The following is a 115,343-nucleotide window of genomic DNA, read 5'->3' on the forward strand; positions in this document are numbered from 1 at the left end:
TGCCAGCCTGAGCCCGATATCGACAGCTTGTTACCCTGGAATTTTAAAACATAGGTGTAGTTCGCTAGACGCTCACGTTATATCTTTGCATGTACGCAACATATTTTTGGTGTTAGGGGTTATATCTTTGCATGTACGCAACATATTTTTGGTGTTGAGAGCTTGTACCTTTGTATGTACATAACATATTCTTGGTGTTTTATTTATTTGTAGGGCTATATTCGTCGTATTTTATGGGAAGTTATTAAAAATAGGTCTACATTACATATTTTTGGTGTTATTGAGAGCACATACCAAAAATATGTAATATGCTTTTTAATATGGAATATCTAAATTATCTATAGTCAGTTTATTCGCAATATCTATTTCTTCTTTGCTGGATGCTTGTTCTGCGCGGTTATTACGCCTTTCAATCAAGGTTGTAGCTATTTTATTAGATAGCTTCTCATTACCAGTGTAATTGTATGCAGAAAGTAACAGTTTAAGTTCTGCAGTTGATAATTTTTTACCATTGCCTTCAGACTTTAATTGCTGCCTTTTAAGCTCTAGCTTTTTAATAGTTGTAATAGCATCGCGTTCATTAAATTCCTCAATATTGCCTTTTGTTATCCAACTCATAAGGAATTTGATAGCTATATACATTCTAATAACATTTACACTTCATAAGCTCAAGTGCTGAATAAATACACCAGCCCATATTAAAGTTGCGATGATAACGCTCACCATCACAGCCAAAGAGCCTAAGTCTTTCGCTAAACCTGACAGCGGATGAATTTCCGCGCCAATTCTATCGACTACTGCCTCAATAGCGGTATTGAAGATTTCTGCCAACAATACGAATAATAAAGCGCACCAAAGAATCACGTACTCAAAAAGTGAAAATGGAAAGAATAAACAGCCCACAACGAGAAGAACTGACAGCCAGAATTCTTGTTTAAACGCTGCTTCATTTGCTATCAGCCATTTAAACGCTCTGAGTGAATGCCCCGCTGCTAGGTATATTCGTTTTATTCCCGTCGGCTTTTGCTTAGTACCCATTGATTGGCTCCTGTTGGCTATTCTTAGCATTAGGTTTGGAATTAGGAAAGTGTAAGGTACGAAACACTACCGCGGCTATCAAACAAATGATTAACCATGACAACGTCATCGTTGTTAGTGTGTGACTTAAAAAATGGTCACCTATCGCCATCTTATAACTCCCCATAATCCAGCCAGTAGAAACAGCAAACGCTATCGCAATACATTGGTATTTCGGACGATAAAACAAAAAGAATAATGACATTAAGGCAAAACCACCGCTGGCATGACCCGCAGGAAAGCACTTGTACTTTTTAGTTGACTCAAACGATTCAGGCATTAATTCAAACGCCTTAACATAAGGGACATCGCCGCCATATAGTTCAAGCTGCGCAGGACAAGCACCATTGGTTGTTGCTTTTAAACCGCCGATGACTGACGGCACTAACATCAAAGAGAAAATAACCACTAATAATCGCTTTTGAAAGTGCTTAGAGTACTTGCGTCTACAAGCGATAACGTAAAAAGCAATGAGCGACAGTGCCAACAAAATAATGCTGTATTTAGGCAACAAGTAAAAAATAAAACGATAAGGCTCTTCATATTTATCAATTAACCACGTTTGGTTGGATGCATTGAATAACAAATTTTGAAGCCAAATATCGCTATTTGTTGTTTCAAATAAAAAAGCAATAAGCGTTAATGCATACATTGAATAAAGCAGGTGTTTACTCAAGTTCAAAACAATTCTCCATTTGCAAGGTGTTCCCTACTACCACTTCTATGGTCGAGTGGTGAATACCGTATTGAGCTGCGAGCAAATCTTTAATTGGCTTAAGATCTTGGAATTGTTCCATCGTTTTTAAGTTAACACTGGTTTCTAAATACACTTCGCTATCATCTAATTGCCACACATGAATGTGTCTTACTTTTTCAACATTCTCCATTGATTCGATATCCTTACAAATCTTATCGATATCGATATCAACGGGGACCGCTTGCATTAAAATACGAATACTTTGCTTAGCTAAAATAATACCGTGGTACACCACATAAACCGAGATAAGTATGGTTGCCAATAAATCGACAACATACCATTGATATAAAATGATCAAACTACCCGCAACAATGACAACGACAGAAGCAAAGGCATCAGATAAATTATGAATAAATGCCGCTCTGAGATTCAAGTTATTCTTCGCGCCTGCTTGATAAGTCAACCACGCGGTTATGGAATCAATCACTAAGGCTATTGTCGCAATCCAAACAACAATCCAACCATCAATAGGTTGAGGGTTAAAGTACTTCTCAACTGCGGCATAAATGAGATATATACCAAGAATAATAAGGGTAGTACTGTTGATTAATGCCCCGATAATTTCAGCCCGTTTAAAACCAAAAGTCATTTGGCTATTAGCGGGTTTTCTTGCAATTTTTCTCGCAACAATCGCAATAACGATAGCGCCTGCATCACTGAGGTTATGAAGCGCATCAGCAATCAAGGATAAACTACCTGATAAAACCCCGCCGATAACTTGGGCCACAGTAAGTAAAATATTGATAAATACTGCCATGCTTAATTTTCCGTCATGGTTATGTGCATGGCTGTGCGTATGGTTATTATTTGACATTTACTCTTCCTCTTGCGTAACAAATAGTGGTGATGGCGCTTTTTCAGGCAATGACATATCTGTGCTGATATTTAACGCATGTAGTAAAGAAAAAGAAAAAGCATCGTGAGAACTTTCTTTTTTACTTTGTTTGACCGTACTTTCCATATCAACGTGTGATGAAGAGCCGAACCAAGCAATTAAAGGTACATGAGTCTGTTCTTCAGGCGCCAGCATGTAAGGCATACCATGTAAGTAGAGTCCGTTCTTACCTAACGATTCACCATGATCGCCAATATAAAACATGGCAGTTTCAAAGTTGGTATTGTTCTCTTCTAATAAATTAATGGTTTCATTGATAAAGTAATCGGTATAGAGAATGGCATTATCATACGCATTAACAATTTCGCTAGTTTCACAGGCGGAGAGTTCGCTTGTTTGACAGGCAGGAGTGAACTTCTCAAAGTCTTTGGGGTATCGTTTGTAATATGCCGGGCCGTGGTTGCCCATTTGATGAAGCACTATGAGTACACTACCTTCTTGATCATCAATATACCCCTGTAAACCGTCTAACATACCAATGTCACGACACTCTATATCGCACACTGAATTTAGCTCAGGTGATTTGAAATTTTGGTATTCGACACGATCTGCGACGCCTTTTGAACTAGAGTTATTGTCTCGCCAAAGGACACTTACCCCGGCTTTGGAAATAACATCTAATACGTTTTGTGTTCGCCGTGCTTTTTTATTATCAAATGACTCTCGGTTATCGAATGAAAACATACAAGGGACCGAAATCGCGGTTGATGTGCCACAAGCATAGAATTTATCAAAACTAATTAAATCATCTCTTTGAGCTAATAATGGTGTAGTTTCTCGTTTATAGCCATTTATAGAAAGATTACCCGCATGGACAGTTTCACCGACAATGACAATGTAGAGTTTTTTATGCGACTCTTTATCAATATCATTGGCAGAGTTTACTACCATTAAAAATTCGTTATTTTCTTGCTGTTCAAGCACGTCCTTGAGGAAAAATCCCGTAGAGTAAATGGGATAGATAGGATTTAAGTAAAATCTTAATGGCTTGTGTTCTCTAAAGAAATTAGTGAATTGAGCACTAAAAATATAAAGTGAAACAGTAATTACACCAAGTGCCATGATGGTATTACTTATTTGTAGCCAACAGTTTTTTGTCCATGACGATTTATCTATTTTGACCATAAAAAGGCAAGCTATAGGTACTATGGCTAACAACAAAACAGTTAAAAAATACTCAAATGACAGTAAGTCAGTTGCTTCATCGATATTCGTTTCAGCAATGTTTTGAATCATTACATTATCAATGATGGTGCCAAAGCTATCGGTATAATAACCAGCCATGGCAGATAAGAGTAAAAGACTGCTCAGTACTATTCGAACGGGAATGATAATACTGAAAAATGACACAATAATGGTTAATACACTCATTACCACAAGAGTCAGCGCGATAATAAAACCTTGATTATCTTGCCACGGGTATACCGAATTAACTTGTTCAAAAAATGTAGAATTGCCCGTCACTATAATAAATAGCACGGTGGCGATAATAAGGAGGTTTGGCGAATAATTGAAAAACGACAGCTTTTTCATCATTATTCCCTAAATTTAGGATGCAAAAATTCGAAGCTAATAAAAGCCTACTATTGAATCTCTGCATCGAGTGAAAATGACTGGCTAAGCCCTGCTTTTGACAAGAGCTTAGCTAGTAGCGATTTATAGTGCTATCAAATTAGTTACTTACTTTATTAATTTGTAAGTTAATGAGTAAGTCACTAAGTTATCTAGCGCGTTAGTCTCTAAGATCTTTGATTTTGGCTTTTGAGAACCAAGCATATAAAACCGGTAACACAAACAAGGTGAGTAACGTTGCAGTAACCAAACCGCCAACAATAACACTCGCCAGTGGTCGTTGAATTTCAGCGCCAACTCCATTGGACATCAGCATTGGAATTAAACCTAACGCAGAAGTAATGGCGGTCATTAATACTGGACGTAAACGAGATACTGCCCCATCAAAAACAGCTTTTGAGGTGTCTATACCATCTTTTACCAGCTGGTTAATGCTTTCTACCATGACTACACCATTAAGCACGGCGACACCAAACAAAGTGATAAAGCCGACTGAACTTGGCACTGACAAGTATTGACCTGAAATATACAGTGAGAAAATACCACCTATAACGGCCAAGGGTACATTCACTAAAATAAGCATCGCTTGACCAACAGAGCCAAAGGCGAAATAAAGTAGCAAGGCAATTAGTGCCAATGATAGAGGCACTACCACTGATAGTCGCTGCTGCGCACGTTGTTGGTTTTCAAATTGACCACCAATCACTACAGAATAACCTGCAGGTAAATCTACTTTGCTATCAATAACTGCACGAATGTCGCTAACAACACTTCCCATGTCTCGACCTTGAACATTGGCTTGAATTACCACGCGTCGCTGTACATCATCACGTCGCACTTGTGGTGGGCCAGATTCAAAACTGACGGTAGCAATATCGCCTAAACGTACCCAAGCACCCGTAGGTGATTGTATTCTCAGATCTGCAATAGCTTCTTGGTTATCACGGTATTTTTCTTCAATGCGAACATAAATATCATAACGTTCATTACCATTGATTATTTGGCCAGCGCTAACGCCACCGATACCGTTTTTAACCACTTCCATGACATCGCCAACTGACAAACCAAAACGTGACAATTGCTGTCTTTTCGGTTTAATCACTAACTGTGCTTCACCAGCGATTTGCTCTAAGGCTACATCTCTTGCGCCATCAATTTGTTTGATTGCCGCTTCAATTTCTTGACCTTTGCTCGCCAACATATCTAATTCTGGTCCAAACAATTTAATGGCAAGTTGCGCTTTAACTCCTGACAGTAATTCATCTACACGAGTCGCTATGGGCTGTGAAAAGTTAAGTAATAACCCTGGGAATTGCTCAAGTTTCTCTTCCATTAAACCTTGTAATTCAACGCGATTTTTGGCACTTGTCCATTCTGAAACAGGTTTTAAGCCAATGTAAATTTCGATGTTATTAACTGGTTCAGGATCACCGCCGATTTCAGCACGTCCAATTCGACTTAGGGTATATTCAACTTCGGGGAACTCCATTAACTTTTCTTCAAGAATTGGAGCAACCGACAAGGCTGTTTCTAAACTTGCTGATGGCGCTAATGTTGCTCTTAGGTTAATGGTACCCTCTTCTAATTCTGGTACAAATTCAGTCCCTATTTGAGGTATTAAAGATGCTGCACCCACAAGTAACAATAATGAAGCAATAATAACTACTTTCGTGTGTTTCATCGCGGCTTTGAGGCCTTTTCGATAAAGCTTATCTAATGGTTTTAAGACAAAACTTTCTCTTTCTTTAACGCCTTTATTAAACATAAAGGTTGCTAAGGCTGGAACCACAAACAGTGCCACTAAAATAGCCGAAATAACCGCTAAAATAATACTGATAGCCATCGGCTGGAACAATTTAGCTTCCACTCCTTCAAAGCTAAATAACGGTGTAAATACCACTAAAATAATAGAGGCAGCAAAAAATACCGGGCGTGCAACTTCTTTTCCTGCTTCTTTTAATCGTAGAGGAATGCCTTCTTTATCATGTTCTACATCGTGGGGATCAGCATCTGTGCCTAACGTTCTCGCTTGCGCATTTTTGTAATGTGTTGAATCAGGTCTATTAAGGTGTTTGAACATGTTTTCAACCATCACAACAGAGCCATCAACCAACATACCAATAGCAACAGCGATACCACCTAACGACATTAAGTTTGCCGATAAACCTATCCAAGACATCACCATTAAGGCGATAGCGATTGAAATAGGAATTGAAATTAACACTAAAAAGGTTGCGCGTAAGTTCATTAAAAACAGAGCAAGTACGATAGCGATAAATATAAATGCCAGCGCTAATGCTTGCACTACAGTATCAACTGCTTTAGTAATTAAATCTGCCTGATCGTAGAAAGGTTCAAAACGTACGCCTTCAGGTAGTGCTTGGTTGATCATTGGAATACGTGCACTTATACCGTCGATTGTCGCTTTAGTATTTGCGCCCATACGTTTCAATACGATACCTGAAACCACTTCACCTAAGTTTTCAATGTTACCCTGTGCATCTCTGCGCGTCATAGTAACTGCGCCTTGGCGTATTTCACTACCCAGCGAAACCTTGGCTACATCTTCGATAGTCACCACAGTACCATCAACCGTTTTAACCGGTACTTGTCTAATATCAGCTAAACCTGCTTCGCCACTATTAAACCAACCTGTGCCACGAATAACTAATTGCTCTTGTCCACGGTTCATGTACCAACCGCCAACATTGGCATTGTTGTTATCGAGTGCAGTAACAATATCGTCTTGCGTTAACTCATATGATAATAATTTACTTGGCTCAATGTTGACTTGATACTGTCTGACGTTGCCGCCAAAAGATAAGACGTCGGTAACACCATCTACCGGCATAACCAATAACTTTACTATCCAATCGTTCAAGCTCCTTAAGGTCATAGAATCATAACCAGAATCTTTATCTGCAATTAACAAATACTGAAAAACTTGACCCAAACCTGAGGTGTTAGGTCCCATTGCTGGTGTGCCCACGCCTTGCGGAATTAACTCTTTTGCCGCTTGTAAACGCTCAAATACTAACTGGCGAGCAAAGTAGATGTCTGTGCCTTCTTTAAAGACAACAGTAACACCCGATAAACCCGTTTTTGAAATAGAGCGTACTTGCTCTACATCAGGCAACGCATACATTACTGCTTCAATGGGATAGGTTATTAACTGCTCTACTTCTTCAGCGGCTAAGCCCGGTGCTTCAGTATTAACCGCTACCTGAACATTGGTTACATCAGGAAAAGCATCTAAATTTAGTTTTGGGATCACCATAACAGAGCCTGCCATAGTAGCAATTAGGGCGATAATTACTAAGAGTCGATTATTGATCGACCAATCAATCATTTTATTAAACATAATCTTATTCCCCTAGTGGCCGTGCGGATCAAATCCGCCTTTTGCTATTTCTGACGCAACAAAAAAGGCACCTTTTGTTACCAAACGGGTATTAGGCTCAATACCGATAATTTGACGGTAATTGCCTAATGGCTGACCTAATTCAACTTCAACGGCTTTAAATTCACCAGAATGGTCTTCAACAAATACCGTCCAATCACCATCGGCACCACGCATTAATGCTGTTTCTGGTACTGCCATTACAGGGCTTTGCGTATCAAACTGAAAATTTACATTAACAAACATGCCTGAATGCAAACTGTCATCAGTATTTTCAACCGACAGTCTAACGATTCGGGTACGCGTACTTGGATCAATGGTATGTGCTTCTTGAATGACCTTGGCAACATGCACTTGCCCGGCAAACTCAACTTTTGCAATGGTGCCAATAGGAAGACTTAATTTTTTATTTGGCGAAACACGCGCTTCAACCCATAAGTCTTTTTCATCAGCCAATACCATGATTTTTTCACCGGCAGGCACACGTTGTCCTTGAGAGAAATCATCACTTAAAACCACACCAGAGCGCTGAGCGACTAAGGTATATTCACCAAGATTTGATGAGTTGTTTTTTACAATATCTTTAATGGCTGCTTTGGTTAAACCAAAGGCAGTTAATCGACCATAAGCTGAAATGTAATCTGTTTCACTGGCTAATAGGCGGCTTTCACTGACGGTGCCAAGGCCCAATTTTTTAGTTCGTTGCCACTCACTGTAAGCAACACGATATTGTGCTTGTGCTTCGGCCATTGATTCACTAAATAAGGTAACTAAAGACTGACCCTTAGTCACATGTTCACCTAAAATAGCATGACGACTGATCACTACCGATTCAGTACGTGAAGAGACAATGTAACTGGTATAACCGTTCGCTTTTATTTCTCCTGGTGCATAGATACTTTTAGCAAAAATTGCCGGCTTTAAGTTAGTCACTTTGATATTGGCGAGTGCCATTTTTTCTGGACTAAAACTTATGCCTTCTTCATGTTCTTCTTCAGCTGTTTCTTTACTCGCTGTTTCACTACCATGGTCATGACCGTCATCAGATTTCTCCTCCGCAGCATGGTCGTCTTTGCTTTCATCACTACCATGTTCATGACCACTTTCGTCATGCACTTCTTCACTTTCAGAGTCATGATCATGGTCAGTTTTTAATACGATGGATTGCTCTACTGCTGGCGTTTTTTCTAGAGCGGCATCGTTATATGATAATGCCGTAGTTGACACGACAGCTAAGCCAGTAAATAAACTACTTAGGGTAATGAGTTTTATTTTTTTCACTATTTTATGAGATGTTTTATCAGTTATTTTATTTTTCATTTTTAATTCCAAATTCTGTAACAATTCACGCTCATCAAGCCGCGTAAAGTGATATAATAGGTTTAGTTTAATAGCTTAGTTGCCGCATTTAATTGGCCTACATCGAGTAGCCATTGCACTTCGCTTATTTTGAACTGGGCTTGTAATTCAATGCCCGCGTATAAACCTTCCGCTCTTTGTTGTAATGCCAATAAATAATCCGAGGTATTTAAATCACCTACTTGCCATTGTTTTTGCAATAACTGCGCGCTGTGTTCGCCGCGTCCTTGCATTAACTGTTGCCAACGGCCAAGGTATTTTTTATTAGAGATTAGTGAGGCAGTACTTGCCTGTATCAAATACTTTTGCTTACGCATTACTGAACGAAAATTTGCTTCTGCGGCGATAGCTTGTTGGTTTTGTGCTTTGGCATTAGCTTGGTAATCATTACGAATATTTAACGGCATAGAAAAAGTAACTCCGACAACATTATCGACATCATTTTTTCCGGCACTAATTCCAATGGTAGGATCGGCTTTGGTTTCAAGCATGGCATATTGAGCTTTACTTTTTTGCATTTGCCACAGTGCTTGAGAGGCTAATACTTGCGGGTGCTGCGTTAACCACTGCTCAGCTACTTGAAAGTTTGTAACGCCTAAGCCCTGCTCTGGATATGCTTGTGTATCAGGACGCCAATCAGGCAACAACTCATTAACCTTGGCTTGAGCTTGTGTTAACTGTGCTTGTATTTGGGCCGTTTTATTAAGCATTTGCGACAAATTCAAGAAAGTTAACTCAGCATCAACCTGACCAAGATCGCCAGCTTTCTGCCTTTTAGTTACAATTTTAAGCAAGGTTTCTAACTGTTGCTCTTGTTCAAAAGCAAGTGACGACTTATCCATGGCAAGTTGCCAATTAATAAGTGCTTTTAAGGCTTGTGCTTTTTTCTGCTCTATCGCATAAGTGAATTGTTTACTGGCCGCCGTTAATATTTTATCGCCGATAGCAGCATTAACAGCCTGCTTATCCCACAAGTCAATCGTTTGGCTAATACCAATATTGTAATTATTTCCGTCACCTTCACGCTCGTAACCTGTCGATAGTTCTGGGTTGTAAAGTGGTAACTTACTGCCCTGTGCTTTGGAAAATTCAGCATTCATGAGTTCACGTGCTGAGACAATATCAGGGTGTTTATTGATTTGCCGATCGAGCCAGTCACTCGATAGCGTTGGCTTAGCAAAAGCGAAGCTACTAACAGATAAACTTGCTGAAAAGCCGATAAATAATGCGATTCCAGCAGATTTTGCTGAGAAAAATTTCATAATAATCTCTTAATTTAATAATAAAATGCCGCAACTAAACCAACTAGGCTACATTAAGCGCTAGTTAAGAATAAATTTGTTACGAATATAGCTTTAAAACTAAATTAAACGATTGGGGGGCGTATAGGTTCTTCAGTGAATATTTTATCTACATGATCAGCATAAAAATATTGATTTGTAATAATAAGTTTAGGGGTCTGTAGTGTAGATTTATTACTGGCAACCCACTGTGTGTGAGTGCCTTGACAGTGACCACAATGATGGCAATCTTTAATATTATGTTCAGTGTCAGATGATTCATCGAAAAGTTCAATATCATCACTATCATGGGAATGTTCTGTTTGAATATGTAGAGAGTCAATCTGATGACTTTCATTTGAATTAGCCACAGAAGCAAACGACTGCAATGCAATCGATAGTACTACTAACAAACTAATCCAAGTATTTTTCATTTTTACTCTAACATCAAAATTTTAAAAAACATGGTAGTCAAGAAACCCACTCAAGTCAATCAAATTAAGTAGTTTATACAGGACAATCCACGGCAAGATCATTATAAATTGAACTTCTAGAACAAGTAGCGATCAGATCAAGGCATTATAATCACCTTGGTCACTTAATATGAGCGCTACTTTTCTGAAACACTTTGATTCAATTACCGATCCTCGCATTGAACGCTGTAAAAAGCATGAACTTATCGATATTCTCCTCTTAGCCATTAGTGCTGTACTCTCCGGCGCAGAAGGATGGGAGGATATTGAAGATTTTGGGCATCTAAAACTTGATTGGTTAAAAAAATATGGCGCTTTCAAAGAGGGTATCCCAAGACACGACACCATTGCCCGTGTCATTTGTCGGTTAAAATCAGATGAAATAGAGCATTCATTTCAATCTTGGATATCATCACTTATTGAAACCACTGGTGCTGATATCATTGCCATTGATGGAAAAACAGCACGTCGTTCATTTACAACCAAAGATAGAAAAAGTGCCTTACATACCGTCAGCGCATGGAGCTGCCAACACCAATTAGGGGTTTTGCGCCCATCCCCTCGAAATTAACCTTAGTCTAAATTTTTAAGCTTTTTTCTAACTCTAATTACCGTACTTCGACTAACTCCAACTGCTTCAGCCGTTTTATTAATACTAAATCCAGCTTCAGTAAACGAGGCAATCCTATCATGAGCCTCTAAATCAGGCTGACGACCGTGATAAAGTCCCTTTTGCTGTGCTTTTACAATACCTTCTTTTTGCTTACGTTCACGTTCTCGATATTCTTTATATGCACTGGCCGCTAATATTTCTAACAGCATATTATTAATAGCACTAAGTATTGATCTCATAAAATCATCACTTGGAAAACTGCCAAATGTTAAATGACTGGTTGGTAGATCTAAACTAACAACACTAATTCCTTTTTCATTTATTGAGGCTACAAGAGTTTTCCAATCATCAGGGCTTAGCCTTGTTAAACGATCGATTGATTCAACTAACAAAACATCACCGGACTCTGATTCATCCAATAAACGAATTAGCTCTGGTCTATCTAAAGAATTACCAGATTTATTTTCTATATAAAAAGAAGCAATTCGTTTGCTGAAGCCAGAAACGAATTTTTTTAATGAGCTTTTTGCTCTATTTGCATCTTGCTCAGAAGTTGATGCTCGTAAATATGCTCTTATGAACATTTTTGCCTAATTAGGTCTATTTAGATGGTGTAATATCATATAGGTTTATTTAAGTGGTGTCATTACGTAATTGCCTGTGATATATTAACAGTATCTTTAGGGTGTACTCATGTAGAACTGCATGTAATAACACTAATTTGGACTTTGATAATGAAAAAGGATAAACCATACATTGTTGTGGTTTAATATTGTTGTAACAACGGTAACTTTACTTATTTAATAGAAGAAAAAACAAAATCAATTAGCGATGTTTAAACTGGTATTCATTGATGGTCACTTTAATTAGATATAAAGTAAGTAAACAAAAAGTCAGTAAGGTAATTGATAACGTGTCTAAACGAACCATAAGTATGTTGGCTAAAGAACTGAGTGTAAATGTCGAAACAATTCGCTTTTATGAACGCAAAGGCTTAATTAAACAACCACCAAAGCCTATGCAGGGCTATAGACATTACCCGAAAGAAACGGTAAATAGAATACATTTTATCAAGCGTTCTCAAGAATTAGGTTTTACGCTAAATGAGATTGAAGGGTTACTTGCGTTAAACGATAGCCCATGTAGTAAAGTACAAGAATTAGCTAATAAAAAACTGATCGCAGTACAAAAAAAGATGGCTGACTTGTTGTTGTTAGAACACGCTTTGGAAGAACATTTAGGACAATGCCAAAATAATGATGACGATAGCCACTGCCCAATAATTGATTCGTTGCAACCGAAGTAAATGATTCACTTAACTACCATTTCCCACTAAAACAGCATATCCAATTTTACTTCTGCGCCTTAATTCAAGTTAGCTTATTCCCCGTATCTGTCGTAGCAGATTATCAAAGATAAATTTTTTATAAATCACCCTTGACTCCGTACTTAGGTACATGCAATACACTTGCATTATCACTTAATGAGGTATCTATATGAATCAAAAAGAATCAAACCTTCCAATGATAGGAGGCATCATAGCAGCATTAGGCGCAGGCGTATGCTGTGTAGGTCCTTTGCTCCTGTTATTACTTGGGGTAAGTGGCTCATGGATTGGTAATTTAACTGCATTTGAACCCTATAGGCCATTATTTATCGCATTTGTAGTGTTGTTGTTTGGTTACTCAGGTTGGAAAATTTACCGTCCTGTAGAAGAGTGTGAGCCGGGAACGGCCTGTGCAATTCCTAAGAAACAGCAACAACGAAAAGTCATTTTCTGGCTGAGCGCTATAGTTGCGACAATTTTAGTGACCAGTAATTATTGGATACTTTTGTTTGCTTAATATACAGATCAAGAAATTTATAACATTTTAAAATTTGGAGCTAATTATGAAAAAATTATTATTAACCGCACTGCTTTCACTTTCTAGTTTTGGTGCTTTTGCTGAAGTAAAAACAGTTACACTGGAAGTGCCAACGATGAACTGTGCGACATGTCCAATCACAGTTAAAAAGTCATTAGAAAATGTTGATGGCGTTGAAAATGCGAAAGTTACCTACAAGCCTAAGCTAGCTGTTGTTTCTTTTGATGACACTAAAACCAACATCAATGCATTAATTGCAGCGACTACCAACGCTGGCTACCCTTCAAATTTAAAAAGTGAAAATAAGTAATGTTTAGCCCCTTAGAACTAGTTACGCGTATCGGAGATAAAGCAGGCTCTATAGGTGCACTTGTTTCGGCAATGGGATGCGCCATGTGTTTTCCCGCGATAGCTAGTCTTGGTGCGGCAATTGGGATGGGATTTCTTAGTCAGTGGGAAGGGGTATTTATCAATACGTTGTTACCACTGTTTGCAGTATTAGCGCTGGCAATGAATATCTTAGGCTGGTTTAGCCATCGTCAATGGCACCGTAGTTTTATCGGTTCAATTGGCCCCATTTTGGTTTTACTCTCTTTATACCCTTGGTTCCAGTACGGGTGGAGTTCATACGTTACTTATACGGGGCTAGGACTAATGGTTGCTGTATCAATTTGGGACATGGTTTCTCCTGCGAATAAACGCTGTGATGATGAAACTTGTACCGCTTAACTTTTTAAGAGGAATAAAATATGTCAACGAATAGTTGTTGCTCGTCAAATGACATCCAGCCAGAACAATTACATGTAGCCATTATTGGTAGTGGTTCAGGGGCCTTTGCCAGTGCGATTAAAGCAGCAGAAGGCGGAGCAAGAGTTACTATCATTGAAGGAGCCGATGTAATCGGAGGTTGCTGTGTAAATGTCGGCTGTGTTCCTTCAAAAATATTGATCCGTGCTGCGCAATTAGCGCATCAGCAACGTACTAACCCGTTTGATGGTTTAGAAAATATTCAGCCACAACTTAGCCGCTCCTTATTAGCACATCAGCAAAACGCTCGCGTCGAAGAACTACGCGATGCTAAATATCAACGTATTTTAGAGAGTAATCCCGCGCTATCTTTACTTAAAGGTTATGCACGTTTTAAAAATCAAAATACCTTGCTAGTTCACAAGTCTGATGGTAGTGAAGAAGAGCTGGTTGCAGATCGCATTTTAATTGCAACAGGCTCTACACCAAGCATTCCGCCAATTAAGGGTTTAGTTGATACACCTTATTGGACATCAACAGAAGCCTTATTTGCAGAAGAGTTACCGAGTAGTCTAGTTGTCATCGGCTCCTCCGTTGTTGCTCTGGAAATTGCGCAAGCTTATGCCCGTTTAGGTAGCCGTGTGACAATTCTAGCCAGACATACCCTTTTATATGCTGAAGATCCGTTATTAGGTGAAAAACTGGCAGAGTGCTTTGAAAAAGAAGGTATTAGGGTACTTAATAATACGCAAGCAAGTCATGTTTCTTATGATAGCAATGGTTTTTCATTGGAAACTAACGAAGGAACATTAATCGCTGAAAAATTGCTTATCTCTACGGGTCGCCATGCAAATACTGGAAAGCTTGGTTTAGAAAATGTTGGTGTTGAAACAGATAAAAGTGGTGCCATTGTTGTTAATAGTATGATGGAAACATCAACAGCTAACATTTATGCCGCTGGAGATTGCTCCAATATGCCACAATTTGTTTATGTTGCTGCTGCTGCCGGAAGTAGGGCTGGAATTAATATGACAGGTGGAAATGCGCAACTCGACTTATCTACCATGCCTGCTGTTATATTCACCGACCCACAAGTTGCTACGGTAGGTCTAACCGAAGTACAAGCTTCAGCGGTAGGAATAAATACGATAAGTCGTGTACTTGATATGGAAAACGTACCAAGAGCTTTAGCAAATTTTGAAACGGATGGTTTTATCAAGTTGGTAGCTGAAGAATCCACGGGAAAACTGATAGGCGCACAAATTTTAGCCCATGAAGGCGGAGAACTGATTCAAAGTGCGGCTCTTGCTATTCATAATAAAATGACAGTCGAAGAATTGGCAGGTCAACTATTTCCGTATTTGACGATGGTTGAAGGATTGAAGTTATGCGCTCAAACCTTTAGCAAAGACGTTAAAGAGCTATCTTGCTGCGCAGGGTAATCATTTAACGGTAATGTACTTACAGAAATGTTAATGGAGTGCCAATTGATTGAATGTAATCAAGATATCTTAAGGCATTCCATTAACAACACAAATTGGAAGCATGCTAAATCATGATTAAATCTAAGGTTGAAAACATTCCTGTTGGTGAAGTCAGTTTTTTGACAGAGATACCTGACATCAATAAGTTCATTAGTAGTGATGATGATGCGTTGGATTTTCCTTTGAGTATTTCTCAACTGGCACTAGCTGCACAAACATCTGTCCATACGGTAAGAAATTATGTTCTTGAGAACTTAGTACACTGCGAAGAAAAAACTAAGTCAGGCCATTCACTTTACGGCTTATGTGCATTAAAGAGATTAAAGTTCATTCGAGCAGCAAGGGCGGCAGGTCTTCTTGTAGTTGATATCAAGCCATTACTAATGGCAATAGATGCAGGAGAAAGAAAAGTTCCTGAAGACATCCAAAAGCTGCTACTTACTAAAATCGAGCATAGAAAAGTATTTTTAAATCTAGTAACAAACCAAATTGAAGAGTTTTGCAATTAGAACAATTATAGAACAGTTCATGGCTCGACTAAAAACTTGTTAGCTTATCTGTTTTCTATCAATGTTAGCTTGTATATATCAAGCATATAGAATATCAACACCTCCAATTTTTAATGGCACTTTGATGCGCAGTACCTTTTGAATTAGAAATACAAACAGATGGCATTCTTTAACTTATTGATTCTACATCACTAAGTAAACCAGCTAAGTCGATTTCTTTGCGGTCTTTATTAAAGGCATATTCCCCATTTAGATTAATGTGTTGCCAAGCAACAGGTGAAAGCCGAGAAATAACATCAACCACATCTTGCCTACCGTTCCTCTCTTGGATTTGTAAAAATGCCGATAGTAACGCGGAATTATAATAAATAATGCAATTTGAAATGAGTCGAGCACAATCGTTCCATTGTGATACTTGGTAATCATTCCCCCCACGAAATTTATTGCCATTAACTGAAGTAATAGCACGTTTTAACTGATGGTATGCTTCACCTCTGTTCAAGGCTTGCTGGACGTAATGACGCAACGTTGAATTATCAACATACTCCAAAACATAAATAGATTTAATTAAACGGTCGTACTCATGCAATGCTGACAATCTTCGGCTCTTGCCGTTACTCAACTTTCTAATGATTGTGCTTTGAGTGGTGGTTTTACGACTCAATGAACAAACAATATGCTGAATATTGTCCCATTCTTCAGCAATTAGCTTATGATTAATATCTTTCTTTAATTGAATACGGCCTCCGTTCTCTTCAGTCACTTCAAATAGCTCAAAAAACACCTTTTTCATTTTCGCGTATCGAGGGGCGAATGTGTAACCAAAGAAATCTAATATAGCGAAGTTAACATTATTGGTACCATGCGTATCGGTCGATAAGGTATTAGGCTGTATATCTGAAGAGTTGTTATAGAGTAAGTCAAAAGCAAAGTGACCTTCATATTCGTTAGCGCCAATGACTTGCGTACTCACCGGAACATGATTAGAAACCAATGTTAATGCTGAAACACCTTTACCTTTGGAGAAGTACTTAGACGAATACCGAGCCTTAAACGTATTTATGCGACACTCAAATTTTTGACCATCAATGCTTGAAAACAACTGATTATCGTCCACATGGTAATAGGCAAATATTGGCAACGTGGCTATAGCATTAGAAACCTGATCATTAGACGTTTTGAGTGTTTCATATCTGACATAACTATCATCTACACTGCGTAATTTACCCATTGAACGGTCAGAGATATTCGCCATTTTATATAGGCCGTAATTGGTGCCGTTTGCCAATATACAGGCGATCAGATCTTCTTTATTTACTGGTGATTTTTCTTTAGTTGCTGATATGTGTGTAAATGAATTTAAGTAACCTGTCTTTTGATCAACAAACAACATGAGTTCAACGATACCCATGTGTTGAATTTGATTGTAGAGCGGGTTTTCAATTGTTTGTTGCCAACGGCTGTTAGGAATTGACCACTTGAGTTCGGCTTTGCCAGGAATAAACTCAACATACTTATTATCACCACTAAAGATATGCTCGCTTGCTTCCTTCAGCTTAACTTCTAATTGTTGGCTCTTATCTGCGAGTGTTTGGTTAATCGGTGTTGCCAGCTTATCAAGGCCAGTGTTTTCAATGATTGTCTCTTTTTGCTGCCATTCTTTAGGTTGTATAAGATCTGACGTTAAACTACGGTTATTAACGCTTTCTTTCACCGTTAAGCTATTACTGTGAAATAATTGTTCGGCTTTACGATAAAGGAAATACTCAAATCGATTAGCAATTAATTTGGTATTTTCTCCCTCTAAATACTCTCGGTCATGTTTAGGTACCACATCGATGTTAATGGTTTGGATAGCCTTTAATTCACTAAGTTCAGAATGTGCCATAACATACTGCTCATGGAGTTCATCCTTTAAATGAATGAACTCAATATCGATAGACATAAATAATGAGCGGATAAGTTTTTTAATTTTACTGGATTGTTTATCAATAAATTGCCATTCGTACTGACGGCCATCAAAGTCGTTATTATCTAAGTGATCACTTAACAGTTTAATACTGTCAGCAGGGATCAATTCAAAGGCTTTTTTACGTACATCACCAAAGCTTAAATCATCGTCCATATCGGTATCGATGAAGTACTTTAATAAACTACCAGCGGATTTTAATTTGGTTCTTACAATGGTTACATCTTCAACAATACGCTGCTTTGCATAGCCTTTAGCTGATTCGGTTAACTTCCTTACCAAGTAAATAAATGCAGCAACAAGATTGTCGTTAGTCTCTCGGTACCTGAAGAACAAGTAACAAACGAGATATAAAATAGTTTGGCTATCTGCGTGTTTTCTAAGCTTATAAACGGACTTGTGCTTTACCAGTGAAGCATAGTATTCAAGATTTTTAGGTGATAGCTCCAGTTCAGCAATCAGTGACTTAATTTCTGGATAAAGCGAGCGTATAATTTTATGCGTCTTCAGCTCTTGGGTGATTTGGCTCGTTGAAAAGTCCTTAGCCATTTTCTTTAACTTGGCTAAGTCAGTAAAGGTATTATTTGACTCAAGTAATTTAAGTAATGTTTTTCTGGTACCTGAAGACAAACTATCAAGCAGCACCATTTCAATTCGGTTACGCTCATTTGATAATACCGTAGAAATAGTGTCTTGCAGCGTTGTATAACCAGCTAGCGCTATTCTGTTTTGACCAAAATAAGCAATACATTCATCAAAAACATACCTTGGTTCAAGGTTGATTTTTACAACATCGTTAAGCCTTTTTAATAGCGGCTCTTTATCTAACTTGCTTTGGTATGCTGTAAACCCTGTATATTTTAATAACTTATTAATCAGCTTAGTTTTTGTTGTTGGTGATAAATCCTCAAGAGACATATCTTTATCGCTGAAATACTTGGATCTTACATAATCTAAATCATTACTGACTTGAGTAAATGAGAAATTAAATACTATTGGCCGTGACCTAAAGTAACCAAGCAGTAAGATAAAATACACTCTGGTTTCAATACGTCTTAATTCGTTGACGAGCCTTTGAGTTTCACTATCTAACGAAAAATAATCATCACGATCTTTACGGTTAAAATTGGGTAAGGCATAGAGTTCGTTGATTTCTGATTCGCTGAGAATTTGTATACGCTTGGTGTTTGATGAAGAAATAGTGGTAAGCCTTTCTTGTTATTTTTAATCAGCATACCTTAATCAATGAGGTTAATGTTTACCAGTCAACTGCTTAACATTACCATAAAGCCGATTTAAGCGACTAAAGTGGTAAACTTTTCATAAGATAGTTTACCACTGTGTATTATTACTTAAGAATACTAATGCCGATTTCGAGGGGATGGGCTAAATAATACAAACTGTGTTATTCAAGGGGTGAAGTCCAATGGTACGAAAAGTTACTCTAAGCGTGAAAATTCAAGCTAAGGTTAATTTCGAGGGGATGGGCGCAAAACCCCTACATGACTATGCAAGCGATTAGATTAGCACTATTCAAAAAAGCAGCTAGTTATAAAATTAAATGTATGCTTTGTAGAATTAGAGAGAAATACGAACTTTATGGTTAACAGCAGCTCAAAGCTAAGCCACAGAGTATTTAGGTTAACTCATTTTGGGGCAAAGGTGAGTTATATTGATAAATCGTCGATGGACATAAATGAGTTAGAGCCGAAGGACGGCTCTGTGCCATGAGCCGACTATCAGCCGTAACTCGTTTCTGCCCCATTATGAGTTAACGTAATTACTCTAAGGGTGGCTTTGAGCGAACAAGGGACAGTCATAATACTCTAGGTCATGTCTAAAGAAGACGTTCACTTTAACTTGAGATAATTTAGTTAAAGTGAACTTAATCGAACAATTTATTTAATAGACTTAACCGCCTGCAAAAGAACTTTATTAAACTCATCAGGTTTTTCTAACATCGGAAAGTGCCCTGAGTCTTCAATGAAGAATATGCTGTAATTTTTGATATGCTTTTTATTCTCTGCCGAGTTTGTCGGCCATAATCGAGCATTCACTAGTACAACAGGTACTTTTATATTCTTATAGATGCGATATGACTCACCACTTACATATTGACTTAGATAATTACGAAATTGATTAATCGCAATACCTTTTGGTGCTGAAGCCATGTCTTCTCTAACCCAATAGAGTAACTCAGGTTCAGTATTCGGAGGCAATGAGTCTTTTACAAATGCGTTAATTCCATTCTGAAAATCGTCTTCAAAAGGCTTCGTCATTAGGTCTAGATCAACTTGCGATAACTTTAAGGCAACATTTTGTGAAGTATCAACACCAATAATCCCCTTAACTTTATTAGGCATTAACTTAGCTGCTTCAGCTATAATTCCCCCCGCCATTGAGTGACCAATCAATACAGCAGAATCTATACCTTCTTTTTCTATGACAGCTTTAATATCATTTGCGAAAGCTAGCATAGTATATTCATTTCGATTGAAAGACGAGTTACCATGCCCTGCTAAATCAATTGTAATAACCTGATATTCATCAGAAAAATAACGAATTTGATTGTGCCATAGCCTACTATCTAGACTCCAACCATGTATAAACATTAATGTTGTTTTGCCATTACCATTAACGCTATATGCAACTTTTTCAGCATCACTTGATATAGCAATGCCAAATTTAGATGCCGGGTTATTCTCTAAAGCATTTGCGCCATTTAATGACATGCAAATTAGAAATATAATTGTCAGTGTCAAATGTTTCATAATTTATATTAACCACTTAGTTGTCAAAAAAAGCAGAGTGATAAGCTACTTCACCAGTAGGAGTGTTATTGGATAGCGACAGCGCTAAAAAATACTCTGGTGGGGCATCAGCCAAGGTAAGTTTTGGCTGTGACACAAAACCAAATCGGCCGTAATATTCTGGTTCACCGAGTAACACCAGTCCTTCAATATCTTGTGATTTTAGTTGTGACATCCCTTCACGAATAAGTGCACCTCCGATACCTTCACCTTGACGTTCTGGCATTACAGATACAGGGCCTAATCCGCACCAATGAGATTCCTCGCCATTAATCAAAATCGGTGAAAAGGCGATATGACCAATGATTCCAGTTTCATCTTCACACACTAGAGAGAGTGATAATGCGTTTACATCACGTAATTTGTTGACGATTAAGTGTTCTGTTGGCGTAGCCCCAGGTTCATGGTGGGGATGGTTCATAAACGCTCGGTAAATTAATGATTCTATTTCTTTAATGTCTGAGTGATTTTCATGTCTAATTTTCATGTTTTGATCCTTTATTCTTAAGTACAAATATTTGGTAACCATACTGGCCTAAGTATTTCTCGTGTATTTGGAGTTCTTTCCGTAAGTCATCGAATGAATTTGAAGTAAAATCTTCACCTTTGAATTGAGTAATTCTTTGCTGCAATGGTTCTAGGTAGTTACGCCAAGACTGTTCGCTCTGTGTAAAGTGCTCGATAACTTCATAACCTGCTTTCATCATCTCTTTAATTCGTTGTTCAGTGGATGCCATTTTTGGATAGTTTACTTTCCAAAACTCTATGACTTCGGCATCTGGTTTATTGGTCAACCAAACCAAGTCACTAATTACTAAGAAGCCATTACTCTTGATATGTGGTTTCCAAATTTTGAGCGCCTGATTAACTCCCATGATATAAGCACTACCTTCTGACCAGATCACATCAAATTGTCCCAGGGTAAAAGGCATCGTCTCCATACTGGCACAAATCGTAGTCACTCGATGTTCAAGAGATTGGTCTTTCACTTTCTCTTGAACGCAACTCAAGTTGTATTCATCATTATCTAGAGCAGTTAAATTAAAAGTCGAATGTCTTGCCAGAAAGGATATTGTTATCCCTTTGCCACAACCCACTTCTAACACATTGCCAGACCTAATAGGTAAAGAGCTTAGTGCCTTATGAGTATCGCCTTCATCTCCTGGGCCTAATCTCTCCAACCCTTGAAAAATAGTTTCAAAATCTGCCATGTATTGCTCATGCTCATTCATGTCCTTTGACAGCCATTTAAGTCTTTGAGCTTGCTTTTCACTAAACCCCTGCTTTATCAGAAAATCATGGTGTGCAAGTGGTGCTTCTTTCTCCATTGACTGGTGCCATTCTTTCATAGAGTTCATGCCAAGCATTGAGGAAAGAAGCTCTCTTGCTTTTTGTTTTTGGGCTATTTGTGCATCCAATACACTCAGTCTATGAAGTAATAGCTCTTTGTCTATTTGAGCTTGCAAACATGCAAGGCACTCTTTTAGGGTTAGCCCACCTGCTTGAAGTCGTTGCAATAGCATTACACGTTGGACATCTTTGTCAGAATAGCAGCGATACCCATTGTTTTGTCGTTTGGCTGAAATCAAACCAAGCTTCTCGTAATAGAGTAAAGTGGAGCGGCTCAATCCAACTTTTTGTGCCAATTTAGAAATACGATACATGGGTTTTCCTCTCATTTATTAGCAATAATATAAACTGTGAAGTTTTAGACAGGTCAATATTTATTTTGGCAGAAACTTGAAAATAATCTTGGTAGTCAGAATGGTTTCGAATAGCGGGCAGAATCACCTTACCAGCTTAATCTCGTATGAAATCGGCATTTATACGCACACAGCTAGTTTGGAGTTCTTGTTGCGCAACGGAAGGAATTGTCCAAATACGATTTAGGTGGACGTCTGTTATTGCAATTGGATTCAAGATATTAAGGTGTTGTTGAACGGCCGAGTTTGGCACAGAGCCGTCCTTCGGCTCTAGCTCATTTTTGTCCAAAAACGAGCTTAACCGACCGTCTGCTTCTCGCTCATAGGGGCCTGCCAGATGAAACCTAAGCCTAACCATTAAAACTCTATTGTGATATATAAATCACTCTAAATTACCCTATTACAAAAGCCTCAATAACCCGCTCTCTAAACCCACCAAAGGTATGTAAATAACTTGATTCTTTAGGTTCAGTCTTCAGCTGACTAGGTTCTTTTTCTTCCCATGAAAAAAATAAATCATCAATTTGAGCAACCGGCTGACTACCGGACCGCGTGGAGTATGTCTTTTTATGGTTCTCTGTTCCAAGATACTCATTAGCTATGGCATTATTTCTTATCAATACGCAAGTGTCGGGTAGCTCTTGGTCAATTCTATTTGCAAAGGTGCTTAGTGTTTCTTCGGCGAGGGTGAATAGCCAAGCTTCTTGGTTGGAGGAATTATTTACTCTTAATATACGGCCAAGCACCTGCCTAAAATAAAGCTCAGTTTTAACTCTGCTTAAATGGCAACACACTTGCAGCCTAGGTATGTCAGTACCTTCCGACACCATTCCAACGCTTACAATCCATTGCGTGTTGCTAAAGCGAAAATGGTTAATTCTATCGCCAGCATCACTTTCTTTGTAAGTAACTATGGTTGCTGATTGATGAAAAAGGTCGGTGAGTACAGTCACTATCTGCTCTGCATGCTCAACAGAAGAGGCCACAATTAACCCTGCGGCATTGCTATTCTGCTGGCTAATAGTGGCGAGCTTACTTACTCCTTGAGCAATAATATAATTGATTACAGCTTCGTGCTTAATCAAATCCTGGTAGGAAATCGATGGATCTTTTAGCAAAGACTTTAATGAGTTATAGGTTTTGGTTTCCTGTTTCGTGGTTGTTACCGAAATTTCTTCATTATCAATTAAAACAATTTTAGGGTTACGGCATACGCCATCATTTACCGCCTGTTGCAGCGAGTAAGTGTAATTACATATTATTTTATTATCAGGGTCGCTATAAGTTGCCAGCGCGATAGGAAGAAGGTCAGAGCGCCAAGGTGTGCCTGTCAACGCTAACGTAAAAGCAGCGTGCTGTTGAATATTTTTAACAATATCTTGCCCCCATACATTGGCATCCTCAATGCTCGAACCAGCACAATGGTGTATTTCATCAAACACCACCAACACGCGGTTGTTCCTTAATAACTTCCAGTAATCGTCATTAAAAAAGCGCATGTTTTGATAAGTATACGAGCAACCAACTGAGCCAATAACACCGTCAAAATTACAATTTAACCGTTTAGCAAACGTCTTTCTAATACCATTGGCCACCTCACTAGAGGGTGAAAAGCAAATCACAAAGTCTATTTGCTTAGTTTCAAATAAATACGCTGCAACTTCTGCCGCCAATACAGTTTTACCGGCCCCTGGTGTAGCTAAACAAAAAAAGTGCTTATAGCTTAGGGAGTAGTGCTTTTTAACTGCCGATAAGCAGGCTGTTTGCCAAGCCCTTAACATGGCTGTTTTTCTGTTATTTTATTACCCAGTAAAGTCTGCAAAGCATTTATTTTGCCAAGTAATTTAATCGATCTTTCCTTAGCCTGAGTGTGATGCAGTTGCAATTGTTCATGTAGTTTAGGGTAACGCGCAGTAAGGCGTTTGTACTCTTTAGCTTCTTCAAGCACGGTGTTTAAATCAATTTCATATGTTAGTAAGTCTTTTTTAAGCTCTTCTTGGTACTCAGTAATTTCAAGATTTTCAGCTGTGGCGTTAGTAGAGTTATTGTTAGGAATATAAATTTTTTTTGCTCTACTTTCTCTAGAATTAGGCACAATTTCTAAATTTAAAAATAACTCCGTTTTTGAGTAAATAACTTCTTTAACTCCATTGTTTAATTTATTGGTTCGCTTTAATAGTCCTTTTTCAACATTACGAGTTAATTGACGGTATATAAACTTTCGGGTTTCTACCGCATCGGTAAATGCTGATTGTTCATGTAATAAAGCGTCTTTCGCTTGCGTTACAGTGAAGTTATCCATCTGTTTGATTACCAAAAGAAAATGTAAAAATACATTCATATTCGCTTTCTTACTCATTGCTAAACTTTACCACTCACCATAAACTTAGGATTCCTAAGTATACATGCTCATGTAAAAACTAGACAATCATTTAAATGTAAGAGTTACCAAGATGAAGCAACGGTGCAGGTTAAATCCTTTTTTACAGAGCGTCTTAAAGAGGCTCGAAAGCGAATGAAAATAAGCCAAAAAGAGTTAGGTATTAAAATAGGGATGGACCCAAGTTCAGCCAGTGGCAGAATGAACCATTACGAAACAGGTCGCCATATGCCCGACTTAGCTACTTTAAAAAAGCTAGCGACCGAGTTAAGTGTTCCCGTAAATTACTTTTTTTGTGAGTCAGAAGAAAGTGCAACACTGGCGTGTTTAATTGAAAAGTTAGATGAAGAAGGTAAGCGAAAGCTAATTCAACTACTAGAATCAGAATAGTAAATCTTGTAATTCGAGAAAAGTTTTTAGTTTATTTATCATATAAATAAGGATGTTTATGAGAATTATCCCATTAATATTAGCTACTTTATTTCTATTGGGCTGTGATGAAAAGCCCGAAACTTATGATGAATGTATTCTTGAGAATATGAAAGGCGTTAAAAGTGATGTTGGCGCTAAGTTAATCCATAGATCTTGTTACGAAAAAAATAAAAAGCAAACCACGCCTAAAGAAATTAAGCAACTTGGAGTTAAAGAACGGCTAAATTTAACCGGTCGTGCAAGTTTAGGTTATTCAAATTATTATTCAGGCAATATTTACAATGGTAATGAATCAATTACAGTTACAGAATTAAAAATTAAAATTACAACTACGAATGGAAAAAGTAAAACCTCAAGATATTATATTGATGAGGTTAACATCCCTCCTTTAACGAGTAAAAGCTTTGGTGTAGATATAATTCTAGGTGGAAGTGGCTCTGAGTATTCATGGGTCATTTCTTCAGCTAAGGGCTATGAAGTAAAACAGCCCTAATTTTAAAGTGAATTATATCGTTTGTAACTATTAGCACAGCGGATTAGTGAGTAAAAACGCAATGAAGACCATACTTTTTCCTCGGAATTTAGGCCGAGATACACTCAAATTTTTTTTTAATGAATTAGAAGACAACCAGAATACACCAGAAATTTTAATCGATTGCACTACCTTGAAGTTTTCGTACCCCAAGTGGGATGCTGATCGCAGGTTCTAAAATTCGAAAATGGATAAAATACAGGAGAGAAAACGGATTAAGCACAAGAATAAAAGGCCATGATAGTTCTGGCGATGCGCATAGCTATCTTCGCCATTTAGGTTTTTTTGATTTTATTGGTATGGATGAGGGAAATGAAGTTGGTGAGGCTCAAGGTTCCATGACTTACCTACCAATAACTAGAATAGAAAAGCCAGTGTTTGATTTACAAACACAAAATATTCAACAGTGGTATGACGAAATCACAGGTAAAGTCAGGCGCTTTGCAAATTTGTTATCAGGGACGAAACTGGAAACAGAAGAAAATAGGCTTTATCGCTATGCACTAAGAGAGATCGTAAGAAATGTATTTGAGCATTCGTTAACAAATGAATGTTATTTATGTGGGCAAAGATGGGTGAATGGGCGTGTTGAAGTCGCTGTAATAGACGAGGGAGTTGGAATATCATCTTCTCTAGGTCGTTCATTTAAATTTGAATCAGAAATAGATGCGTTACTGAATGCCATAAAACCAGGTGTCTCAGGTACGACAGAAATCGTTGAGTCTGAAAATATTTATAAAAACTCGGGGTTTGGACTATATGTATTAGAGCAATTAGTCTCTTCATTCGGTTGGTTTATGCTCGGTAGCGGCAGTGCAAAAATTGTATCGCAAGGTAGAACCATAAATAAGCAACCCCTTAATTTTTCTGGCACCTACATAGGGCTCAGACTAGACAAGGCGCCAAGCCAATTTTTAGGAACATTTAAAGATATTATTAATATGGGAGAGCATGAAGCTGAAGAGTCTGGAATAAAAGTAAAAGCTTCAGGGATATCTAAGTTAATCTAAAGTTATTAAAGTTTAGCTATAGCATTTTAGTGAATGCTTTATAGCTAATATTTTTATAGTTTCCGTAAATAAAAATATAGTTTAGAAAGAGCCATTCTCTTGAGGGAATAATATATACAATTACTCCGATCTTTTAATACCAATTTATTACTAATTAACACTCAAAAAACCACGACCTTTGCGGTATGATAAGCCAATAATTTATATTGATATTCTGCAAAGAGAGACCACATGGACGCTGCATCAAAAAAGCCTGCAACAAAAAAAGCCGCAAAAAAAACACAAGTCGGGTTTGAAGAGTCCCTTTGGGATGCCGCCAATAAACTGCGTGGCAGTGTTGAATCAGCCGAATATAAGCACATTGTTTTAAGCTTAATCTTTCTTAAATTTATTAGTGACAAGTTTGAAGGGCGTAAAAAAGCCATTGCCAGCGAATACGGTGATGAATACATCGACATGGTCGACTTTTACGCGATGGATAACGTGTTTTATCTCCCAGAAGACGCACGCTGGTCGTATATTCAAATCAACGCCAAGCAAGGCGATATTGCTGTTAAAATAGATACCGCACTACACGCGGTTGAAAAAAACAATAAATCACTCGCGGGCGCATTGCCCGATAACTACTTTTCACGCTTAGGGCTTGATGCCAGTAAGCTCTCTGCACTAATCGATACCATTAATAATATCGACACCATTGCCAACCAAAACGAAAAAACAGAAGAAGACTTAGTTGGCCGTGTTTACGAATACTTTTTAGGTAAATTTGCTGCATCTGAAGGTAAAGGTGGGGGCGAGTTCTATACGCCAAAATCGATTGTTACCCTCATTGCCGATATGATTGAACCATTTGAAGGCAAAATTTACGACCCCTGTTGTGGCTCGGGCGGTATGTTTGTGCAATCGCTTAAGTTTATTAATAGCCATAACGGCAACCAAAAAAATGTGTCTATTTATGGGCAAGAGTACACTAACACCACTTATAAACTGGCTAAAATGAACCTTGCCGTGCGCGGTATTTCGGGCAATTTAGGCGATGTAGCAGGCGATACCTTTTTTAAAGACCAACACCCCGACCTAAAAGCCGATTACATAATGGCAAACCCACCGTTTAACCAAAAGCAGTGGCGCGCCGATAACGAACTAGTCGACGATGCCCGTTGGGCAGGTTACCCAACACCGCCAACCGGTAATGCCAACTATGCGTGGATCATGCATATGATCTCAAAACTTAGCGAGCATGGCACCGCAGGTTTTGTACTGGCTAACGGCTCAATGAGTTCAAACACCAGTGGCGAGGGCGATATTCGCCAAAAAATAATCGAAAACGATTTAGTCGATTGTATGATAGCCCTACCAGGGCAGTTGTTTTACACCACGCAAATTCCGGTGTGTTTATGGTTTATAAGTAAAGATAAACGCGGTAATAACGAAAAAGGCATATTAAAACGCCGCGACCGCCAAGGCGAAACCCTATTTATAGACGCCCGCGAAATGGGCTCTATGGTTAACCGTACACTAAAAGAGCTCACCAACGACGACATAGCTAAAATAACCCAAACCTATCACCTTTGGCGCGGCGAAGAGCTTGCCACAGAAAGTGCGAAGCCAGAAAGCGCAGATAAAGAGCAAGAATATGAAGATATCGCCGGTTACTGTAAATCAGCCACCCTTGTCGATATAAAAGCTAACGACTTCGTATTAACCCCAGGGCGCTATGTGGGCGCTGCCGATATTGTAGATGATGGCATCCCGTTCGAGACTAAAATGAGCGAGCTTAGCCAAACGCTTTATAGCCAAATGAGCCAAAGCGATGAGCTTGATAAAGCCATCCGTAAAAATTTGGAGGCACTGGGTTATGGGGAGTAATTGGAAAGAGTTAACCATAGATGAGTTAAAAGCGCCCACTAAAAGTGCGATAGCAATGGGGCCATTTGGTTCGAGAATAAAGGCTGAAAACTTCGTGGACTCTGGAGTGCCTATATTAAAAGGGGGAAACCTGCATAAAGCTTTTATCACAGAAGATAAATTGGATTATTTAACTGTTTCAAAAGCAGAAGAACTTAAAACTTCTCAAGCTATTCGCAGAGACTTGGTTATCACCCACCGAGGAACGATAGGACAAGTTAGTATTATTCCTGATAATTCATTGCATGATAAATATATTGTGTCCCAAAGCCAACTCAAAGTCACTTTGAATCAAGATTTGGTAAATCCTTATTATGTAAACTACTTTTTTAGATCTCGACTAGGTCAACATCGTTTACTGGCAAATTCTTCTCAGGTTGGAGTACCTGCAATTGCTAAAGCATCTACATCGGTCAAAAGTATCTTAGTTCCGTGCCCTGATTTAAAAGAACAAAACAAAATTGTAGAAATTTTAAGCTCTTTCGATAACAAAATTGAACTCAACCGCCAAACCAACCAAACCCTAGAACAAATGGCACAGGCGTTATTTAAAAGTTGGTTTGTTGATTTTGATCCGGTGTTCGACAACCTACTTGCCAGCGTTGATTTTAACTTAGAAAACCTTGAAACTAGTCTGCCTGACGAGTTAAAACAAAAAGCACAGCGCCGCTTAGCGGCACTGAATAGCTTACATAATGCGGCAGAATGCAAAGCATCACTCAGTGCGCTCGCTCACGAGTTACAAGCACTCTCACAAACAAAAGAAGCAACACAAGCAGCAGAGAAAGGCACTGAAACACCCGTTAAAGCAAACTTTAACACCAACCCTAATATATTGACCCAACACGCCAACACCCACGCCCACTTCCCCAATGAGTTCGAGTACAACGAACAACTAGGCTGGATTCCTAGGGGTTGGAAGCAAAAATATCTAAGTGACTTACTAGAGGTTAAATATGGTAAAGATCACAAGAAATTAGATGATGGAAAGTATCCTGTTTACGGTTCGGGCGGACTTATGCGTTATGCCGAAAGTTTTTTGTATGAGGGGGAATCTGTACTTATCCCTAGGAAAGGCACTTTGAGTAATATTATGCATATAAATGGCTCATTTTGGACTGTTGATACTATGTTTTACACGATCCCTAAAGTACTAAAAGTTGCAAAGTTTATGTTTTATCACATGAAAGCTTTAGACTTTGCAGCGATGAATGTAGGGTCAGCTGTACCAAGCATGACAACTAAAGTACTTAATAGCTTAGAGTTGCTTTTTCCTTCAGTAGAAGTTCTTTGTAAGTTTGATAGAGTAATCGAGGATTATTTTAAAAAGATAGATTTTAACAAAGTAAATATCAATCAACTTGAAAGTTTAAGAGACACTCTGCTACCCAAACTCATTTCAGGCGAATTACAAATACCTGACTCGGCAAATGTTAGTGACAACAATATATAACACATAAAAGTAAAGAGCTTACTTTTGTATGCTCAAAACTAAGTACAACTAAGTAACTACAATTTAAATAATTAGAATCAATAAGAAGTAAATATGGATATAAAATATTGGCAGGGCGGCCTTGAACGCCATGAAATTGATGCAATTGAAAAAATAAAAAATGTATTAACTGGACCAAAAAAACAAAGTAACAAGGGTAAAAATAATAAACAAGGCCAAGGTTTTGAAGCGCTAAAAACATTAAAAACCTCTTTCAATGAAGGTTGGAAGGGGTATGCAGGTTTTAGGTTTATTAATAAAAATCAGCAAGGCGAAATAGATTTACTGATTGTAACTCACTGCAATATTTTAATTGTTGAATTAAAGCATTGGAATGGACAACCTATTACCTCTAATAACGGTAAATGGTTTTTTGGTAATGATGACAGAGGCAAGTCGCCTGTTGAAATAACCCGTAATAAAAAGTTTTTGTTAGATAATTTACTCAAGCCTTTTAGAGGCAAATTTAGCAATGGTCAGCATATACCGCGTGTATACCCTTTAGTAGTTATGACCGGTACAAGTGACTTTTCTAAGTTACAAAAAAATGATTTAGCCGAGACGATGAGCTTAAATGATTTTTGTAAGTTATGTACTAATGAGCATGTTTTTAATGATCGTTTTAGGCCTCATCCAGATTCTGCCGTTTTACTTAACGATATTTCTTTATTAGAAAAACAGTTACTCAGTGCTAGTAAAGTAGAATCGAAGCCATTAACGGTTGATGGCTGGGTTGGGCAAGACGAAATATTTAAACACCCTAATAATATTTATACAGAGTTTTATGCGCAGAGTGAGTCGGATAAAAACGATCATGCCATTATTCGTCGTTGGGAGTTTGATAAGCTTACCAATACAGAGGCTAAAACGCCGGATGGCCGCTTTAAAATAGTATCGCGTGAACGCGAAGTATTAACCAAAATAAAACGTGAAAACCGTGACTTATACGATCATTGCGTATCGTCACTTACTATCCCATCTAAAGATAAAATAACTTCACAATACAACGAGGTAGTTGAGCTACCCGAAGGGCAAGAGCGTCTTAACGATTTTATTACTACCTACGGGGAAAACTTATCAATTGATGAGCGAATAAACCTAGTGAGAGTGTTAATTGCCCGCTTTGCTGATTTACACCAATTACATTTAGCCCACCGAGATATTGGCAGCCATAGTGTGTGGTTGAGCACAGGGCAGCGTGTGGCGCTTTCTAATTTTATTTCGGCTTTTGAGCGTAAAAAAGAAACGGTTGGTGAAATACGTGATGAGCTTTCGGTTTATGAGCAGAAAGAAAGCTTTAGAAGCCCTTATAGCCATGACGTTTCTCGTTTAGCCATTATTGCTTGGGCAATTATTAAGGCAGAGCGTTTAACGCCTAAATTTGAGGAAAGTATATCTCAACAGCTTAGTGATTGTGATGAGTGGTTTGGCTCTGTATTGCTTAATGCGTTTTCTGATAAAAGCTATGCTAATGCAGGTGAGTTATTTGATGCGTTAATTGATAGTGCGCCAAGCCAAGAAGAAGCATTTACGTTTTCGAGTAATCAACTTGAACGTTTTGTACAACATAGCAAAATAAGCAGATTACACCCTGAACTTGAGTTTATTAAAGAAACCGATAGTAAAGAAGTTTACAAAGCCGAGAGTGGTTTAGTTAAGGTTTGGAACAATATTAATCCAACCGATATAAGCCCTGGGCTTGGCCAGCGAACGCTATTTTTTTTAGAGCGAGCTGAAAAACTACAAAACTTGAATTTGAGTTTTGTGCCAAAAATAGTTGATATTGGTATAACCGCACGAGATAGCGCTTTATATTTGGTTGCACAATGGATTGAAGGAAGCACCCTTGATACAAGCTTGAGGTTTAGGGGGGCGGATATTGTTGCCAAAACTCTTATATCAAATGTGAGGCATATGCATTCACTTGGTTTTGCTCACGGTGATTTAAAACCAGAGAATATTATAGTTAATGGCGGCGATGTTTTTATTATTGATGTACTCGATTTTCATCATGATGCTAACGAGGTATACAACTCAGAATATAGCCCTATAAATAGCGAAAACTGCACGGCATTTGAGCGAGATAATTTTGCCGTTATGAAAATATGCGCAGAGTTATTGAGAATTGACTGGGGTGAAGAAAGTTCACGCCATCCTGCAGTAAGCACTGCAATAATTAAAGAGCTGCAAGATGTTGATTATGGTTTTAAGGAGCTTACGCGCTTTGAGGACGCTTTTTTAAATCCAGAACAAAGTTTAGAAGTTAAAGCTGAAACCATAAATATTGAGATTGGTGGCGCGCGTACTGATTTTGAAGATATTACTATTTATCCGGATAACGGTAAGTTGTATGTATCAATTGAACAAAGCAATAAAAACCCAGCAGACTTAGTTTTAAGTTTTTGCGGTTTAGGTGGAATACAAAAGTTATTTTTTAATAGAACACAGTTTGAATTTGAACACGGTATGCCGCCAATTAAAAGAGAAAGTATTTCAAGGCGAGATGTTACTAGTGCAGACTTTGAGGTGCCTTTTGCAATTAAAGTTACACAAGGTAGGGCAAGTAATTTAGATACTTTAAATCGTAGAATTAAGCAGCTATATAGCTTCGAAAATGCAATCAAGCAGTTTGAGTTAAAACGAAAAGAAGCCAACTTACCTGCTGATTCTACGAGCGATAATCGCGTTGAATCATTAGTTTGCTCGGAGCTTAAAAGTGATGAAAGTGCAGTTGAGCCAATTTCTACACGTGAGTTATGGAAAGCTATTATACAAACAGAGTCGGAGTCTCATCCTTATGTTGAGCTTGCCAGTGAGCCAATGGCTTACAAAGACAATAAAGACTTTATTATTTTGCCGTATGAAGCAGACAAAGATCCGCTAGATGCTTTTACTGCAAAAGACGATGTTGAAGCTTATATCGTTGATGGGGATGATGAGTTTATTATTGGCCAAGTGAATCTATCAAAATCAGGGCTTAATAAAGCGACACTTTCAAATAGTTCATTTCATGCTAAAAGACTAAAAGAAGAGGATGTGATATTTTTTAGGAGTAAGGCCGATAAGTCTTCTTTTGTTAAGCGTAAAAATGCGCTTACCCGCATAATTGAAAACGACTCAGTTATTGAAAATTTAGCCGACTATTTTGAGCCTGATTGCCAGCACGATCCGATTGATTACGAACATAATGTTACAAGCGAGGACTTTGCTCGCTACGACAGAAGCGATGATAATGGCAACACAATAAAGTTAAACGATAAGCAACGAATCGCGTTTCAAAAGTTATTACGCTATGGTCCGCTTTCAATGCTGCAAGGGCCACCTGGCACAGGTAAAACAGAGTTTATTGCTGCTTTTGTACATTACTTGGTAGAAAAGCTAGGGACGCAGCGTATTTTATTAGTTAGCCAATCACACGAGGCGGTAAATACTGCGGCAGAACGTATTCGAAAACACTGTAGCAGATTGGATACTCCGTTAGATGTGGTGAGGTTTAGTAGCCGTGAGGCGGCTGTTTCTAGCTCGCTACGAGATGTGTTTTCACCCAATATGGTTAATAAAAAAGCGGAGCAATTTTCTTCTCATTTAAAAAACCGTGTAATGTCTTTAGCTAAATCATTAAAAGCACCTAAAGAATATTTAGAGGCGTTTGTAGAACTAGATAAAAGAGTTCTGTCGATTATTGATGAACAACTCAGTGCATTAAAAGAACTAGAGAACAAAGAGTTAGAGCCGAAAGATAAAAAAGAGCTTAAAAAGCAAATCAACGAACGTAAAACTTTAATTAATAGTCGATTACCTAGAGATATCAGAACGAATAAAGATTGGCACGACGATTTAAGTACAGTGGGCGATACCTTAGTTAAGAACTTGAACTATGAGCATGCAGTACAGGCTAATGTTGCTCATAGCGTTAAGCGTTTAACAGCATTATCGAAAGATATGCTAAAAGTAATGAATTCTGGTAATGCAAACTTAGATGAATTTTTTGCTCGGTCTCGCCAACTCGTAGCTGGTACATGTGTGGGTATAGGTAATTGGCATATAGATATTGCAAGTAACCAGTATGATTGGGTTATTATTGATGAGGCTGCACGCTCAATAGCGAGTGAATTGGCAATTGCCATGCAAGCCGGTAAAAGGGTTTTATTGGTTGGTGATCATCAACAACTACCCCCTTTGTATTCAGAGCCGCATAAGCAAGCACTGGCTAGAAAGTTAGGGATTAAATCGGGCAGTGATGTTGATGAGTTAATTGAAAGTGACTTTGCTCGAGCTTTTAATTCTTATTACGGTGAGCAGATAGGCGCTAAATTACTAGTGCAATATCGAATGGCTCCCGCCATTGGAACTTTGGTATCGCAATGTTTTTATAGAGGCGAGCTTGAGAATGGTGAACGAAAAATTCCAGATATTTACGCAGATGTTCCTCCCCGATTAGATGCTGCTACAACGTGGTTAGATACTTCTTCATTAGGAAAAAAAGCACATCACCAAAAAGGCTCTGGTACAAGTATTTTTAATGATGCCGAAGCTCAAGCTATTGTGGATTTATTACAGCAAGTTGATGAAAACCAGGAGTTTGTTAACAATCTTAGTAAACAAGTAAAAGAAGGTGAAGCAGCTATTGGTGTTATTTGTATGTATGGCGAGCAGAAAAAGCGTATACGACAAAAAATTAAGAAGGCAGGAGTTTCAGAGTCACTTATGTCGCTGTTGAAAATTGATACTGTTGATAGTTATCAAGGTAAAGAAAATCGGATAATTATCTTATCAGTGTCACGTTCTGAACAAAGACAAAGCTCAGGCTTTTTAAGATTACCAAACAGGATAAACGTTGCATTATCGCGAGCGATGGACAGACTTGTTATTGTAGGTGATAAGAGAATGTGGCAAGGAAAAAATAGCGACTTACCGTTTGGTCGTGTAATTAAATTTATGGAAGAAAATAACGCCCTAGGTGATTATGCTTTCGTTGATGTAACCCCTCAAAAGCATAAAAAGGCGGTGTAATTGTTATGGAAAATAATTATATAGAATTTAACGAAGTTGATTATATTGTTCCTGCTGAAACATATCGTATTGAATACTCTTACTTGAGTAAGCAAGGGTTTCCGTTTACAAAAGATTTTTTACTTCGTGCTTTGCATATATCTCCATTGTCTAAATTTGAGTTAGCATCGTTTTTTGGATTCAATCCACGTGAGCTTGATGTAGCTTTAGAGGAGCCCATTAATAAAAATGAAGTGACTTACTTAGAGGATGGTAGATTATCTCTGACTGTATTAAGTAAGGGGTATTTTTCTTCTTTAGACGATAAACCTATGGTTGAAAAGCCTCAATCTCGTCCATCGATGATTTCTTTTGAACTACTAGGATTTAATAAAGTAAATAAGCAACATGGGGGATGGAACACCGGGCTTAGGTTAGCGGCTAATAATGAGATTAAAAGCATGAGCGAACAGCATGCAAAAAGCATGTTTAGTAAACATTTTCACCGTTTAGTTGAGTCGGGTGACTTAGGCAAAATTAGGACTGAGGGCAACTCGTTACCAAGCCTTTACTCCGTAGATAAAGTAACAAGAAAAAGAAGTGTTGCCCATAGAATAAAACGAAAGTTTGAAATAGATTTTGATAATAAAGTTAAGCCATTTTATGTTAATAAGATATATGAGAATGATGAGGCAATTAGTCAAGCTATAGCTCAGGATACGGATAACCTTAGGTTGGGTGACAACCTGCAGAGCATTAAACGTGCTTGGGATGCGTTTAAGGATATGTCAGTAGAGCGTTTTGTTAAAAGTGGTGAAATTGATTTTCGTTCAATAATTGCGGAGATGGCTGATACTTCAGGGAGTAAGCCATATGAATTATTAATAGGTTCATTTTATAGTAGTCAGCCGTGGAGAAAGATTGAGGAGCACCTAAAGAGACTTAAGCCTTCAAAAAAGCAAGGTGGACTAAAAAAATTAAAATGGATTGGGGCGAATACGCGTTATTGGGGAATGAGTGAAAGCTTTACTAAAGCCAAAGACAGTTTGATGTCGCATCAAAAGAATAAGAACGAAAATTGTTATGATTTTATGATGTACCTACCATGTGATGACAGGCCTAATGCTGTAGTCAATGGAAGTAAAGCGTGGAAGCATAAGCTTGGTCAATTACCGACTAGCTCAGGTGTTTTAAACGGTTTATTTGATGGCAATGTTGAAGTTATGTTACTGGATAATGAGTTTGCAGCGGTTTGCTATCACCTTTTAATTCCAGACTTAAGCCCAGTACATATTCCTTTAGGTTTTTTTACTAGAAATAAGCAATTAATTAAGCAGGTATCTAGTGTTGTAGATGATTACTTAGAAGGCTCAGCAGCATATGATAAGCCTAATTTATTAGGGTTGTTAAACTCAGGTAGCTAGCTCAAAGGATTGAATTATGAAATTTACTGAAGCCAAATTAGAACAAGCGGTGGTTGAGCTATTAGGCGAGCAAGGTTACCCGCATTTACTAGGTGGTGAGCTTACCCGTAATAATAGCGACGTATTAATTAAAGAAGATCTCCGTGCTTTTTTAACCAAGCGCTACGCTGAAAATAAAATTACCACCGGCGAAGTCGATTCAATTATTGCAAAGCTTGAAAAGCTGCCTGCCAGCGATTTATACGAGAGCAATAAAACCTTTTGTAAGTGGCTAAGTGATGGCTTTTTATTGAGTCGCGAGCGTGGCAGAGTAGCAGGCAACGCAGCGCAAAAAGATTTGTATGTTCAGCTGCTAGATTACGACAACGTTGAACAAGGCATTAAAAGTAGCCTAATAGCAGGGAATGCTATGGCTGCTTTGGATAATGTGAATGAAGCCAGCGTGACTTACTTGCAAGACGACAATATTTATCGCTTTGTTACCCAGCTAGAAATAGAAAGCCCTACAAGCTACGACAATATTGAACTGCGTATTCCCGATGGCATTTTATATGTAAATGGCTTGCCATTGGTGGTGTTTGAATTTAAAAGCGCAATACGCGAACAAGCCCCAATATTTGAAGCGTATGAGCAGTTAACTATTCGTTACAGGCGAGCTATTCCGCAGTTATTTGTGTTTAATACCTTGTGCGTTATAAGCGATGGCGTAAACAATAAAATGGGTAACTTATTTGCGCCATATCAGTTTTTTTACTCGTGGGGTAAGGTAACGGGGCAAGAGCTAACCGCGCAAGAGGGTATTAACTCGTTACATACCTTATTGCAGGGCTTGTTTGACAAAGCGCGTTTGCGCGATGTCATGCGCAACTTTGTATTCTTCCCCGATTCAGGCAAAAAAGAGATAAAAATTGTACCCCGTTACCCGCAATATTATGCGGCTAATAAGTTGTTCGAAAATATCAAACGGCATTTAAAGCCACAAGGCGATGGTAAAGGCGGTACGTACTTTGGCGCAACGGGGTGCGGTAAAAGTTACACCATGCAATTTTTAACACGCTTATTGATGAAAAGCGTTGAACTTAAAAGCCCTACCATTATTTTAATTACCGACCGAACCGATTTAGACGATCAGCTTTCGCAGCAATTTGGTAATGCTAAAACCTACATTGGCGATGATACGGTAAAAACAGTTACCAGCCGTACTCACTTACGTGAGTTACTAGAAGGCCGTAACAGTGGCGGTGTGTTTTTAACGACTATTCATAAGTTTACCGAAGACACTCAGTTGTTAACTGATCGCACTAATGTTATTTGTATTTCTGATGAGGCGCATCGTAGCCAAGTTAATCTTGATCAAAAAATTACTATTACCGAGAAGGGTGTAAAAAAGACCTTTGGTTTTGCAAAGTACCTGCACGACTCACTGCCCAATGCCACTTACGTTGGTTTTACAGGCACCCCAGTAGACGCGACTTTAGATGTATTTGGTGAAGTGGTTGACTCGTACACCATGACTGAGTCGGTTAAAGATGAAATAACCGTACGCATTGTGTACGAAGGCCGCGCTGCCAAGGTGTGTTTAAACAACAGCAAGCTGGCAGAAATTGAAGCCTATTACAAAGAATGCGCCGATGCAGGCAGTAACGAGCTGCAAATAGAGGACAGTAAAAAAGCCACCGCTAACATGAATAGTATTCTAGGCGATCCTGACCGCATTAAAGTGTTAGCAAGGGACTTTGTTGAACATTATGAGAAACGCACTGAGGAAGGCTCTACGGTTGCAGGAAAGGCTATGTTTGTGTGTAGCTCGCGCGGGATTGCCTATCAGCTGTATCAAGAACTAGAAGAACTGCGCCCACAGTGGTTTGATGTAGTAGATACCGATGACGCGCAAAAACTATCAGATACCGAGCGAAAGCGCGCTATTAGCGAAGGCCGTATTGCCGCCCCCTCTGAAAAAGTAAAAATGGTGATGACGCGTGGCAAAGACGACGTAGACCGCTTATATAATTTACTAGGCAGTAAAGACGAGCGTAAAGAGCTTGATAAGCAATTTAAAAACAAAAATTCAAACTTTAAAATAGCCATAGTGGTAGACATGTGGTTAACCGGTTTTGATGTGCCATTTTTAGACACCATGTACATTGATAAACCACTGCAAAAGCACAGCTTAATACAAACTATTTCGCGGGTTAACCGACAGTTTGAAGGTAAAGATAAAGGCCTAGTGGTTGACTACATTGGTATTAAATCTGAAATGAATAAAGCGTTAGCGCAGTATTCAAAAACAGACGAAACCAATTTTGAAGATATTACCGCCTCGGTTATAGAAGTAAAAAACCACTTAGCGTTACTTGCAGAGCTATTTCATAAATTTGACAGCAGCGCGTACTTTACCGGCGAAGCCGTTGCACAGCTTAATTGTTTAAACCACGCAGCTGAGTTTGCGCTAATTACCGAAAAGCGCCAAAAGCGCTTTATGGATTTAGTTAAACGTTTAAAAGCCGCTTACGATGTATGTTGCGGTAGTGAAAAAATTAACGAGAGTGAGCGTAACCATATTCACTTTTACCTTGCCATTCGCTCTATTATTTACAAGTTAACCAAAGGTGAAGCGCCCGATACTGCGCAAATGAACGCCAAAGTTCGTGAAATGATAAGCGAAGCCCTGCAAAGCGACGGTGTAGAAGAGGTATTTAAACTCGGCAATGAAGACGGCGGCGAAATCGACATTTTTAATGACGACTACATCGCCAAAATAGAAAAAATAAAACTCCCCAATACCAAAATAAAAATACTGCAACAAATGCTAGCCAAAGCCATAGGCGAGCTTAAAAAAGTAAACCAAACCCAAGGTATCGACTTTACTAAACGCTTTGAATCGCTGGTACAGCGCTACAACGAGCGAAAAGAAGATGACGTACTGGTAAGTAGCGTACTTGATGAATTTTCAGAAAGCATGGTTGATATGATTTACAGCGTACGCAACGAAATGAACGCCGGTGACGAGCTAGGCATTGATATTGAAGAAAAAGGCTTTTACGACGCCCTAAAAATGTTAGCGGTTAAGTACGACTTTGACTACCCCGAAGATAAGCTAATTGAGCTTGCCCAAGCGGTAAAAGTAATTGTAGACGACAAGGTAAAATTTGTTGATTGGAATAACCGCGATGATATTAAATCATCACTTAAAGTAGAGCTAATTTTAGTGTTAGCTAAATTTAAATACCCACCAATTAGTCGCGATGAAGTTTATAAAGAAATATTTGAGCAAGCGCAAAATGTAAAGGCAAATAAAGAGGCTTGAGTTGTTAGCATGCGGTTTGGATGCGCATCGTTATTGATAGTAAATAAGCCGCATTAAATTTTGAGTAGTTGACTTGGTCTTGTCAATAAATGACAGCTTTTTGAGAGTATGAAACTTTTTTGTTGATTGGTATGCATTAAAGTCAAAATACAACTAAACAGGGAGTGTGAAACAGATGAGTATAATTAAAGAGCAACTTTTAATCTTAGGTGCGGTTCCAAAAAAGCAAAAAGTTATTGCTGATCATAAAGCTGAGTTAGCAGAATTGTTATTCGAAAAACTGATTGAGTCAATAATAAATAAAGAGTCAATAGGTAAATTCTACTCCTCCTTAAGAGCCTACCAGTGTCGGTTAACACCCGTTATAAGAAAGAAAATAAGGGTTAAACATCAAAAAGCTATTAATAGTAATTCGTTAGATATTATTGATTTAAAAAACTTTATTAAAAGTATTGATTTAGAGGCAGCCAAAAAACGCTTCATTGAACACAAAAATAAAAAGCTAGCTGGACGTTGTAAACCAAAACTAAAACTAAAAAAAGGAAAGGAAACAAAACCATATAAAACTCCGAAGACGCGAAAGGTTCCTATAGAAGAGAAAAAAGAGCAGTTGAAAGCTATTCCTACAATCGGATTAGGTGTGGAAAGTAGTTTAAAAATTCCTAAAGTAAGAAGTTCAGAAGTTGTTATCGACAAAAATACAATTAATCATTACATAAGAGATAAAAGTATTTTGTACGCAGCTGGTTGGTCGTTAGCAAAGGATAGTGAATTTGACTGAATATAACTTTTATCAAAATTGATGAATTGACTTGTTTTTTTGTTAAAATAGTTTAATTTAATGCTTAGGATTTCTAAGTTTTTAGGTGTTGGATGGCTTTTCTATTTTCTCCCAAGGCTCGGGCATTTTCTGATGAGTCGCTAGAAAGTTACTTGCTACGCGTCGTGTCAGAGAATTTTTTTGACTCGTATGAAGGACTAAGTTTAGCTATTCGCGAAGAGCTTCATGAACTAGATTTTGAGGCGCATGGTGCATTCCCGATAGATTTAAAAAGGCTCAACGTTTACCACGCCAAGCACAATAGCCACTTTAGAATGCGGGCTTTAGGTTTACTCGAAACATTATTAGATTTACCTCGATACGAGCTACAAAAACTGGCTTTGTTAAAGTCAGATATTAAATTTAACTCCTCAGCTGCCTTATACAAAAATGGCGTAGATATTCCCCAGAAATTTATTCGTTACCACCCAGAAGATGCCGTTGATTCGATTCCGGTATGTCCACAATGTCTTGTCGAAGAAGCTTACATAAAACAAAGCTGGCACATAAAGTGGGTAAATGCATGCACTAAACATCAGCGTGCTTTGCTACATAACTGCCCTGAATGCTGCGCTCCAATTAACTACATAGAAAATGAGTCAATCACTCATTGTTCATGCGGTTTTGAGCTGTCTTGCGCTAATACATCGCCTGTAAATGCATTAGATATTGAGCATTTAAATAAATTGCTGGATAAAAGTGAGCGCAATGAAAGCCACCCGCTATTTAATAATACCACGCTTACAGAACGCTTTGCTGCGCTTCTTTGGTATCAGGAGCGATATTCTCAAACAGATAACTTTTGTTTAGACGATGTTGTGGGCTATTTTAATAAGTGGCCTACAGCTTTTTACAAAGAGCTTGATGAATTAAGTAAAAATGCAGAAATGAAGCTAATAGATTTGTTTAATAAGACTGAGTTTAAGTTTATTTTCGGTGATGCTATTTTGTCGTGCCCTAATACTCAAAAGCAGAAGGAGCTTCACTTTATTTATAGGGCTCTATTAGATTATTTAGTTACTTTGGTTGAGAGTAACCCTAAAACTAAAAAACCAAACGCAGCCGATTTATTAGTAAGTGTATTGGAGGCTGCAACTTTGTTAGGCACTTCAATAGAGCAGGTTTATAGATTGTATCAGGATGGTATTTTGCAGACAGCATTTCGTCATAAAATGAACCAGCGAATCAACCCTTACAAGGGCGTATTTTTTTTAAGGCGAGTAATAGAGTACAAAACTAGTTTTGGAAATGATAAAACTAGAATGTATTTGTCGGCATGGTGAGTATATGCATTTAAAAGAACTGTTAGAGATTACAGACATCGCTGAGCGAGATAGGTTGATACGTCGTGCTTTTAACCCTTACACAACAACGATTGATATAACAGGCAGCGAAGCCACTGCTCTGATTATTTTGTTAAACCTGACTTACCGAAAAAACCAAGTTGATGACTTACTGGATAAGCAGTTAGCAAAACAGGCTTTAAAAAGTGAAGATCATATTAATAAATGTATTAAGGAAATAGCGTGGTTTCATACTCATAATTTAAAGTACCCTGATATTAGAGTAAGTAAGCAAAATTTAGCTGTAGAGCCTCTACTACTGCACTCTTATGTTTTGAGTAGTGCTAACTATCCTAAAGCCTATGGCTGGTCACATGACTCAGCTAAGGTGAATGTAGCTAAACTATTTATTAGTTACTTTAAATGGGAAGATGAAGATTGTTGTTTGGCACAAGTATTGGCTACGTACTCGGATAACTGGAAAGCCGCATTTACCTCTCTGGGGTTATCAGTTAAGGCCTATAAAAGTTTATGTGGAACAGTTAAAGGGGAGTTGCACGAAGAAGTTATTCCAGGCTCTGTTGACCGCTACTCTCGCCAAATTAGAATGCCTTATCATGATAGTTATTTGGCTGTTACGCCTGTAATTAGCCATGTGGTCCAGTCAAAAATTCAGCAGGCGGCAATTGAAAAACAAGCTCGATTTACCAAATTAGAGTTTACCCGCCCAGCTTCTGTCAGTATGTTAGCTGCCTCGTTAGGTGGGGTTGTCAATGTGCTCAACTACCCTCCTGATATACGAACTAAATATCATGGTTTAAGTAATTCACGGCAATTTAAATTTAATAATGGGCAAACAGTATTAAATGTTGAGGCACTATTAAAGCCGGAATTAATTAAAGCTTTAGAAGGTATTATATTTAGTAATAATGCGCTGGCTCTTAAACAGCGTAGACAACAAAAAGTTAAGAGTATTAAAGAAGTAAGAAGTACGCTTTTAGAGTGGTTTTCACCTGTATTTGAGTGGCGATTAGATTTTATTGAGAGTGGAGGTGACTTAGAAGAACTTGAGAGTATTTCAGACCAACTAGAGTATAAAATACTATCGCTGCCCGACGACGAACTCCCTTCGCTAACGATTCCTTTATTTAGGTTACTAAATGAAATGCTTGGCAGTGTGAGCATGACACAAAGGTATGCTTTCCACCCTAAATTAATGAGCCCTTTGAAAGCAGCTTTACAATGGCTACTTATTAATCTTACAAATCAAAAAAACGAACTGGTTGAAGAAGATGATGAACATTATCGTTATCTACATTTAAGCGGTATACGCGTGTTTGATGCGCAAGCATTATCAAACCCTTACTGCTCAGGTATTCCATCTTTAACCGCTGTTTGGGGCATGCTTCATAGCTACCAAAGAAAACTTAATGAGGCGCTTGGGACAAATTTACGGTTCACATCTTTTTCATGGTTTATTAAGGATTACGCTGCGGTTGCAGGGAAAAAGCTTCCTGAACTCAGTCTGCAAGGCGCTCAGCAAAATAAGCTTAAGCGCCCAGGAATTATTGATGGCAAATACTGTGACTTGGCATTTGATTTAATAGTACATATTGATGGCTATGATGATGATTTACAAGCAGTAGATAGTGAGCCAGATATTTTGAAAGCGCATTTTCCATCTAACTTTGCAGGTGGTGTTATGCATCAGCCTGAGCTTACTTCAAACGTAAATTGGTGCTGTTTGTATAGTAATGAAAATCAGCTGTTTGAAAAGCTTAGGCGACTCCCTTTATCAGGTTGTTGGGTAATGCCAACTGACCACAAAATAGAGGATTTAGATGAGCTACTCTTATTATTAAATAATGACTCTAAATTGAGCCCATCTATGATGGGATATTTATTACTCACTGAACCCAAAGCTAGAGTAGGAGCGCTTGAAAAACTACATTGTTATGCTGAACCAGCAATAGGAGTGGTGAAATACGAAACTGCCATTAGCATTAGGTTAAAAGGTATTAGCAATTATTTTAAAACATCTTTTTGGATGCTAGATGCGCGAGAAAAGTTTATGCTAATGAAAAAGGTTTGACCGGAAGGTACTCAATGGAACTATGTAATATATTGAAATATGATCGCTCGCTTTATCCTGGTAAAGCTGTGTTTTTTTATAAAACGGCTGACTCTAACTTTGTTCCCCTAGAAGCTGATATTAATAAAATTAGAGGCCCTAAATCTGGTTTTACTGAAGCATTCACCCCGCAGTTTTTACCAAAAAACATTTCACCTCAGGACTTAACACATAATAATATATTAACTCTTGAAGAGTGTTATGTACCTCCAAATGTGGAACATATATTTTGTCGGTTTTCTTTGAGAGTACAGGCTAACTCGTTGGTCCCTTCAGGCTGTAGTGATCCAGATGTTTTTTCTTTATTAAAAGAGTTGGCAGAAACATTTAAAGAGTGTGGTGGTTATAAAGAGTTAGCTACTCGTTATTGCAGAAATATTTTATTAGGTACATGGCTTTGGCGTAATCAAAACACCGGCAACACTCAAATTGAAATTAAAACCAGCAAAGGGAATTGTTACTTAATCGATAACACTCGTAAGCTGGCTTGGGAAAGCAAATGGACTTCTGATGATCAAAAAGTATTAGAAGAACTAAGTAATGAAATTGAGAGCGCATTAACTGATCCCAATGTGTTTTGGAGTGCTGATATAACCGCGAAAATAGAAGCCTCATTTTGCCAAGAGATTTACCCAAGCCAAATTCTTAACGATAAAGTTAAGCAAGGAGAGGCTTCTAAACAGTTTGTAAAAGCTAAATGTGCAGATGGCCGTTACGCTGTAAGTTTTAATTCAGTAAAAATAGGTGCGGCGCTTCAGTCAATAGATGATTGGTGGGATGAGGATGCAAGTAAAAGGTTACGTGTGCATGAGTTTGGTGCAGATAAAGAAATAGGCATTGCCCGACGTCCTCCCAATTCTGAGCAGAACTTTTATTCTATTTTTAAAAATACTGAATGGTATTTGTCAGCCCTTAAAAATTGCATTACTAATAAAAATGAAAATATAGACCCAGCTATTTATTATTTATTTTCTGTATTGATTAAGGGTGGAATGTTCCAGAAAAAAGCGGAAGCTAAAAAGGCGTAGTTATGGCAAGGTATTACTTCACAATCCACTTTTTACCAAAACAAGCTAATTTAGCACTGCTTACTGGCCGTTGTATTTCTATTATGCATGGGTTTATTTTAAAGCATAATATTGAAGGGATGGGAGTTACGTTTCCTGCGTGGTCTGATTCATCAATTGGCAATGTAATTGCTTTTGTTCATAAGGACATGGAGATTTTAAACAGCCTTAAAGAGCAAGCATATTTTGTTGACATGCAAGATTGTGGCTTTTTTAAAATAAGCCAAATTTTAGCCGTTCCTGACAGCTGCAAAGAAGTATGTTTTATACGTAATCAGGCGGTAGCAAAAATATTCACAGGTGAAAGTAGAAGAAGATTAAAGCGCCTGCAAAAAAGAGCTTTAGCAAGAGGTGAAAATTTTAATCCTAAAAAGATCGAAGCTCCAAGAGAGATTGATATATTTCACAGGGTAGCTATGACTAGTAAAAGCTCACAAGAGGATTATATTCTGCATATTCAAAAGCAAAATGCCGACTGCCAAGCAGAGCCAGACTTTAGTAATTATGGGTTTGCCTCAAATGAAAAGTTTAAAGGCACGGTTCCTGATTTATCACCCTTAATAGATAGTAATTAACCTTTATTTATAGCGTTATTATAAGTCATTGATATTAATACTCTCTGAGCAAACATATAAAAATATGGGTAAAATTGAATTTGCTTTTTAATTATATGAATTATATAAATAAGGTTAGCTATTTTTATAGTGACCTGCCGTATAGGCAGCTGAGAATTTTAACTCAAATAGTTTATCGAGGTTATTAAGGTGACCTGCCGTATAGGCAGCTGAGAATGCAGAATGTATTTTTGTATGCCTTTGATGAACGTGACCTGCCGTATAGGCAGCTGAGAATATTTGTGGGGATAAGGACGAGACTTCTATATCGTGACCTGCCGTATAGGTAGCTGATAATGCAAACGAAATATCTGCCGCGCCTGCATTGCGGTAACCTGCCGAGTAGGCAGCCGAAGATAAAAATAATAGTTTCGATGTTTACACTAATGTAAATATCGAAAAGGCAGTAGTTAGAAGTTTAAAAACCAGCCTGAAGCTTAAGGCTGGTTTTTTGTTTTAGTGTATAGATAACCCCACTTCGCTATGTCATTGTATGGTTGTATTTTGTGTCAATGAATGGTTTTAGGTTATTTGTAAGTGGTTGATATTTATAGCCAGTGTTTGTCACGCTTCGCTTGCAGCGACACGTCGCTGTATAATGCTAATAGCTTTTTATTGCCATCAGTTAATGCCATTGGCGGGTAACCGTCTTCAAAAATAAGCTCTGCTTTACTGCCATTTAAACTGTTGCTAGCAATGAGTTGCATTGACCTTTTTGCGTTTTCGAATTGTTTTGGTGAAAGTGCGCGTAAATCGCCTGCTATATGTACGGTTTGTGCTATTACATTACTTTTACCAAACGCAGTTGCTGACGAATTAGCGCTGTCGTAGTCGGCATTTGTGCCACCCACAATAAGCCCTGGGTTAAAAGTTAAATTAGGTTGTGTGGCAAGTTGTTCTCTAAAGCTATTTAAAATACGCGATGCTTCGTAAATAGCGCCATAGCCTACATTATCACTAAATATTTGCGACGAATGCGCCGCTGCAGCACTTACGTTTAGCGTCCAGCCGGTATAACCACGGCGCGCCGCCATGGCGGTTTTAATATTGTTATCGCCATTTTCAAAGCCTAAAGCAACGTCTGCCCACATTGCCGCATCAACAATGGCTTGTTTAGATAAGCTAAGCGGACGACCGCTGCTTTCTTCATCGCCAGTGAGTATTACTTTTATGCTTACATTTTCAAGTAAGTTAAGCGCTTGCAAGCTTTTAAGTGCGGTAATTATTATCGTGTTACCGCCTTTCATATCGGCAACGCCTGGGCCACTGGCTGTATCGGCATCAAGCTGTTTGTAGGTTGTAAAATCATCGTGTTTGGCAAAGACTGTATCTAGATGGCCGATCATCAGTATTTTTATTGCATCGGGGTTTTTACTCTCAAAGGTAGCCAATACATGCCCTGCGCGGTTAAACGCACTGCCATCCAGCCATTCTACTTTAAAACCAATGGCCTTAAGTTGCTCGCTTGTAAGCGCGCCTACTTTTTTTACACCTTCAATATTAAGCGAACCGCTATTAATATTTACGGCTTGCTCTATTTCTTTAAGTGCTTGGGGAATGTTTTTATCGACCTGTTTTACTATTTCACGCTCATTTTTATCAAGCGCAGCATGACTTATAAGCGGTAAGGTACTAGCAAGTGTGAGAATGATTGCATGGCTAAATTTTAAAAATGACATAACAGCATAATAAGTGAGAAATAAGAGTATTTAATATGAAGTAAAATTAATAAGGATTCAATAGAAGTAGATTGTGATTTTTAACTAATTTTATAAGCAATAACGAGTTACAAGTTTAAGGGTGAACGCGTTATTAGTTTAAACACAGGTATTTAAATATAACCACTTAATTAATAATCAACGGGTATAATTAATCAGCTATACGTCTGATATTACTGAACTCCACCATTTTGGGGTTTTGCTACATTTAGAAAAGGTAAGGCGAAGCTAACTAACTGTTTACAGTTGTTTATTTTATAGCTTGGTTAAGTTTTTGTAATATAGGGGTATTTCGATTTGTGAAATGACAAATATCGTAGGCTAATTTTTAGTCGTGCCGTTGTAACCTCCGGCTGCTGTGATACTATAGTGATACATTACTTAAGTTCTAGATAGGATTTTTTATGAAAGTTGAGCTAGTTACGACTCTTAAACGCCAAGCTACTAAAATATTAGCTGATCTTCATACTTCAAAAGAGCCTGTGTTAATTACAGAACATGGTAAACCATCTGCTTATCTAGTTGATGTTGATGATTATGAATTCATGCAACAACGAATAGCAATCCTTGAAGGTGTAGCGCGCGGTGAACAAGCTATTAAAAATGGCCATTTATTCTCTAATCAAGAAGCAAAAGAGAAAATGAGTAAATGGCTGAAATAATATGGACATCTCCAGCTCTCGATGATTTAAATTATGTTGCTGAATATATTGCTTTAAATAATCTGATTGTGGCTAAAAAATTGGTTCAAAAAGTATTTGAGAAAGTATCAAGGTTAGAAAATCATCCAGAATCAGGTAAAAGGCCTGCTGAGCTAAATAACTTAAACTACCGAGAAGTTATTGTTAATCCGTGTCGTATTTTCTATAAAATTGAAAATGATAAGGTTTATATTTTACATGTAATGCGACAAGAGCGAGATTTACGCAGGTTTCTTTTACAGAATTAAATACGGTTAACAAGTAAATCCACTAGTATGAAAATTTGGCTGAATCCATCTTGATTACTAAGAAAATCGCAAATTAAAATAGAGCGACAAGTGCAGTTTAAAAAATATAACAGGGCTTTTAAACGACCAAAATTTTTCTCTTAAACAGCTCTCAGCCCATATTTAGGACAAGCAACCACCAGGTTTAATACCACTTGTATTAAACCTGACAGCCAAAATCTACCAAGCTACATTTAATTAGTCGGCATTAAATAAATTTCGCGTACGCTGTTGCGCTGGTTTGCTTCAATAGCAAAAAGTACTGCGTCAGCGACATCTTGTGGGTCGAGTTTGTCGGGTTTAGCTTCATCAAAAAATGGGGTATTTACCATACCTGGTGCTATGGTTGTACAGCGGCCATTCCACTCACTCATTTCCTCAGCTAAGTTTTGTCCAAAGCCATAAGCAAACCATTTAGTTGCACCGTAAATAGAGCCGCCAATTGGCTTACGGCCAGCAGCAGAGCTGGTTAAAATGAAGTGTCCGGTGGTTTCGCGTAAATATGGCAGTGTTAATTTTGCGCTCCACAATAGGGCTTTAATGTTTATATCGATCATGGTTGACCACTCATCCGGATCACCTTTTTCAGTGCCAGCAGTTGAAACCCCCATGCCTGCGTTAGCAAAGGCTACATCTAATCGGCCAAACTTTTCAATGCCTTTGGTAACTACGTTTTCGAGCGCGGTAAAGTCGGTGGCATCTGCGGCTACAGCCATTGCGTTATCTGATCCTAGCTCGGCAACAAGTTGGTTAAGTTGCTCTTCTCTACGGGCGGTTAATATAACTTTATGACCGTTGTTTACTAAGGTTTTTGCCGTTGCTTCACCAATGCCACTAGAAGCGCCGGTTATGAGTACTATTTTCTCTTTTGCCATGGTTTTTTCCTTATTAACAAATGAATGAAGGCGCAGCTCAATGTGCGCCATGCAGTTATTGCGCTATGTCAAAATTGACTGATAAATCGTCAGCTTGCGTTAGACTAATTTGTTTCAGTTGATAAATATTAAAGTCTGCATCTACTTGCTCTGCATCGTCTATGTGTGCGCTACACGTATAACCAAGTTGGTAGTCGCCTGGTGTTATGAATGCGAGTTCAAATTCGTATTCATTATCGTCCGCATCAAATACAACATTGGCAGTCGCCAGCGGAGCGTTATCAGGCGTTTGGTCATCTATTTCATGCATATCTGTTGGGGTTTGTGCCTGCGCAGAGTAAAGGTAAACAGCATGGCCAAATGATGAATCATCAGCGGCAAGACCAATGTTGTCAGTCTCGCAATTGTTTATAAGTGTTTGGCTTACAGAGCCTTCAATATCTTGTGATTCAGAAAGGTTTTGTAAACGCACACCGCGAGGTTTTAAAAATATTTCGTCATTATTTTGTGGATCAACTAACGATTTTTTTAAATCAAACTCTAATACAAACTCGTTGTCGGTTTGATTGAGTGTAAAGCCATCTAGCTGAATTTCACCCACGCCATCGTTACCTTTTCTTTTTACGATAAGCGGTGCAATGCTGCCGTCTTCATAAACTACGTGAGATGTTAAGCTAAGGTTGTTCGTGTCGCCGTTTATCACTTGTGCGCGGATCCACGAATAATCCCCAGCAGGTACTTCTTGATCGTCAAGTAATTGAAAAATATCGTCGCCCGTATAGTCTAGTAAATTGACCATTTGCGCTAAGGTGGAATCGTTTTTAGAGCGAGTTGCAAAGCTAACTTCTTCACCTGCTTGGGCTTTAATTGTTATTGAATCAAACACTACGTTAACTTGTTTTAAACCAGTGACTGGTGCGTCGGAAATGCCTAAGCTAAAAGTGGTTTTATCACTTGCTTGCGGTGGGGTTGTTTCAGCCTCGTCATTTGATGAGCCACAGCCTGCTAAGGCAAAAATAATAGCGCTACTTAATATTGTTGATTTAAAGTTCATGCTTGTTTCCTTTTATTTGATTTGTTAAGTGTATGTATTTAACCCTTAACCTAAATTGAATTAAAAATATGAAGAGTTAGAACTTTTAACATGCTGTTTTAAATGGTTTTTAATTTTATCGATTTAATTGTTTTTTACTATATACTCGCGCCACTTCTTTTGAAGTCGTTTTTATTAAATTTAACCATAATTTTGCTGAGTTTCAGCCACATTTATCGGAACAAACATGAAAGATAAACTTTTAGCATTTTGGCAAAGCCATTCAGAAACAATCATCACTTTAGGATACAAAGTGATTTTAGCTTTGGTGATTTTAATTGCCAGTGGCGTAATTGCCCGCGCTGTTAAAAGAGCAGTTAATGGCTCTAAATCGCCGCTTAATAAATTAGATAAAACTTTGCTGCCTATTATCTCTCGCCTTTCGAGTTACTTGGTTTATATAATTGGCTCGTTATTTATTTTAGATATTTTTGGGGTCAATACCGCCAGTTTAGTGGCACTAATGGCCGCTGCAGGTTTAGCAATTGGTTTGGCGTTAAAAAGTACGTTAAGTAATATAGCTGCAGGTATTATGTTATTAATACTGAGACCTTTTAAAGTAGGTGACTTTATTGATGCCAGTGGTACATCGGGTACGGTGAGCGAAATAAACTTATTCACTACTATTTTTAAAACCACCGACGGCCTTTATATAGCCTCTCCTAACGGCAAAGTGTGGGGTGGTAATATTAAAAACTTTACCCGTAACGGTAAAAGACGCATGGATATTGTAGTGGGTATTTCGTATGCCGATTCAATAGACGATGGCTTAAATGTACTTAAACAAATAGCCAGCTCAGAAGGGCGTTTACTAGCAGAGCCAGCGCCAAAAGTAATGGTGGTATCTATAGCCGAAAGTTCGGTAAACCTACAATTACGCGCATGGACTGTAAATGGTGATTACTGGCAAACAGTGTGGGATCTTAATAAGCGCGTTAAAGAGTCTATTGAGCAAGCAGGGCTAACAATTCCATTCCCGCAGCGCACTTTGCACTTACCTGAGTCGCTAGCAACAAGCGTTACAATTAATAAAGACACTGCAAAAGTAGATTAATATTAGCAGTATCAGCACACATAAAAATAGCGAGCTAAGGCTCGCTATTTTTTGTTGTATCGTTTGTAATTATTTAACCTGAACTCTGGTTAAGAGATTTACTAACGTATTGAATCATATTTATATTTAATTTTATTTTCTCTAGCCAGAGGTTTTCAGTGAATTCAACGCAGTTAGCGCTGAAAATAGCTGCTTGAGATAAGTTTATTATCCGGAGCTCAGGTTATTTAGCTTAAGTAAGTAATTAACCTTCTAATTGAAAGTCGTACACTGAGCCTAAATTAAGTAGTTGGGTTAGCTCATCAAGTGCTTGGTAACTTTCGCTCAGCAGTGCTGGGTCGGCAAAGTCTTTAGCACCTAATTGATCGCGGTAGTTACGTTGTGCCCAGTTACACAATTGCGTGTATTTAGTGTCGGTTAAAATAACGTCTGGGTTTACTGCAGCGAGTTCTTGCTCGTTCAAAGCAACCCGTAAACGCAAGCAAGCTGGGCCGCCGCCATTTTGCATACTTTGGCGTAAATCAAAAAAGCGTACTTGGTTTATAGGATTATCGGCCATGATCATTTCTTCAATGTAGTCGTTAACCGCGCTATTACGTTGGCACTCTTTTGGCGCTACTAATAACATAGAGCCATCACTTAGGCTTACTAGCTGGCTGTTAAATAAATAACTACTAACTGCATCTTGAATACTTACTTTACTTGTAGGTACTTCAATAATATAAAATTGTTTATTACCAATGTAGGCTTCGCGAATATCTTGCAATGCTTGCTGCTGATTTAAAAATGCTTGCTGATGACACAGCAGTACGTTGGCATTACCTACAGCAATAACGTCGTTATGAAACACCCCTTGGTCAATCACATCTGGGTTTTGCTGCAGTAAAATTTGGCTGGTATCTTTTAAATTATGTAAGCGGCAAATAGCTTCTGAGGCTTCGAGGGTTTGCCTTGCAGGAAATTTAACCGGTTTTGGTAAATGGCTGTTAAATGCACTGGCCCCAAACACAAACATTTCTAGGCCTTGCTCGCCATGGCTGTCGCAAAAACGGGTGTGGTTTGCTGCACCTTCATCACCAAAAAAGCCTTGATCGGGTAAATGGGTATGATGCGCAAAGTGGTTTTGGTTATTAAACATTGCTTTTAACAACCGCGTTGTGGTGGCAGGCTCTAACGAGCGATGAAACTTATTGTTTAAATTTGCAGCGGTAAAGTGCACTTTACCATCGGTTGTATCGGGCGATGGCGACACAGTAGCGGCGTTTGCTGTCCACATTGCTGAGGCTGAATAACATGCGCGTAATAAAATAGGATCGGCGTTAAAAGCTTTATTAATAACTTGCGCGTCGTTACCGCTAAACCCTAGGCGGCGCAGTATATTTAAGTCGGGGCGTGCATGGGGTGCAAATACACCTTGAGTTAAGCCTTTATCGTGCATGGCTTTCATTTTTTCAAGGCCTTGAAGTACCGCCTCTTGGGGATTTGAAAAGCTAGCGGCGTTATTTAACGAAGCAACGTTACCATACGATAACCCCGCATAATTGTGAGTAGGGCCAACTAAACCATCAAAATTAACTTCTAAGGCAGGCATACACATTCCAAATAAATTGTTTAATAGAACTAACAATACAATGCATTGGGTTTACTTGCAAAGCGACACCAACAAGAAAAGCTTAACGGCTGAGAATACGCTCTTTATCAGCGGTAGTACGCGGATTATTTGGCTCGTTTACTTGCCAAAAACTAACATCTAAACGCCATAGTAAATAAAGTGTGTGATATAAATTAAACATAGCTTTTCCTTTGATTTTTTTTAAACACATAAAGTAATAGGAAGAAGTATGCCAACGTTTAATTGAATATTTTATGAATACGAATCAATGAATTAGTGTTTTATATAAAAAAGTTGCTAGCTTTTTGCACTTATATGGTGGGTTTTTTGGGCTGTATGCACTTATTTGATACACGCGCTATTTTAAACGGTTTATGCATTAATCAGATAAATCGTTAACGACTAAGTCGAGTAACTGCATTAGTTGTTTTGCTTGCTCTGTATTTACGTTATTAAATTTACACAGCACTTTGCTAGGTATATCAGCCGCTTTTAGCTTTAGTGATTGCCCCTGTTGAGTGAGTTGCACTAAACGCTTGCGCTTGTCGTGCTCGTCTTTTACTACGGCAAGTAATGACTTGTCGGTCATTTTTTTTAGTATTTGGGTCATTGCACCGCCATCAATCGCGGTGTTATTTATAAGCTCGGCAATGGTTATTTGGTCCTGCTCCCACAATGCCATCATTACTACATACTGCGGGTAAGTTAAATTAAGCTCAGCTAACGGCTCCCGATAAGCGCGAGCAATACTATTAGAGGCCATATATAAACGATGACATAACTGATTTTTTAATTTTAACTGCTCAAATGACATGCTTTAACCTCTTTGCTGAATAAAGTGCATTTTAATTTGCATGCAAAGTATTTGCAATCTATATTTAGTTGCTCTATTATTTTGCACACAAACTAAATAAGTTAATTAATTTTTTAAATTTTGGAGTTCATTATGAATGTATTACAAAACGTTGCCTATACAGCAAAAGCAACTGCAACCGGTGGCCGTGAAGGCACTGCTAAATCTGATGATGGTCGTTTAAATGTAGATTTATCAACTCCTAAAGGCTTAGGCGGCGATGATGGTAAAGGAACTAACCCTGAACAGCTATTTGCAGCAGGTTACGCGGCATGCTTTATTGGTGCGCTTAAATTTGTAGCGGGCAGCGAGAAAATTACTCTGCCAAGTGACACGCACATTAACTCAGAAGTGTCGATTGGCGCTATTGACGGTGGTTTTGGTATTGCAGTTAAGCTAGCGGTGTCGCTGGGTGATATGGATAAAGCGCAAGCACAGGAGCTTGTAGATAAAGCGCACTTAGTATGCCCATATTCAAACGCAACACGCGGCAATATTGAAGTTGAGCTGTCGGTTATTTAATAACGGCACTCGCTAATATTTAAAAAGCACACAATAACCTTGTGTGCTTTTTTGTTTTTGAGGTCATAAAAATAAATATACGAAAAATCGTATATTCACTATTTCATATATTCATTTTTTGTTTTATTGTGTACATATTAACGATACGAGGACGCTATGGAACAATTCAACCCCCTGCAATTTTATAAATGCCTAGCGGACGATACACGGTTAAAGGCCATACTGCTTATTGCTGATCAGCAAGAGTTATGTGTTTGCGAATTAGTTGCGGCACTTAATTTAAGCCAACCTAAAGTGTCACGTCATTTAGCACAGCTTCGCCAATGCGGATTGCTTACAGATCGAAAACAAAACCAATGGGTGTACTACAGTATTAATAAGGCACTACCAGATTGGGCACAAACAGTAATTACGCAAACACGTGTTGCAACAGCAGCATTTTACAAAAGTGATTTAGAGCGCTTAAATGCTATGGGTAATCGCCCTGAGCGCTGTTGCTAAGTAACCTGATCTGTGGGTAATAAACTTATCTCAAGCAGCTATTTTCACTGAAAACCTCTGGCTAGAGAAAATAAAATTAAATATAACTATGACTCAATACGTTAGTAAATCTCTTAACCAGAGTTCAGATTAAGTAATTAATATAACAAAAGGTATTTTATTATGACCATTAAAGTAGGCATTAACGGTTTTGGCCGTATGGGGCGTTTAACGCTGCGCGCAGCGGTTGACTGGCCAAATATAGAGTTTATAAAAGTAAATGATATAGCGGGCGATGCTAAAACCCATGCCCATTTATTGGAGTTTGACTCAGTGCATGGGCGTCTACATCATTCTGTTACTGCTACTAATAATATTATTGAGGTTGGCAAACACAATATAACTGTAAGCAACCATAAAACCATTAACGACAACGATTGGTCTGGTTGCGATGTAGTAATAGAAGCCAGCGGTAAAATGAAAACGACCCAGTTACTAAATGCGTATTTAGCCCAAGGTGTTAAACGCGTGGTGGTGACCGCACCGGTAAAAGAAGAGGGCATTTTAAATATAGTAGTAGGGGTGAACGATCATCTTTATAAGCCAAGTGAGCACAAAATAGTTACTGCGGCCTCCTGTACCACCAACTGCTTAGCGCCTATTGTAAAAGTGCTGCAACAAAAAGTGGGAATTAAACACGGCTCCATAACCACTATTCATAGTACTACCAACACGCAAACCATTATTGACGCACCACATAAAGACCTACGCCGAGCACGTTCTTGTGGCACAAGTTTAATACCAACAACAACAGGCAGCGCAACAGCCATTACGCATATTTTTCCTGAGCTTAAAGGCAAATTAAACGGCCATGCTGTACGTGTACCACTTACTAATGCCTCAATTACCGATTGTGTGTTTGAACTGCAGCGCAGCGTTAGTGAAGATGAAGTAAATGGCTGGTTTAAAAGTGCGGCTAATAACGAGCTTAAAGGTATTTTAGGTTACGAGGAAAAACCACTGGTATCGATTGATTACGCAACCGATCCGCGCAGCAGCATAATAGATGCGCTTTCAACTATGGTAATTAACAACACTCAGCTTAAATTATACGCTTGGTACGATAACGAGTGGGGCTATGCAAATCGTACTGCAGAGCTAATGCTTAAAGTTGGTTTAAGTGATCAATCAAATTAATAGGCTAATTTAATGTTTGCGCAACTAGCTAACTTACCAAGCTCACTAAAACAGTATTTTATCATTACCGGCAATTATTGGGCTTTTACTTTAACCGATGGCGCACTGCGAATGTTAGTGGTGCTGTATTTTCATCAGTTAGGTTATGGCGCATTAGCGATTGCTATGTTGTTTTTGTTTTATGAAATATTTGGCGTGATCACTAACTTAGTGGGGGGATGGTTAGGAGCGCAACTTGGCTTAAATAAAACCATGAATATAGGCTTAGGGCTGCAAATACTTGCGCTTGCTATGCTTTGCGTGCCAACAGATTGGTTAACGGTTGCTTATGTAATGGCAGCACAAGCGTTAAGTGGGATTGCCAAAGATCTTAATAAAATGAGCGCCAAAAGCGCGATTAAATATTTGGTGCCGCAAAACAGCAGCGGGCAAAGTAAATTATATAAATGGGTTGCCATACTTACTGGCTCTAAAAATGCATTAAAAGGAGTGGGCTTCTTTTTAGGTGGGGTACTGCTTACTTTATTTGGTTTTGTTGGTGCGTTGTTTACTTTAATCGTTTTATTGAGTGTTGCCTGGGTTATAAGTTTAGTCTTTTTAAAAGGCGATATAGGTAAGGCCAAAAACAAACCTAAATTTAAAACGTTATTCTCTAAATCTCGCGCTATTAATTTACTTAGCACAGCACGATTGTGTTTATTTGCCTCGCGAGACGTGTGGTTTGTAGTGGCTCTGCCTGTGTATTTAGCCACGCAATTTAACTGGAACCATACTTGGGTGAGTGGCTTTATGGCACTGTGGGTAATAGCGTATGGGTTAGTGCAATCGCAAGCACCGCGAATTACTGGGCAAGTTATTACCTCTGGTTTTAATACAGTTAATAAAGCATATAAATGGGTTACGCTATTGTGCGTTGTAACTGGCATTTTAGCGCTGCTAATGCAATTTAATAGTGCGGTAAATTATCCGCTTATAGTGGGCTTATTTATTTTTGGTGGGGTGTTTGCTGTTAACTCATCGCTACATAGTTATTTAATAGTGAGCTTTGCCAGCAGTGATGGTGTGTCGCTCGATGTAGGCTTTTATTACATGGCCAATGCCATGGGGCGCTTACTGGGTACTGTGCTTTCTGGTTGGGTATTTCAGCTTTATGGGTTAGTGGCGTGTTTATGGGTTAGTGTTTTTTTACTCATTATGGCTGCAATAGCCACCGCTTTTTTGGCTAAACATGAAGGCTAAACTTTTGTATGAGATTGCTGTTTTTACACTAAATTAATAGCTTCATTTTATAGAACAACTAAACTATATACGTTAATTAATTAAAGGGTGTGATGAATGCGGGAAATAGCGTTAGCAAAAAAGTTATTGTGGCTCTCAGTGGGCAGTATATTTATAACTGTATTAGTACTGTCTAGTATTTTATGGTGGCAGTTATCATTAAGTAATAAAGATTTAGCGGCCAAGTCTGAAGAATATATAGTTGCTGAAGTAGAAGAAAAACTTAATGCAAACGCGGCTGTTTACGGTGAAAGTATAGCTGGGTTTATTAACGAAGCCTACCGAATTCCCTATACATTGGCAGCATTACTTAGCGACGCAGCCCAGCAAAATAGCTTAAACCGAGATACAGTGGTAAGTATTAACCACGCTATTATTGAAAAAAACACTCTTTTATCATCGGTTTACTCACAGTTTGAAGCCAACGCTTTTGACGGCCAAGACGCCTACTTTCAGCAAGGCTATAAACATTCTGTTGATGGTGCTGGCACACTTGAAGTATATATTACCCGCGACGAAAACGGTGTTATTGAACAGCAAAAAGTAGCTAACGCCGCAGATAAATACATTACAACACTTAACGAGTTTGGTATTCGAGAGGCACATTGGTATTTATGTGCTAAAGACACACTTAAGCCGTGTATTATGGAACCCTACCTATACGAAATTCCCTCTGGCGATTCGGTTATGCTAACGTCTTTAACAGTGCCTATTTTAAAATCAGGGCAGTTTATTGGTATTACTGGCGCTGACTTAACACTACCTACATTTCAAACCATGACAGAGCAGCTTTCTAAGCAACTTTATAATGGCAAAGCAAAAGTAACCTTGCTGAGTGATTTGGGGTTAGTGGTTGGTAGCAGCCATTATAAATCTAAATTAGGGCGTCCTTTTAAAGAAGCTGTTAACGCAGTAACGATTAATAATTTAGAAAAGCTAAAAGATCACAGTGGTATTTTTAAAGCTAACGATCAGTATTTAGTTAATTACCCAATTAATATTAAGCTTGCTAATAGGCAGTGGTCGTTAATTATAGAAGTACCAGCAGAGCTTGCACTGGCAGGGCCGCAAGCTCTTTCGCAAAACATGCAGCAAACTGCGCAGTCACTAGGGGTTATTATTTTAATAACCGGTTTAGCAATTGCAGTTGTTGCTTTTATTGTTATGAAGCTAGTTATTGGCAGTATTGTTGCTCCACTGCAGCAAATTCAGCAACGCGTTGATAACCTTGCCAGCTCAGAGGGCGACTTAACTCATACGCTGCATGTAGAGTCGCATGCAGAGCTAATTGCATTAGCCGATGGCTTTAATCGATTTTTAACTAAGCTTAGAGTGTTAATTGCACAGCTAAAAGATGTGTCTGATCAAACTAAGCAGCAAGGTGAAATTGCCCAGCATATTGCTATTGATACTAAACATAATGTACAGGCGCAGTTTCACGAAATTGAAAGCGTAGTTACCGCAATGAATGAAATGAGCGCAACTGCGCTTGAAGTTGCTCGCGCATCAGAACAATCGGCGCAACAAGCGGGTGAAATTAATAACTTAGTGGTAAGCAGTGAAACGAGTTTGTCATCAGCCATGAGCCAAGTTAAAACCATGTCTGAGGAAATCAAAGAAGCTAACCAAGCGGTGCAAAAAGTGGCGTCGCGCAGTAACGATATAACGCAAATTTTAGATGTGATTCGTACTATTTCAGAGCAAACCAATTTACTTGCGCTAAATGCTGCAATTGAAGCTGCACGAGCGGGTGATCATGGTCGAGGCTTTGCGGTTGTTGCAGACGAAGTGCGTGCACTGGCGTCAAAAACGCGCTCATCAACCGATGATATTAGTCGATTAATTGATAGCTTGTTGCTTGAAGTAGGTAATGCCTCAACGGTTATCGAAAAAGGCGTAGTACGGGCACAAAGTGCAGTTGATGAAACTTCAGTAGCGTTTGATGCACTGCACAGCGTGGTAATTAAAGTGGACGAAATTACCAATCAAATTACGCATATTGCTACCGCAGCTGAAGAGCAAAGCTTAGTGAGCGAAGAAATAAACCGTAATTTAACGCTGATATCAGACGCGGCTTCGCAGCTATCTGATTTATCTTCACAAGCAGGCGACAGCAGTGAAGTACTTAATAAATTAGTTGCGCAACAAGACTCAGAACTTAATAAGTTAAAAACGTAATAGTTATTTAGCACTGAGACAAAATAAAAACGGCAGTAATTTAAATTACTGCCGTTTTTGTTCAAATAACTAAAATGAGACGTTTATAAGCTTTTTATGATCTTAAACATTTGATCTATCATTGGCTGAGCCAGTGACTCAACACCCGGGCGATTAAAATAACCACGTAAACCAGTAAACTGCACTTCAAAAAAGCGTGCATACTCTTGCGCAGATATATTATTACTTAACTCATTTTTTGCTATTGCTTGTTCAAAAAGAACCGAAAGGTAGTTTTCAAATTTATCAATTAAATCTAAGCTTAGTTGATATAAATTGCTGTCTTTATCTGCAAATTCACAGTTGGCCTTTACCAGCATACAAATAGCACTAGGCGCACTTTCTTTTTTTGTTATTACATTTTCAACAAAAGCGCGCAGCCCACCCAAAATAATATCTGATGTGGATAGGCACTCTTTAATCTGGCTCTCCATTTGTACTGTGTAGTCTCGTAAAGACTCAATATAAAGCCCTTCCTTAGAGCCAAAAGCAGAGTAGATACTGCCAGGTCGCATATTAATAGCTTCTTGTAAATCACGCGTCGATGTTGCATGAAAACCCTTTTCCCAAAATAGCTGACTTGCAAGGCGGACAACTGTCTCACGCTCAAACTTAATCTTATTCGCCATCTCATTTCTCAATTATTTGAACACATGCTCAATTTTAACTTGAACAACTGCTCAAAATAAAATGGTATGTGTCTCGAAGTTAACTAACTAATTATTTATTGGAGCTAAACATGACAGAATTTACTTTATATACAGCAGAAAATGCACCTGAAGAATCAAAATCTCTTATGGCCGATTCAGTAGCTGCGTTTGGTATGGTACCGAACCTACATGCAGTAATGGCAGAAGCACCTACTTTACTTAAAGGTTATCAAGTACTGCATGAGCTGTTTCAAAACACGTCATTTAATGCTGAAGAATTAACGGTTGTATGGCAATCAATTAACGTTGAACATAACTGTCATTATTGTGTGCCAGCCCACAGTGCAATTGCAGCGTCAATGAAAGTTGATCAAGGTATTGTTGATTCGCTAGTAAATAAAACACCACTTGCTGATCCTAAGCTTGAAGCACTTCGTGAAACCACACTTGCAATGGCACGTGACCGCGGTGTGATAAGTGATGAGCAGATTGAAAAGTTTTTTGCAGCGGGTTATGGCAAGCAACAACTGCTTGAAATTATTGTAGGCTTATCGCAAAAAGTAATGAGTAACTACACTAACCACCTTGCAGATACGCCAGTTGATGAACCATTTAAAAAATTCATAAAGTAGTTTATAAATTCTAAGTAGTTATGAAAAAGGCAGCCTTGGCTGCCTTTTTCAATTAAATGTTGTTATAAACGCTTTATTGAAACTTAACCTGCTGGTTACTGCGTGTATAGGTTCGGGTTGCAGGTTTAGTCCACTCGCCTTTTTTTAAGTACGAGGTTGATACAATAAATTCATCACCTTTAATTTCGCTGGTAGACTTAACTTTAGTTATGCCTTCTTTATTTCCCGTTACTTCTTCATAGGCTACAAACTGAGTAGGGCTAAGTATCTTCATTGTGCCTTTAGTGTAAAACCCCGCCGTAGTGAAATAATAAAATACTAATGAGTCTTTTTTACTATCGTAAAATATCATCGACTCGCCGCCATACTCTCCTTCATTGATTGAATGTATAGTACGAATAGCTTTACCGTTTAAAGCCCGCTGCCATTTACTAATGTCTTGCTTTGGCTTTGCGCCTTCAGGGACTGTAAAATTAGCCTGCCATGTGCCTAAATATGGCTTAAATGCGCTGAGCTCTTTAGCTAAATCAGCTGGATGTGCATTTACAATGGTTGTAAATACAATGCAAAAGGTTAGTATCAGTGTTTTTAAATATGACATAATTACTGCCTAGTATAAGTGAATCTGGGTATGGCCTAGATACAGTATAGGTGAGAGTTACTTGATTAAAAAAGCATTATTACTTTTTTCGATTGGTTTTTTGTGTGTATTAACCGTAGGAGGGCTGTTTAGCTATTGGCCCACAATTGCCGCAAGTGTGTACGTAGTTATGAGTACAATTACCATTTTAGTTTATAAATGGGACAAACGTTTGGCCATGAGTAAAAAGCAGCCAGTGGTGAGAGTGCCTGAGCGAACTTTACACCTTTTAGCATTATTATGTGGCTGGCCGGGGGCGTTAATCGCTCAGCAATGGTTTAGGCATAAATCACAAAAGCGTATTTTTATAGCCGTACTTTGGCTCACCATAATTATTAACTGCAGTGCGTTATTTGGCGGCTACTATTATTGGCAACTAGGGTAAAACATTACTCGTAGATAGCTTAAAGTAGTTCAAAAAATGACTATTAATTAAAATATTAAAAATAAAAAGGAATAATATTAATGAAATCTTTTATTTTAGGTCTTGGCCTAATGTTTGTAAGCCTGCCAGTATTTGCGAATGACTTAGAGCCCGCAATAAAAGACTTTGGCTTTTTTTATAATGTACCCTCACATGCACCTATAACGCAAAACACACATTTTAAAATTGCCTTTGATGTTGGTAAAGGCGCGCAAAAAGGTGAGCAAAATAATGGTATGAATTCTTTAGCGCGGTTTATTAATATGCATATAGCACATGGTATTAAACCAGAAAATATAGAGCTGGCACTCGTAATACATGGCAGTGCAAGCGTAGATGTGCTTGATAATAATACATATAAAAACCGCTTTGAAGTCGATAACAAAAATCAAAGCTTAATTGAGCAATTACTTGTTAATAATACGGTGGTTTATGTATGTGGGCAGTCGGCCACGCACTATAAAGTAGCTCCTGAGCAGTTAATAAAAGGCGTAAAAATGTCGTTATCGGCAATGACAGCACATGCGCAGTTACAACAGCAGGGCTATACGCTAAACCCTTTTTAATGATAAAAAACATATTATGCTTTGGGGATTCCAATACTTGGGGTTTAAATCCGCAAACAGGAAAACGATTTAGTGCTACAGTGCGCTGGCCAGCGAAGCTTGCTGTAAAGTTAGGGGCTAATTTTACAATAATAGAAGCTGGGCAGCCTAACCGTGCTTTAGTAAACAACCCACCGTTTGCAGGTGAGTTATCGGGCGTAACTTATTTACAGTCTTACTTAAATGAACTTAAAATAGATTTAATTATTATAGATTTAGGTACTAACGATCTGAAAAATCGGTTTAGTTTAAATGCGCACGATATTGCCGCTGGGTTAACAGCATTAATAGATTCAATATTGAATTTTTATGAGCAAAGCAATGCGCCAGGCTCTCCAAAAATTTTAATACTTAGTCCCGCTCATGTACGAGAAGTCGGAAGTTACGCAGGCGTGTACAAAGGGGCAGAGCAAAAAGTAGTGCAATTAGCTGCAGCATTTGAAAATGTTGCTAGTATAAAACAATGCTCATTTTATGACTTGGCAAGGATTGTGAGTGTTTCAAATGAGGATGGTGTGCATTTAGACGAAAAACAGCATCAAAAAATTAGTGATGCATTAGAGGCGATTATTCGTGAGTTTTAATTTTTAAATATTTATTGTAAATATATTATCAGAAACTTGAATTTTCAGTTACTTATGTAATTATTAAAGGACTTTGCATAAATGGGGATACCTCAATTTACAATGAAACAGCATCCTAAAAAAATAATAGTAGTACTGCTATCAGGTGGATTTATATTTGCATTAGGTTGCTTTATTTTATTGTACTTTGCGGGTCAAAAATTAGTAGCGCAAACACATTCAGACTCACAATATTTACTCTCCCAAGTAGACGATGGTGTAGAGGAAAGCGTTCGTGTTTTAACTAAATTAAATAACCTAAATTTTACTACTTGTAACGAAGCGAATTTACTTGCTATGCGGCGGATGCTATTTGATGCCAAGTTTGCTATTGATATAGGCTACTTTAAAAATAATACATTAACCTGTACTACAGGTACTGGTATGCTTGAAAATCCTTTACCAGATAACCAACCAGATTATATTGTAAATAAAAATAAACCCTCACAAATAGGCATACGCTTTGAGCCTGAACTTTACTTATTACTCTTTACCGAGCGCCCACTAAAAGTACTAATTATTCGCCAAGGCAATTATAACCTCATACTAAAATCAGAAGTATTCGATCCTAAAATTATTGTAACGCCTAATTGGCAGGTTTTTTATAAAGAATCTGAAAACTTATTTCATTTAGCTGGGCAAACAGGGATTCATAATAATATAAAAAGTAATGACTATTTACATTACGAAACGAATATAACGTGCAGTAATAATAATAGAAATTATTGTGTTGCTTTGTATTTGCCATGGGATATATTTTTTGCCGATAATCGTCAACTATTTATTATTTCGTTTATTTTAATTTGCTTGGTGAGTATTTCGTGTGGCTTATTAGTTGATGAGCACCTAACTACGCGCCGCTCAATTGTAAGCAGGATACGTAGGGGATTAAAGAGCGGTAATTTTTATTGGGTTTATCAGCCAATAGTTAATTTACAAAGCGGAAAAATAATTGGTTGCGAGGTACTTGCGCGCTTTAAAGATGATTACGGGGTGCTTACACCGGATCAATTTATTCCTATACTTAGACAAATTAATTTAACTTGGTCTTTTACCAAAATAATGATTAACACTGTACTTAATGAGTTAGAAAGTGCAGAGCAGTTACCAAGTGGATTTAAGGTGTCATTAAATATTTTTCCTTGTGATGTAGAGCAAGGGAATGTGTTGTCATTACCGAAAATAACCGGATTAATGCAATCTAAATTTGTAATTTGTTTAGAAATAACCGAAGACGAGTATTTAGATTCAACTATTGCTCATGGCTATTTTAAAACATTAATCGAGTCGGGTTTTCGCTTGTCGCTTGATGATTTTGGCACTGGGTATTCAAACCTAAAAAACTTACATAATTTGAGTTTCCATCAGCTTAAAATAGACCGTTCATTTGTACAAGACATAGCTACGGAAGGCTTAAAAGCCTCTATGATCCCTAATATTATGGAGTTGGTACATACATTTGGTTATACCTGTGTGGCAGAGGGCATAGAAACAACAGAGCAAGAAGTCATTTTAAAAGAAGCAGGGGTACATTACGGGCAAGGCTGGAAGTATGGCCGGCCTATGCCTATTTTAGAATTTAAAGAGTATATAGCTAGATCGATAAAGTAACGCTTAGCGTATATAAAAGCACAGGTATTACTTTAAAAATTATAATTAGGATTTACTATGGCTAAATCAATACTCACTGCTTTTTTATTTATATTTTTAGCGGCATGTTCTACTCAGTACCCAAATCAGCAAGTAATTGGTAAACAATTTCCAACGATTGACGGCGAAAGTTTAACGCAAAATAAAGTGACTATTCCAAGCGATTTTAATGCAGATAAAACACTTTTGCTTATAGGCTATAAGCAAGATAGTCAGTTTGACATTGATCGCTGGTTAATTGGCTTAGATATGAGTGGTGTAGTTATTCCTACCTACGAACTACCCACTATTGCTGGTATGGCACCTCGCATGTTTAGTGCATTTATAGACAGTGGTATGCGCAAAGGAATTCCAAAAGAGCTTTGGGCTGGGGTAATCACTATTTATAAAGACGGCGAAAAAGTACAAAAATTTACTGGTAATCAAAATCCCAATAATACCCGTGTAGTCCTTATAAATAACAGCGGTAAAATACTTTATTTTTACGATAGAGGCTTTTCAGTTGATGCGTTAAATAAGTTAAAAGCGACTATAAACTAAATTTATTGATTGCTTTTGTTTTACAGCTTTATTCTAAATGACTATTACTAGTTTTCCTCTACTGATGTTAATTTTGGCTTCGTTAATTACGGTGTGTTATGCAATAAGTAATAGTTAGTTTGGGTTAAATAAATAGATACGTAAGGCAGCAAAGCATGCTTATCGTGAGCTGTAAAACAGGTGGTTAACAACTGTGAACGAATGTAAAAACTGTATTGTAAGTTGTTCAAAAATTAGGTAGTGTTACATAAGAATTCTAAGGAAGAGTTTTATGTTACAGCAATCAGCATTTATAAAAACAAATTTAAAATCATCGGCTTGCTCGTATAATTATCAAGATATTTTAAGAACTCTCCGAGCCTTATTCAACACTATAAATATGGATGATGCACTGCCAAACGTTGAGCAACGTTCACAATATACTTTGTATTTAATTGATGGCGCCACGCATAATTGGCACAACCTTGTACCTGCAGATTTAATCGCTTTAGCGAGGCAGTATAATGTGGTGATATTTAATGTTGAGCGTAAAGCAATATGTGAGAAAAACTTACTACTTAACCATGTTAATGGTGTGTTTTATAAATCGACGCCAAGTGAGGAAGTTTTTAAAGGTTTAGTTAAAATAAATGCAGGCGAATTATGGTTTACTAGAATGATACTCTCCCAAGCATTCAGCGACATTTTAGTTGCGACCTCTTCGTTTAGTAGTTTACACGAAGGCATAGAATTAAAGCAGGACGATTATCAACATTTAACTAAACGAGAGCGTTCAGTTATTCATCTTATCGCGCAGGGGGCGAGTAATAGTGTTATCGCAGATAAATTAAATATTAGCGATCATACAGTCAAAACTCATTTATACAGTGCATTTAAAAAAACAAGTTCTCGTAATAGGGTTGAGCTGGCCAACTGGGCGCAGCGTTACATATCGGTTTTATTACCAATGAGTAAACAATAATTACATACATTAAAAATGGCTACTTTAATAAGTAGCCATTTTTATTTGTTACTTAACTTGCTTTTTTAGCCCACAAGCCTTTATCAATACCTTTAGTTATAAGATCAGTGAGTGCTTTTTCAATTGCTTGAGTAACACAAATACTCATTGGCTCGTTATCACTATAACCGGCTTCTGCCTCGGCAAGGCGCTTATAACTTACATATCTAAAAAAGCCTGCACGCATCTCTTGGCTCAATACTTTTTTACTGGTTGCTACCGAGAGTAATACTTGCCCTGTACGTACGTCTACGGCACGTAAATAAATAGATATAGCATCTTCTCTATATAATTCAGATGCACCTATACCAAAGTACTCCATTCCTAGGCCACCGGTTTTTACATTGGTGTCATAACTAATAATACCGCCTTCTAAAATAATTTTAGCTGTTGTTAATGGCGGTAAATCGGCTTGATTTGGGTTTTCTGACTGGGCAGCACGAATGATTTTCCGCTCAGTTAGAATGTTTTGTAACCCTTCGCGCTCAACCGGTGTAAACCAATCTGATTCATGCAATGCCTGAATTAATATGGAATTAGCCCCTTGAGTAACTGCGGTTGAAAAAGAGCTAACATTCGTTTGCGGTTTGTATTGACCCGTTTGATCTCTAAATGAATAAACAGAGACGGGAATGCTGCCCATTGGCTTGGGTAAGTTTTTTAAATCAGCAAAAATCTCAGTAGGCTCTAAACTTATGGCTTTTTGTTGCGATGGCGGAATTAAATTTCCTATCGTTGTACAGCCCGTTAAAGTAAGTAATATTATTGTTATTAGCAGTTTATACATTATCCAAACCTCGGTACTTCGATGATTACAATGGTGCCATCTAGCATATTTGTTATTTTTACAGTAATAGTATCTGTGGTACTGGTGATCACTTCAATTTGGTAGTCACCACTCATAAATATAGAGTCTTGATTAAATATGCTGTCTTCAGAGTCTTCACCAAATGCCATATTGGTAATTTCTCTGACCATTCTATTTAGGTAAGTACGCTGTAAAGAGTCTTGAAATTGTTCTGCATAATCTCTTTCGATGACAGGTGCTTTGTGTTTGTTTTGCGCTTGAGCTTTACTCAACAACATATTTGCATTGAGTGGGTTGCCGCCAAAACTTGGGTTAATTGGGGTGTAAATTAATTCAGTTGCACTAGCTGAAAAGCTTAGAGTTATTATTATAAGTAGTATTTTATTCATTTTACCATCCGTTTACAGCCATATCGGGAGACGATACAGCCATGTTTGAGCGAGCCATTGCATCTATTACAATATAAACTGCTTGTTCAACGCGTTCGTCAAGAGGCTCTAACCTACGACCTAAATAAGTTGCATAAATAAGTTGGTTATTCATTATTAAAGAAAGCCTGGTGCCAGCCTTAGGTAGCACGGTTTCTTTTATTTCAATATTAAACCCCGCAGTTGAAGGTAAGTCTCTCCAGTAGTTTGAAAACTTGTAATAAAACTGATGGCCAAAACGGCTAATACTTCTATCGAGTAATAAGCCATCTATTTCTAGTTCATCATTTGCAAATGCTGCAGGTGAGAAGCACAGTAAAACTGATAGTAAGTAGCTAATATATATGCTTTTATTATTTTTCATATTATAAAAGGGGGGAAGTATACCTCCCCCCCCACCTTAGCAATTACATTTGCGTAACTGTAGCTGTATTTCCGTCACCAATTTGCGTAACAGATACCATGTTATTCGAGCCGATTATGCCGCCTTGAACAAGGTTATCGTTACCAATTTGATTAACAGTAAATGAAACATCCTCTCCAGCAATTAAAAAGGCTGACTGATCCATACCTGTAACCCAGTTTCCTTCACCTTCTTGTGAAATATCAATGCTATGGCCGCTACCTTCAACCATAATGTCAACTAAGTTGATTTCACCGGTTTGCGATATATCAATTCGGTTTGTATTACTATCTAATATACCAGCAAGAGTAACCATGGTTTCATTTGCTACACCACTTTGCATGATATCAATATTGTTATCATTAGAAGTTAGTGCCGTATTAGGGTAAGAAGACTCTACAACTGTTGTATTTTCGTCACCATTTTGAAATACATCTACATCGTTACCAGTACCATTAAAGTTAACCAGATGTGCGGCATTTAAATCACCAACTTGGTTAATTAAAAACTCATTATCTGAACCAATAACACCCATGTATGCTTCGTTCCCAAAGCCATTTTGAGTTGCAGTTAATTCGTTATTATCACCAATTAATTCAGCTGTAGCTGAGTTGAGAGTATCTAACTGAGTAATAGTAATTTCATTATTATTGCCTAAAAATAGAGCCGAATCTGCTGTATTGCTAGTACCTTCTTGATCAAGGTCTATTTCGTTATCACTACCAACAATAGCAGCAAAGTTAACTGCATTAGATTCACCATCTTGCTCAACTTTTAGCTCATTAGCATCACCCGATACATCGCTAAAGGTTGCTATGTTGCGCGAGCCATCTTGTTCAATATCAAGGTCGTTATCATTACCTTGTAAAGAATTGATTGTAAATGCGTTCCAATAAACCCCTGATTGCTCAATATCAATAGTATTTTGATCACCGGTTAATGACGTTATTTCAGCTTCGTGCCATTCACCAGTTTGTACTGCACTGATTTCGTTGGCATTACCTTGCATATCAAGGTTATAAAACCAATGGCCACCAGCACCCTGAGCTACATCAATCGTATTATCGTCACCCGTGATAATGTTTATAGCTTCGTTATTTACTAAAAAGCCAACACCCTCTTGGGCAACAACTAAAGAGTTGTAATCACCGGTTACTTGCGAGATTAAACCGTTAGCAACACCATCTTGAGAATACTCTTCTGTATTACTATTGCCCACAGTAGCAACGCCTGCGTAATTACCAGTTTGGTTTTGCGTAATTTCTGTGTAATTTTCATTACCATCAATGGTAGCAAGCATGGTGTTGTTATCACCTACTTGTACTAATAATGCATCGTTATTGTTGTTGTTTTGTATCAAAGTCATGTTATTTGATGCGCTCATTACAGAAATGGCCGTACCTATTTCTGAATTTGAGGCTGATTTAGTATCTGTATTTGCATAAGAAGCGAAGCTTGCACCCATTGCAACTGCAACTGCGCAGCTTAAAATTGATTTAGTTAATTTCATTATTTATTCTCCTTGAATAGTAAAAATAAAATACCTAGATATTATCTGTTTTAATTAGGTATTTTCTGTTTCAGCATGCCGTGCTGATATAATGTGTTGTGATCCACTTGATTACTTTTAAGTATGTAAAGTGTTAAGTATGACCAGCGCTCACTGCTTATTTGCATCTTAGATAAAGTACAAGCTGCTCACAGTGAAACAATAATCATGGTGTTAACTGTATTAGTTAATTTTAATTTGTTAAATCATCATTTTTTACCAATTTTAAAGTGCTTATATTTCATGTGCTTATGGTTGTTTTTTGTTTTTATTATGGTTTTATGCAAAAAGCAGTAAAAAAGAAGGAGGTCTACGCTTTTTAACTTATTTAACAAGTTCATAACAACGGCTGTATTTTATGTTTTTCCGATGAAAATCTAGTCAAAATGATTGGTTTTTGCTTTTCTTGCTTGTGTAATTTTATCTTTAGCTGTTTTCTAATAGCTTGCCATGTGATCCCTTGTACTGAAGTAGTAAATAAAATTACTTAGTGTTACTAAGTTAACCCAAACTATGGATAGAACAATGAAAACAAAATTATCTATTATTACACTTGCACTCCTACCTTGCTTAGCCGCCGCTAAAGTGCCCGATGTTGGTGTGATGCAACAACAAGATGCAGCGACTAGTGATTCTTTAATTGTTAAATATAAAAAAAATGCCACCCCAGCAATGCGAAAGCATGCAAGATCTTTAGTTAGAGCTAAAATTTCAGATTTAAATAATGATGAAATAGATGACAGCTATACCTCATTACTTTCAGGTCGCCTTGCTAAGTTTAAAGTAGCGGGCATGAGCACCAAAGAAGCGATTGAGCGCTTAAAGTCGCACCAAGCCATTGAATATGTAGAACCTGATTATAAAGTTAGTATTGCGAATGTACCCAATGATCCCCGTTTTGATGAACTTTGGGGCTTACATAATGTAGGCCAGTCAGGTGGTACCGTTGATGCAGATATTGATGCTCCAGAAGCATGGACTATTTCTATTGGTAGCCGAGATGTAGTGGTAGGTGTAATCGATACCGGTGTTGATTATAGCCATAATGACCTTGCAAGTAATATGTGGGTAAATACCGCTGAAATTGCAGGAGATGGTATAGATAATGACGGGAATGGTTACATAGATGACATTTATGGTATCAATGCAATTACTGATAGTGGCGATCCAATGGACGACCAAGGGCATGGTACTCATGTGTCAGGGACTATTGGTGCAAGTGGCAATGATGCGATCGGTGTTGTAGGGGTAAACCATGAAGTGTCTATTGTTGGCTGTAAATTTTTAGCTGCTGATGGCACGGGGAGTACTTCTGGGGCAATTAAATGTATTGATTATATGATTAGCCTTAAAAATTCAGGTGTTAACCTTCGTGTGCTAAACAATAGCTGGGGCGGCGGCGGGTTTAGCCAAGCACTTGCTGAAGCGATTGATGCAAGCGAAGCGGCAGATATACTTTTTGTAGCTGCGGCAGGTAACGATGCATTAGACAATGATCTTAACCCTCATTATCCATCAAGCTATGAGCACGATAGTATTTTATCTGTAGCAAGTACAGATCGTAATGATGCTATGTCGAGCTTTTCACAATGGGGCTTAACAAGTGTTGATTTAGGTGCCCCAGGTACTGCCATTTTATCTACTGTGCCAGGAAACGCTTATAGTAGTTACTCAGGCACCTCTATGGCAACGCCTCATGTTGCTGGTGCTGCAGCACTTGCTTTATCAGTTAACCCAGATCTAACAGCGTTAGAATTAAAAGAGTTATTAATGAGTAGCGGCGATGCCAACGCAGCACTACAGGGTAAAACGGTTGCTGGTACACGATTAAATGTAAACCAAGCGCTAATTGACGCAGATCCAACCCCAGGCTTTAAACTCAGCGTTAGCCCTTTGTCACAGGAGATCACTGCGGGTGAGTCAGCAAGCTATACGTTTAGTGTAGGCTCAATTGCCAATTGGGATGGTGATGTTGCGTTTGCATTGACAGGTAATTTAGATTCAGCGTCACTTTCACGAAACACTGCTCGCCCAGGTGAAGAAGTACAGTTAGTAGTACCTACCACTGAAGAGACGCAGTGGGGTGAATATGAGTTTACCGTTACAGCAACGTCGGATGATAGAGTTAAGGAAAGCACTGTAAAATTAATGGTTAAACCTATGGGGTTGAATGATTTTACTTACAGCAGTGATGAAAATATTGCTATTCCTGATAATGCGCCAGAAGGTGTAAGCTCTGTAATTACGATTGCAGATGAGTTAACCGTTTTTAATACAGTTGCCGATGTTAACATTAGTCATACTTGGTCTGGTGATTTAATTGTAAAGCTTATCTCAGCGCAAGGCACTACAATAACGTTACAAAATAAAGAGGGCGGTAGCTCAGACGATATTATTAAAAGCTTCACTTCGGATGCATTTAATGGCGAAGTAGCCACTGGCGATTGGGCATTACATGTACAAGACACTGCCGGTGCTGATACAGGTAATATAAATGGCTGGTCACTTACTTTAAGTGCAATTGGAGAGGTAAGCCCGCAACCACCACGTGCTAGTTTTAGCGTTGAAACACAAGGCTTAACGGCTTCGTTTACCGATAGTAGCACAGATGCTAATAACGATATTACACAGTGGCAGTGGAGCTTTGGTGATGGTGCTACATCAACCGATGCAAGCCCTTTGCATGCTTATGCAGTGGCGGGTAGCTATGAAGTTGAATTAACTGTTACCGACAGCGAAGGCAATACCAACGCATCAACTCAAACTGTAGTAGTGAGTGATGTAGAGATTGAGCTAAGCCTTAAGCGCGCTAATAAATCACGCTTAGGCACAATGCGTGTAGAGCTAAGTTGGCAGCAAGTGGGTGCTCAGTCATTAAATGTATATCGTAATGGCGAGTTAGTAGGCACAACCTCAGATAACGGTCGTTATCGTGATTATGTACGTGGTGCAACACTACCTGCGTACGACTATCAAGTGTGTGTAACTGAAAACGTGTGTTCAAACATAGTGACGGTAACTTTTAACTAATAAAATAGTTACCTATTAATATGACACAAGCCCAGCAATGCTGGGCTTTTTTGTTTCAGATTTTATTAAAAAAGCGGCAGCTAATCTATTTTAGTTGTGATTTAGCAACTAACTAAGTTTATATTTACTCACAATTAGCCCGTTCACATCGGCGTAAAGCCAATCATTAGGCTCAATGCAGACGCTTAACATGGCAATAGCTTGATTATTTTCACCACAACCTCGCTTTAACGTACAGCGTGGTGTTGAGCCAAGCGCCATAATAGGTAAATTTAAGGTAGCAAGAATCTCAATATCTCGGCAACAACCATTTATAACTATACCTTCCCAGCCATTTTTTAAAGCACGCTCTGCCATAATATCGCCAATAAATGCAAAGCGTTTACTAGCAAAGCCGTTAATAACCAGCACTTTACCTACGCCATTTTGATGAAGTATTTCAGCGGCAAACGAATTGTCATCGGGGCACGTTACAGTAACGACTTGACCACTAAAGGTGGTTTTGTTGCCAAAGTGCTGTAATCCACAGTCGGCTACTTGTACGCTATCACGGTGTTCGTCGTATAGATCGGGAGTCGTGAACTTGTTCATATTTGCTTTCTCTGTTTAGTGAGTTATTTAACCACACCACTGTAAAAGTGGTAATACGAGACAAAAGAGTCAGTAACTTTAATTTATCTAGCGTTTGTGCTGCTTTGCTAAATTTAAACACTGAATGGCTGTTTACGCTTATTGCTTATAACTATAGTGATAATATTTAGCTTTGATAATGCTAGTTATGCACTGCAGATTAACGGCATGTTATTGTTAAAACAAAAAATTACTGTTAGTTTAGCTGCAAATTATTAAGTAGTACTTTAGGTTTAATATGGATTTTATAAGCAAAAATAAATATACACTTTATGGAGTCGCTGCAATATTACTGTGGAGCTGCTTAGTGGCATTACTACGGGATATTTCTGAGTTGTTTAGCCCCATTGGTGGTGCTGCGGCTATGTACTCTGTAAGTGCGATATTTTTAATTTTGGTTATGGGAGTGCCTAAGTTTAGTGGATTTTCGAAACGCTACTTGGTAGTAGGTACTTTATTATTTGTGTCGTACGAAATTTGCTTGGCACTTTCTATCGGTATGGCAAATAGCCGCCATCAGGCTATGGAAATGGCGGTAATTAATTATTTATGGCCCACGCTGACTATATTGCTCTCTATTATTATTGGGCGTAAAAAAGTAAGTTACTGGGTTTACCCAAGTATGATCATTGCTTTTTTAGGGGTTGCTTGGTGTATTACGGGCGATCAAGAAATGTCAGTCGATACGTTAGTTACTAACTTTGCTGATAATCCTGCTACTTATTTAATGGCATTAGCTGCCGCGTTTATATGGGCTATTTATTGCGTAGTAACGCAAAAAATAAGTAATGGTAAAAATGCTATTACGTTATTTTTTACTGTTACGGCAATGAGTTTGTGGGCGCAATATGGTTTTAGTAATGAAGCGCCATTAACGTTTTCAATCAGCTCAAGCATGACATTGTTACTTGCGGGTGTAGTTGTTGGCAGTGGTTATGCACTGTGGAATCAAGCGATTATTGGCGGTAACTTAATGCTGCTTGGAACGCTTTCGTATTTTACGCCGGTGTTTTCTACTATTATTTCGGCGTTGTATTTGTCTATTACGTTAAGTGCTTCGTTTTGGCAAGGAGTGGTGCTGGTAACACTTGGCTCGCTAATTTGCTACTTTGTAACGCGAGATAAACCCCAAAAATATAATGTAGAAGTAACGACTTAAATAAGCAGTCCGCTAAAGTTTAGTTACACCTAAAGCTCTTTTATAAGGGCTTTTGAACTTTATTTAGAGTTTTAACCTGCGTGAGTAAATTGAGCACTTTTTGCTGGCCAAATGTGTGTGCAAATTGCTCGGCTGTTTGGCCTGCTTTGTTTTGATGTGCGTTGTCGCAATCAAGTGATACCAGTGTTTTGGCTATACTAAACTCACCTCTAAAAATAGCGGCCATAAGGGCTGTGTTACCTCGGTTGTCTTCCATGCAAGCATTAGCGCCTAAGTGTAAAAGTGTGTTTACCGTATTTTTATTACCATGGTAAGTGGCAATCATTAATGCGGTGTAACCTTTATTGTTATAGCTGTCGATAGGAATGCCGGCACTTACAAATTGCTTAATTACAGCGGTATCGTTGGTACGTGCAGCAGCAAAGTAATAAGCAAATAAACTCTCGTATTGTGTTTGCGCTGAGTGTTGGTTTTCAAGTTGTGTACTAGGTGTTTGTGTATCCGTTGTATTTTGAGCGTAAACACTACTGGTAAAGCTTATTAGTAGCACTACTATAATTAATAAATTACGCATTACTTTATACCTTTTAAAAAGAGGAAGGGGATTGGTTGCCTCCTTCCTCATGGTTGTGGTTACTTATATAACAGCTTGTTTAGTTGGGACTAATGTTTTGTAACTTGCTAATTACAGGTTAGCTGCAAGCTGCTTAACTATTTTAATATCGCCATTAACGGCTTTAGTTAAACGTGTACCGTACTCACTATCAGCTTTGTAAAAGTGGCTAAGCATTTTGTGCTTAACGTTACTGTCTTTTATTTTTACTAAATCGCCCGCTAGGTTATTGATCAGATTAGTACGCTCTTGCTTACTAAAACCTCGGTATAAAACACCTGCTTGCGCGAAGTTTTGCTGCTTTTTAATGGCGGCTTGTTGTACGTAACCTTGCAGTTGCGTTTGGCTTCTACGGGCAATTGGGTTTTCAGCTACGTTTTCTTGGCTTGGTTGATAGTTTACGTTGCTTTGAGTATTACCATAGTTCATTGCGCCGTCTTGGTTGTAGTTAACTACCTCCACTTTTGCACGGTTAATTGGCAACTGTTGATGGTTAGCACCAAGGCGATACATTTGCGTATCTGCGTATGAAAATACACGCCCTTGTAATAACTTATCTTCTGAGGGTTCAATACCCGCAATAATGTTAGACGGTGCCATTGCTACTTGTTCTGTTGACTGAAAAAAGTTAGTTGGCATGCGATTAAGCGTTAATGTACCTGCCTTCACTTCTTTTACACCTAACCACATTTTTGTTGCATCTAATGGGTTGTAATCAAAGTCGTCAAGCTGCGACGGATCAAGCGTTTTAATGTATAGATCCCATTCTGGGAAGTTACCTTTATTTACTTCGCTGTATAAATCACGCGTTAAATGTTGAAAGTCTTGGCTTTGAACTTCAGCGACTTCTTTTGCATTTAAATTCTCAATGCCTTGTTTACTTACCCAATGAAATTTAACGTACTTAACATCGCCCGATTTATTGATCATTTTATAAGAGTGAACACCCCAACCATCCATTTTACGTAAGCTTGCTGGTGTGCCGTAGTCGCTATAAACCCACGTTAACATGTGAGTAGAGCCTGGTTCGTATGAAAAAAAGTCAAAAACACGGTTAGGATCTTGAATGTTATCTACAGGTGATGGCTTTAATGAATGGATCATATCTGGAAATTTAATTGCATCACGAATAAAAAACACCGGTAAGTTAAGGCCCACTAAATCCCAGTTACCTTGATCGGTGTAAAATTTAATCGCAAAGCCACGTGGGTCGCGCAGTGTTTCTGGGCTACCTTTTGAGTGAATTACCGATGAAAAACGTACAAAAACGTCAGTTTCTTTACCGGCCTCGGTAAAAGGTGCTGCCATGGTTAAATCATCTAAACTTTTAGATGCCACAAATACACCATGAGCACCCGTACCACGCGCATGTACCACACGCTCAGGAATACGTTCACGTGCAAAGCGTTGTAGTTTTTGAATTAGTTGTACGTCTTCTAATAACACACTGCCGCGCTCGCCTGCAGTTATTGAATTTTGGTTGTCGCCAACAGCTGCACCGTTGTCTTTAGTTAATGTAGCCGCGCTTGCTGGTAATGCCATCGCAAGTGTTAACGCGCTTAATGTTAGTTTTGTATTCTTGTTTATTGCGTTTAATAAAATATTCATGTCGACCTTATTATTTAAAATTGCCGGCAGTGCTGCTGGCTGTTTAACTGTTGAGGAGTGTATGAATATTCCTTTGTTCGGTAAAGTTGATTAAATAGATTGGAATAATTCATAAATAAGATTGCAAGAGGGGCTTAAAATATACTTTTAGATCCAATTTTAGGTTTATATATTTTTTGTAAACTTGATTAAATACAGCGGCTTTTAGTTTTGTTTATTTATGTTTGTAGTAGCGACAAGTAAATTCGTTCACTTTTTGTTGACATTCAAAAACAATAAAGGGAATATGCTCGCTAGCCGGGCTTATGCTCATCTGGTGTTTTGCACAAAAAGTAAATGTTTAAGGTAACCCAATGAACGCTAAAATTGATTTAGTAATATTTGATTGCGATGGGGTAGTCATCGACAGTGAAATACTCAGCGCTCAAGTGTTGATTGATATGCTTGCGTATTTAACGGTTAACATTGACCGCGGATATGTACAGCAACACTTTTTGGGGTGTAATTTTAAAACCGTAAGTCAAAAAATCCAAAACGCCTTTAATGTCACTTTGCCAAATAGCTTTGAAGATGATTACCGAGAAGCGCTCTTAAACGAGTTTGGTTCAGCGCTCAGTACAACCGATGGCATAAACGAAGTACTTAATAACTTAGCTGTGCCCAAATGTATTGCCACAAGTAGCAGTCCAGCACGTACAGCTAAAGCATTAGATATAGTTAATTTAAGTAACTGTTTTAGCAATACGATATTTACCAGCAGTGAAGTAAAGCGTGGTAAACCCGCCCCCGACTTATTTTTACATGCAGCTAAGCAAATGGGCGTAAAACCAGAGCATTGCTTGGTAATTGAGGACAGCGAAGCTGGCGTATGTGCAGCCATAAATGCCAATATGCAAGTACTGCATTACAGTGGCGGGCAGCACATGCAAACGGCCATTAACTATGTTCATAAAGCGTATCCAAATATTGCTCACTTAACTCATTGGCAGCAGTTTTTTACAGCTTATCCTGCACTTAAAAGTAAAAACATTTAAACGTGGCTACTTATACCAACACACATTTATAGGGTTTATAAGTGGCAAAATATAAGCGTTGTTAGTACTGGTATTAATTATAAAAACTAAAACAAGTGGTTACGCGTTTATAAAACTAAATTATAAGAAGCAAAGTCTTTAGGTATTAAGTACTTTGCTGTTAACAACTAGGAAATACCATGGCAACGAGTCCACACACACACACATTTAAAGATGTAAACGAAGAGCAACTTCCGGTTGCTAATAATAAGCTTCACGGCTGGAAACATTTTGCAGGGCTATACGCTGGTGAACATGTTGCTGCCACTGAATTTGTTATTGGCGCAACCTTTGTTGCATTAGGCGCATCAACCATCGACATTCTATTGGGGTTATTAATAGGTAACCTGTTAGCAATGTGTTCTTGGTGGCTAATTACGGCACCCATTGCAGTACAAACCCGCTTAAGTTTATATAACTACTTAAACAAAATTGCTGGTAACTCAATGACCAAGCTCTATAACTGGGCTAATGTAGTTATTTTTAGTGTTATATCGGCGGCCATGATCACGGTATCCTCCACCGCCGTGCGGTTTTTGTTCGACATACCCGCGCAGCTTGATTGGTATCCAAACAGCTTTTGGTTTGTCGCCATTGTTTTAGCCGTTGGCTCAATTGTTGTATTTGTTGCTATGTATGGCTTTTCAACCGTTGCTGACTTTTCAAAACTGTGTGCGCCCTGGCTATTTGTTATATTTATTGCAGGCTCGTTCGCGTTATTCCCTGAGCTTTCAAACCACGTATTGGGTTCTACCTCTTTAACTAGCTTTAGCGACTTTATGACCATAGGCGACTCCTCCATCTGGACGGGCACCAATGCCGATGGTGAAAAAGGCATTGGCCTATTAGAAGTGATTGGCTTTGCATGGGCTGCTAACTCAATTACTCACTTTGGTTTAATCGACATGGCTATTTTTAGATTTGCTAAACGCAAAAGCTATGGTTTGTTTTCTGGTGTGGGTATGTTTTTTGGTCATTACTTAGCGTGGATCTCTGCCGGTATTATGGGCGCAGGTGTTGCGGTATTACTTAAAACAACCATTTCGTCACTTGATCCGGGTGATGTTGCATACCATGCATTAGGTTGGACTGGCTTTGTTATTGTAATTATTGCCGGTTGGACTACAGCTAACGCAAACCTTTACCGCGCTGGCCTTGCAGCGCAATCTATTTTTGTTAATCAGTCACGTGAGCGCACCACCGCCATAGTGGGTGTGGTAACCGTAATAATTGCATGCTTCCCATTTGTATTTTCACAAATGCTACCACTACTTACCTACGCCGGTTTATTAGTTGTGCCAGTGGGCGGCATTGTATTTGCCGAGCATGTGTTATTTCCTAAAATTGGCTTAACACGTTACTGGGCTAAATATAAAAATATTACCCGCAGCATCCCTGCTATTGCCTCATGGGCACTTGCACTTGTGTTCGGTTTTGGCTTAAACGCAATTGATGTAATGTCGTTTTACTACTTGTTTATTCCTACCTGGATTTTCACCATCGTTATTTACACACTTTTAGCTAAAAAATACGGTGCCGGTGAAGATTACACGCAAGAAATTGCAGCAGAAGAGCAAGAGCAACGTAATATTAAAGAATATCAAGCAGCTGAGGCTAAAGACATTCCAAAGCCAGTAATTGACAGCTCTGTATTTACCAAAGTTCTTAATGGCATATCGACTATTTCATTGGTGATTATTTTTATATTTGCCAGCCAAGTGATGTTTTTCAGTGACACTATGGTGATGTACAGCGCTAATAAGTCGCAGTTCGAAATTGCCTGTTTTATTTGTACTGTTATTTATTTTGTTACTGCGTACTGGTCGTTAAAACGCCATAAAGTACTCAATACAGCATCGTAATTACTTATCGTAATACAGTATCGTAATTTATATTTTATTTTTGTTTAGTAAGGTCGCACCATGACGCAACATCAACACACAAACGCTCTTGTTACAGGGCTAAACCAACAGAGCTTGGCTCAATTACCAAGCCATGTTGACACACCAAGTTACGACCGTAGCGCCGTTAAAGCGGGGATTGTTCATATTGGTGTAGGCGGCTTTCATCGTGCTCACCAAGCGGTATATGTTAACGAGCTTTTAAAAACCCCAGGCTCTGAGCAGTGGGGCATATGTGGTGTTGGCCTGTTAGAGGGTAACCGTGGTCTGCGTGATATTTTAAAGCAGCAAGATTACCTTTACACGCTAACTGTTAGACACCCAGACGGTAAAATAGATAACAAAGTAATTGGCTCAATGATCGACTTTTTGTTTGCTCCAGAGGACAAACAAGCGGTAATTAATAAACTCGCACACAGCGATACTAAAATTGTATCGCTTACTATTACCGAAGGCGGTTATAACTTTAACCCGGCAACGGGCGAATTTGATTACAGCAATCCAGATATTATTAACGACATTAATAACCCGAACGACCCAATTACGGCGTTTGGTTACATTACTGCTGCGCTAAAACTGCGTAAAGAGCAAGGTTTGGGCGCGTTTACAGTGCAGTCATGCGATAACATTCAGCATAACGGTAACGTAACACGCAAAATGCTTTTAGCCTTTGCCACAGAGCAAGACAAAAACCTAAGTGAGTGGATTGAGCAAAACGTATCGTTTCCAAATGCGATGGTTGACCGCATAACACCGGTATCTAAAAAGAGTGATATTGATTACGTGGTTGATGCCTATGGTGTTAGCGACGAGTGGCCAATTACTTGTGAGTCGTTTACACAATGGGTAATAGAGGACACATTTAGTGACTCTCGCCCAAATTGGGATGTTGTTGGTGCACAGTTTGTAACTGATGTGACGCCTTATGAAACCATGAAAATACGTTTACTTAATGCTGGGCATTCTGTGCTTGGTTTATTAGGTTCAATTCATGGTTATGCCACAATTGACGAAACGGTATCTGATGAATTATTTGCCACATACCTACGTGCTTTTATGGATAAAGAAGTAACGCCAAACCTTGAACCGCTTGAAGGTATTGATCTTCAAAGCTACAAAGATACGTTAATAGAGCGTTTTGCTAACCCTAATATTAAAGACAGCCTGGCGCGTATTTGCAGTGAAAGCTCAGCTAAACTGCCTAAGTTTATTATTGCTACAATTAACGAAAACCTAGTACAAGGTCGAGATATATCGTTGGCTGCACTGGTTATTGCTACTTGGTGTTTATACAGCGATAAAGGTGTAAGTGAAAAAGGCGAAAAGCTTGAAATTCAAGATGCGATGTACAAAGAGCTTAATTCTTACGCGCAAGAGACTCAAACTAGCCCGATTGCATTTTTAAAGTTAACGAGCTTGTTTGGTAAGCTTGAGCATAACGAAGCTTTTACTGCAGAGTATAAAAAATCGATTGCCGCGCTATACGCACCTAATAGTAAAATTAAAGCCATTATGCAGGCTGTACTTGAGCAAAAGAGTAACTAATTATGAGTATTTTAATTAATCATAAATCAGGCGAAAACGTAAGTGTTAGCTGCTTTGGCGAAGTGCTGTGGGATTGTTTTGACTCTGGTAAACGCTTAGGTGGCGCGCCACTTAATATGTGTGTGCGTATTAACTCACTAGGCATTAAAGCCGACATGATCAGCGCTGTTGGCAACGACGAGTTAGGCGCTGAGCTGCTCGGCGAAATTGCGAGCAAAGGCGTAAGCTGCGATTATATTGCTATTAATAGTGACAAAAAAACCAGCACGGTTGAGGTAACACTCGATAGTGGTGGCTCAGCAAGTTATGAAATAGTGGCAGATACAGCGTGGGATAATATAGCGCTTACAGATGAGTTACTGAGTAAAGTTAAAAGTAGCGATGTATTTGTATTTGGCAGCCTAATAGGGCGAAGCGAAACGTCTTTGGCAACATTAAATCAATTAGTTGATGTAGCAAACTTTAAAGTGTTTGACGTAAACCTACGTGCGCCTCACTACACATTAGCAACACTCGTAGATTTAATGAACAAAGCCGACTTCATCAAATTAAACGACGAAGAGCTATACGAAATTGCTAAAGCTATGGGTTGTAAGTTTCATTCGCTTGAGCAAAACTTAGCCTTTATTGCTGCACAAACTAATACCGAATATTTATGTGTAACTAAAGGCAGCCATGGCGCATTACTCACCATTAAAGGCGAAAACTACTATAACTCAGGCTATTTAATTAGTGTTGTTGATACAGTTGGCGCAGGGGATTCGTTTTTAGGCTCGTTAATTTATCAGCTGTGCAGTAGTGATTGCGCACAACATGCGGTTGACTTTGCTTGTGCTGTTGGTGCTATGGTCGCCGAAAGTGCCGGAGCAACACCTACTTTAACGCATCAACAAATAAATGAGTTTATGAACCCATAAATAAATTGGTGATAAGGTATTATTAATTTTTATCGATAACTTATCGGGCAGAATAAAAAAGGCAGATTTACTCAGTAAAACTGCCTTTTTTATTACTCTAAATCTTTACATTCTGCACAGTTAACGTTCAATAAGGCCACGAAATAGGTCTAAGTTATTTTATTCGACTATAGTATTAGCTAAACGTCTTATAGTAAGAATATTAATCCTTTGTTAATGTTCGTCGATTATTCACGGAATGAAAGGCCGGAGCGGCAAACAGTGCGCTCTTTAATACAAATACAAAAAGAGAAACATGCTTTATGATCATCTTTTTTATCTGCATCACAATTTTAATACTGGGTTATAAATTTTATAGTCCCTTTGTTGAAAAGCAAGCAGGTTTAGACTCAACGATTGAAACACCACAACAGCGCTTTAGCGAAGGTGTTGATTACGTGGCTATTCATCCTGTGCGTGCATTTTTAATTCAATTTTTAAACATCGCCGGTGTAGGTCCTATTTTTGGTCCTATTCTTGGTGCTTTATACGGGCCCGTTGCACTAGTTTGGATTGTACTAGGTAACGTGTTAGGTGGTGCTGTTCACGACTTCTTCTCAGGTGTTATGAGTATAAAAGAAGACGGGAAAAGCCTGCCAGAAATAGCCGGACATTACTACAACATTGTATTTAAAGGCTTTATGCTGATATTTACTGCCATGCTACTATTTTTTGTAGGCGTAGTATTTATTATGAGCCCTGCGGGCTTATTAAGTAACCTTGATTTTTTTGAAGGTACAATGCTGGCAAATAACACCTTTTGGGTGTTGGCTATTTTAGCGTATTACTTTTTAGCTACCTTGCTACCAATTGATAAAATTATTACTAAGTTTTACCCAATTTTTGGCGCTTTAATGATTGTAATGACAGTTGCTATTGCAGTTTCGTTATTAATTAACGCACCACACTTACCTGTTGCAGGTGACTTTTTAGCTTACTTTAGTGGTGATCATGCACATGACTTTTTAGAGCCCAACCCGGATGGTTTACCTACGTGGCCATTGTTATTTATAACAATTACCTGTGGCGCTATTAGTGGTTTTCACTCAACACAAGCACCTATTATTGCACGCTGTTTAACAAACGAAAAATATGTACGCCCGGTATATTACGGCGCCATGATGTGTGAAGGTATTGTTGGTTGTGTTTGGGCACTTGCTGGTATTGCAGCATTCCCAGAAGGTTATGCAGGTTTAAAAGCATTACTTGATCAAGGTGGCCCAGGTTTAGTAGTTAATCATATTGCTAATAGCTACTTAGGTGTATTTGGTGGTGTTATGGCTATTATTGCTGTAGCTGTATTCCCAATCACTTCAGGTGATACTGCGTTCCGTTCACTGCGTTTAACTGTAGTTGATGCGTTTAATATTCCACAAAGCTTACGTAACCGTTTATTAGTAGCGATTCCAATTTTAGCAATTGCTTACTTTATGACTAAGCTCGACTTCTCGCTTATTTGGCGCTACTTTGCGTTCTCAAACATGCTGCTTTCTACTAGCGTATTATGGCTGGCAACTAAGTACTTGTTTGACCGCGGTGCATTCCATTGGATTGCCAGTATTCCTGCAGTAATTGCCACAGCAGTGACGCTTTCATATATTATGACAGCGGCAATTGGTCTTAACCTATCAAGTGATATGGGCAAACCAATTGGTGCAGTGGTAGCAGTGATTGGTTTTATTACACTTGCCATAGTGCACTCTAAGCACAAAGGTAGAGTAAAAGTTATTAATTAAAAAATGACTATAAATCATAAGTGTTAATTAAAAACGAGCAGTTAAACCTGCTCGTTTTTTTATGCCTAATAATAAAAGCTCCATCATACTTACGGCTAAATAACATGACTTAATTTAATGCTACCAATATAACTGTTATTATTTGTTAATTGCTTTAACTGAGTTAGGAAAAAAAATGAAAATAGCCGCTGATTTTAGTAAGCGCGTTGTTGTACATAGTGAAAAACTAGAGTGGGTAGCCTCGCCAATGGCGGGAGTACATAGACGCCCTTTGGACAGAGTAGGCGATGAAGTTGCCCGCGCTACAAGCATAGTGCGCTATGCGCCTGGAAGTGAATTTTCGCCGCATATACATACAGGTGGTGAAGAGTTTTTAGTGCTCGATGGCGTATTTCAAGATGAGCACGGCGATTACCCTGTAGGTAGTTATATTCGCAATCCTCCCCAGTCAAAGCACAAACCGGGATCTCAGGGGGGCTGCGTAATATTTGTAAAATTGTGGCAGTTTCAACCACAAGATAGACAGCATGTGTGTTTACACACTAAAAAAATGCAAGGCGTTACGCACCCCCAGTTTAATAATGTTAGCGTAATTTCTTTATATAAAGATAACTTTGAAGAGGTAAGCTTACTGCACTTTAAACCTAACGCCGACATGGTTATAAATGCAAAGGATGGGGCTGAGCTGTTAGTACTTGAGGGGTTGCTTAACGAGCAAACAGATACCCTTATTAAAAATAGCTGGTTAAGAGTGCCTATTAATAGCACTGTTAATGCTAAAGCAGGAAGTACAGGCGCAACAGTCTGGCTTAAAACCGGTTATTTAACTGATGTAGCAAACCAAATCACTCGATTAAAAAATGCATAATTAACCACTTCAAATGAAGTAGCAAAACACCCGTTATAGCTGATCTTTGAGTTGTATCAGTATGAGCGCTAAGCTATCACCTATACTCAAAGTACATTTATTGTAAGAGTACTTATTATGGTTGGTTTAACGCACGGTTTATCTATTGGCATTGAACGCTCAGGAAGTGAGTTTTTTTTAACACTAAAAGCAGTAGGCACATTAACTCACAAAGATTATAAGATTATTACGCCCATGATCGACTCAGCCCTAAGTAAAGTGGATCACCCTATAGTTAAAGTGCTGATAGATGGCTCACAATTAGAAGGTTGGGAGCTTAGAGCTGCATGGGATGACTTAAAGCTTGGGTTAAAACACGGTAACAATTTTAAAAAAGTGGCTGTTTACGGCAATAAAGAGTGGCAAGCAACCTTGGCCAAAGTAGCGGGCTGGTTTGTAGCAGGTAAAATAGCCTACTTTGAAAACGCCACCACAGCCATTGAGTGGCTAAAAGAGTAGTATTAATGTGTGGTAAGTATAAATAAAATAGCAGTAAAGTTATGTGTTTTTATTTTTTAACCTCGGCCCACTGGGCTTTTAGCCAGCGGCTTAGGGTAATAATATCGGTTTGTTTTGCTCGCGATTTTTTATATACAAAATAAAATTTACAGCCGGTTTCAACTCCATGCAATGGCAACTTAACTAAGTGGTTATCGTGCTGTGAGGCAATAAAAAACGCATCAATAAGCGTAATACCTAAATTATAACGCGCGGCTTCTGCGGCCAGTATAACGTGACTAAAGTGATTAACTCTTACGTTTTTAGGCAGCTCAAAGCCGCCGCTTTTACACCATTGCTGCCAGTCATTGGTGCTACGTTGCTCTGACTCATCATACTGCACCGACAACAGCGGGTGCTTCCATAATTCATTGGGCAGCGATTGATTTTTTAATTGCTGCCACATGCCTTTGCCACAAGCAGGGTAAAGCTTTTCTGCAAATAAAAATAAGCTGACAAACTCACCTTTAGGTGGCGTTGTGGTAATAAAACAATCGGCAACACGGTCGCTAAAATCCGCCTCATCTACAATCATATTTAAAGTTAAGTCGATATCTGGCGAGTCATGTTTAAAGCTTTCTAATCGCGGTATTAACCACTTTACAGCTAATGAGCTATAAAGTGCTAAACGAATATGCCCAGGCTCGCCGTAACGTATTTTTTGTGTGGCAGAGGCTAAACTGGTTAATGAATGACTCACTTCTTGATAGTAACGATTGCCCGCGTCGGTTAACGAAAAGCTACGACCACTGCGGTTAAATAGCGGCTCGTTTAAATATTGCTCTAGTAATTTAACCTGATGGCTCACGGCACTTTGCGTCACATTAAGGTGTTCAGCCGCTTTAGAAAAACTATTTAATCGCGCTACAGATTCAAAACACTGAACAGCACGTAATGGGGGTAATTTCATTATTAGTTAAACTCATACTAAAAGTATTTTAATCATTATACATAATTAAACGAATTGCTCTATGCTAGCGTTTTTAATTTGCGGGCACGGAGTAACAATGCAAAAAATATCGGTTGGCTTAGGCATGACATTACTTGTGGTGGGTAATATTATTGCGGTTTTTTCTGATGCTATAATCAAAACTTTACCAGCAGAAAGCCCCACGTTTCAGTTTGTATTTATGCGCCAACTTACCGCAGTATTAATTTTGCTCCCGTTTTGTTTGTCGGCGAATAAAAAACATTTATTTGCCGGTTTAAAATGGCATGCGGTACGCGGACATGTATGGTTATTTGGTATTATATTTATGGTGTTTGCGCTAAAAGCTTTACCGCTTGCAACCGCTAACGCTATTTTTTATGCAGCGCCTTTATTAATGCTGCCTTTAGCAGTAATGATATTTCGTGAACAGCTAACAAAAAGCAGCATAGCTGTGGCTGTTATTGGCTTTATAGGGGTACTTATTGTTATTCAGCCTACCGACATTAATTGGGCGGCTATATTTGCACTTGTAGTCGCAATTACACTGGCAATAAATAATGTACTAATACGAAAGTTACCTAAACACCATAGTATTATGCAAACTTTGTTACTTACCAATTTAGTAGGTATGCCTGTGGGATTAGGTTTGGCGCTGTGGGAAAACGAGCCATGGCATTGGGCCGCACTTATTACTGCGTTTGGCTCTACACTGTTTATTTTAATTTATGCGGGAATTTGCGTGTATGTTTATAGCAAAATCGAATCGAGCCAAGTTGCTAGCGCTGAATATAGTGGCTTAGTGGCGGCTGTCGTTGTTGGGTTATTTTGGTTTGGCGAAGTACCTACACTTGGCTTAATAATTGGCGCATCGTTAATTATTTTACCCTTAGTATGGTTGGCTAACGTACAAAAAAACAAACAGCGATTGGTTAAACGTCAACTCACAAAATAAACTACTGCGCGTGGTGTGCACTGCGCAGTAGTAAAAAGTCGTTTAAGCCAAATAAACAAATGTAAGTTAATTTTCGCTTATATTACTTTTGTAAACCAAACGGGTCGTCAATACTGTGGCTAGGCTCGGTAAACCATTTTGAACCACTGTCGGTCATATAAAAATGATCTTCTAAGCGCACCCCAAATTCATCCGGTATAACCAGCATTGGCTCGTTACTAAAACACATGCCAGCGGCTAGTGGCGTTTTATTACCGCCTACCAAATAAGGCCATTCGTGAATATCTAAACCAATGCCGTGGCCTGTACGGTGCGGGCAACCAGGTGTTTGATAATCAGGGCCTAAACCTTGCTCAGCTAAGTAGCTGCGCGCAGCTGTATCTACGTCTTCACATGGCACGCCAATTTTTGCTGCATTGAAAGCTGCAATTTGTGCTGCTTTTTCATTATTCCAAAATTGACGTTGGCGATCAGTTGCTTCACCAAACACATAAGTGCGGGTAATATCAGATAAGTAATCATGTACTTTACAGCCAGTATCAATAAGTACCATGTCGCCTTTTTTAAGGATTTGCGGATCTTTTACCCCATGCGGAAATGACGTTGCAAGCCCAAATAACACGATACAAAAGTAGTTACCCGGCGCGCCTACTTTTTGATGCGCTAGCTTTATAAACTCTTCAACTTCAGTGGTACTAATACCCTCGTGCAGCATGCTTGCCGTAGCTTGGTGAACCACTAAGGTCATATCCATAGCGCGTTGCATTAACGCCAGCTCATTGGCTGATTTATGCATTCTACAATGTGCTGTAACAGGTTGAGCATTCACTAAATTTAAGCCCGTTTGCGCTTTATTAATACCATCAAAAATAAAGAACTGCGCGCTTTCGTCAATACCAATAGTGCCATTAGCCGCAATACCCATTTCCGTTAATATATTAACAAATAACTGATATGGGTTTTGATGCTCTTGCCAACCACGGATTGGCCCGTCAATTACTTTAAAACCATTGAGTGAGCCAATTTCAAAATAAGGAGCTATGTATTGCACTTCACCTTTAGCAGGCAAAATTGCGCCAACTAAACGCTCACTTGCATACCAACGCATACCGGTAAAATAAGCCAGGTTAGTACCTGCATTTAAATAAATGGCATCAATGCCATTGTTTTGCATATACGTTTGCGCTTTGGCTATACGAGATAAATATTCTGCCGGTTGAATAGGGGTTAAATCGCTGGTCATATTGCTTAAGCTAGCGAGTGCTTGTTCTTTGGTTTGGGTGCCAATACCAATTGTGGTCATAATGATCTCCTCTTTTATGCGGCTATTGTGCTTGTGCGGCAGGTTAACTGCAAGTTGCTTGCGGTAAAACTTTGTAATCTGAGCATGTATTTAATAAAGCCAATGCGCTATATTAATCTAAGTGCTAGGCAGTTTGATTGCTGCGTATGTTGTTTAGTAAACTATAAAAATAAAAACAAAGGTGGTTGTATGGCTCTGTTGTGGTTGGGGGTTTTATTTATAATAATTGGCACTTTACCATTTGTACGCTGGTTAAAATGTAAAGTAAGTAAACGCCACTGGCGGGTTTGTGTTGTAGAACAAATAACTGCCGTGGCAAATAATCAAATAACAGCACCCGAAATGTTGCATCAGCCAACTATGCTAGTGAGTTTTCATTTTGATGGGCAGGTGCACAGTGTATTAGTGGAATATCGTGAAAAAATGTTTACCCGTTTTAAACAAGGTAAAACCTGCACACTGTTAGTTGACAAAAATAACCCGCAGCAGGTTTATAATAACGCAATACTTTGGCAAAGCTACGGGTTAGTATGGTTATTAGCCGGTATTAGTTTATGTGCTTTTAGTTATTTTAGTTTAATTTAGCTTGATTTAAATCCCCTCGTTATCCCTTAATAGCGTTTAAGTGCAGCGCTTTTGAGGGAGCTTACCATGCGTTTTATACTCTGTTTACTCTTCTTTTATCTCATCCTAACACTCGTTTTACAGCTACCAGATTAATTTTACAGTTGCGCAGATGATCAAAAAACTCGTCATTGGTTTAATTATTGCGCGGTGGTTTTTCACGCTGAAATGTAAGTAAGTGGGCTCATTGTTTCCTCTGTGTTTTTGTTATGTTTACTTTATGTTTGCCCTTGTTAATCAATGGTTTGTGACCCCTGTAAAATCTTATACTATCGTTGTTTGCTATATTGAATAACCTCCAGTGGTTGGATAAAATCCTTTTCAAATTGGTTATTACTGATCACAGCTCATTTACTACGAGTTATCGTAGCTGATCATTATTAGCGCCAAAACAGTTAGCTTAAAGTTAACAGCTATATGCCTTTAATTTTTACTGACACAAAGTTAACTAAAAACTCTACCTTTAAAAGTAACTAATTTCGTATTTGTAGCTAGCAACCAGCACTGCTTAGCTAAATTACGGCTGCATTTAATTAAATAGCGCTGCAAATACATTTAATGTAACCCCACAACGACTATGGTAAACATGAAATATAACAAACGAATTAAACCCTCTTTATCACTACTTTCAATATTATGCGCAGCTACAATGAGTGTTCACGCAGCAGAGCGCCCCGCTGGTTTATCGGATGAAGATATTGCATACGTTAAACAGTTAATTAATAATGAAATGCAAGCGCAGGATGAGGCTAAAGCTAAGCAAGAATTGGATAATGGGTTTGAATTTAATGGGTATTTTCGCTCAGGTACAAACACCATTATAGGGAGTGGCAGTAAAAATAATGGCTCTTGTTATTCACTAAACTACCCTAAAAATGATGGGGTTTATTATCGCTTAGGTAACGAATGCAGAGACTACAGCGAGTTTCAGCTGACTAAAAAACAGCAGCTAAATGGGGTTAATTTTAAAGCCGTATTTATGATGGACTTTGCCGGGGATTCAAGAGATCCAACCGCAACGGAGGAGTGGTCTAGACGCTCAAGGCAGCTTTATGTAGAAACAGACAACTTACTCGATAATGGTACGCTATGGATTGGCCGCAGATATTATTACGATAAGGCAGTTGGTAGCGTACATATATTAGATTACAAACATATGCAAAGCTCGGGTAACGGCGTGGGTGTGTCCGACATTACGGTAAATGAAACCGGTAAGCTGCATCTTGCTGCCATCACTTATGGTGGCGAGGGCGAACTTACAGGTAACAAAGCCACTGCAGATACTAACTATCAAAACTTTATGGCCGACGTACGCTATGAAATGGATGTAGGCGATGCGGGTAAAGTGGTATTTGCACTGCAAAACTTATTTGTAAATGATGCAATTGATGAAGCAGGGCTTACCGATGGCAGAACTTTTACAGTGCAATGGCAAAAGCAGTTAGGCAATGTTGATCAAAAAACAGTGATTCAATATGGTACCGGCGCCATGGCGCAAAACCCAGGCGCTGCCGGTACTGATGGCGGAAGCTTTGATTATGCGGCAGATAGCAGCTCAAGTGGCTTTCGTATTTTTAATAATGGCTTAGTTGATATTACCGAAAAATTCAAACTAGATTACATGGTAATGTACGAAAAATCATCTGATTACCACACCCTAAAAAGTGTTGGTGTGCGCCCGCATTATTCAATATCGCCGCATTGGAGTGTGCTTGGTGAAGTGGGTTATAACGCTTATCAAACTAAAACCAATGGCATTGAAAACGATGAGCAAACACTCATGAAATATGCGCTAGCATTACAAGCAACAGCCGACTCTACCGAGTATTGGTCGCGTCCATCGTTACGCTTTTATCTAAGTAACTTTGATTGGAATAAGGCTGCTGGGCAAGAGTCTGGGTTAAGTGTTGCAGGCAAAGAGGGTGATGAAAGTGCCTTAGTTGCAGGCGCTCAGGTTGAAATTTGGTTTTAATACGCAGTATTAATGCGCCATAAAAAATACAATAAAATAAGTTTCGTAGGCGCATTTAGTGCCTACGAAACGTTAATTAACCTCGCTATAAAATTAATCTAAACCATCACTTAATGGTTTTTCTTGGCAATGTTTGCTGGTGGTACGCCATAGGCGTGTTTAAATAATCGGCTAAAATGGCTAGGGCAATTAAAACCCAGCTCATAACACGCTTGGCTAACCGTGCGCCCCTGTAACAATTTACTATAGGCTTTTTTAAGTCTAAGTTGCTGCTGCCACAGTGCTGGGCTAGTACCAAACGCCAACTTAAATTGTTGATAAAACTTGCTGCGACTCATACAGGCAATTTTACACAGCCTCTCTATATCCAATGCTTCATTTAAGTGCTCTTCTATGTATTGCAACGCATTATTTACCGGTGTTTTAAGCTGCGGATTATTGCCATGTTTTAGTAATAAATCGCGACTTTGCTGCTGTAGCAAACGGGTAATAAGCTCGTTTAACGATAAGTCGATTAAATAACCTCGCTGCTCGTCGGGCTCACTAAATAAATGCACTATACGCGCTAAAAGTTGTTGGGTTTGGCTATTATGCTGGCTATGTACCAGCTGTGGTGTATAGGCAAATAAGTCATCGCTGGCAAAGCGTTGCTCAATATTGAGTGCATTAGCCACCTGCGTTATTTTATCTGTACTTATTTCTATGGCAAGGCAGGTAGTAGGCGCGTTTAAAGATGCTTGTTCAAAGTCAATTAACACCCCTTGCTCTGGTGCTAATACAAAGGATTCGTGAGGTAAAAATGCCTTATGGTATTGGCAGCTCTCTACATGCATTACCTTTTTACCACTAAGCATGGCGCAAAAAAGTAATTCTTTTGAATGCAAAGCTACTTTTTGTGCATTTTGATAAGTATCGTAAATACTTAGCTCGCTATTATCGGCAGCAAAGGTCACTTTATTTTCAATTAGCACCTTTAATTGCTGGCGTTGCTTATTTAATTGCGGAGTATGCATTTTAATCCCTTTTAAATCTGGACTCATAGACAACTTTTGTGGACAGCAATACATGCTTTTAAGTGTTTGATAGTTTAATGTCAATCAATGCTGATTAATTATAAAACAGCACTTGATTAAATATAAAGCAAAAAGACTTATTCAATAGCTCGACTTTTAGCTAATAACAACAAGAGAGTATCACTATGATTTATGCAAATCCAGGCGAAAAAGATGCACTAATTACCTTTAAAGCGCAATACGAAAACTACATTGGAGGAGAATGGGTAAAGCCAGTAAACGGCCAGTACTTTGAAAATATTAGCCCTGTAAACGGTAAAGTATTTTGTAAAGTAGCGCGCTCCGACAAAGACGATATTGAACTTGCGCTCGACAAAGCCCACGCAGTAAAAGCGCAGTGGGGTACTACATCGGTTACCGATCGTAGTAACGTATTACTAAAAATAGCCGACCGTATTGAACAAAATTTAGAGTTACTTGCAGTTGCCGAAACGTGGGATAACGGCAAAGCAATTCGCGAAACACTCGCGGCCGATATTCCACTAGCCGCCGATCACTTTCGTTATTTTGCAGGTTGCCTGCGCTCACAAGAGGGCGGTATTAGTGAAATTGATGAAACTACCGTTGCCTATCATTTTAATGAACCGTTAGGTGTAGTTGGGCAAATAATTCCGTGGAACTTCCCAATACTAATGGCAGCGTGGAAGCTAGCCCCAGCCTTAGCTGCGGGTAACTGTGTAATACTAAAACCAGCAGAGCAAACCCCTGCCTCTATTTTAGTGCTGATGGAAGTGATTGGCGACTTACTGCCAGCGGGCGTACTCAACGTAGTTAATGGCTTTGGTAAAGAAGCAGGTGAAGCCCTGGCTACCAACACCCGTATTGCTAAAATCGCCTTTACGGGGTCTACCCCAGTGGGTTCACATATTTTAAAATGCGCCGCCGAAAACATAATTCCATCAACGGTAGAGCTAGGTGGTAAGTCACCCAATATTTTCTTTAGCGATGTAATGGACAAAGACGACGCTTTTTTATCTAAAGCAATAGAGGGCGCAATACTGGCCTACTTTAACCAAGGTGAAGTATGTACTTGCCCATCGCGACTATTTATTCAAGAAGATATTTACGAGCAATTTATTGAACGCATTTTACAGCGCACTGCACAAATTAAACGTGGTAACCCGCTAGATACCGAAACCATGGTAGGTGCGCAGGCGTCTAAAGCGCAATTTGATAAAATATTAAGCTACATCGAAATAGGTAAAAAAGAAGGCGCCGAAGTACTTACTGGTGGCAACGTAGAGCAGTTAAGCGATGATCTTAACGGCGGATATTACATTCAGCCTACGCTATTAAAAGGCACCAACGACATGAGGGTATTCCAAGAAGAGATTTTTGGCCCGGTTATTTCAATGTCGACCTTTAAAGACGAAGCCGAAGCGTTGGCACTTGCCAATAGCTCTGAATTTGGTTTAGGCGCCGGTGTATGGAGCCGCAACATGAACCAAGCGTATCGTATGGGGCGTAAAATTGAGGCAGGCCGAGTATGGACTAACTGCTACCACATGTATCCGGCTCATGCCGCGTTTGGCGGCTATAAAAAATCAGGTATTGGTCGCGAAAACCACAAACTCGCACTGGGTCACTACCAACAAACTAAAAACCTATTAGTAAGCTACAGCGAAGATCCGCTCGGCTTCTTTTAATTTTAAGTACAAAGTTTAAATAAACAACCGTTAAGTAATGACAGCGCTGCATATTTGCAGCGCTTTTTTGTATATTGGTTTAATGAATTTAAAACGACTCAACCGCGTAAACGCTCCTAGCACTAGGATAGTGCGTACCATGAAATTACATAAAAGTTGTAACCCATACTCATTGAAGGTAAGCATCAATCGTGTTTTTGCACACTTTTCATTATATGTGTTCTTTTTTCCGTGTTAAAAAAGGGTGTTTCACACCAGCTAAATTTTATAATTAATACCTGTATAAATTGGCAATAGTTGCGGTTTTGTCCGATAACATTATTAAAAGTCGTTTTGGGGCATTTTAACAAGGGCAATTTTATAACACACGTAATTACTTGTTTACATTAGAGTTGTTTGATGGAATTATTAAGCTATGTAATATACGCCGTTTTGGGGGGTTATAAACCCCCATAGTGGTGTTCTATAAGCTGTTATACCGTTAAAAGGAAAAATTGACATGGAATTAGTTATACCATCACTGGAATTGAAGTCAGCATTCTTTGATTTCTTCGAGGATTATGCAGCAAACGACATTGGTAATATTGAATCGTACTTATTGGGAAAAGAGGATTTTTCTTCGTATATTCAAAGTTTAACTGATGAAAGTAACGGAATTAACTTACGTGAAGGTTATGTCCCATGCAGCCACTTTTGGCTAATTAATGATAATCGATCTATTTTGGGCGTGGTTCGTATTCGTCACAATATAAATAATGAGTTTCTAGCACTGGAAGCCGGTCATATTGGTTATGATATTGCACCATCATTTCGCCGAAATGGTTATGGAACATCGATACTCAAATTGGCTTTAATTAAAGCTAAGGAACTTGGGCTCAATCGAGTACTATTAACCGCTGACGAAGACAATGTAGCTTCACGAAAAATAATAGAAAGTAACGGTGGTAAATTTGAAAATATCGTAATGGGCAAGGTCTTTCCGGATCCATTAGCAAGGTACTGGGTGCGCTGTTAGAAACGGTATAACAAAGCAATCAACACGATGCTATTACACTCGGCATTCGCGGTTTAGAGTATAATTGGTTTGGAAAGTAAGTCGTTCGCACGTGTTATTGCGGCGTTATATGCCAGTCAAATTTAAGGAGCTACTGTGATACCTAAAAAGTTTGATAATAATGATATTTTTAAGTACGACTGTTTTTCTAATTTAGCTCGCACATTGAATAATGAAACGTTAGGTTTCTCAAAATTATCCGACTACAACGATCCATTTGAAAGTGAATTTTCTACATTTTTACATATCTCAAATACCGAAAAACGTAAAAATTTCATGGCGTCTGATGTTACGCAAAAAAAAGAACAAGATGTTTGGGATTCTTACCAAAGAACAATGGATTGGATAAATAACTACTTTAGTACGAAAAGGGTAACGTGTTTTAGTTACTCACCGATAGAACCTCTAATGTGGGCTCACTACGCTGATAAACACAAAGGTGTTTGTTATTGGTTTGATAAAACTGTTTTTGATCAAAATTATACATCAGGTGACGTTGTATATTCATCAAGTTTACCTAAATTACACTTGGATTTTGGGCGCACTAAAAATACAGAAGTAGAACGCCATTTAAATAATTTTATTTTTACTAAATCTCAATCATGGGCTTATGAAAAAGAGTTTCGTTTCTATATTTCAAGCGAAGAGTCAGTACATAGATTCAATCCTGAAGCTTTAAAATTTGTGATTTTGGGTATGCGAAGTGCATCTGAGGTTCGAAAGGTTCATGAAATAGTGCATAGTTTTAATCAACGGAACGGTGTTAATGTCCGCGTGTTGTATGCAAATATGTCATCAGATCGTTATGAAATGGAGATTAATTCTATGACAATCGAAAGGTTTGCCATTCATTGTCCGGAAAGAAAAGAAGTCGATGATTTTGACTTTTGGCAAATAGGCATATAAGTTGCTTAAACGGACACAAACAGCTGGCTGTGCTCGTTCCTCGCTATTATAGCCAGCCATTTTTAGCCGCTTAGCAAAGCGTTAGCAATCAGTTGCTGGATAGCACACAATATAGAGGTTGATTAGGGTTTATGAAAATTAAATTATTGTTTTTATTGGGGATTGGATTCCACGGTTTTGCTTTTGCAGAAAGTGGTTATGAAGTGTTAGTAACGGTAAAAGACGCAAAATCAGAGTTAGTATTCCCTGCTTTTGATGTTTCAAAAACCAATAAAAGTGGCACCTCTCAAGTTGGTGGTTGTACTTATTTGGGAAAGTTGACAGAGCAGGATGGAGCTAGCCTTTTACTAGAAGGGCAAATGTCTTGTGTTTATGAAGATGGCAACTCCTATATGGATATGCCGATATTTGTTCTTAGCTCTAAAGGCGATCGCGCTAGCATGGAGTTAGGTGATGATGAAACAGAAACGTGGAAATATTCTGTCGAAGTTAAGGTGTTGCCCTGAAGATGATATTGCTAACAAGTTGCTGCACGCGGACTCGATACAGTTGTCGCGGTTTTTGCTAAGAGAAAAGGCAGCAAAAACAGCACCAACTTACTCGCCGGTGAGCAAGGCGTTATGTGTTTCAGGAGTGTGGTGATTTCAATGGATAATGATGACGTAAAAATGGTAGAGGCGAAGATAGAATTAGAACGTATTTCTGACCTTCAAAAGTATAAAGAAGAATTTGATAAGCTTGGTTCAAATCATTGGGGACTTAAAGATTTTCTCTCTATTATTGCGCCATTTGGCTTACTACTGATTGCAAATAGTTTCTTCACAATTGAAACTGAGTTATTTCAAATAATGTGTGTTATTTTCTTTGCTTCGTCTTTTGTACAAGGCATGGTTACGGCTGAAAGTAAAAAGACAAATCGCAGAATGGATTTGCTGCTGAAAATCATCAAACAAGATCAGAGTAAAAACACATAACAAGCAAATCAACGGTAATTTTACAGCTGGCTGTTTCGTTCCTCAACATTGTAAGCCAGCAATAAAATCCCATTATTTGGGCGTTGAGGCTATAGAATTACTCTTTTTTAAGAAAAACAGCCTGTTTTATGGGTTCCAAATGCATTACCTAATGCTCTAAAAGCGCTTAGAATTAATTGTAGGAGCTCGTTTTTAAATTAATTTTGGCTGTTGGAGTTATTCTACAGCCTAGTTAGCATTACAAGGAAGTTTATGTCTATTTGCCCTAATTGTACTAAAAACATCAAACCTTTCAGTTTGTCTTTTTCCGTATTTCCACTTTACTTTAAGTGTGCTGACTGTAATGTAAGATTGAAGTTGGTCAGTTCAAAATTATTTTGGATTACATTTTTGCTTTATTTATTATTAATCGTTGTATTACTAACTTATATTCCCTTTTTTACTGAGTACAATATCGGAGTCATCGTTGCAATAACAGGTTGGTTTGCTGTTTATTATAAAATTACACCTACTTTATTCAACAAAGACAATCTTGAACTTTACAGATAATTTAATGCTAACAACACGCCCTGAGGTGGACAGCAAGCACTAAAGCTCACTTTCCACCGCAAATTTTAACAGCGGTGATCCCTTACTTTTCAATGCGATTAAGTAAGTTGATTCATCGTAGGGCGTATGTGTTTTCCAGCACCTAAATAGTATTCTTATCCACTTAAATGCTAATGATCTGATGATGGTATTATGGGGTTTTCCTTTGGCCTCTTGCTGCCGATAATATGCTTTTCCCAAAATGAATAACAAATAGTAAAGCCTGCCCATTCTACAAATGTTTGCCTTAAAAATTTAGAAATTAAACAGACGCCTTAAAGTTTTAACCTGGCGTATTCATGGAGTATTTTATTTAAACCAACCTACATCAAAGGGCTTTTAAGTAGATTGGCATTGTGTAAAGTGCAATATAGTTGTTTTTACTTGTTTTTAAACGGCATGATGAGTAACCCCCACAGCGAGGCATTTTGCTTTGCAGTTGGGTATTCAACCAAACCTATATCTATTTCTGCGTCGACTTTTTTGGCCTCACTTTTATAGCTGCCAAAAAGTTTGTCCCACCAAATTACACTAAAGCCATAGTTTGAATTTGTTTCACTCACTACTTTACTGTGGTGAATGCGGTGCAGTATTTGCGTCATTAATATAAGGCGTAGTGGCTTTTCAATGGCGTTTGGTAGGCGTATGTTTGCATGGTTAAACAAGGCGAGTGCATTTAACGCGATTTCAAATATAAGTACGGCAATGGCGGGTACGCCAAGTGCAGTAACTGCAATAAGTTTTATAAGTATACTAAGCACAATTTCGATAGGGTGAAAGCGCAGGCCGGTACTGGTATCTACATGCGCATCGGCATGGTGTACGCGGTGCAAACGCCATAATAGTGGCACTTTATGAAACAATCTGTGCTGCCAATAAATGAGTATATCGAGCAATATAAGGCTTAGCACTATGGCTATTATGCTAGGTATGGCTAGTTGGTTAAATAAGCCAATGCTGTGCTCTTGATTGTAAAGTGCTACTGCGGTTAAACCAATAGGTACAACTAAGCGCGCAATGATAGATGAGGCAAACACTAAGCCAAAATTTGCAAACCAGCGAGTGCTGCTTTTAATGGGCGATTGCCTTGCGGGTTGTCGCCATTCAAGCAGCATCATTATGACTAAAATGCTAAAAAAGCAACCGAGTCGCCACCAAACTTCGTTAGTCATTATTATTTATAACCTCATTGGCTTCTTGCTGTTTAAGTGTGTGGTAGCCGCCATGTATACGGGTAAATATGGTAATGGCGCAGGCAAAAGCAAATATACCAGCGAGGAGGGCAAAGTGCTGCGGCCAAATACAAAAGGCTATAAATAGCGCTATTGTTTCTGTGCCTTCGGTTAAGCCATTTAAGTAGTAAAAGCTTTTGTATTTAAATTGTGGTTTTTCGAGTTTAAACTTTTCAGCGGCTATGGCAAAGGCTAAAAAGCTTGAACCCGTGCCAATAAATGCAGCGAGTAATATAGCGCCTGCAATGGCGTTTTGTTCGGGGTTTGCCAAAATAAAGCCAAGCGGAATGGCCGCGTAAAATAAAAAGTCGAGTGTAATATCTAAAAAGCCGCCGGCGCTTGAGCTTAAATTAGCATGGCGTGCTAGTGCGCCGTCAAGCCCATCTAAAATGCGATTTAAAACAATGGCAGCTAATGCACCGTACCACATTTCAAAAGCAAGTAATGGCACTGTGAGCAAGCCAATTAAAAAGCCAAATACCGTTAGCTGATCGGGTGTTATGCCGCGCTTATGTATCAGCATTACCACAGGCTTTAACAGTGGCTTTATTACAGGGGTGATAAATTTATCTAACATAGGGAGCCTTGTGCGCTTAAAGTACAGTATTTAAGGTGAAAAGTTTACCGTTTGCAGCGTCGTAATCGCTATGATCGTGCGTTACCATAATGGCAGGCAGTTTATGTTGGCGTATTTGGCTAAACACCAATTCACGGGTATCAACGCGCAGTTGCGTGTCGAGCTTACTAAAAGGCTCATCGAGTAAAATAGCTTTTGGCTCACTTAATAACAGTCGTAATAGGGCAACGCGTGCTTGTTGACCGCCGGACAAGCTATCGGGATGGCGATTGGCCATTCCTTTTAAACCAACTTGCTCAAGTGCGTGTGCTATTTTGTCAATGCGTTGTTTTTTATCCCCTTTGGGCATAGCAAAAGCAATATTACCCGCCACACTTAAGTGCGAAAACAATAAAGCGTCTTGATACAGTACGCCAATATGGCGTAAATGCGTGGGTAAATCATTTATATTTTTACCGTTAAGCCACACCTCTCCACTGGCTTTAAAACCACTGGGTAAAGTACCTGTAAGCCAATTTAATAAGCTTGATTTACCGCTGCCCGATGGGCCCATAATCGTTAGAATTTCACCACCATTAACTTGCTCGTTTAAGCTAAGTAGTCGCTCATTTTGGCGATAAAGCTGACAATTTTTAATCTGTAAAGATGACTGCATTAAAAAACCTTTAACTCAATACTGTTTACTGTGGGAGCTTTACACTCGTGCGCTTTTAAAAAAGTACTTAGGTAAACCCCATGCCAGTATAAATCCAATAAGCGGGAGTGCCATTTGCATAATAGCGTATACGGCACTGGTGCGCCTACTTGCGCCATTTGCCAGGGTAACTGCTTCGGTTGTTATGGTGGCTATACGCCCGCCACCGGCTAAAAGTGTTGGTAAATATTGGCCAAAACTGATCGCTAATCCCAATGCGGCTGCAATTAAAATAGGTGCAAATAACTGCGGTAATTTTACTTTAAAAAACACTTTGCAAGGCGCTGCACCCAAACTTGCTGCAACGCGCGCAAAGCGAGAGTCTAACCGCCTATAACTGCTCGCGAGTGACAAAAATACGTAAGGCAAAACAAACAGTAAATGGGTAAACACCACATTAAAAAATGCGGCTTGGTTATTTACCCATTGTTGTATCCATACTAGGCCAAACAAAAAGGCAATACTGGGTACTAATAGCGGTAAGTAAATAATTAAACTGGTAAAGCGAGAGATGGGTTTGTCGCTTAACTGCTCCGACTCTAAACACAATAAAGTAACCGTAATGGCAAATACAGTTGTTACTAAACCAATAGCTAGGGTATTAAAAAGAGGGTTGCTCATTTGCATTAATGCACTGTTAAAATGCAGTAGTGTAAATTGCTCAGGGAGTGCATTGGGAAAGCGCCAAAAGCCCGCAACCGACCACAAAATAAGGGCAATTAGCGACAGTAAAATAAAACCGATCACTAAAGCTGTGAGTATTATCGTTAGTTTTTGCCAATAAAACCCGCCGTATTCGCGCACCCCGTTAGTGAGTGAGTCGCTAAACAATACCTTTATCGCTTTTTCGCCGCCAAGCCAAAGCGCAAGTAACCCGCCCGTGAGTGCCAGTTGTAGCAAAGCACCGGCTGAGGCTTTAATGCGTAAGTTTAAATCGACATCGTTAAACCAATGCATAATAGCTACCGCTAATGTTGGCGGTGTATTTGGGCCTAAAATAAGTGGCATTTCTACACTGGCGCTGGCATAAGCGAGCACAGCTAAAATAGGTAAACGCAGCAGTGGGTAAAGGCTAGGGAGTATTACTTTAAAAAAGGCGGTCATGGGGCAGTAACCCAAATTAAGCGCAACTTTATGTTGCTGGCGTAATTTTTTGCCAAGCTCAGGCTGCGCCAGTACGCCTAGTGCCATTAATAACAAAAATGGCAGCTCTTTAAGCGTTAACCCTAAAATTATACTAATGCCGAACGAGTCATGCGGAAATAGGCCGTTTGGTGCAAGTTCCCACCCGCTTAACCAAGGCGATATAATTCGCGAAATCATGCCTGAAGGGGCAATTAAAAAACCTACCGCAATAGCCGCTGCAGCGTGTGGGATCACTAAAATAGGGCTCAGTAAACGCTGAATGCGGTTAAGCCAAGGGCTGTTAAAAAAAGCGGCTAAAATCATCAAAGTAATAATAAAAGCAAGTAAGGTACTTATTAAACCGGTACCAATACTTAGCATAGCCATATTTATTAGGCCGGGTGTTTGCCAAAGCATGGTAAAACCTTGCAAGCCAAGTGTTGTTTGATCAAGTGCAGGGGCATAACCAAAGGCGGGTAGTAACACACTAATTAAGCCGCCAAGTACGGGTAAAATAAGTAAAACGAGTAAAAAACGTGGGCTTAATTTTACTATTTTACTAAACATATCATGGCTTTTACGGGCGTGAGGCCCATGGCTTGTCGCCACTTTATTGCTAACAACACTCATTGGCTTACTCCATAACGGGTTTGCCAACCTTGCAGAATGGCGTTTACCCAGCTTGGGTGTGGCTCGCTCAATGTGCGTTTAATACTGTTTAAAGGCAGTGCACTTGGATGTGGTTTAGCTGTTTTAAATAAGGCTTGCTGATCAGGCGTTAACGTTGATTGAATAAGTACGCTTTTATCGCCCCATATATGTGCTTTTTGCTTTTGGGCTTGTGCCTCAGGGCTTAATAAAAAGTTAGCGACTAATTGCGCGCTTTGCGGGTGGCTTGCATTATAAGGAATTGCCACAAAGTGAGTATTACTTAAACTGCCATCAGCCATTGCATAGCTGCGAATGCTTTTTGGTAAATCGTAGCGTTTAACGGCTGCGGGCACTTCGGGTGCTGAAAAGGTAAAGGCAATACTTAGCTCGGTATCGTCTACTAAACGGCGCATTTGCGCGCCACTTTGCATAAAGTGAGTGCCACCACGCCAAAGCGTAGGGTGTAGCTTATTTAAAAAGTCCCACAGTGGGGTTAACACTTGTGCTGTGTTGTTAGCGGTAGCCGCTTGGTTTAACTGCGCTTTAATGCTTTCACTACTTTGCTGATGCAGTATTACTAAGGCGTATTTTAAAAAGCTCATCCCTAAAAAATCAGGCGGCTTTGGGTAGCTAAAACGCCCCTGGTTTTGTGCGCTCCAGTTTAATAATTCGTTTAATGTAGTAGGGAGTTTGTTGTTTGCCTGTTTATTTATTGCAATGCTGTCGTAATAAAAGGTGAGCGATGCTTGCCCCCACGGTGCTTCCATACCGTTTGTGGGTATGCCAAAGTCAAAATTAACTGCAGGGTTATTAGCGGGATCTGTGTAGGCAAAGTGTGGTAGTTTATTTGCCCACTGTTTTAACAACAATGCGTGCTCGCTCATAGTGGCAAAGTTAGCGCCGTTTATCCATACCAGATCAACACTGCCTTGGTCATTATTATGTGCTGATTTTTCGGCCAACACTCGGCTTACTGCTTCGCTGGTGTCGCTGAGCTTTACATGCACTAAGTTAATATTATATTTAGTTTTAACTTGCTGGGCAGCCCATTGAATATAGGCATTTATTTGCGCGTCGCCGCCCCAGGCATAAAAGTACACGCTTTGGTTATTACCAAGCGTTTCAATATTTTCCCAGCGAGTGAGTAGTTCTTTACTCATATTATGAGCGCTGTTATTAGCAAAAGTACTTAAGCTTGTTATTAGGCAAACGCAAAACGCGACACAGTAAACACTGTAACGCGTAGCTGTTTGCCAAAACTTACTGGCGTGCATTTAAATCCCAGTTGTAGTCTAAAAATTTTACTTTCATGTCATTATTTCTAAGCGCTTTTTGCTGAGCGGGTACTAGTTTAAGTGCATCGCTATATTGCAGTAAAAACTGCTGTAGCGTGTCTGCACCTCTAAAACCTTTTTCAAAGTCATCGCCGTACCATTTAAATATAGAGGAGATATTTAGCGTATTTTCCTGCGCAAAATTACGTGTTGTATCAGATAAAAAACGCACCGTTTGCTGTTGCAATTGGCTCTCTAGTTCAGTAGCTGTGAATGCCTCCCCGCGCAGCGCAGGGCAACCAATACTTGCACAATTTACAGCAAAATGAATACGTGGGTCGTTATATTTACCGCTGCCACGAATTAAACCGTGCTCTATGTCATCAAGGCTGCGAGTTTTGCCAAGTAATGGCACAAACTCTTTACTCCATGGTGAGCTAAAAAAGCTCCCTAAGTCTTTAATTGATTTAAGATCTGGGTACTTTGTCAATATAAGTTCAACAGTCCACGCATTATAAGCATTGATTAAAAAAGCGAGTTGCTTAGGCTTTTCCCACGCGTCAAATTCGCTTTGCGTTACAGCCGTTAACGAATCTAAATACGTTTTTAGCTGTGCATGCTCACGTTTTATGGCAGCGTAATCAACCTCAGTACTGTGATTATGGTTAATAGCGACAACATGCTTATTTAACAATGCATTCCAGCTATCGTGCAGGTTATTAGTCGTACTTTGCGCTTGGCTTGAAAGCGACGTTATAAGCGCCGTCGCAAGTAATGTCGCACTTAATAATAAAGGCTTTAATGTTGTGTTAAACATATTAGCCTCGACGCCACGTATGATATTTTTCGAGCAAGTTAAGCACTTTTTCAGGTGCATGAGCGCGTTTCCACTCACCTGCTGCGTACTTATTACCTTCAGCCCAAGTAGGGTAGCTGTGTATAGTACCGAGTATTTTGTTAAGGCCTAAGCCGTGTTTCATTGCCAGTACAAACTCAGCAATCAAATCGCCAGCGTGTTCAGACACCACAGTAACACCGAGTATTTTGTCTTTGCCTTTTGGTGTAATCACTTTAATAAAGCCTTTTGTAGCGCTGTCGGTAATTGCACGGTCTAGCTCTTCAAATTCAAAGCGAGTAATTTCGTAATCTATGCCTTTATCTTTTGCGTCTTGCTCGTTTAAGCCAACACGTGCTACTTCTGGGTCAATAAACGTAGTCCACGGAATAACACGGTAATCTACTTTAAACTTTTTAAGGTTACCAAATAAGCCATTTACCGCTGCGTACCAACCTTGATGGGCTGCAACATGTGTAAACTGGTATGGACCTACAATATCGCCTGCTGCAAAAATATTTGGGTACAGTGTTTCTAGGTATTCGTTAGTTACTACTGTGCGGTTTGTTTCAATGCCTAGCTCTTCAAGACCGTAACCTTTAAGGCGGGCACTGCGGCCAACAGCGCATAGCAGTTCGTCGTATTCAATAGCAATTTCTTCATTATTGCCTTCGTTAAGGCGTTTAACAATAATGTACTTTTTACCGTCGCGCGCTTCACAACGTAATGCCTGATGTGAGGTTAAAATGTTAACGCCGCTTTCGCTCAATGCTTCATGAGCAAAGGTAGACACTTCAAGATCTTCTTTGATCATGATGCGCTCCGCCATTTCAATTTGCGTAACGCTTGAACCTAAACGGGCAAAGCTTTGGGCTAATTCGCTGCCAATAGGGCCGCCGCCAAGTACTACAAGCTTTTTAGGTGCTTCGTCAAGCGCTGCAAATTTATCCCACAAGGTATCGCTTGTTACATAACCAGTTTCTTCTATACCGGGTAGTGGCGGTACAAATGGGCGTGCGCCAGTGGCAATAACAATAGTACGCGCAGTTAATGTTTGCGTGCCGCCATCATTAAGTTTAATTTCTACCGTCCACGGGTCGATTAATTTGCCGTAGCCTTTTACTACGTCTACGCCTAAATTAGTGTAGCGCTCTATGCTGTCGTGCGGTGCTATATCGGCAATTACTTTATGAACACGCGCCATTACTTTTTTAAACGAAAACTGCGGTGTCATGTTTTCTAGGCCGTAGTGTTCACCGTGGCGAATTTGCTCTGCAATTTTAGCGCTTTTAATTATCGCTTTACTTGGAACACAGCCGTAGTTTAAACAGTCGCCGCCCATTTCGCCCGCTTCAATAAGGGTTACTTTTGCTTTAACAGCAGCGGCAATATAGCTTGTTACCAAACCACCAGCACCCGCGCCAATAACAATCATGTTACGGTCGAAACTTTTAGGTTTAGTATAGCTTTTGTATACACGACGTTTTTTAAACACGTTTAAAATTCCTTTAGCAATAAATGGGAATACGCCCAATAAAGCGAATGATAAAATTAAGTCCAACGATAAAATGCCCGATAAACTCTCTATTTGAGCAAGCTGCGTACCGGCATTAACAAATACAAATGTACCGGCTAGCATACCCACTTGGCTTACCCAGTAAAAAGTCCATGACTTGATGGCTGTTACGCCCATTAACAAGTTGATTAAAAAGAACGGAAACACCGGCACTAAACGCAACGTAAATAAGTAAAAGCCGCCTTCTTTTTCAACGCCTGCATCAATGGCTGCTAAACGATCAGGAAAGCGCTTTTTAATGGTGTCGCGCAATAAGTAACGTGATACTAAAAAGGCCAATGTAGCACCTATGGTTGATGCAAACGATGCAACCAATAAGCCTTCAACTAAGCCAAATAAAGCACCCGCTGCCAGTGTTAAAATAGCCGCGCCCGGTAAAGACAATGCAGTAACCACCACATACAATAAAAAGAATCCGCCAATTATTAATAGCGGAGATTGCGCTTTATATTGGCTAAACTGATCCATCGACCCTTTTAAGCCCTCAAGCGTAAGTAGTTGGTGCAAATCAAAATGAAAGAACAGGCCGATGGCGACCGCTGCAATCAATAACAAAAGTATTTTTTTAATCATGTTCTCTCTTCTCTAGCATTGCTGTTTAGAAATTATGCGTAAGCGTCAGTTTTGCGTTTATTGGTAATTCAGGAAAAGCCAAGGTTGCACCAAAATAACCGCCTTCAAATACAGGGCGCCAATTTTTTTGATTGGTAACGTTGTTTACATCTAAGCGTAACTTGGTGCTAGGCGTAAAAGCATAGCTAGTATTTACGTTTAATGTGTACTGATCGCGAATATGTACGGTTGCCAAAAAGTCTAATGGGTAACTCTTTGTATATAGACCTGAAAAACCCGTTTGCCATTTCGAATTAATTGAATAATTTCCGTTAAAGCTAAAAGATTGCTCTGGAATGCCTTGAACTTGGCTACTTGAAGGCGCAAATGCGGTAAAACTAGGAGCGCCCACACTGGTGCCTGCAATAATATCAGGACGAGAATTGTCAAATGCATCGGCTACTTGGGCAGAATCTTGACTACTTGCAGAATTATCGTAGCGGGCGTCAATGTAGCTATAGCCTGCGCTTAACCAATACGGGTAGGCATCGTAAAATACTTGGCTTTCAAAACCTGTGGTGCGAATACCGGTATTACTGCCATCGCGGTTACGTAAACTACGGCGTTGGCTAAATATTGCGCCATCGGCGTACCAATCGCTATTGGTTGGTGCATATTTTAAACCAAATTCAACTAGGGTATTTTCGGTGGCAAAATTTTGCGCACTAATGGTATTGTCGCCGCCAAGTGTAGTGCCGCCAGCCATGCTATTTGATGTGGCTTCGTTGTAACTTGCTGCGCCATAAGTGGTGTAATCATCGTTTAATCGGTAATTAAAACTTACTTGCCCTGAATGCAAAGTGTCGTTAATGCTGTCGCTGGCGGCAATTTGCCCTACAGGTGCTATTGGGTCGTTTGCTTCTACGTCATAAAAGTCAACGCGGTAGCCAACACTGGTATGAAACTTATTAGTCCAATCAGAATCTTGCTGAATAGCCACCCCTGTTTGCCATGAGCGTGAGTCTGTGGTGTCTGATAAGTTAAAGTCGCCACTGCCGTCATTATTAATATCGTACTGACCACCCGGCGATACAAATACACCTGGGCGAAGTTCAATAAAGCGTGCTTGTTGCTCTGCACTTAGCGGTATGCGTCTATTTGAAAGTGGGCCAGTTAAATCTATGGGTAAGTCGGCTTCGGTGGTAAATTGGCTGTAACCTAATACGCGGTTATAACGTACATCAAAGGCAAAAATAGTTTGCTGGTTACTATTCCAAAGGTAGGTAAGCTCGGTACGGTTTTGCGCGGTATCGGCACCCTCTATAATTTCAACAAAGCTGTTTTGTGCAATTTCATCACGTTGTAAATGCTGAAAGTAGGAAATGTTTTTAATTGACGCGTGACTAGAAAGCTCACGTTTATAAATACTGTGTAGCAAGTAAGTAGTGGCTTCGTTTTGATTATCAGGATCGGTCAGTACGGTACTGCGGTCTATTTTAACTTGCCCGGTTGGCGAAATAATCGAACCCGCTAAAGGTACAGTGCTACCATTTGCTTGCACACCTTGGCCGGTAATATAAAGTCCGTCATCTATTAACGCCTGAGTAGGGCGGTTAATACCGGCGTTATCGGTAAATTCAACTTGGTATAATTCAAAATTAAGATCCCAGCTGCTTTTATCATCAGGAAATACACGCAGGGCTGCAAATAAGCTGTCGCTTTTTGTGCCAGAGTAGTCGTAATAACTGCCGTTATCAATATGCTCTGCACTAACTCTAAAACCTACTTTGTCTTTTACTATGGGGGCGCTGTAGTCAACCAATACACGATATTGATCCCATCGTCCTGCCGATAAGCTTGCTTTACCTTTACTTTCGTCTGTAGCGGCTTTTTTAGAGTGTAAGTTTACAAACCCACCATTGCGTTGGCTTGAGCCAAATAATACCGGTGGCGCACCTTTTACTACATCTATTTGTTCTATAGCGTTGAACGATAACGGTACACCAAAGCCATTGTTGCCCGCTTGACGACGTGTACCATCTTGAAAAAGCTCACCTAATTGGCCGCGTATTGTGGGTAAACTTGGCGCGCCAAAACCACTTGCTGAATAGGTATTAGGGCTTACTGCAAGCACATCTTGTAACGTGGTAATGTTAAGCTGCTCTATTAGCTCGCTCGAAATAGGCGTTACCGAACGTGCTATGTCTTTTAGTGCTAAGTTGTCGCCAAATGGGCCATCTATGTTGGCATCTTTAACTGAAAGGCCTTGAGATTTAATAACTTGGCCAGCTACTTCAATGTGCTCTATGGTATTATTGGTTGTTACTGTTGAGCTTTGGGCAGCTTGCGCCAGCAGTGGGGTATTTAATACGCTTGCTAACGATAGGGCTAAGTATTGGTATTTCAAGGGCTTTCTCTTTCTTGTTAATAGTTGATGATGATAAAGACCGAAAGGTGTAAAAATAACTTTCAGTAAAGTTTCGATTCTTTTTATTTTTTAGGGCATAACAAAACAGCTGCGTTTAAAGCGTGCTAATAAAATATTGCCGTTTCATTTGTAAAAAAATAGCAATAGAGTGACGATATTACACAGATTATAAATAATTGCTTTTAAACATATTTTTAAATTGTAGTCTACTTGCCAGCAGTTAACCTATTATATTTATTAGCTTTTATGTACAGCGTTTAAATACTTAAAATAAGCCGTGCTTTAACTGTTAATAAGCTAAGTAGGTAATGGTAATTAAAAATAATTATACTTTTTTGAAATAAAAACCAAGTTATACGGTCTTGATAATTTAATAGTTTATTAATATTTTTATTAAAGGAAGTTTTATGACAAATCCAATCAGTGCCGATCTACAAAACCGTTTGCAGTGGTCTTTACTCTCTCTGCGTGTGGGTGTTTTTATTGTAATGATAATGTGGACGCTGGATAAATTTGTGAACCCGGCACATAGCGCCGGTATTTTTGAAAAGTTTTATGGCATTAGTGGGTCAACAGATATAGTGGCGTATGTGTTAGGTGCGCTGCAATTAGTTTTAGTCTTAGCATTTTTGGCGGGTATTAAAAAGCGACTTACTTACGGAATCATTTTTGTAATGCATGGCTTGTCTACACTTTCATCGTACAACCAGTACATAGATGGCTTTAACAACTTATTATTCTTTACTGCATGGCCAATGTGGGCTGCGTGTTTTGCGTTGTACTTACTGCGCGACCAAGACGTAAAATTTACTATAAAGTAATACATAAAAAAATTGGTTATAAGCCGCTTGGCTTATAACCAAATAGTACACAAGGGAGTGTATCAAAGTTAAAGTTATAGCGTATAAAGTAGTTACTGCAGCAGTTAGTGCATTGCATCGTTGTAGTGCTCAGCTAAGCTTTCTTTTTGCCCTTCGGTAAGTGCTTTGCCGGCTAGTTGAAATACTTCGTGCTCTTCTTCATCTAAGTGATGATGCACTAAATGATGGAGTTTTTTAGCAGCAACCAACCACGCTGGTGAACTCCTATCGGTTTCTTCAAGTTGTTCAATTAATTCATCAATATCATGATGTTCTGCCACACTATGGCGGGCTTTTTCATGGGTTAGATCTTCAAACATCAGTGGGTTATAAAAATAACGCTCTTCAAACTTTGCATGTTGTTTTAGCTGTGTTTTTAGTTCAAGCATTAACTTTTGACGCTCATCTGTATCACCATGAGTTTGAATAAGCGCATCTACTAACTTACGCTGTATGTCATGATCGGCGCGTAGTGCTTCAAAAATATTCATTTTATTTCCTACTTTACTCATTGTTTAAATAATATGAAGCAAATATAAGGCCATTTTTAATACACTGTAATACACTGTAATACAAGGGGTTTTGTTTTTATTACAAAGAGATTATTTGAGAGGTGTGTAAAAATTACTATGCACTGTATAAAGCTAACAACAAAAAGGGCTAATATTGCTACTAGCCCTGTAATAAAATAACTTACTTATTCATAACCGTATTTAGCTAGCTATTTATTTGCGTCTTTTATTGCTTTAAGTTTAGCTGCGTGGTCAATTTCAAACGCGGGCATGTCTTTATTGCCATCGATCAGGTAGTTATCCATCCAACGCATTAAACGTAAGCTGTAGTCGTACTGGGCTGCTACTTTACGGTTACCGTGGCCTTCGCCAGGGTAGTAAACTAAACGCACGTCTTTACCTTGCACTTTCATGTAGCGGTATAGCTCCATTGATTGCGCTGGGTGTACACGAGGATCGTCTTTACCGTGCATAATTAATAACGGTGTTTTAGATTGTCCAGCCCAATAAATAGGGCTGCGCTCTAAGTACCATTGCCATTTATCCCAAGGGTATGAACGAGCATGTACTAGGTTCATTTCGTTAGATATATCGGTAGTACCAAACTTAGATAATTGATTAGATACGCCAACAAACATTACGCTGGCAGCAAAGTGCTCAGTTAATTTTGTTGCGCCCCACGCAGAAGCATAACCGCCGTATGAGCCACCAGTAATACCAACACGTTTAGTGTCTACTAAACCCATATCAACAAGGTGGTTTTTAAAATCAACTAAGTCATCAAACTCTTTGCCTGCGTAGTCATTTTGGCCAAGCTTAGAGTAATCAACCCCTTTACCCGTTGAGCCACGATAATTTGGATAAAATACAGCGTAACCACGAGCTGCTCCCATTTGACCAGGACGTGAGTAGTTAGTTAACCAACCGTCTTTGTCATGGCTTTCAGGGCCGCCATGTACCGACATGATTAATGGGTAACGTGTCCCTTTTTTATAATCAAGCGGATACACAAGTACACCATCAATTTCTACGCCGTCACGGGCTTTTAAATTAATTGTTTGTTGCTTGGCAAAGCGCTTGTCGTTTAGCCACGTGTTTGAATCGGTTAAACGCTCTGCTTTTTTGCTACGAACAATAAACACTTCGTTAGGATGTTTTGCGGTATTGGCGCGCAGCGCTAAGGTTTTATCTGAAGCAGAGATACTTAGGCTTGAGGCAATAAATTGACCTTCTTTAACTATTTTTTTGTATTTATTGCTGCCGGTTTTAATGCTGCCGACAAAGCTTTGGGTGCCTACATTGGCAATAAAGTTTAAGGTATTGCGTTTATTCTGCCATTCAATATCGGCTACGTGGCCGCTAAAGTTGGGTAACCACTCATCTACTTTACCGCTTTTTGTATCGGCTAAAAATAAGCGACCAGTAGCAGGATCGTGTTTATCTTGTGCGCCTAAAATTGCGATATAACGACCATCATGAGAAAGCTCTGCTGTACCAAGCTTACCCTCTGTGGCAAACGACATAGTTACTTGATTACTTGCTATATCAAACAAGTGCCATTGTGATCTTGTGTACTTATCATCAATTAACGCAGTAGGCTGAGTTTTAACCAGTAGCTTTTTGCCATCGGCAGCCCAGTTAACATCACTAACATAGTTAGCTACATTGAGCGCGGCAGGTGAAAGTGGCTTATCGGTTTGTTTTAAATCAGCAATAAACAGCTGTTTGTTTTTTAAACCTTGTTCGTATACCTCTGCCATAAAGCCTAATTTTTTAAGCTCTTTATCAGATTTATCAGCTGCTGGCATTGCCAAAATAGCGAGGTGTTTATTGTCAGGGCTAAGTGCGTAGCTTGAAATAGAGGTATCTTTTAATGACAGTACTTTATGTGCTTGGCCGCCATCAACCGGAATTTGATAAAGCGCGGTAAATTTGTCATCTTTTAATTTTGCTAAAAAGTAGATGGTTTTACTGTTGTTAGACCATTGAATGCTGCTAATACTAACCGAACCGGTAATAAAAGGGCGCTCTACACCTTTGTCGTTAACCACATACAGCTCACGGTAGTTAGTGCCATTTTCATCAACATACAGCTCACGCGGCACCGAACGAGTAAAAGCGACATTATCGCCATCTGGACTAATACTGGTTTGAATAACTGATTGAATTTTTGGGATGTCTTCAACCGTTAATACTGTTGAAGCACTTACCAATGAGCTAGATAATCCCATTGCAAGCACTAAGCTAAGTTTTAACATTAAACTTTCCTTTATATACACGTTAACTTGGCAGTATAGCAAGGCTGATGTAATAGGCTAAAAAATGCGATTAACACACTGTTTATAAAGGTTAATGGATAAAGCGGTGATAAAAGTAATGACGCCAACTTTTATCACCAATGTTGGCGTATATTTTAATTAATGGATAGGTGAGAAAAGCGCGTTACAAACTCTTTTTAGGTGGCAGTGCTACGTTGGCAAAAATTAACCCAGCTACTAGCGACATAAAAATTAAAAACGTTTGCTGGCCTATATGTTCTGCATAAACAAAGTCTTGACCTTCAATAAGCGAGTTTAAGCCAATATAGGTTTTGCTACCCGGTACTAATACAATTAAGCCTTGCATAGCAACAATAGAAGCGGGGGCGTTGGCCACGCGATTAAATAAGTTACTAAATATGCCAACGGCTAATGCGCCAACAAAGGTCCCTAAGGTGTAATCGAGATACATAGCCGAGCCAATACTGGTGCCGTAAGCAATAAAGCCAGATGCGATAGACCACACGGCATGTTTAAGCTTGGTTCTAAATATGACTATTAGGCTGCTACACAGCAAAAATATAGCCAGCCAAGGCGTCCACGCTGGCAGTGGCGCAGGTTGCACAAAGTCGGCCTGTCCAAATAATGCAAAACCAATACCTATGCCAATAAAACCACCAAAGTAGAGTTTAAACAGCAACATGAATGAGTCCATCACCCGCGCTGTACCCGACACTAAGTGCCTTGCTGCAAGTTCTGCTAATCCTAGGGCTAATGCTAAACCCGGAATAAATACAATGATGGACGACAGTACCACTAAACGTATATTGATCTCTGGGGCAAAATAAACACTAATAGCACAGGCAACGATTGACGATACAATTGCTACCAAAGGCTCAAGCATGTGGGCGACACGTTTTGAGCGCCCCGACCAAAGCACAAACAAGTATACAATAGATGAGAGCAACGCAGACCAAGCTACATCAAACCAACTGGTGCCCATTAACATAGCAAACGCACCACCAGATGTGGCAAACGCAATGCCCGTAGTGAGTTTATTGTAAGAGTTAGGAGCAACAAAAATAATGTCTAGCTGTTCGTCCACTTCGTGCAAGGTTAACTTGCCATCAAGCATTTGATTAACTAAGTCGTCGGTGTCGGCAAGTGAGCCTAGGTCGTGATCGCCAGGATCTACCCGTGCAACATGGGTATACTCGTCTTCGTGGCCGTCGGTCCAAATAACAAAGGTAACAGAGGTAGGCGACATAACAAACGACGATTTAAGGTCTAAGTAGGTCGCAACTTCCATTAAATGCGCTTCTAAGCGGTATGCGGGCGTACCATATTTGTGCAGCATTTTACCTAATTTAACGATAAATTTGCGTTTTTCTGTAAAGGTTGCGTTTTTCAAATGCTTTTAAGCCAACGGTTAAATAACTAAGCTAAAAATATAGACAAAATTGCGAAATTTGCCCACGTTTAATGGGCGCGATTTTAAACACTAATTGGTGTGTGTCTAGTCATTTTTAATCTAATTTTTTATTTTTTTCAGCTATCCATTGCGACATGTATTGTGTGCTGCGCATTGTATGATGTTTGAGCATTTGGCCTGTAAAGTTTTTTTCGCGATGGGCGTTTAAATCGCTACTTATTGAATCGACTTTTTGAATTAACGCAGCGCTTAATTGGGCTTTGTCATACAGCGTATTAAGTAGTGTATTGCCATCTTGTTGTGCTTGTTCAAATTCACTTTGATTGTTGTACATTTCAACGGCTGCATTTGCAAAATCTTCGGCGGTGTTTGCTATTTTTCCAGGCCAAGGTAACTCATTATGCATACCTTCACTGCCAATATTAGTGGTAACACTTGGGGTTTGCATAATCATGGCTTCAAGTAATTTACCTTTAATACCTGCGCCAAAACGCAGTGGTGCTAAACATACTCGTGCGCTTTGCATTACCTCAAACGCATTATCGGCCCAGCCTTTAATTAAAAACCCCGATTTAGGGTTGTTAAGTGCAGTTGCTTTTGGCGGCGGGTACGATCCATAAATATGCAGCTCAGCTTTAGGCAGTTGCTTGCGAATAAGAGGCCAAATTTGTTGTAAATAAAGCACTGCATCCCAGTTTGGCGCGTGCCTAAAGTTACCTATGGTCATAAAGTGTTGGCGCTGCTCAAAGGTTTTAGTGCTGGTGGGCAATGTGTTTAAATCGACCATAAAAGGTAAATGGTGTAATAAGCTAGGCTTTATTTTAAATACATCATTAAGTAAACTCATTTCATAGCTAGAAATAATAAGGCTTAAATCGCAACGTAAGATGGCTGCAATTTCGCGTTTTGCTATGTCTGAATGCAAGTCGTTAGTGGTAAATTCTCGCTCGCCTTTATGGGCTTCGTGGCGGGCATTACGCAAACATTGTAGATCTTCGGTATCTAAAATTTTCAGCGCATTCGGGCAATACTTATCAACGCGCCAACCAAACTGTTCTTCCATCATAAAACGGTCAAACATAACGATATCGGGAGCATATGCTTTAACGTAATCGTCAAAACTTTCGCAGTTAAGCGCAATGCTCTTGCTACTAATACCAAAGTCGTCAAGGTTGACCATGTGCTCGGTGCGCAGTGCCGGCGTTGCAAACTCTACTTGCCAGTTTTGGGCTCTAAAGGCATTTAATAACGACATCATGTGCGTGCCTGCAGCAGATGAGTTGGGCTCTGGCCATACGTAGCCAATTACCAGCACTTTTTTCATTGGCTAGGATCTCTTTTTAGTAAGTTTAAATTTACCTATATAGAAACAGGTAAGCTTATTTTTTGTGATGGTTATTACAATAATAACGGTAGTAGTCCAGTAAATTTAGCGCACTAGTTCTACACAAGTTCAATGCTTATAAAGTCATTTTTTATTAATGGGTAATATTAAAAAATATGACGGCATTTACTTTATTCATCAGCATTGTTTTTTAGGTGTACAGCACTTTATAAATAGCGCTGTAGTGTAGCTTAAGTTAGGGTGGCGATAAATCATTTACGCTATTTTGTATAACCTTAATGCTTTATGAATGCGGCAAAACATGTTTAGATAGCTTTATTAAACTAAATAATTACTAAAGGACAAAACATGAACGCTTTTAGGCTGTTAGTTGCCTTTATTGGCTGTATTGCATTACTGCCAATGAGCTATGCAGAGCAAGGATATCAAACGCCATCGGCTGAACTTGCTGCATTAGTAGATGCTAAGTTATCGCCCACCAGTAGTTTGTCAGACGATGGCCAATGGCTGGCATTGTTTGAGCGCAAACGTGTTGTGTCGCTAGATGAGTTGGCAAAAGAGGAGCTTAA

General features: G+C 38.9%; 98 protein-coding genes and 2 pseudogenes (1 of these 100 running past the window's edge). 54 read left to right on the forward strand and 46 right to left on the reverse strand.

What is annotated here, in order from left to right; translation table 11 throughout:
* Window positions 1-315: 315 nt before the first annotated feature.
* From AAEZ22_RS01925 to AAEZ22_RS01965, 9 genes are all read right to left on the reverse strand, one after another.
* A complete protein-coding gene (locus AAEZ22_RS01925) occupies window positions 316-618 on the reverse strand; it encodes a hypothetical protein (protein ID WP_008467353.1) in 303 nt (100 codons plus the stop codon).
* Between the two features lie 42 nt (window positions 619-660).
* Window positions 661-1,038, reverse strand: coding sequence for a diacylglycerol kinase (locus tag AAEZ22_RS01930; RefSeq protein ID WP_010554758.1), 378 nt, complete (start codon window positions 1,036-1,038; stop codon window positions 661-663).
* The gene (locus AAEZ22_RS01935; RefSeq protein ID WP_002962876.1) at window positions 1,028-1,759 is read right to left on the reverse strand and encodes a phosphatase PAP2 family protein; all 732 of its coding nucleotides are present in this window, start codon (window positions 1,757-1,759) and stop codon (window positions 1,028-1,030) included. The genes AAEZ22_RS01930 and AAEZ22_RS01935 overlap by 11 nt, the downstream gene beginning before the upstream one ends.
* A complete protein-coding gene (locus AAEZ22_RS01940) occupies window positions 1,746-2,648 on the reverse strand; it encodes a cation diffusion facilitator family transporter (RefSeq protein ID WP_002962881.1) in 903 nt (300 codons plus the stop codon). The genes AAEZ22_RS01935 and AAEZ22_RS01940 overlap by 14 nt, the downstream gene beginning before the upstream one ends.
* Window positions 2,649-4,265 (reverse strand): phosphoethanolamine transferase, encoded by a 1,617-nt coding sequence (locus AAEZ22_RS01945; RefSeq protein ID WP_238142582.1) that lies wholly within the window; start codon window positions 4,263-4,265, stop codon window positions 2,649-2,651.
* A gap of 196 nt (window positions 4,266-4,461) precedes the next feature.
* Complete coding sequence (locus AAEZ22_RS01950; RefSeq protein WP_076920499.1) at window positions 4,462-7,662, reverse strand: efflux RND transporter permease subunit; 3,201 nt, start codon at window positions 7,660-7,662, stop codon at window positions 4,462-4,464.
* A 12-nt stretch (window positions 7,663-7,674) separates the two neighbouring features.
* Window positions 7,675-9,021 (reverse strand): efflux RND transporter periplasmic adaptor subunit, encoded by a 1,347-nt coding sequence (locus AAEZ22_RS01955; RefSeq protein ID WP_008467342.1) that lies wholly within the window; start codon window positions 9,019-9,021, stop codon window positions 7,675-7,677.
* 62 nt (window positions 9,022-9,083) lie between these two features.
* Entirely contained in the window at window positions 9,084-10,322 is a 1,239-nt protein-coding gene (locus tag AAEZ22_RS01960) for a TolC family protein (RefSeq protein ID WP_024603421.1), read from the reverse strand.
* Between the two features lie 104 nt (window positions 10,323-10,426).
* Window positions 10,427-10,774 (reverse strand): hypothetical protein, encoded by a 348-nt coding sequence (locus tag AAEZ22_RS01965; RefSeq protein ID WP_010554760.1) that lies wholly within the window; start codon window positions 10,772-10,774, stop codon window positions 10,427-10,429.
* Between the two features lie 169 nt (window positions 10,775-10,943).
* Between AAEZ22_RS01965 and AAEZ22_RS01970 the strand changes: the two are divergent.
* Window positions 10,944-11,354 (forward strand): annotated as a pseudogene (locus AAEZ22_RS01970) (ISAs1 family transposase); the annotation flags it as partial.
* A 32-nt stretch (window positions 11,355-11,386) separates the two neighbouring features.
* Here the strand turns inward: AAEZ22_RS01970 and AAEZ22_RS01975 are convergent.
* Window positions 11,387-12,010: a recombinase family protein gene (locus AAEZ22_RS01975; RefSeq protein ID WP_008467336.1), complete on the reverse strand. Its 624-nt coding sequence runs from the start codon at window positions 12,008-12,010 to the stop codon at window positions 11,387-11,389.
* Window positions 12,011-12,360: 350 nt separating this feature from the next.
* On the opposite strand from AAEZ22_RS01975, the gene merR reads away from it, so the two are divergent.
* From merR to AAEZ22_RS02005, 6 genes are all read left to right on the forward strand, one after another.
* Entirely contained in the window at window positions 12,361-12,732 is a 372-nt protein-coding gene (gene merR / locus AAEZ22_RS01980; protein WP_033011277.1) for a mercury resistance transcriptional regulator MerR, read from the forward strand.
* A gap of 190 nt (window positions 12,733-12,922) precedes the next feature.
* On the forward strand, window positions 12,923-13,270 hold the full coding sequence (locus AAEZ22_RS01985) for a mercuric transporter MerT family protein (RefSeq protein WP_016899520.1): 348 nt from the start codon (window positions 12,923-12,925) through the stop codon (window positions 13,268-13,270).
* Between the two features lie 46 nt (window positions 13,271-13,316).
* The gene (gene merP, locus AAEZ22_RS01990; protein WP_008110847.1) at window positions 13,317-13,601 is read left to right on the forward strand and encodes a mercury resistance system periplasmic binding protein MerP; all 285 of its coding nucleotides are present in this window, start codon (window positions 13,317-13,319) and stop codon (window positions 13,599-13,601) included.
* Complete coding sequence (merC, locus tag AAEZ22_RS01995; protein WP_008467331.1) at window positions 13,601-14,020, forward strand: organomercurial transporter MerC; 420 nt, start codon at window positions 13,601-13,603, stop codon at window positions 14,018-14,020. The genes merP and merC overlap by 1 nt, the downstream gene beginning before the upstream one ends.
* Window positions 14,021-14,040: 20 nt before the next feature.
* On the forward strand, window positions 14,041-15,480 hold the full coding sequence (merA, locus tag AAEZ22_RS02000) for a mercury(II) reductase (RefSeq protein WP_008467329.1): 1,440 nt from the start codon (window positions 14,041-14,043) through the stop codon (window positions 15,478-15,480).
* A 113-nt stretch (window positions 15,481-15,593) separates the two neighbouring features.
* Window positions 15,594-16,031, forward strand: a complete 438-nt coding sequence (locus AAEZ22_RS02005; RefSeq protein ID WP_008110853.1) for a MerR family transcriptional regulator — start codon at window positions 15,594-15,596, stop codon at window positions 16,029-16,031.
* 169 nt (window positions 16,032-16,200) lie between these two features.
* Here the strand turns inward: AAEZ22_RS02005 and AAEZ22_RS02010 are convergent, their stop codons facing one another.
* The 6 genes from AAEZ22_RS02010 to AAEZ22_RS02035 all read right to left on the reverse strand — a co-directional run bounded on the left by AAEZ22_RS02010 (window position 16,201) and on the right by AAEZ22_RS02035 (window position 24,872).
* Window positions 16,201-19,200, reverse strand: a complete 3,000-nt coding sequence (locus tag AAEZ22_RS02010) for a Tn3 family transposase (RefSeq protein WP_076915769.1) — start codon at window positions 19,198-19,200, stop codon at window positions 16,201-16,203.
* Window positions 19,201-19,898: 698 nt separating this feature from the next.
* On the reverse strand, window positions 19,899-20,771 hold the full coding sequence (locus tag AAEZ22_RS02015) for an alpha/beta fold hydrolase (protein ID WP_055016682.1): 873 nt from the start codon (window positions 20,769-20,771) through the stop codon (window positions 19,899-19,901).
* A gap of 16 nt (window positions 20,772-20,787) precedes the next feature.
* Entirely contained in the window at window positions 20,788-21,297 is a 510-nt protein-coding gene (locus AAEZ22_RS02020; protein ID WP_055016681.1) for a GNAT family N-acetyltransferase, read from the reverse strand.
* Window positions 21,287-22,474, reverse strand: coding sequence for a MerR family transcriptional regulator (locus AAEZ22_RS02025; protein ID WP_055016680.1), 1,188 nt, complete (start codon window positions 22,472-22,474; stop codon window positions 21,287-21,289). The genes AAEZ22_RS02020 and AAEZ22_RS02025 overlap by 11 nt, the downstream gene beginning before the upstream one ends.
* A gap of 431 nt (window positions 22,475-22,905) precedes the next feature.
* Window positions 22,906-24,294: a DEAD/DEAH box helicase gene (locus tag AAEZ22_RS02030; RefSeq protein ID WP_352295948.1), complete on the reverse strand. Its 1,389-nt coding sequence runs from the start codon at window positions 24,292-24,294 to the stop codon at window positions 22,906-22,908.
* Window positions 24,288-24,872 (reverse strand): VspR family transcription factor, encoded by a 585-nt coding sequence (locus tag AAEZ22_RS02035; RefSeq protein ID WP_352295951.1) that lies wholly within the window; start codon window positions 24,870-24,872, stop codon window positions 24,288-24,290. The genes AAEZ22_RS02030 and AAEZ22_RS02035 overlap by 7 nt, the downstream gene beginning before the upstream one ends.
* Window positions 24,873-25,028: 156 nt before the next feature.
* Here AAEZ22_RS02035 and AAEZ22_RS02040 point away from each other — a divergent pair, with 156 nt between their 5' ends.
* The 13 genes from AAEZ22_RS02040 to cas6f all read left to right on the forward strand — a co-directional run bounded on the left by AAEZ22_RS02040 (window position 25,029) and on the right by cas6f (window position 45,866).
* Window positions 25,029-25,283, forward strand: coding sequence for a helix-turn-helix domain-containing protein (locus AAEZ22_RS02040; RefSeq protein WP_502935259.1), 255 nt, complete (start codon window positions 25,029-25,031; stop codon window positions 25,281-25,283).
* A 58-nt stretch (window positions 25,284-25,341) separates the two neighbouring features.
* Window positions 25,342-25,818, forward strand: coding sequence for a hypothetical protein (locus tag AAEZ22_RS02045; protein WP_352295957.1), 477 nt, complete (start codon window positions 25,342-25,344; stop codon window positions 25,816-25,818).
* Between the two features lie 197 nt (window positions 25,819-26,015).
* Window positions 26,016-26,867, forward strand: coding sequence for an ATP-binding protein (locus AAEZ22_RS02050; protein ID WP_352295960.1), 852 nt, complete (start codon window positions 26,016-26,018; stop codon window positions 26,865-26,867).
* A 231-nt stretch (window positions 26,868-27,098) separates the two neighbouring features.
* Entirely contained in the window at window positions 27,099-28,736 is a 1,638-nt protein-coding gene (locus AAEZ22_RS02055) for a type I restriction-modification system subunit M (protein ID WP_352295963.1), read from the forward strand.
* Complete coding sequence (locus AAEZ22_RS02060; RefSeq protein WP_352295966.1) at window positions 28,726-30,228, forward strand: restriction endonuclease subunit S; 1,503 nt, start codon at window positions 28,726-28,728, stop codon at window positions 30,226-30,228. The genes AAEZ22_RS02055 and AAEZ22_RS02060 overlap by 11 nt, the downstream gene beginning before the upstream one ends.
* Before the next feature lie 93 nt (window positions 30,229-30,321).
* Entirely contained in the window at window positions 30,322-35,280 is a 4,959-nt protein-coding gene (locus tag AAEZ22_RS02065; protein WP_352295969.1) for an AAA domain-containing protein, read from the forward strand.
* Between the two features lie 5 nt (window positions 35,281-35,285).
* Window positions 35,286-36,683 carry a hypothetical protein gene (locus AAEZ22_RS02070; protein ID WP_069439104.1) on the forward strand — a complete coding sequence of 466 codons (1,398 nt, stop codon included), beginning with the start codon at window positions 35,286-35,288 and terminating at the stop codon, window positions 36,681-36,683.
* A gap of 16 nt (window positions 36,684-36,699) precedes the next feature.
* Window positions 36,700-39,990, forward strand: a complete 3,291-nt coding sequence (locus AAEZ22_RS02075; RefSeq protein WP_352295972.1) for a type I restriction endonuclease subunit R — start codon at window positions 36,700-36,702, stop codon at window positions 39,988-39,990.
* Window positions 39,991-40,165: 175 nt separating this feature from the next.
* Window positions 40,166-40,771 carry a hypothetical protein gene (locus AAEZ22_RS02080; protein WP_352295975.1) on the forward strand — a complete coding sequence of 202 codons (606 nt, stop codon included), beginning with the start codon at window positions 40,166-40,168 and terminating at the stop codon, window positions 40,769-40,771.
* A gap of 92 nt (window positions 40,772-40,863) precedes the next feature.
* Window positions 40,864-42,093 carry a TniQ family protein gene (locus AAEZ22_RS02085; protein ID WP_352295978.1) on the forward strand — a complete coding sequence of 410 codons (1,230 nt, stop codon included), beginning with the start codon at window positions 40,864-40,866 and terminating at the stop codon, window positions 42,091-42,093.
* Between the two features lie 4 nt (window positions 42,094-42,097).
* A complete protein-coding gene (locus tag AAEZ22_RS02090; RefSeq protein ID WP_352295981.1) occupies window positions 42,098-44,185 on the forward strand; it encodes a type I-F CRISPR-associated protein Csy2 in 2,088 nt (695 codons plus the stop codon).
* A gap of 14 nt (window positions 44,186-44,199) precedes the next feature.
* Window positions 44,200-45,252: a type I-F CRISPR-associated protein Csy3 gene (csy3, locus tag AAEZ22_RS02095; RefSeq protein WP_352295984.1), complete on the forward strand. Its 1,053-nt coding sequence runs from the start codon at window positions 44,200-44,202 to the stop codon at window positions 45,250-45,252.
* A 2-nt stretch (window positions 45,253-45,254) separates the two neighbouring features.
* Entirely contained in the window at window positions 45,255-45,866 is a 612-nt protein-coding gene (gene cas6f, locus AAEZ22_RS02100; RefSeq protein WP_352295987.1) for a type I-F CRISPR-associated endoribonuclease Cas6/Csy4, read from the forward strand.
* A 587-nt stretch (window positions 45,867-46,453) separates the two neighbouring features.
* Here the strand turns inward: cas6f and AAEZ22_RS02105 are convergent.
* Window positions 46,454-47,584, reverse strand: coding sequence for a M20/M25/M40 family metallo-hydrolase (locus AAEZ22_RS02105; RefSeq protein ID WP_352295990.1), 1,131 nt, complete (start codon window positions 47,582-47,584; stop codon window positions 46,454-46,456).
* Window positions 47,585-48,027: 443 nt separating this feature from the next.
* Here AAEZ22_RS02105 and AAEZ22_RS02110 point away from each other — a divergent pair, with 443 nt between their 5' ends.
* Together AAEZ22_RS02110 and AAEZ22_RS02115 are read left to right on the forward strand one after the other, a co-directional pair.
* Window positions 48,028-48,285, forward strand: a complete 258-nt coding sequence (locus AAEZ22_RS02110) for a type II toxin-antitoxin system Phd/YefM family antitoxin (RefSeq protein WP_011329809.1) — start codon at window positions 48,028-48,030, stop codon at window positions 48,283-48,285.
* On the forward strand, window positions 48,273-48,572 hold the full coding sequence (locus AAEZ22_RS02115) for a type II toxin-antitoxin system RelE/ParE family toxin (protein WP_089369124.1): 300 nt from the start codon (window positions 48,273-48,275) through the stop codon (window positions 48,570-48,572). Before AAEZ22_RS02110 ends, AAEZ22_RS02115 begins: the two co-directional genes overlap by 13 nt.
* A gap of 233 nt (window positions 48,573-48,805) precedes the next feature.
* On the opposite strand, the gene AAEZ22_RS02120 is transcribed toward AAEZ22_RS02115, so the two are convergent.
* Entirely contained in the window at window positions 48,806-49,486 is a 681-nt protein-coding gene (locus AAEZ22_RS02120; RefSeq protein WP_089369327.1) for an SDR family oxidoreductase, read from the reverse strand.
* Window positions 49,487-49,541: 55 nt separating this feature from the next.
* Window positions 49,542-50,540 carry a DUF4382 domain-containing protein gene (locus AAEZ22_RS02125; protein WP_089369125.1) on the reverse strand — a complete coding sequence of 333 codons (999 nt, stop codon included), beginning with the start codon at window positions 50,538-50,540 and terminating at the stop codon, window positions 49,542-49,544.
* Between the two features lie 226 nt (window positions 50,541-50,766).
* Between AAEZ22_RS02125 and AAEZ22_RS02130 the strand changes: the two genes are divergently transcribed.
* On the forward strand, window positions 50,767-51,633 hold the full coding sequence (locus AAEZ22_RS02130; protein ID WP_011329813.1) for a mechanosensitive ion channel family protein: 867 nt from the start codon (window positions 50,767-50,769) through the stop codon (window positions 51,631-51,633).
* A gap of 244 nt (window positions 51,634-51,877) precedes the next feature.
* On the opposite strand, the gene astB is transcribed toward AAEZ22_RS02130, so the two are convergent.
* On the reverse strand, window positions 51,878-53,224 hold the full coding sequence (gene astB / locus AAEZ22_RS02135; RefSeq protein ID WP_089369126.1) for an N-succinylarginine dihydrolase: 1,347 nt from the start codon (window positions 53,222-53,224) through the stop codon (window positions 51,878-51,880).
* A 400-nt stretch (window positions 53,225-53,624) separates the two neighbouring features.
* Complete coding sequence (locus AAEZ22_RS02140; RefSeq protein ID WP_089369127.1) at window positions 53,625-54,059, reverse strand: MarR family winged helix-turn-helix transcriptional regulator; 435 nt, start codon at window positions 54,057-54,059, stop codon at window positions 53,625-53,627.
* Window positions 54,060-54,191: 132 nt separating this feature from the next.
* Here AAEZ22_RS02140 and AAEZ22_RS02145 point away from each other — a divergent pair, with 132 nt between their 5' ends.
* From AAEZ22_RS02145 to AAEZ22_RS02165, 5 genes are all read left to right on the forward strand, one after another.
* Window positions 54,192-54,620: an organic hydroperoxide resistance protein gene (locus AAEZ22_RS02145; protein ID WP_011329816.1), complete on the forward strand. Its 429-nt coding sequence runs from the start codon at window positions 54,192-54,194 to the stop codon at window positions 54,618-54,620.
* A gap of 156 nt (window positions 54,621-54,776) precedes the next feature.
* Window positions 54,777-55,121, forward strand: a complete 345-nt coding sequence (locus tag AAEZ22_RS02150) for a metalloregulator ArsR/SmtB family transcription factor (RefSeq protein WP_089369128.1) — start codon at window positions 54,777-54,779, stop codon at window positions 55,119-55,121.
* A 162-nt stretch (window positions 55,122-55,283) separates the two neighbouring features.
* On the forward strand, window positions 55,284-56,297 hold the full coding sequence (locus AAEZ22_RS02155; RefSeq protein WP_089369129.1) for an ArsJ-associated glyceraldehyde-3-phosphate dehydrogenase: 1,014 nt from the start codon (window positions 55,284-55,286) through the stop codon (window positions 56,295-56,297).
* A gap of 12 nt (window positions 56,298-56,309) precedes the next feature.
* Window positions 56,310-57,536, forward strand: coding sequence for an organoarsenical effux MFS transporter ArsJ (gene arsJ, locus AAEZ22_RS02160; protein ID WP_089369130.1), 1,227 nt, complete (start codon window positions 56,310-56,312; stop codon window positions 57,534-57,536).
* A gap of 96 nt (window positions 57,537-57,632) precedes the next feature.
* On the forward strand, window positions 57,633-59,753 hold the full coding sequence (locus tag AAEZ22_RS02165; protein ID WP_352295995.1) for a methyl-accepting chemotaxis protein: 2,121 nt from the start codon (window positions 57,633-57,635) through the stop codon (window positions 59,751-59,753).
* A gap of 83 nt (window positions 59,754-59,836) precedes the next feature.
* Here AAEZ22_RS02165 and AAEZ22_RS02170 read toward each other — a convergent pair whose 3' ends face one another.
* Window positions 59,837-60,421: a TetR/AcrR family transcriptional regulator gene (locus AAEZ22_RS02170; RefSeq protein ID WP_352295998.1), complete on the reverse strand. Its 585-nt coding sequence runs from the start codon at window positions 60,419-60,421 to the stop codon at window positions 59,837-59,839.
* 110 nt (window positions 60,422-60,531) lie between these two features.
* Here AAEZ22_RS02170 and AAEZ22_RS02175 point away from each other — a divergent pair, with 110 nt between their 5' ends.
* Entirely contained in the window at window positions 60,532-61,074 is a 543-nt protein-coding gene (locus AAEZ22_RS02175) for a carboxymuconolactone decarboxylase family protein (RefSeq protein ID WP_011329822.1), read from the forward strand.
* Between the two features lie 73 nt (window positions 61,075-61,147).
* On the opposite strand, the gene AAEZ22_RS02180 is transcribed toward AAEZ22_RS02175, so the two are convergent.
* On the reverse strand, window positions 61,148-61,675 hold the full coding sequence (locus tag AAEZ22_RS02180) for a hypothetical protein (protein WP_089369133.1): 528 nt from the start codon (window positions 61,673-61,675) through the stop codon (window positions 61,148-61,150).
* Window positions 61,676-61,736: 61 nt separating this feature from the next.
* Here AAEZ22_RS02180 and AAEZ22_RS02185 point away from each other — a divergent pair, with 61 nt between their 5' ends.
* The 6 genes from AAEZ22_RS02185 to AAEZ22_RS02210 all read left to right on the forward strand — a co-directional run bounded on the left by AAEZ22_RS02185 (window position 61,737) and on the right by AAEZ22_RS02210 (window position 66,517).
* A complete protein-coding gene (locus AAEZ22_RS02185; RefSeq protein WP_089369134.1) occupies window positions 61,737-62,099 on the forward strand; it encodes a DUF1294 domain-containing protein in 363 nt (120 codons plus the stop codon).
* A 110-nt stretch (window positions 62,100-62,209) separates the two neighbouring features.
* Window positions 62,210-62,704 carry a DsrE family protein gene (locus AAEZ22_RS02190; RefSeq protein WP_370446755.1) on the forward strand — a complete coding sequence of 165 codons (495 nt, stop codon included), beginning with the start codon at window positions 62,210-62,212 and terminating at the stop codon, window positions 62,702-62,704.
* On the forward strand, window positions 62,704-63,327 hold the full coding sequence (locus AAEZ22_RS02195; RefSeq protein WP_089369136.1) for an SGNH/GDSL hydrolase family protein: 624 nt from the start codon (window positions 62,704-62,706) through the stop codon (window positions 63,325-63,327). The genes AAEZ22_RS02190 and AAEZ22_RS02195 overlap by 1 nt, the downstream gene beginning before the upstream one ends.
* An 81-nt stretch (window positions 63,328-63,408) precedes the next feature.
* A complete protein-coding gene (locus AAEZ22_RS02200) occupies window positions 63,409-64,977 on the forward strand; it encodes an EAL domain-containing protein (protein ID WP_352296001.1) in 1,569 nt (522 codons plus the stop codon).
* A 57-nt stretch (window positions 64,978-65,034) separates the two neighbouring features.
* Complete coding sequence (locus AAEZ22_RS02205; RefSeq protein ID WP_011329828.1) at window positions 65,035-65,556, forward strand: hypothetical protein; 522 nt, start codon at window positions 65,035-65,037, stop codon at window positions 65,554-65,556.
* Window positions 65,557-65,827: 271 nt separating this feature from the next.
* On the forward strand, window positions 65,828-66,517 hold the full coding sequence (locus AAEZ22_RS02210; protein ID WP_089369138.1) for a response regulator transcription factor: 690 nt from the start codon (window positions 65,828-65,830) through the stop codon (window positions 66,515-66,517).
* A 52-nt stretch (window positions 66,518-66,569) separates the two neighbouring features.
* Here the strand turns inward: AAEZ22_RS02210 and AAEZ22_RS02215 are convergent, their stop codons facing one another.
* Genes AAEZ22_RS02215 through AAEZ22_RS02230 form a run of 4 tightly spaced genes read right to left on the reverse strand, consistent with a single transcriptional unit; the run spans window position 66,570 to window position 69,705 of the window.
* Window positions 66,570-67,343: a CsgG/HfaB family protein gene (locus AAEZ22_RS02215; RefSeq protein ID WP_011329830.1), complete on the reverse strand. Its 774-nt coding sequence runs from the start codon at window positions 67,341-67,343 to the stop codon at window positions 66,570-66,572.
* On the reverse strand, window positions 67,343-67,753 hold the full coding sequence (locus tag AAEZ22_RS02220; protein WP_011329831.1) for a curli assembly protein CsgF: 411 nt from the start codon (window positions 67,751-67,753) through the stop codon (window positions 67,343-67,345). The genes AAEZ22_RS02215 and AAEZ22_RS02220 overlap by 1 nt, the downstream gene beginning before the upstream one ends.
* 1 nt (window position 67,754) lies before the next feature.
* The gene (locus AAEZ22_RS02225) at window positions 67,755-68,156 is read right to left on the reverse strand and encodes a curli production assembly/transport protein CsgE (RefSeq protein ID WP_011329832.1); all 402 of its coding nucleotides are present in this window, start codon (window positions 68,154-68,156) and stop codon (window positions 67,755-67,757) included.
* Between the two features lie 43 nt (window positions 68,157-68,199).
* A complete protein-coding gene (locus AAEZ22_RS02230; RefSeq protein WP_011329833.1) occupies window positions 68,200-69,705 on the reverse strand; it encodes a curlin in 1,506 nt (501 codons plus the stop codon).
* Window positions 69,706-70,269: 564 nt separating this feature from the next.
* On the opposite strand from AAEZ22_RS02230, the gene AAEZ22_RS02235 reads away from it, so the two are divergent.
* On the forward strand, window positions 70,270-72,774 hold the full coding sequence (locus AAEZ22_RS02235) for a S8 family serine peptidase (RefSeq protein WP_089369139.1): 2,505 nt from the start codon (window positions 70,270-70,272) through the stop codon (window positions 72,772-72,774).
* A 108-nt stretch (window positions 72,775-72,882) separates the two neighbouring features.
* Here AAEZ22_RS02235 and AAEZ22_RS02240 read toward each other — a convergent pair whose 3' ends face one another.
* Window positions 72,883-73,365: a putative 4-hydroxy-4-methyl-2-oxoglutarate aldolase gene (locus AAEZ22_RS02240; protein WP_011329835.1), complete on the reverse strand. Its 483-nt coding sequence runs from the start codon at window positions 73,363-73,365 to the stop codon at window positions 72,883-72,885.
* A 277-nt stretch (window positions 73,366-73,642) separates the two neighbouring features.
* Between AAEZ22_RS02240 and yddG the strand changes: the two genes are divergently transcribed.
* Complete coding sequence (yddG, locus tag AAEZ22_RS02245) at window positions 73,643-74,563, forward strand: aromatic amino acid DMT transporter YddG (RefSeq protein WP_011329837.1); 921 nt, start codon at window positions 73,643-73,645, stop codon at window positions 74,561-74,563.
* A gap of 40 nt (window positions 74,564-74,603) precedes the next feature.
* Here the strand turns inward: yddG and AAEZ22_RS02250 are convergent, their stop codons facing one another.
* Complete coding sequence (locus AAEZ22_RS02250; protein ID WP_089369141.1) at window positions 74,604-75,137, reverse strand: ankyrin repeat domain-containing protein; 534 nt, start codon at window positions 75,135-75,137, stop codon at window positions 74,604-74,606.
* A 111-nt stretch (window positions 75,138-75,248) separates the two neighbouring features.
* Window positions 75,249-76,784 (reverse strand): catalase, encoded by a 1,536-nt coding sequence (locus AAEZ22_RS02255; RefSeq protein ID WP_089369142.1) that lies wholly within the window; start codon window positions 76,782-76,784, stop codon window positions 75,249-75,251.
* A 353-nt stretch (window positions 76,785-77,137) separates the two neighbouring features.
* Between AAEZ22_RS02255 and AAEZ22_RS02260 the strand changes: the two genes are divergently transcribed.
* The 7 genes from AAEZ22_RS02260 to AAEZ22_RS02290 all read left to right on the forward strand — a co-directional run bounded on the left by AAEZ22_RS02260 (window position 77,138) and on the right by AAEZ22_RS02290 (window position 85,361).
* Window positions 77,138-77,818 carry an HAD family hydrolase gene (locus tag AAEZ22_RS02260; RefSeq protein WP_089369143.1) on the forward strand — a complete coding sequence of 227 codons (681 nt, stop codon included), beginning with the start codon at window positions 77,138-77,140 and terminating at the stop codon, window positions 77,816-77,818.
* Window positions 77,819-77,997: 179 nt separating this feature from the next.
* Window positions 77,998-79,719, forward strand: a complete 1,722-nt coding sequence (locus AAEZ22_RS02265; RefSeq protein WP_179807724.1) for a purine-cytosine permease family protein — start codon at window positions 77,998-78,000, stop codon at window positions 79,717-79,719.
* Between the two features lie 60 nt (window positions 79,720-79,779).
* Window positions 79,780-81,303, forward strand: coding sequence for a mannitol dehydrogenase family protein (locus AAEZ22_RS02270; RefSeq protein ID WP_179807723.1), 1,524 nt, complete (start codon window positions 79,780-79,782; stop codon window positions 81,301-81,303).
* 2 nt (window positions 81,304-81,305) lie between these two features.
* Window positions 81,306-82,220, forward strand: coding sequence for a carbohydrate kinase family protein (locus tag AAEZ22_RS02275; RefSeq protein WP_011329842.1), 915 nt, complete (start codon window positions 81,306-81,308; stop codon window positions 82,218-82,220).
* Window positions 82,221-82,522: 302 nt separating this feature from the next.
* A complete protein-coding gene (locus AAEZ22_RS02280; RefSeq protein WP_011329843.1) occupies window positions 82,523-83,995 on the forward strand; it encodes a carbon starvation CstA family protein in 1,473 nt (490 codons plus the stop codon).
* Window positions 83,996-84,170: 175 nt separating this feature from the next.
* Window positions 84,171-84,863, forward strand: a complete 693-nt coding sequence (locus AAEZ22_RS02285) for a cupin domain-containing protein (protein WP_011329844.1) — start codon at window positions 84,171-84,173, stop codon at window positions 84,861-84,863.
* Between the two features lie 117 nt (window positions 84,864-84,980).
* Window positions 84,981-85,361 carry a SpoIIAA family protein gene (locus AAEZ22_RS02290; RefSeq protein WP_089369145.1) on the forward strand — a complete coding sequence of 127 codons (381 nt, stop codon included), beginning with the start codon at window positions 84,981-84,983 and terminating at the stop codon, window positions 85,359-85,361.
* 49 nt (window positions 85,362-85,410) lie between these two features.
* Here AAEZ22_RS02290 and AAEZ22_RS02295 read toward each other — a convergent pair whose 3' ends face one another.
* Window positions 85,411-86,310 (reverse strand): LysR family transcriptional regulator, encoded by a 900-nt coding sequence (locus tag AAEZ22_RS02295; protein ID WP_010553616.1) that lies wholly within the window; start codon window positions 86,308-86,310, stop codon window positions 85,411-85,413.
* A gap of 97 nt (window positions 86,311-86,407) precedes the next feature.
* On the opposite strand from AAEZ22_RS02295, the gene AAEZ22_RS02300 reads away from it, so the two are divergent.
* Window positions 86,408-87,283: a DMT family transporter gene (locus AAEZ22_RS02300; RefSeq protein WP_010553617.1), complete on the forward strand. Its 876-nt coding sequence runs from the start codon at window positions 86,408-86,410 to the stop codon at window positions 87,281-87,283.
* An 82-nt stretch (window positions 87,284-87,365) separates the two neighbouring features.
* On the opposite strand, the gene AAEZ22_RS02305 is transcribed toward AAEZ22_RS02300, so the two are convergent.
* On the reverse strand, window positions 87,366-88,586 hold the full coding sequence (locus tag AAEZ22_RS02305) for a M24 family metallopeptidase (protein ID WP_089369146.1): 1,221 nt from the start codon (window positions 88,584-88,586) through the stop codon (window positions 87,366-87,368).
* A gap of 189 nt (window positions 88,587-88,775) precedes the next feature.
* Between AAEZ22_RS02305 and AAEZ22_RS02310 the strand changes: the two genes are divergently transcribed.
* Window positions 88,776-89,171 (forward strand): hypothetical protein, encoded by a 396-nt coding sequence (locus tag AAEZ22_RS02310; protein WP_167376945.1) that lies wholly within the window; start codon window positions 88,776-88,778, stop codon window positions 89,169-89,171.
* A 688-nt stretch (window positions 89,172-89,859) separates the two neighbouring features.
* On the forward strand, window positions 89,860-91,182 hold the full coding sequence (locus AAEZ22_RS02315; protein ID WP_352296008.1) for a carbohydrate porin: 1,323 nt from the start codon (window positions 89,860-89,862) through the stop codon (window positions 91,180-91,182).
* Between the two features lie 110 nt (window positions 91,183-91,292).
* Here AAEZ22_RS02315 and AAEZ22_RS02320 read toward each other — a convergent pair whose 3' ends face one another.
* Window positions 91,293-92,195, reverse strand: coding sequence for a helix-turn-helix domain-containing protein (locus AAEZ22_RS02320; protein WP_352296065.1), 903 nt, complete (start codon window positions 92,193-92,195; stop codon window positions 91,293-91,295).
* 185 nt (window positions 92,196-92,380) lie between these two features.
* Between AAEZ22_RS02320 and exaC the strand changes: the two genes are divergently transcribed.
* From exaC to AAEZ22_RS02345, 5 genes are all read left to right on the forward strand, one after another.
* Window positions 92,381-93,901: an acetaldehyde dehydrogenase ExaC gene (gene exaC, locus AAEZ22_RS02325; RefSeq protein WP_011329851.1), complete on the forward strand. Its 1,521-nt coding sequence runs from the start codon at window positions 92,381-92,383 to the stop codon at window positions 93,899-93,901.
* A gap of 499 nt (window positions 93,902-94,400) precedes the next feature.
* Entirely contained in the window at window positions 94,401-94,916 is a 516-nt protein-coding gene (locus AAEZ22_RS02330; protein WP_352296011.1) for a GNAT family N-acetyltransferase, read from the forward strand.
* A gap of 135 nt (window positions 94,917-95,051) precedes the next feature.
* Window positions 95,052-95,861: a DUF2971 domain-containing protein gene (locus tag AAEZ22_RS02335; protein WP_352296014.1), complete on the forward strand. Its 810-nt coding sequence runs from the start codon at window positions 95,052-95,054 to the stop codon at window positions 95,859-95,861.
* Window positions 95,862-95,992: 131 nt separating this feature from the next.
* Window positions 95,993-96,367, forward strand: a complete 375-nt coding sequence (locus tag AAEZ22_RS02340; RefSeq protein ID WP_352296017.1) for a hypothetical protein — start codon at window positions 95,993-95,995, stop codon at window positions 96,365-96,367.
* A 141-nt stretch (window positions 96,368-96,508) separates the two neighbouring features.
* The gene (locus tag AAEZ22_RS02345; protein WP_182679044.1) at window positions 96,509-96,835 is read left to right on the forward strand and encodes a hypothetical protein; all 327 of its coding nucleotides are present in this window, start codon (window positions 96,509-96,511) and stop codon (window positions 96,833-96,835) included.
* Between the two features lie 588 nt (window positions 96,836-97,423).
* Here the strand turns inward: AAEZ22_RS02345 and AAEZ22_RS18760 are convergent.
* The 9 genes and pseudogenes from AAEZ22_RS18760 to AAEZ22_RS02385 all read right to left on the reverse strand — a co-directional run.
* Window positions 97,424-97,677, reverse strand: a pseudogene (locus tag AAEZ22_RS18760) (IS110 family transposase); the annotation flags it as partial.
* 126 nt (window positions 97,678-97,803) lie between these two features.
* Window positions 97,804-98,595: a sterol desaturase family protein gene (locus AAEZ22_RS02350; protein WP_352296020.1), complete on the reverse strand. Its 792-nt coding sequence runs from the start codon at window positions 98,593-98,595 to the stop codon at window positions 97,804-97,806.
* Complete coding sequence (locus tag AAEZ22_RS02355) at window positions 98,588-99,232, reverse strand: CDP-alcohol phosphatidyltransferase family protein (RefSeq protein ID WP_352296023.1); 645 nt, start codon at window positions 99,230-99,232, stop codon at window positions 98,588-98,590. The genes AAEZ22_RS02350 and AAEZ22_RS02355 overlap by 8 nt, the downstream gene beginning before the upstream one ends.
* A gap of 16 nt (window positions 99,233-99,248) precedes the next feature.
* On the reverse strand, window positions 99,249-99,887 hold the full coding sequence (locus tag AAEZ22_RS02360; protein WP_089369152.1) for an ATP-binding cassette domain-containing protein: 639 nt from the start codon (window positions 99,885-99,887) through the stop codon (window positions 99,249-99,251).
* Between the two features lie 39 nt (window positions 99,888-99,926).
* Window positions 99,927-101,681 (reverse strand): ABC transporter permease, encoded by a 1,755-nt coding sequence (locus AAEZ22_RS02365; RefSeq protein ID WP_352296026.1) that lies wholly within the window; start codon window positions 101,679-101,681, stop codon window positions 99,927-99,929.
* Window positions 101,678-102,976 carry an ABC transporter substrate-binding protein gene (locus AAEZ22_RS02370; RefSeq protein WP_248473901.1) on the reverse strand — a complete coding sequence of 433 codons (1,299 nt, stop codon included), beginning with the start codon at window positions 102,974-102,976 and terminating at the stop codon, window positions 101,678-101,680. Before AAEZ22_RS02370 ends, AAEZ22_RS02365 begins: the two co-directional genes overlap by 4 nt.
* Entirely contained in the window at window positions 102,963-103,793 is an 831-nt protein-coding gene (locus AAEZ22_RS02375; RefSeq protein WP_248473900.1) for a DUF547 domain-containing protein, read from the reverse strand. The genes AAEZ22_RS02370 and AAEZ22_RS02375 overlap by 14 nt, the downstream gene beginning before the upstream one ends.
* A 1-nt stretch (window position 103,794) precedes the next feature.
* On the reverse strand, window positions 103,795-105,960 hold the full coding sequence (locus AAEZ22_RS02380) for a dihydrolipoyl dehydrogenase family protein (RefSeq protein WP_352296031.1): 2,166 nt from the start codon (window positions 105,958-105,960) through the stop codon (window positions 103,795-103,797).
* Between the two features lie 25 nt (window positions 105,961-105,985).
* Window positions 105,986-108,346 carry a TonB-dependent receptor gene (locus AAEZ22_RS02385; RefSeq protein ID WP_352296034.1) on the reverse strand — a complete coding sequence of 787 codons (2,361 nt, stop codon included), beginning with the start codon at window positions 108,344-108,346 and terminating at the stop codon, window positions 105,986-105,988.
* 428 nt (window positions 108,347-108,774) lie between these two features.
* On the opposite strand from AAEZ22_RS02385, the gene AAEZ22_RS02390 reads away from it, so the two are divergent.
* Window positions 108,775-109,188 (forward strand): hypothetical protein, encoded by a 414-nt coding sequence (locus AAEZ22_RS02390; protein ID WP_011329865.1) that lies wholly within the window; start codon window positions 108,775-108,777, stop codon window positions 109,186-109,188.
* 104 nt (window positions 109,189-109,292) lie between these two features.
* Here the strand turns inward: AAEZ22_RS02390 and AAEZ22_RS02395 are convergent, their stop codons facing one another.
* From AAEZ22_RS02395 to AAEZ22_RS02410, 4 genes are all read right to left on the reverse strand, one after another.
* A complete protein-coding gene (locus AAEZ22_RS02395) occupies window positions 109,293-109,718 on the reverse strand; it encodes a hemerythrin domain-containing protein (RefSeq protein ID WP_011329866.1) in 426 nt (141 codons plus the stop codon).
* A gap of 230 nt (window positions 109,719-109,948) precedes the next feature.
* Window positions 109,949-111,997 (reverse strand): S9 family peptidase, encoded by a 2,049-nt coding sequence (locus tag AAEZ22_RS02400; protein WP_086994635.1) that lies wholly within the window; start codon window positions 111,995-111,997, stop codon window positions 109,949-109,951.
* Between the two features lie 184 nt (window positions 111,998-112,181).
* Window positions 112,182-113,408 carry a threonine/serine exporter family protein gene (locus AAEZ22_RS02405; RefSeq protein ID WP_083497560.1) on the reverse strand — a complete coding sequence of 409 codons (1,227 nt, stop codon included), beginning with the start codon at window positions 113,406-113,408 and terminating at the stop codon, window positions 112,182-112,184.
* A gap of 115 nt (window positions 113,409-113,523) precedes the next feature.
* Complete coding sequence (locus tag AAEZ22_RS02410; RefSeq protein ID WP_352296038.1) at window positions 113,524-114,753, reverse strand: glycosyltransferase; 1,230 nt, start codon at window positions 114,751-114,753, stop codon at window positions 113,524-113,526.
* 369 nt (window positions 114,754-115,122) lie between these two features.
* Between AAEZ22_RS02410 and AAEZ22_RS02415 the strand changes: the two genes are divergently transcribed.
* A protein-coding gene (locus AAEZ22_RS02415) for an alpha/beta hydrolase family protein (RefSeq protein ID WP_352296041.1) crosses the window boundary here: on the forward strand, window positions 115,123-115,343 show its start. 2,248 nt of this gene lie beyond the right edge of the window; the window shows 221 of its 2,469 coding nt (coding positions 1-221); its start codon is at window positions 115,123-115,125; its stop codon lies beyond the right edge, outside the window.

It is taken from the genome of Pseudoalteromonas sp. 20-MNA-CIBAN-0454 (assembly GCF_040308685.1).
GTDB lineage: Bacteria > Pseudomonadota > Gammaproteobacteria > Enterobacterales > Alteromonadaceae > Pseudoalteromonas > Pseudoalteromonas nigrifaciens.

Bases quoted from the DNA above. Each gene is read 5' to 3' on its own strand.
- arsJ (WP_089369130.1), top strand. From the start codon at position 56,310: ATGTTTGCGCAACTAGCTAACTTACCAAGCTCACTAAAACAGTATTTT.
- AAEZ22_RS01940 (WP_002962881.1), bottom strand. From the start codon at position 2,648: ATGTCAAATAATAACCATACGCACAGCCATGCACATAACCATGACGGA.
- AAEZ22_RS02050 (WP_352295960.1), top strand. From the start codon at position 26,016: ATGCTGATCGCAGGTTCTAAAATTCGAAAATGGATAAAATACAGGAGA.
- AAEZ22_RS02105 (WP_352295990.1), bottom strand. From the start codon at position 47,584: ATGTCATTTTTAAAATTTAGCCATGCAATCATTCTCACACTTGCTAGT.
- AAEZ22_RS02255 (WP_089369142.1), bottom strand. From the start codon at position 76,784: ATGAATATTTTATTAAACGCAATAAACAAGAATACAAAACTAACATTA.
- AAEZ22_RS02355 (WP_352296023.1), bottom strand. From the start codon at position 99,232: ATGTTAGATAAATTTATCACCCCTGTAATAAAGCCACTGTTAAAGCCT.
- AAEZ22_RS02120 (WP_089369327.1), bottom strand. From the start codon at position 49,486: ATGGCAAAAGAGAAAATAGTACTCATAACCGGCGCTTCTAGTGGCATT.
- merR (WP_033011277.1), top strand. From the start codon at position 12,361: ATGTTGGCTAAAGAACTGAGTGTAAATGTCGAAACAATTCGCTTTTAT.
- AAEZ22_RS02085 (WP_352295978.1), top strand. From the start codon at position 40,864: ATGGCTTTTCTATTTTCTCCCAAGGCTCGGGCATTTTCTGATGAGTCG.
- AAEZ22_RS02220 (WP_011329831.1), bottom strand. From the start codon at position 67,753: ATGAATAAAATACTACTTATAATAATAACTCTAAGCTTTTCAGCTAGT.
- csy3 (WP_352295984.1), top strand. From the start codon at position 44,200: ATGGAACTATGTAATATATTGAAATATGATCGCTCGCTTTATCCTGGT.
- AAEZ22_RS02315 (WP_352296008.1), top strand. From the start codon at position 89,860: ATGAGTGTTCACGCAGCAGAGCGCCCCGCTGGTTTATCGGATGAAGAT.
- AAEZ22_RS02015 (WP_055016682.1), bottom strand. From the start codon at position 20,771: ATGAAACATTTGACACTGACAATTATATTTCTAATTTGCATGTCATTA.
- AAEZ22_RS02190 (WP_370446755.1), top strand. From the start codon at position 62,210: ATGTTTGTAAGCCTGCCAGTATTTGCGAATGACTTAGAGCCCGCAATA.
- AAEZ22_RS02025 (WP_055016680.1), bottom strand. From the start codon at position 22,474: ATGTATCGTATTTCTAAATTGGCACAAAAAGTTGGATTGAGCCGCTCC.
- AAEZ22_RS02280 (WP_011329843.1), top strand. From the start codon at position 82,523: ATGATCATCTTTTTTATCTGCATCACAATTTTAATACTGGGTTATAAA.
- AAEZ22_RS02195 (WP_089369136.1), top strand. From the start codon at position 62,704: ATGATAAAAAACATATTATGCTTTGGGGATTCCAATACTTGGGGTTTA.
- merC (WP_008467331.1), top strand. From the start codon at position 13,601: ATGTTTAGCCCCTTAGAACTAGTTACGCGTATCGGAGATAAAGCAGGC.
- AAEZ22_RS02390 (WP_011329865.1), top strand. From the start codon at position 108,775: ATGACAAATCCAATCAGTGCCGATCTACAAAACCGTTTGCAGTGGTCT.
- AAEZ22_RS02365 (WP_352296026.1), bottom strand. From the start codon at position 101,681: ATGAGTGTTGTTAGCAATAAAGTGGCGACAAGCCATGGGCCTCACGCC.
- AAEZ22_RS02165 (WP_352295995.1), top strand. From the start codon at position 57,633: ATGCGGGAAATAGCGTTAGCAAAAAAGTTATTGTGGCTCTCAGTGGGC.
- AAEZ22_RS02295 (WP_010553616.1), bottom strand. From the start codon at position 86,310: ATGAAATTACCCCCATTACGTGCTGTTCAGTGTTTTGAATCTGTAGCG.
- AAEZ22_RS02150 (WP_089369128.1), top strand. From the start codon at position 54,777: ATGGAACAATTCAACCCCCTGCAATTTTATAAATGCCTAGCGGACGAT.
- AAEZ22_RS02380 (WP_352296031.1), bottom strand. From the start codon at position 105,960: ATGATTAAAAAAATACTTTTGTTATTGATTGCAGCGGTCGCCATCGGC.
- AAEZ22_RS02260 (WP_089369143.1), top strand. From the start codon at position 77,138: ATGAACGCTAAAATTGATTTAGTAATATTTGATTGCGATGGGGTAGTC.
- AAEZ22_RS02275 (WP_011329842.1), top strand. From the start codon at position 81,306: ATGAGTATTTTAATTAATCATAAATCAGGCGAAAACGTAAGTGTTAGC.
- AAEZ22_RS02320 (WP_352296065.1), bottom strand. From the start codon at position 92,195: ATGCATACTCCGCAATTAAATAAGCAACGCCAGCAATTAAAGGTGCTA.
- AAEZ22_RS02145 (WP_011329816.1), top strand. From the start codon at position 54,192: ATGAATGTATTACAAAACGTTGCCTATACAGCAAAAGCAACTGCAACC.
- AAEZ22_RS02225 (WP_011329832.1), bottom strand. From the start codon at position 68,156: ATGAAAAATAATAAAAGCATATATATTAGCTACTTACTATCAGTTTTA.
- AAEZ22_RS02235 (WP_089369139.1), top strand. From the start codon at position 70,270: ATGAAAACAAAATTATCTATTATTACACTTGCACTCCTACCTTGCTTA.
- AAEZ22_RS01975 (WP_008467336.1), bottom strand. From the start codon at position 12,010: ATGTTCATAAGAGCATATTTACGAGCATCAACTTCTGAGCAAGATGCA.
- AAEZ22_RS02130 (WP_011329813.1), top strand. From the start codon at position 50,767: ATGAAAGATAAACTTTTAGCATTTTGGCAAAGCCATTCAGAAACAATC.
- AAEZ22_RS02360 (WP_089369152.1), bottom strand. From the start codon at position 99,887: ATGCAGTCATCTTTACAGATTAAAAATTGTCAGCTTTATCGCCAAAAT.
- AAEZ22_RS02005 (WP_008110853.1), top strand. From the start codon at position 15,594: ATGATTAAATCTAAGGTTGAAAACATTCCTGTTGGTGAAGTCAGTTTT.
- AAEZ22_RS02110 (WP_011329809.1), top strand. From the start codon at position 48,028: ATGAAAGTTGAGCTAGTTACGACTCTTAAACGCCAAGCTACTAAAATA.
- AAEZ22_RS02345 (WP_182679044.1), top strand. From the start codon at position 96,509: ATGGATAATGATGACGTAAAAATGGTAGAGGCGAAGATAGAATTAGAA.
- AAEZ22_RS02240 (WP_011329835.1), bottom strand. From the start codon at position 73,365: ATGAACAAGTTCACGACTCCCGATCTATACGACGAACACCGTGATAGC.
- astB (WP_089369126.1), bottom strand. From the start codon at position 53,224: ATGCCTGCCTTAGAAGTTAATTTTGATGGTTTAGTTGGCCCTACTCAC.
- AAEZ22_RS02330 (WP_352296011.1), top strand. From the start codon at position 94,401: ATGGAATTAGTTATACCATCACTGGAATTGAAGTCAGCATTCTTTGAT.
- AAEZ22_RS01955 (WP_008467342.1), bottom strand. From the start codon at position 9,021: ATGAAAAATAAAATAACTGATAAAACATCTCATAAAATAGTGAAAAAA.
- AAEZ22_RS02055 (WP_352295963.1), top strand. From the start codon at position 27,099: ATGGACGCTGCATCAAAAAAGCCTGCAACAAAAAAAGCCGCAAAAAAA.
- AAEZ22_RS02060 (WP_352295966.1), top strand. From the start codon at position 28,726: ATGGGGAGTAATTGGAAAGAGTTAACCATAGATGAGTTAAAAGCGCCC.
- AAEZ22_RS02205 (WP_011329828.1), top strand. From the start codon at position 65,035: ATGGCTAAATCAATACTCACTGCTTTTTTATTTATATTTTTAGCGGCA.
- AAEZ22_RS02290 (WP_089369145.1), top strand. From the start codon at position 84,981: ATGGTTGGTTTAACGCACGGTTTATCTATTGGCATTGAACGCTCAGGA.
- AAEZ22_RS01960 (WP_024603421.1), bottom strand. From the start codon at position 10,322: ATGAAATTTTTCTCAGCAAAATCTGCTGGAATCGCATTATTTATCGGC.
- AAEZ22_RS02170 (WP_352295998.1), bottom strand. From the start codon at position 60,421: ATGGCGAATAAGATTAAGTTTGAGCGTGAGACAGTTGTCCGCCTTGCA.
- AAEZ22_RS02065 (WP_352295969.1), top strand. From the start codon at position 30,322: ATGGATATAAAATATTGGCAGGGCGGCCTTGAACGCCATGAAATTGAT.
- AAEZ22_RS02270 (WP_179807723.1), top strand. From the start codon at position 79,780: ATGACGCAACATCAACACACAAACGCTCTTGTTACAGGGCTAAACCAA.
- AAEZ22_RS01930 (WP_010554758.1), bottom strand. From the start codon at position 1,038: ATGGGTACTAAGCAAAAGCCGACGGGAATAAAACGAATATACCTAGCA.
- AAEZ22_RS02300 (WP_010553617.1), top strand. From the start codon at position 86,408: ATGCAAAAAATATCGGTTGGCTTAGGCATGACATTACTTGTGGTGGGT.
- AAEZ22_RS02040 (WP_502935259.1), top strand. From the start codon at position 25,029: ATGAAAATAAGCCAAAAAGAGTTAGGTATTAAAATAGGGATGGACCCA.
- AAEZ22_RS02395 (WP_011329866.1), bottom strand. From the start codon at position 109,718: ATGAATATTTTTGAAGCACTACGCGCCGATCATGACATACAGCGTAAG.
- merA (WP_008467329.1), top strand. From the start codon at position 14,041: ATGTCAACGAATAGTTGTTGCTCGTCAAATGACATCCAGCCAGAACAA.
- AAEZ22_RS02285 (WP_011329844.1), top strand. From the start codon at position 84,171: ATGAAAATAGCCGCTGATTTTAGTAAGCGCGTTGTTGTACATAGTGAA.
- AAEZ22_RS02090 (WP_352295981.1), top strand. From the start codon at position 42,098: ATGCATTTAAAAGAACTGTTAGAGATTACAGACATCGCTGAGCGAGAT.
- AAEZ22_RS02045 (WP_352295957.1), top strand. From the start codon at position 25,342: ATGAGAATTATCCCATTAATATTAGCTACTTTATTTCTATTGGGCTGT.
- AAEZ22_RS01945 (WP_238142582.1), bottom strand. From the start codon at position 4,265: ATGATGAAAAAGCTGTCGTTTTTCAATTATTCGCCAAACCTCCTTATT.
- AAEZ22_RS02115 (WP_089369124.1), top strand. From the start codon at position 48,273: ATGGCTGAAATAATATGGACATCTCCAGCTCTCGATGATTTAAATTAT.
- AAEZ22_RS02140 (WP_089369127.1), bottom strand. From the start codon at position 54,059: ATGTCATTTGAGCAGTTAAAATTAAAAAATCAGTTATGTCATCGTTTA.
- AAEZ22_RS02230 (WP_011329833.1), bottom strand. From the start codon at position 69,705: ATGAAATTAACTAAATCAATTTTAAGCTGCGCAGTTGCAGTTGCAATG.
- AAEZ22_RS02210 (WP_089369138.1), top strand. From the start codon at position 65,828: ATGTTACAGCAATCAGCATTTATAAAAACAAATTTAAAATCATCGGCT.
- AAEZ22_RS02075 (WP_352295972.1), top strand. From the start codon at position 36,700: ATGAAATTTACTGAAGCCAAATTAGAACAAGCGGTGGTTGAGCTATTA.
- cas6f (WP_352295987.1), top strand. From the start codon at position 45,255: ATGGCAAGGTATTACTTCACAATCCACTTTTTACCAAAACAAGCTAAT.
- AAEZ22_RS01950 (WP_076920499.1), bottom strand. From the start codon at position 7,662: ATGTTTAATAAAATGATTGATTGGTCGATCAATAATCGACTCTTAGTA.
- AAEZ22_RS02340 (WP_352296017.1), top strand. From the start codon at position 95,993: ATGAAAATTAAATTATTGTTTTTATTGGGGATTGGATTCCACGGTTTT.
- merP (WP_008110847.1), top strand. From the start codon at position 13,317: ATGAAAAAATTATTATTAACCGCACTGCTTTCACTTTCTAGTTTTGGT.
- AAEZ22_RS02410 (WP_352296038.1), bottom strand. From the start codon at position 114,753: ATGAAAAAAGTGCTGGTAATTGGCTACGTATGGCCAGAGCCCAACTCA.
- AAEZ22_RS02030 (WP_352295948.1), bottom strand. From the start codon at position 24,294: ATGTTAAGGGCTTGGCAAACAGCCTGCTTATCGGCAGTTAAAAAGCAC.
- AAEZ22_RS02310 (WP_167376945.1), top strand. From the start codon at position 88,776: ATGGCTCTGTTGTGGTTGGGGGTTTTATTTATAATAATTGGCACTTTA.
- AAEZ22_RS02125 (WP_089369125.1), bottom strand. From the start codon at position 50,540: ATGAACTTTAAATCAACAATATTAAGTAGCGCTATTATTTTTGCCTTA.
- AAEZ22_RS02070 (WP_069439104.1), top strand. From the start codon at position 35,286: ATGGAAAATAATTATATAGAATTTAACGAAGTTGATTATATTGTTCCT.
- exaC (WP_011329851.1), top strand. From the start codon at position 92,381: ATGATTTATGCAAATCCAGGCGAAAAAGATGCACTAATTACCTTTAAA.
- AAEZ22_RS02375 (WP_248473900.1), bottom strand. From the start codon at position 103,793: ATGTTTAACACAACATTAAAGCCTTTATTATTAAGTGCGACATTACTT.
- AAEZ22_RS02370 (WP_248473901.1), bottom strand. From the start codon at position 102,976: ATGCACGCCAGTAAGTTTTGGCAAACAGCTACGCGTTACAGTGTTTAC.
- AAEZ22_RS02215 (WP_011329830.1), bottom strand. From the start codon at position 67,343: ATGTATAAACTGCTAATAACAATAATATTACTTACTTTAACGGGCTGT.
- AAEZ22_RS01985 (WP_016899520.1), top strand. From the start codon at position 12,923: ATGAATCAAAAAGAATCAAACCTTCCAATGATAGGAGGCATCATAGCA.
- AAEZ22_RS01925 (WP_008467353.1), bottom strand. From the start codon at position 618: ATGAGTTGGATAACAAAAGGCAATATTGAGGAATTTAATGAACGCGAT.
- AAEZ22_RS02250 (WP_089369141.1), bottom strand. From the start codon at position 75,137: ATGCGTAATTTATTAATTATAGTAGTGCTACTAATAAGCTTTACCAGT.
- yddG (WP_011329837.1), top strand. From the start codon at position 73,643: ATGGATTTTATAAGCAAAAATAAATATACACTTTATGGAGTCGCTGCA.
- AAEZ22_RS02400 (WP_086994635.1), bottom strand. From the start codon at position 111,997: ATGTTAAAACTTAGCTTAGTGCTTGCAATGGGATTATCTAGCTCATTG.
- AAEZ22_RS02265 (WP_179807724.1), top strand. From the start codon at position 77,998: ATGGCAACGAGTCCACACACACACACATTTAAAGATGTAAACGAAGAG.
- AAEZ22_RS02035 (WP_352295951.1), bottom strand. From the start codon at position 24,872: ATGAGTAAGAAAGCGAATATGAATGTATTTTTACATTTTCTTTTGGTA.
- AAEZ22_RS02175 (WP_011329822.1), top strand. From the start codon at position 60,532: ATGACAGAATTTACTTTATATACAGCAGAAAATGCACCTGAAGAATCA.
- AAEZ22_RS02350 (WP_352296020.1), bottom strand. From the start codon at position 98,595: ATGACTAACGAAGTTTGGTGGCGACTCGGTTGCTTTTTTAGCATTTTA.
- AAEZ22_RS02020 (WP_055016681.1), bottom strand. From the start codon at position 21,297: ATGAAAATTAGACATGAAAATCACTCAGACATTAAAGAAATAGAATCA.
- AAEZ22_RS02180 (WP_089369133.1), bottom strand. From the start codon at position 61,675: ATGTCATATTTAAAAACACTGATACTAACCTTTTGCATTGTATTTACA.
- AAEZ22_RS01965 (WP_010554760.1), bottom strand. From the start codon at position 10,774: ATGAAAAATACTTGGATTAGTTTGTTAGTAGTACTATCGATTGCATTG.
- AAEZ22_RS02200 (WP_352296001.1), top strand. From the start codon at position 63,409: ATGGGGATACCTCAATTTACAATGAAACAGCATCCTAAAAAAATAATA.
- AAEZ22_RS02155 (WP_089369129.1), top strand. From the start codon at position 55,284: ATGACCATTAAAGTAGGCATTAACGGTTTTGGCCGTATGGGGCGTTTA.
- AAEZ22_RS02305 (WP_089369146.1), bottom strand. From the start codon at position 88,586: ATGACCACAATTGGTATTGGCACCCAAACCAAAGAACAAGCACTCGCT.
- AAEZ22_RS02080 (WP_352295975.1), top strand. From the start codon at position 40,166: ATGAGTATAATTAAAGAGCAACTTTTAATCTTAGGTGCGGTTCCAAAA.